This window comes from Chloroflexota bacterium, assembly GCA_020161265.1.
Lineage (GTDB): Bacteria > Chloroflexota > Chloroflexia > Chloroflexales > Herpetosiphonaceae > Herpetosiphon.
Genome location: JAIUOC010000003.1, coordinates 57,672 through 173,014, shown reverse-complemented (window position 1 = coordinate 173,014; position 115,343 = coordinate 57,672). Strand labels below are relative to the sequence as shown.

Below are 115,343 nucleotides of genomic sequence, written 5' to 3'. Positions count from 1 at the left end.
CCCATCAAGTGGTCGGGGTGATTGTGCGAGATGAAGATTGCGCGGAGTTGACGTGGATCAAGCCCATATTTGAGCATCCGGCGATACGGGCTACCGCCACAATCGAGCAACACTAAGCCAGCCGCGCTTTGCCAAACATAGCCACTATTTTCACGCTCAGCATCGGGAAGTGCCGTGCCAGAGCCAAGCACAATCAAATTACTCATGCGGACCTCCTTTGGTCGTGCAATATACGCAGATAGCGCAGCAATTAGTATAATAGGCCATAAAAGACCCGACAAGGGTGCAAAACTCACATTTTGCAGCCACTATAGGAGCCAGTATGGACGCACTCTCTGCAATGATGCAGCTTTGGTTGGGTGGGTTATTGGTCGCGTGGGCACTGGTGTTGCTTGCTGGATTTGTGCTCGGCAAGTCGAATGCTGAGGGCACGCGCCGCATGACGCTGTGGGGTCGTTTGGGGTCGTCGGCAATTTTGGTGGTAGCAGCCTGGAGTTGGTGGTGGCAACTGCATGCGCAGCATAATCTGACGGCCTTGTTACTCGCGCTGGGCATGAGCTTGGGCTTTGTGGGCGATTTATGTATGGCCCAAGTCTTTCCGCTTAAAAATTATGTCTTGGGTGGCATGAGTGCCTTTGGGTTGGGCCATGTAGCCTATATTTGGGCTGGCCTACGCATCGAAAGCTTCAATGTGCTGAGCTGGTTGGTTTGGCTGATCGTGGGGGCGCTTGGCTGGTTTGTGGTAGTTTGGCACGATAGCTCGCGCAGTCGTTTACATCAAGTGGCCTTGCCCTATGCGTTGTTGCTGGCGAGCACGACAGGCATTGCAACTGGTGTAGCCTTGGAGCAACTGCCAATGTTGACGTTTGCGATTGGCGCAGCCTTATTTTTGCTCAGCGATTTAATTTTGGCAACCCAGTTGTTTAATGATGCCCGTTGGCACGGGATTGGCGATGTGGTTTGGTTTACCTATGGCCCAGCTCAAGCCCTAATTGTCTATAGCATGGCTTGGTTGCTCTAGCAAACAAGGATTTTAATGATCTAGCTACTAGGTAGGAGGGCAAACAATGCTGGGATTTTAATTGATCACCACCCCTCCGCCCCGCCTCAAGGCGGGGAACGCAGGGTGTTTTCATCCCCCTGCACCCCCTAAAGTACAATTTTTGATAGACAGCCATCGGTGGCTGCATCAGAAACCAATGTTCTAATACAAACGACAAAGCCACAATTGCGGCTTGTGGCTTCTTCGCTAATTGACATTTGGCAGAACGTGCTACAATGATCATGCTCTCGACCAATTTGGCGGGAAGCAACGATGGTTTTTCTGGTTTCAAACACCACTTGGATCGCACCCGACCGAGATGGTAAGTACACAGTGATGTGCTTAGTTGTCCTCGGCTGACGCGATTCGGCGTTGCGGAGGTTTTTTTATGGCTTTTTCCGCTCGACCGACAGTCGGCATTTTTGGCGCAGGCAAGGTTGGCACTGCCTTGGCCTTGGCCTTACAACGCGCCGATTATTCGATTGTCGGCGTTAGCTCCCGTTCAACTGCTTCGGCTCAGGCGTTAGCCCAAAGCCTTGCATGCCCCGTGCTCGTACCCAACGAATTATTTGCTCAAGCTCAATTGATCTTTCTGACGATTCCTGATGATCATTTAGCCACTACCGCCCAAGCCTTGGCTGATGCACTCGGCCATAGCGCTGGAATTGTGGTGCATTGTTCAGGAGCCTTGACTAGCGCCGTTTTGCAACCATTGCAGCAGCGTGGTTGGCAGGTTGCTGGTTGCCATCCATTGGCTCCCTTTGCTAGCCGCACAACACCTTTGCCCCAAGCAATTACTTGGGCAATTGAAGCTGAAACTCAGTCATATACCGTGCTGGCGGAATTAGTTCAAGCAGTTGGTGGCATTGCTCGCCCAATTCAAGCTGAGCATAAGGTGCTTTATCATAGCGCGGCGGTGCTTTCGGCCAACTATGCCATTATGCTGGCAGCCCGAGCAGTCGATTTATTGCAACTTTGTGGTTGGTCAGGCCAAGAAGCATTACAAGCACTCGTGCCTTTATTGCGCGATAACGTTGAAAATTTGGCTCGCGTCGGCCTGCCCCAAGCATTAACTGGCCCATTGGCTCGTGGCGATTATGGCACGGTCGAGCGCCATCTCCAAGCCTTAGATGCCAATGCCCCGGATATTGCCAGTTTGTATCGCGCCTGCATCGAGGCGACTCAACCGTTATTGAGAACATAGAGCAAAGAACATAGAGCATAGGAAGTAGGGGTCAGTGGTCAGGGGCTAGGGATCAGGGAATAAGCATAAGAGCATAATCAAGCAAAGCTGTGGCTAAAAACTTAACTTCGCGCTCTTCGCGTTCTTCGCGGTTTCAGCCCTCTATTTAAATTATCAACCAAGCAAAGGAGCTACCATGCGTACACAATTGAGCGATATTCAACGGATGAAAGATCGGGGCGAACGCTTGGTGATGGTTACGGCCTACGATTACACCAGCGCCCAACTGGTCGATCGCACCGATATTCCCTTGATTTTGGTCGGCGATTCGCTGGGAATGGTGATTCAAGGCAATAGTTCAACTGTGCCGGTAACCATCGATGAAATGGTTTATCACACCAAAGCTGTGATGCGTGGCAGTAGCAAAGCGCTGGTTGTTGGCGATTTACCATTTTTGAGCTATACCAGCCCTGAGCAGGCCATCCAAAATGCTGGTAAATTGATGCAGATTGGTGGTTGTGGCGCGGTCAAGCTCGAAGGTGGCGTGAATATGGCTCCCACCGTGCGCCGCTTGGTCGATTTGGGCATTCCGGTGATGGGTCACTTGGGTTTTACCCCGCAATCAGTCAATCAAATTGGCATGCGGGTGCAGGGCAAAACCGTGGCCCATGCCCGTCAGTTGCTCGACGATGCCTTGGCGCTTGAAGCGGCTGGAGCCTTCGCAATAGTGTTGGAGTTAATTCCAGCAGCCTTGGCTAAAGCAATCACTGCTCGCTTGCATATTCCGACGATTGGAATTGGGGCGGGGGTCGGTTGTGATGGCGAAGTGCAAGTTTGGCACGATATTTTGGGCTTGTATAGCGATCATCTGCCGCGCCACACCAAGCGCTATGCCGATTTGGGCAGCACAATTGAGCAAGCGCTGAAACAATATGCCCATGAAGTCCGCGAACGCAGTTTCCCAACTGCCGCTAATAGTAGCGTGATCGATGCCAATACTTTGGCCGAAGCATTGGGCGAACAAACGGTCAGCGTTGGGGCAAGCGCCAAAGTCGCTGTCTAAATAAGCATTAAATCAAATGTCCGCTGATTAATCCCAGCGGACATTTGTTGTTTAATTGAATAATTCAGCGACTGATTCAATAATTGCGGTTGGACGATAAGGATAGCGCTCGGCATCAAGACGCGTCATCATGCCCGAAAGCACCAAGGCTGTACGCATGCCTGACTCGGTTCCGCCGATAATGTCGGTATCCATACGGTCGCCAATCATCATGGCTTCGGCAGCGTGCGAGTCGATGGTGCGCAAAGCGGTACGCATCATTACTGGGTTGGGCTTGCCCACAAAATAGGCTTCGGCGTTGGTCGCAGCGCGAATTAACGCCACAACTGCCCCACATGCGGGCAAAATTCCGCGCTCCGATGGCCCCGAAACATCAGGATTGGTGCCAATCAAACGTGAGCCAGCGGCGACAAAACGCACAGCTTGGGTGATGCGCTCAAAACTATACGAGGTGGTTTCGCCAATCACCACATAATCGGGATCGTGCTCAGTCATGGTGTAGCCAACATCGTAGAGCGCATTGGTCAGGCCTGCCTCGCCAATCACAAAAGCCGTGCCATTTGGGCGTTGCGAATCAAGAAATTTGGCAGTAGCAAGGGCTGAAGTATAAATATCTTCAATTTCGAGCGGCAGGCCGATGCGAGCCAAACGGGCCTGTAAATCGCGGGGAGTATAAATTGAATTATTGGTCAAAACTAAAAATTTACGGCCTGAAGCCCGTAGCCGACCCAAAAACTCCGGTGCGCCAGGGATAATTTGTGCGCCGTGAACTAAAACCCCATCCATATCGCATAACACGGCGCGTACATCATCAAATTGATTCATCTTAAGCCTCCCAAAACAAAGTGCGGGACGATAGGCCTATTATAATCTGAAAGGATGAAGGATGAAGGATGAAGGATGAATATCAAAATGCATAAGACAAAAGGCAAAATAGCAGGGCTAGGATTCAGGGGTCAGTATGGGCAGCAGAAATGGAGTGATGCACGGTGGGAACAGTACCACAACCATCAACATCTGTGTCAATCTGTGGCTAAAATAATGATCATTCGTGTCATTCGTGCAATTCGTGGCAAAAATAACTGCGTGCCTTTCGCGGTTTTGGCCCTTTGGCAGGATTAAGTTATTAACTTAACGCTAGGATGTGCCGTCACAACGACGGCACATCTGGTTTAACGTGGGCTGCGAGCAATAATTCGCTGGCAACCGTTGTGCCCAAACGGGTACACCCATTAGTCAATAAGGCGCGTGCCTGAGCCAGATCATGCACAAACTCAACTTTAATCCCCATGGCCGAATTGATCGTGCGGCGCACATCGGCGACAAGTTCAGCTGGCACGGTCACGAGATCCAAATCGTGGGTAGCTGCTTGAGCACAGGCGCGGAGCAAGATTTGGTGATGATTGCAGGCAGTTAAGTTGAGTTTAAGCAATGGCTTGGGATCATATGAACGCGGCAACATTTCGCTGAGCCATGTTTCTAAATACTCCGCATCTCCAATGATCGGTTGAGGCACAATTAATTCAATTTCGGTAACCCCAAGCCGTAGTGCATGCTCAGCCTGTTCGCGGGTATGGGCCGCCACACCGATCCGTAGCCCGCTGCCAGCAGTCGCATCAACCCAGAGTTCAGCTTGCTCCAATGGCACAACCAAGCAGCCAATTCCTGCTTCGATCGCTTGTTGAGCTTGGCGTTGAAGCTGATCTAAACTTATCTGTTCAGTGATCGTTTGATCAAGCAAGGCAGCCAAGGCGCGGGCGGCATCATTACGGGCTTGAGGTAAGCCCGCTAGCTGGGCGCGTTCGCGCAGCGTGCGTAGCACCATCCGACTAACCGTGGCTTCAACTGAATGGCGAATTGTTGTCATCTCAATCAACTCCTTTTAATTGCGCAATTACACTAAGCACAAAAGCTTATGGTATTATCAGCGAAATGATCCGCATTGTGGATGACGATTTGATAACAACCAGTATGGGTCGATGTACAATTTCGACCCCAAGGATGAACTATGCAAACCGAAGTGGAGCGTGTCACGGCAATGACGCACGAACAACGTAACCCCATCAGCCCGCTCGACCTTGGCTGGGTCAATAGTATTCGCGTCAATCGCTCAGCGGTGGAGCGCCGCGTGAGTAGCTTGCCAAATCGACGCACAGTTAAAAAGGATTGGCAGGCGGCTTGGCTGTTAAAAGCGATTAGCTGTATGGACTTAACCACCCTTTCAGGTGATGATACGGTTGGCACTGTCCAGCGTTTATGTTTAAAAGCTCGGCAACCAATTCGTGGCGATTTGGTCGATGCGCTCGGCATTCGCGGCCTCAATTTGACAGTTGGCGCTGTCTGTGTCTACCATACCTTTGTTGCCACGGCAGTACAATCACTCCAAGGTACGGCCATTCCGGTTGCCGCAGTATCAACTGGCTTCCCCGCAGGGTTATCCCCCATGGAGTTACGCTTGCGTGAGATCGAGGCTTCGGTTGCTGCTGGCGCTCGTGAAATTGATATTGTGATTTCACGCCATCTTGTGCTCAACGGCGATTGGCAAGGCTTATATGATGAAGTGCGAGCCTTTCGTGAAGCATGCGGCGAAGCCCATATGAAAACAATTTTGGCCACAGGCGAGCTCGGAACCTTGCGCAATATTGCGCAGGCCAGCCTGGTTTGTATGTTGGCGGGCGCTGATTTTATTAAAACTTCGACTGGCAAAGAGCCAGTCAACGCCACCTTGCCAGTTTCGTTGGTCATGGTTCGGGCGATTCGCGATTACCATGAGCAAACCGGCTATAAAGTTGGCTTTAAGCCTGCTGGTGGCATCCGAACTGCTAAACAATCGTTGGATTGGCTGGCGTTGATCAAGGAAGAACTCGGCGATCAATGGCTGCATCCACATTTGTTTCGCTATGGTGCGAGTGCATTGCTAGGCGATATTGAGCGTCAATTAGAGCATTATTTAACTGGCCAATATTCGTCGGCGATTCGCCATCCAATGGGGTAGTGCAATGAAACGTTTGGTTCGTGGGTTGTTGGCGAGTTTTATGGTGTTGGTGGGCGTTTTACACTTTACCAATCCTAAGCCCTTCATCAAGATTGTACCACCTTCGTTGCCACGCCCGCGCAGCCTAGTTTATCTCAGCGGTTTGTTTGAGATTTTAGGTGGGCTAGGCTTGTTGTTGCCAGGGGTGCGCCGTAAGGCTGGCTTAGGCTTGATGGCGTTGTATTTGGCGGTTTTTCCGGCTAATATTCAAATGCTCAAGCAAAACCCAGCCTTATTTGGCAAACAACGACCACTCCTGTTATGGCTGCGTTTGCCGTTTCAACCCTTACTCATTTGGTTGGCATGGTGGGTTTCGCACGACGAAGCTTAGTTGTACGGTTAATTCAGCACTAAACATCCAAACCCGTCATCAACCATTCAAGCCGCTAGTCAAAAGCCTAGCCCAGAATGGTTAATGACGGGTTTAGTGTGCTCGATCAGCAACGTTTGCCCAGCTGATAAACTAGCGTATTTTAGGTTTTACCCTTGGCTCCATCATTGGGCATGGTCTTTTTGAAAAAAATATTAGCAGCAGTATGATAGATAATCACACCCTCAGGCTGCATGAATCCCGCAACCATGCGGCTACCATTGAGCCGTAAATCTTCTAAGCATGCATCAATCTTGGCAGTATCAAATACGCCATCGTAGAGCACTGGCACAACCTCACAGCAAGCAGGCCGATTCTCGGCATTCCAGCGCGAAGTATTGAACAAGGCAAAACGCCGTTCATTCAAGCCATATTGGCGCTTGCCAATTCGGTGGCCAAACCACTCGCCATGGTGCGTGCCCACGCCTAATTCAAGCAAAACATTGTGGTTGACCGCAACCCAGGCCGCAAAGCCATAATTATCGTTCTCCACGGTTAACCATTGGCTACGGCTGCCAGCCCGAATCTGGCCTTGTTCATCGATTGCAATACAGGCATTCGTGCCATCAATTTTCTCGGTCACAATCACTTGGCGCGAAAGCCGCGCAATTTTGGGAAACGCCACAAACTCATCACTCATCGTTCACCTCGTTTACGATCAGGGTTAATCATAGCCAGCATATTACAAATATTTGGGGCGTAATCAGTCGCAAGTTGGGGATTCATCTAGGCTTAAAGCTTAAATAAAAAAGCCCCTCTCCCGCATTGTGTAGGAGAGGGGCTTGAGCGAACTCAGACTTATTGCTTTTTGGTGGCGGCAGCGATCAAGGCATGCACGCCGCTGATCAACTCGCTGGGGTTGGGGTGTAAGCCTTCACCTAACAAGGCTGTACCATACAATTGTTGCACTGCAACCTCGAACAATTCGGCTTGATCTGGCTCGTCGAGCAAGGCGGCCAAGTTGTGGACAATCGCGTGGCGTGGGTTGAGTTCAAGAATTCGGCTTGGCACGCTATATTCTTGACCCATCATGCGCCGAATGCGATCCATATCGCGACCAAAATCATCGCTAGGTGCGGCCAAACGCACAGGGTTGCTGCGCAGCAACTTCGAGCCACGCACTTCACTGATTTGCTCGCCCAATAATTCTTTGATCCGGTCGCCAAGTTGGCCGAGGGTGGCTGCTGAGAGCGAGCCTTCTAGCTCAACATCGTCACCAGCAATATCGGCATCATCAACTGAGCGCAATTTTTTGCCTTGGAAATCGCGCAAACTGGAAATGACAAAGCTGTCGATCGTTTCATGCATCAACAGCACTTCGTAGCCACGTTCGTTGAAATAATCGAGGTGTGGCGAACGGCGGGCAGTTTCCAGATTGTCGGCAATCACATAATAAATATCTTCTTGGCCTTCTTTCATGCGCTCAACATACTCGCTGAGCTTGGTCAAGCCCTCGCCGTTGGTCGAGTGGAAGCGCAACAATGGCTCAATTTGGCTGCGCGTACCTGGATCGGTAACCAAGCCTTCTTTGAAATATGGCCCAAATTCGCGCCAGAATTCAGCAAACTTCTCAGTATCATTTTCGGCCAAAGTTTCAATTTCTTTAGTAATTTTGTTGGTGATAATTTTGGCAATTTGGCGTAATGTGCCGCTGCTTTGCACGGTTTCACGCGAGACATTCAACGGCAAATCTTCCGAATCGACCACACCTTGAACAAAGCGCAGATGTTTGGGCAATAATTCTTCGTTGCGCTCTTGGATCAGTACCTTGCGCGAATAAAGTTTCAAGCCTGGATCAGGAATTTGGCGCATCATACCTTGCTCACGTTTGGCGGGCAAGAACAAAATTGCGTGCAAATCGACCGGAGCATCGGTACTAATATGAATTGTGCTCAATGGCTCGGTGAAATCCATCGTGGTTTGGCGATAGAAATCGTTATATTCTTCTTGGGTGACTTCGCGTGGTTGCTTGCGCCAAAGTGCCGTGCGTTGGTTGAGCACCTTCTTTTCGTCGCCCTCAGCCGAATAAATTGGGAAGGCCACAAAATTGGAGTGTTGGCGCACAATTTGGTCAAGTTTCCAGCGTTCGGCGTATTCTTCGGCATCTTCTTTGAGCACAATTTCGATCGTCGTGCCGCGTTCGCTGCGTTCGGCTGCTTCCAAGGTGTAGGTTGCTTCGCCGCGCGATGTCCAGCGCCAAGCAGTTGCATCGGGCTGATACGACAACGAGGTAACCCGCACTTCATCGGCAGCCATAAACACCGAGTAGAAGCCTACGCCAAATTGACCAATAATTTCGCTGCTATTGGTTGGGTTGGCTTCGCCCAACTTTTGCAAAAAGGCTTTCGCGCCAGATTGCGCCACCGTGCCCAAGTTCTTGATCATATCATCGCGGGTCATGCCGATACCAGTATCGCTAATCCGAATGATCCGCGCATCTTTATCGGCTTCTAGCGTGATCGCTAATTCAAGCTCGGGGTCGCGCACATCTTGGTTGGTCAACATCTCAAATTGCACCCGATTCAAAGCATCGGAAGCATTCGAGATCAATTCGCGCACAAAAATTTCGCGGTGGGTATACAGCGAGTGAATCAGAATATGCAAAACTTGTTGGATTTCAGCTTGGAATTGAAACTGTTCGCGCTCGTTGGCAACATCGTGTTGCTCAGCCATAGGTCGCTACTCCTTATAAAACGCTTAATTGGGCTTAAACCGCTAGGCCGATTGTAGCATAGCCAAGCCTACCACGAGAAGCTTGCTACGTTAGCGTTGTGTTGGAGATGCGCCCTAAGACCGAGGGCAAGCCCGCCAAAACTTGATATAAACCAGCTATTGTTTTGATTTGGAGGCAATTCATGCAAACACTATCAACGACTGCTGGCATTGTTTGGGTTGAGCAACAGCAACGATAGCCCCGAAAGGTCAATCAATGGTCAATGGGAATCATCGCGCTGCGGCTCAGCCAGCTGGGCTGAATTTTTCTAGCAGGAGTTGCCTGTGCAACCGCAAGCGCGTTTTAGCTATTTGGTTTTATCGTTTGGTACTCGACTACTCTTAAGTTGTATTTTTACTGCCTCAATGCTCTATCGGATTCAAGTGCTCCAGCTTGATCCATTGCAATTGGTGTTAGTTGGCACAATGCTTGAGGCTGCTGCCTTTGCCTTGGAAATTCCCACGGGCGTAGTTGCCGATGTCTATAGTCGGCGTTTGTCGGTCGTGTTGGGAGTAGCCTTTTTGGGCTTGGGAGCGCTCAGCGAGGTTTGGCTGAGCAGTTTTGTTGGTAGTTTGTTGGCTCAAGTTGTTTGGGCTTTGGGCTATACCCTGATGAGCGGCGCAACCGAAGCTTGGATCACCGATGAACTCGGGGTTGAGGCAGTTGAGGCGTTGTTTCTCAAGGCCGCCCAACTCAACAGCATCGCCAGCTTGCTTGGCATCGGGCTGGGGGTGGTGTTGGCAAATATTGGCTTGGTTTGGCCAATCGTTGGTGGTGGCCTCGCCTTGGTTGGTTTAGCGATCAGCATCCGCTGGTTTATGCCAGAAACCCAGTTTAGCCCTGCGCCAGCTGCTCAACGCCAAAGTTGGGGCCGCTTTGGCGCAACCCTCGCCCATGGTTGGCAAACGGTACGAGGACACCCAGTATTATTGAGTCTCATGGTGATGAGTGCCATCGCCGGAGCCGCTTCTGAAGGCTACGATCGGCTGTGGGAAGCGCATTTGCTCAACAATATTGGCCTACCAACATTGCTTGATCTCCAACCAGTTACATGGTTTGGGGCAATCGCCGCACTGGGAACCTTGGCTAGTTTGGTGGCAGTTAGCGTGATTAAACGCTTAGCTAGCAACACCACCGAGCGTAGTATTTGGCTGTTACGCTGGCAATATGGCTTGTTGGCAGCAGGCTTGCTTGGTTTAGCGTTCACCCAACAATTTGCTGTAGCATTATTTTGGATTATGCTCATTCGAATGCTACGTCAAAGCATTCAACCGCTGTATAGTGCGTGGCTCAATCGGCTGATTGAAAGTCGCAGCCGTGCGACAATTATTTCGATCAATAGCCAAGCTGATGCCTTTGGTCAGATTCTGGGCGGCCCGATCATTGGCTTAATCGCTAGTCGCATGGGCCTCCCAGCGGCGTTTGTGGCAGCAAGTTGCTGTTTATGGCCAATGCTGGTGTTATTACGGCGGAGGCAACTAAACCGCCAATAAATTAAAATTATTCGGCTTAAATCGATCAGTCATGGGTGTAGTTTGCTGCACCATGGCTGATTTTTTTAATTTTTAGCGTTCAGTGAAAACCTAACAATTAAATAACAACTTAATAATTGTCGCATGCCTGTCGCATGCCATTCACAGAGTTGTCGCACTGCGAAAGCGAAGCTGTATCCAGACCCAAATTGATACAGCTTAGGAGGCTCCCAGTGTACAATTCATCAACGATTAGCCGCCGCATCGCTCTCGCCTTCGTCACCTTCGGCCTGATTTTTGCCAGTTTTGTTTACACTGCCCTCACAAGCAGCCAAACACCTCAATTTGGTACACCAGCCGCCGCCAACACCGCTTGGCAATGGGGCGACATCGAAGGTATTACCGTCACCCAGCAACTGCAAACCGCCCCGCTTAACACCGCCTGGCAATGGGGCGACATCGAAGGTATTACCGTCACCCAGCAACTACAAACCGCGCCACTCAACACCGCTTGGCAATGGGGCGACATCGAAGGTATTACCGTCACCCAGCAATTGCAAACCGCGCCACTCAACACCGCTTGGCAATGGGGCAACATCGAATCAAGCAAAGGGATGCTTTAGTTGAAGAGGAGAACGCGGCATGGACACAACAAGCTTTCCTGAATTTTGGCACTCCATCCCGCGTGACATTGCAGCCTTGATGCCAAACTCGCCTGAACTACCCTATGATGCCCATTTGATCTTAAATTCGATCGCTCGCCATTCGCATGAACTCTATCAACATTCGCTGCGGGTTGGCCACATGGCTTGGCATATGAGCCATAGCCTAGGCTTGCCAACCTATGAACGGCAGCAGATTTGGTTGGCAGCCCTGTTGCACGATTGTGGCAAAACCCGCATGCCGCGCAGTCTGTTGTTTCGGCCAGCATCAAACAGCCCAGTTTGGGAAGTTGCGCTCTATCAACAGCATGTCAACGAAGGCATTGAGGTCTTACGCGCTTATCCCACGCTGCATCTGCTCATTCCCTTAGTGGCTGAGCATCACGAACGGATCGACGGCACAGGCTTTCCACGTGGCAGCAAATATCCTGCCCGTAGCGCCCAAATTGTGGCATTGGCCAATACGCTCGACCATTTGCGCACCCAGCCAAACAGCCTTAGCCCTAATCTACAAGGCTTAATCGATCAAGCGATTGATCAACATTGGGATTCAGCGGTGGCTGCGACGGCGCTTAGTGCTTGGCAGCAAACAAAATTGGCTGAGGTTGGATGATTGCTTCTTGCCACTCGGCGGCTTGTTGGCGCAAGCGACTTCGCACCAAAGCCAAGGCATCAGCCGATTGATCGGCCACAATCCAGCGTCGCCCTAGGCGTTGAGCTACTGCCGCCGTCGTGCCTGAACCACAACAAAGATCGGCTACCAGATCGCCCGAATTGCTTGCTGCGAGAATAATTCGCTCCAGCAAGCGTTCGGGCTTTTGGGTTGGGTAGCCCAAACGCTCGGCAGCCATGGGGTTGAGCATCGGAATATCCCAAACATCATCGACGGGAGTGCCATCGGGATGCGGCAAATAACGCTTGCCAGCCGCCGAACGGATGCCGGCCTTGGCAAAACCACTACTGGCCTTATAGGGTTGGCGCATTGCTTGGAGATTAAATGTCCAGTGCTGCGGATGCTTGCTATACCACAAAATCGTATCGTGTTTATGCGAAAAACTTCGCCGCGCCCGCCCGCCGCCAGTGTAATGCCAAATAATTTCGTTGCGGAAACATTCGAAGCCCCAAGTTTGGTCAAGCAGCACTTTGGCATAATGCACCGCCCGCCGATCAAGGTGCAAAAACAACGAGCCATGCTCAGCCACAATTTGGCGAGCAGCTACCAACCGTTGCTCTAGCCAAGCCAAATATTCGGTTAAGCCACCTTGCCAGCGGTCATCAAAAGCTCCAGCGCTATCGGCAAACACCCGACCAGCAGCAAACGGCGGGTCAAGATACAACAGATCAATCGATTGGGGCGCGATTGAGCCGATAACATCGAACATTTCGCCTTGAATAAGCTGATTTGATTGCTGCGAATTCACGCCGAGCCCTTCTAAACTATGCTAACGATTGAATCAACAAATTGGCCAAGCGTTCGCGACTGGTCGTTTCAAGTTGATAGAGATCTTGCTCAATGTTGGTTTGGGTCATCAGCAAGGCGTGTTGGCCTGCTTGCAATAAACTATATTCACGGCTCAACACTTGCTGGCCTTGATAGACCACTGCATTGAAAATCGTGGTGGTATGCGGTTGGCTCAGCAACTCGATCAAGCGGATGGCTGCTTCAGCGGAAACGCCCGAATTGCCCAAGGCTTGCAGGGCCGCCTGTTCCTCGCTTTGTTCAACCAAACTGCGGGCTTCAGCCAACACCGTGCTTTGAATATGCCAGCGCAAACTTAACTCCGCATTTCCCGCATAGCCACACCAATCGAGGCTATGCTCTGCCAATTGCACCAACGAACCAACGGCCTGCAAGCGCTGCATATCAGGATTGAGCACTTCGTGGAAAACCACTGAATCGGCATGTTTATGCCCAAATACTTGCAGCACCGACCCATTATGTTGCACATGATGGATGATCAAACTGCGCTGGGGGTAGGCACAGGTTGCGACCAACGCCAGCGGATCACGGGCGATCATCAACATCCCATCATGGTCGGATTGAGCAAGCTGGCGTTGGCGCAGTGCGGTTTCGCCAAGCTGTAATAATTGAGCGTGCTCAGCAGGATTTTGGGCCGGAGCAACCCCCATAATACTTGCTGCGCTAACCACAGCACAAATTGTCACAATTTCGGCGCGGCTTAACTCAACTACTGCGCTCATACCAACCTCCAAAGATCAACAAAGCTCACTCCATTGTAACGGCAAAATGGGCCTGGCCATGCTAAAATGCGCTGAGCATGTGACCCAACTAGCACAAGGAGATGGTTTGATGCAACTAACAATTCTGGGATGTGGTGGATCGATGGGTGTGCCAATGTTGGCTTGCGATTGCGCCGTCTGTACATCAACTGAGCCACGCAACCAGCGCACTCGCACCGCTGCCTTGATTCAAAGCCCAACCACAACCATTTTGATCGATCCTGGCCCAGATTTGCGGCTTCAAGGCTTGCGCCATAATTTACGGCAGCTTGATGCAGTTTTAGTCACCCACCCGCATCAAGACCATATTGGCGGCATCGACGATTTGCGGCCATTTACCTTGCATACCCAACGGATTCTGCCGCTGTATGCCAATCAATTTACCCTCGATCGCATTCGCTACCAATATGATTATGCCTTTGCTAGCGGCGAATCGGCCTCAACTCGCCCTAGCTTGGGCTTGAATCTGCTCGATGGCTCAGCATTGCAGATTGGTGATGTGCCAATTATTCCCTTGCCAATTGATCATGGTAATTGGCAGATTTTGGGCTTTCGAATTGGCGATTTGGCCTACATGACTGATGTGAGCCATATTCCAGAGCCAACATTTGCGCTATTGCATGGCGTAAAGAGCTTAATTATCGGGGCGCTGCGCCATGAACCGCATCCATTGCATTTTACGGTTGAGCAAGCACTCGCTGCGGTAGCCCGAATTCAGCCAGAACAGGCCTTTTTTGTGCATATGAGCCATAGCCTCGATTACAACACTGAGCATGCCAACTTGCCCGAGCATGTACAACTTGCCTACGATGGTTTGGTGTTGCCAATTGGAGAATGAGACTTTTTGATCGCGAAATGAGACTTTTGCTCAGCGTCGGGCTGCTATGCTACAGCCATCGGAATCAAGAAGGAGTGTAGCAATGCAACGACAAACTCGCCAACTTTGGCGCTCGACGCTGAGCCTGTTAGGAACGGTCGGATTACTCGCCAGTAGTTTTTCAATCACCACCAGTTCAACTTCGGCCCAGACGAGCGGCAGTGCCCAACCATGTTTGAGTGGCGATCCATTCCAACTGGCCGCGCTCAAAACCAAGCTTAGCCAGGTCAATCCACCCAGCGGGGTTCAACGAGTCAATCGCACGTTGACGGTCGAATTTATCACCACTGGCGTGTTGACTGATGAAGCGCCAACGCTGCCAGTGCTGCCAACAGAAGTTGGCGACGATGAGCCATACGAACGGGATCCGGTTCCTGCTTCAACAGCCACCTTCCGCGTGTTCAACACCTTAACCTTGAACGAATTTCGGGTGGTGATGCAAGCCAGCACAGTCGGCGCAATTCGCGATTGCTATGAGCGCAACGATTTGCTCAATGGCAAAATACCCACCGATTACACTGGCGATATTGATGCACCGCCGCCGCCGCAACGCAGCAAACAAACCGAAGTATTCACACCGTTTGGCTGGAGCAATGGCGACGATAATCGTGAATTAAAAACCAATTCAAGCCAATATCCCTTACGCACAATCAGCCAATTTTCAGGGGTAAGCGGCAACCAAGATTCGAGATGTACGGGGACATTTGTGGGGCCACGTCACTTGATCACCGCCGCCCATTGTATTAATCGTGAAGCAACCAATGTTTGGTTTACGATCAAAGTCACGCCTGGACGGAACGGCACGGGCACTGGCTCAGCACCCTATAGCTCAAGTGTGATTATGCTCGATCCAGAACCACCAGTCGAATCATGGTATTGGACCTTTGAAGAATGGCGCGATCCAAACCAAAGCAATCGCACCCGCTGGGATATTGGGATGATCGTTGTGCCAGATCGTTTGGGTGATACCACTTCATGGATGGGTGTTGCTCCACGCACAGCAACCTATTTGAAGAACACCACCAGCTATAATCGTGGTTACCCCAACTGTAACGGAACTGGCGCTGATCGCGGCAATGCTCCAGCTGGCTGCCAAGTAGCCCGTATGTATGGTGATCCTGGCAATTGTGGTGCACGTTGGTTCAAAAATTTGGATGGTGCTGGTTGGGCACGGCGCTACGATGTGAAATGTGATGCCAGTGCTGGTCATAGTGGTAGCCCAGTTTATCATTATGAATACAGCGCCCACCACGGCAAAGATATTCCGGTTGTGTCAGCAGTGATTATCACCGAAGAATGTTTCACCTGTTCAAACCTGAATTCATATGTCAATACGGTGCGCCGCGTAACGCCTTCAGTCATCGACAACTACGTCGCCTTACGTGAAATCTTCAACTAACAAACCCAAGCAAGCATCCACAACAAAGCCCGCTGCACGAGTTGCAGCGGGCTGTTGGCATTATTGGTGACCTTCTTTTTTGCGCTGACGATGATATTTCGCCATTGCCCGACCCCATTCTTTAGCCTTTTGTTGGCGCGGATTGGGCGGTGGGCGATCATCATTTTTGCGTTCGCGGCGCTCAGCTATTTCTTCAGTTTCTTGGTCTTCCAACCACTCTTCATTCAAATAATCGCGTGTTTGGCCTTTCATGGCGACAGCGTACTCCTCAATAGAAATTGATTCCGCAACGACGAGCGCTACGGGGAGCCTGCCCCAGGGCCGATTTAAATTAGGCTATCGTGCCCTAGCTACTTACAGCTCCCCGTTTGAGAACACAATTACAGCAGCCATATGCACCCTCCTTGGTTTCAAAATGTCATCTGGTCGATAGTGTAAATAGCATACCAATTTTTTGGCTCCATCGCAAGACTGAATTTTAGCCCAAAAGGTGTTAACTTGCCTACCCTGATTAACCAAAAAACCACCCCTATGACCTAGCATAGAGGTGGTTTGAGCGAAGCGCGGTTTACTCGACGGTGAATTCACCATCGACCACACCATCATCAGCGGCTTTGGCATTGGCAGGTGCGCCAGCCGCAGCAGCTTGGTCGCTGTACTGGGCTTCGCCAATGCTCATCAAGGTTTGTTGCAAGGTAGCCATTGCAGCTTGAATCCCAGCATCATCTTCTTCGGCAATCTTCGAGCGCAAGTCGGCAATTTGGGCTTCGGCTTGGCTCTTGACGCTTGGCTCAACCTTATCGCCTAGGTCGTTGAGCGTTTTTTCAGCTTGATAAGCAATATTATCAGCTTGGTTTTTCAGCTCAATCTTGGCACGGCGAGCTTGGTCGGCTGAAGCATTCGATTCAGCATCACGCACCATCTTTTGCACATCGTCTTTGCTCAGGTTGGTGCTAGCGGTAATCGTGATCTTTTGCTCTTTGTTGGTAGCCTTATCTTTGGCCGAAACGTTGATAATGCCGTTGGCATCGATATCAAAGGTCACTTCGATTTGTGGCACACCGCGTGGCGCAGGCGTAATCCCTTGCAATTGGAAACGAGCCAAGGTCATGTTGTCGCCAGCCATATCGCGCTCGCCCTGCAAAACGTGAATATCAACCGCAGTTTGGCCATCAGCCGCCGTGCTAAATACTTCGGATTTGCGGGTGGGGATGGTGGTGTTGCGATCAATCAACTTGGTCATGATCCCACCAAGGGTTTCAACGCCCAACGACAATGGCGTAACGTCGAGCAAAAGCACATCTTTGACTTCGCCGCCAAGCACACCAGCTTGGATGGCTGCGCCGATTGCCACAACTTCATCAGGGTTCACACCCTTATGCGGATCTTTGCCAGTCAGTTTGCGTACTAATTCTTGCACCACTGGCATCCGAGTTGAACCACCGACCAAAACCACTTCATCAATTTGGGTGGCCTTCAAGCCAGCATCTTTGAGCGCTTGAGTGAATGGCCCTTTGAGCCGTTCGGTCAAATCAGCGGTCAATTGCTCGAACTTCGAGCGGGTCAAGTTGGTGACCAAGTGCTTGGGTCCGCTGGCATCTGCCGTGATAAAGGGCAGGTTGATTTCAGTTTCCATGGTCGTCGAGAGTTCCATCTTGGCTTTTTCAGCAGCTTCTTTCAAGCGTTGTAAGGCTTGCTTGTCGCTGGTCAGGTCAATGCCTTGATCTTTTTTATACTCGTCGATCAACCACTTAACAATCCGATGGTCGTAGTCATCGCCGCCAAGGTGGGTATCACCATTGGTTGCTTTAACCTGAATCACGCCATCGCCAACTTCGAGCACTGAAACGTCGAATGTACCACCACCAAGGTCGAATACCAAGATCGTTTCGTCGTTCTTTTTATCGAGACCATAGGCCAAAGCCGCAGCGGTTGGCTCGTTGATAATCCGCAATACTTCCAAGCCAGCGATTTGGCCAGCATCTTTGGTTGCTTGGCGTTGAGCATCGTTGAAATAAGCTGGCACGGTAATGACCGCTTGGCGAACTGGCTCGCCCAAATATTGTTCAGCATCGTTTTTGAGCTTTTGCAAGGTCATAGCTGAAATTTCTTGGGGAGTGTAATCCTTGCCAGTGCGTGGAACCCGTACCCGAGCATCGCCACGTGGGCCATTGACAATTTCATATGGAACGGTGCTGCGTTCTTGATTTGCTTTATCAAACTCCAAGCCCATAAAGCGCTTGATTGAGAAAATAGTATTTTCGGGGTTGACGGTTGCTTGCCGCTTGGCAGTTTGCCCAACCAATCGTTCGCCGTTTTTCGAGAAGGCCACAACTGATGGTGTGGTGCGACCACCTTCAACGTTTGCAATAACCGCTGGATCGCCACCTTCCATAACAGCGACTACCGAGTTGGTTGTCCCCAAGTCGATCCCTACAATCTTTGCCATAGCGGTTAATCCTCCAAAAAATGTGTTTATTGATATGTCTAATGAGTTTACAGAGCTATTGGAACAGGCGGCGTTTACTGCCCGACCTGTGTATGGAGTATAGCCGATCATCCACTAGAACAATATAGATGGAGTGTTAGTTTTGTGTAAGAGATGGTTAACATGAAGGATGAGGGATGAAGTTGAGAACATATAACATAGAGCAAAGAACATAGGGGTTGGGGATCGGAGCTGAATCGTTGGCATTGGGCCATGGGTCTGGCGAGGATAATTGGTGGAATTCGTGCAATTCGTGGCTAAAAACTTAACTTCGTGCGCTTCGTGGATTAAAAAGGGGATCAGTTGCCCAATCCCCGATCCTCAAGCTCAATTCCGTGCTTTCAAGGCCGAAACACTATTGACTGTGCGTTGCAAATCGCTGAGCGTAAAGGGTTTTTGCAAAAAACCCGCCAAACCATCATTCAACAGTGGGTCGAGCATCGAATCAACGCTATAGCCGCTCATCAAGACAATTGGCACATCGCCGCGAATGGCCCGCAAGCCATGGGCCGTATCGATGCCATTAAATTGAGGCATGGTCAAATCAAGCAGCACCAATTGATATTCATGGGCATGCTCACGAAAGACCTTGATCGCACTCTCACCATCACTAAATCCTTGAACAGTTAGGCCTAAACGTTGCAGCATGCGTTCAGTAACCGTGCGAACTGCTGGTTCATCGTCGATCAGCATCACGACATTATGAACTGAATGAACATCCTCGTTCGGCGCTGCGGGGGTTGGCTGTAAGATCGAATGTGGTGGTAATAACACAGTGACCTCCGTTCCCATTTGCGGTTGGCTCCACACGGCAATTGACCCATGATGCGCTCGTACCATACCCAGAACAGCGGCTAAACCAAGGCCGCGTCCAGTAAACTTGGTACTAAAATAGGGATCAAACATCAGCCGTTGGGTGCGAGCATCCATGCCAACACCATTATCCCGAATACTCAGGGTGAGATAGCTGCCAGGCGCAAGTTTGGGTAAGCCAGTAGCGGTATGTGGAGCTTGGGTGTAGGTTTGGAGCTTGCTGGTAATCTGAATTGCTCCATAGCGATGCTCGATCGCTTCAACACTATTTTTGAAGATACTCAAGATCATTTGGCGGATTTGATTGACATCGCCTTTGAGTAGCCCTAATTGGTCATCAAGCTCATAGGTTATGCTGGTCGTTGGATGGGCCTGCTCACTAAACGTCGTGGTTAGCTCACGCAATTGCGCATTCAGATCGACCGTACTACTGACAAAAAGGCTGCCTCCGGTATAGGCGACAATCTGCTGGGTTAGCTCAGTTGCTCGAATTGCGAGCTTTTCGATCTCTTGCAGTTGCTGATAAATTGGGTGGGTCGGAATGAGATCGAGCAAACCAAGGCTAACATTGCCACGAATGCCCATCAAAATATTGTTGAAATCGTGGGCGATGCCTCCGGCGAGCAGGCCAAGACTTTTGCGTTTTTCGCGTTCGTTGGCAAGTTGTTGGGCAGCTTCACGTTGTTGGATGGCCGTATGATCGCGAATTACTATCTGTACCGCTGTATTACCAGCAAAAGTTATGGGAATAATGGTCAACCTTAGGGGGATTTCTGGCGTTTTGGTTGTATCATATTGCAGTTCGTGGCTCAGCGCTTGGTTAGTGGTAATCGCTTGATCAAATAATTTTTGGATGGTATTCGATGTTTGTTCGAGCAAGCCTGCGAGATCGCTCCCAAGCAGTTGATGACGATTCTCAAAGCCTAACAATTCAATCCCAATTGCATTAATATAGACAATTCGGCCAGCCTGTTGCACCACAATCCCATCAGGCATGGCATCGAGCATGGCCCGATAATGTTGATCGATCAGGCTATTTGGCCGCCAAAGCGCTGCTTGAGCAATCGCATTACTGAGTTGCTGGCAAACCTTTGCCAAAATTTCCGCATCAGCTTGATTCAGCGTATCGACAATGCTTTCGACCATCAATACCCCGAGCAATTGTTGCTCAGCCAAGAGTGGAATACAGATCGACGATTGAATATGCGGATGGCTACGAATAAAATCGGGGTCTTGATCAACATAGGCAATCAGATAAGCTTGTTTGGTGCGGGCGCAACGCCCAACAATGCCCTGTTGAAAGCTCAGTTGCTCAGGGTTATGTCCAAAACCATGTTGGCATTGCAGTTGCAAAATATCGGTGTGGGCGGCGTAAATGCTGATTAAGCTATTGGCAAAACTACGCGCAATCGCCGTCACAATTTGGCGATACAGCATATCCAAGGGCAAGTTTTGGCGCAGAATCGTTTGCGTCTGTTCAAGCAAGCCACCACGATCAGACTGGGGCTGAACAGCTTCGGCGGCATATTCATGGCGAGCAAGGCTAGCATGCTGGGCAACGGTGGGCTGTTCGCTGGCGTGGTGTGGGTCCATACGTCCTCCCTAGATCAGGATGGGACACAACGACAGAGTATAGTGGCTCGTTTCCTAGCAGTCTATAGTTCTTTTAGTGAGTCTTACCCATGACTTATTTCGCCCCACGCTTGTTGCAAGCGCTCGGTAATCGCCTGCCAATCGTAGTTGGCGGCCACGAAACGGCGAGCGGCCATCGCCAAGCCTTGGGCAAATTGGCGTTCGCGCAGTAGTTTGAGCGTGGCTTGGGCAAATTCGGCAGGAGTATCGGCCAGCAAACAATGCTGGTTGGGCACTAAACCTGTTACGCCATCAGCACCCATCGTGGTTGAGACCAGCGGAGTTTCGGTGGCTAACGCTTCGAGTAGTTTGAGCCGCACGCCGCCGCCCATGCGCATGGGCAAGACGAACACTGCTGCTTGGTTGAAATAGGGCTGCACACTCGGCACATTTGGGATAATGTCGATCACGCCAGGCTGGGCTAATTGCAGAACTGCTGGAGTTGGCGCACGCCCCACAATCATCAATTTGACCGCAGGATATTCAGCCCGAATCAAAGGCAACACTTGCTGAATAAACCAGCGCAGGGCATCGATATTCGGGCGAAAATCTAAGCTGCCAGTAAAAAGCAGCGTATTTGGATCGTACTCACGCGGCATGCTTGGGCTGAATTGTTGGCTATCAACTCCATTCGGCACGACATGCAGCGTTTTCTTGACCCCAATTTTTTGCAACATGGTGCGATCTTCGGGCGAAACCACATAGGTTTGATCGAGCTGGTTGCAAACTAAGCGCTCGTAGCGCGCCAATTTGCGCCATTGAATCGCCGAATAAAGCGCGGCATGCCAACGCTTGGGCTGTTGACGATCGGTTTGAGCGGCTCGTTGTTGCAACACATATTCAGCATTCCATTGATCAAGCGTCGCTGGAATGCCCCAACGTTGCGCTTGCAAGGCATATTGCGCCATCTCGATACTTTCAGCTTGCACTAAATCAAAACGATTGGTGTTGAGCAAACTAGCCAAAGCCGAACGAAATGTTTCTGATGGCGCACGCAAGGCCATATCGGGCAGCGGCGAGGTCAGGGTCGTCCAAGCGCGTTGGGCTAAATTGCGGCGCGGTGCAGGAATTAACGTTAAATGGCAATAGCGATTGAGTGGTTGAGCAGCGGCGCTAGCGCTGTGGCTCGGCGAGAGGCTTAAGCACCATAATTCATGCTGGCGGCTTAGCTCACGTAGCAACTGAAACATGCGTTGCGTACCGCCGCTGTTGGCTGGGTAGGCTGGGTATGGGGTCAGAAACAGAATTCGCATCGATCACTCAGGGGTATTGCACAAGAAGAATTGAGCATCACGTCCAGCATGGTAGGCATAGCGCACGCCAGCAACTTCAAGCACCACGCGGAAACCTGGGGTCAGCACTGCCCGCCCGATGCCACCATTATCGGCGCAACCAAGATTACTGGCGGGCCACGTTAGGGCTTCATCGATTAGCACATTAATTTGCTCGGCTGGAGTAGCAAATTGAGCTTGATGCAAACTGATCACGGTTTGAGCATTGCCGGATACTGGCTGGCTGGTCATAGTTGGCTCCTGCGTCAGGGTTGGGATAACAGGACTGCTGGTTGGCAACGGTTGCGAAACAGCGCCACAGCCGATCAACAGCCATGGGCTTACAAGCAGAGCAATGGTACAATTGAGCCGCTGTCGCCAACGACGAGAGCACGTAGTTTTCATAGCCCAAAGGATACCACAAATGCGAAGTCATGCGATTGCCATAGCCAAAGCCGCAGGCCAAATTCTGCGCGATGGATTACGCAATGAGCGTCAGATTCAACATAAAAGTGCCGCCATCGATCTGGTTACCAATATCGATTTAGCTAGCGAAAAATTGATCGTCAGCCAACTGCGCGAACAATTTCCTGATCATCGGATTGTGGCCGAAGAATCGGGCGACGATGGCCGGACTGCCGAATATTGTTGGGTGATCGATCCGCTTGATGGCACGACCAACTATGCCCACGGCTTCCCATTCTTCGCGGTTTCAATTGCCTTATTGCACAACAACCAGCCAACAATTGGCGTGGTCTACGATCCATGGCGCGATGAATGTTTTGTCGGCGAGCGTGGGGTTGGCGCTTGGCTCAACGATCAACCATTGCATGTCACTAGCACAAATACCGTTGATGCCGCCTTGCTGAGCACTGGCTTCCCCTACACAATCCGCAGCAATCCCGATAACAACATCGCCGAATTTACCCGCATCGTGCTCAAAGCTCAAGCGATTCGCCGTGGCGGAGCCGCCGCCTTGGATATTTGTTACGTGGCAGCTGGGCGCAGCGAAGGCCACTGGGAGTTAGGCCTCAAGCCTTGGGATACTGCCGCCGCCGCCGTGATTTTGACCGAAGCTGGGGGCAAACTCAGCACCTGGACTGGCGCAGACTGGAATCCATGGATTGATCGCTTGGTGGCAACCAACGGCGCGGTACATGCTGAACTGGTTGAATTATTACAAGCCTAATTCACTATTGAGCCGAGAAAGCTCTTGCATATGGCAAGAGCTTTTGTGTTTACCAACCAAATCTAATCGCCAGAGAAGCCGATAAAATACAATTCATACGGCAAATCGTTTTCATAAACCGTGATAATCAAGCCTTGAAAGCGCTCGCAGTAACTAGAAACAGCATGCTCTTGCGCCATAATTTGGGCTTTGGTCGGTCGGGTTGTACCAAAAATCTTGGTTTGTAGGGCTTCTGGCATTGGAACAACAACCCCAAACTGTTCGCTCATGGCTTGCTGCCATGCCTCAGGATCGGCCTCGTAACTTGTCCATGGTGGTGATATGACAACCCGCTCAATATCAAGGATCGAATGCGTGCCATCAGGCTCATTCCACTTGCACCATTGCTCAATTGTAGTGGGATACGTTTGGCTTTGCAAAGCTTCAAGCTCTTGGCGATAGCTTTCAATATCGTCAGTACTCAGCCGATCAGGTGGAAGATAATCCTCTAGAGCCAAGCCTTCCCACCATGCGCCGCCCTTACTAAAATCGCCACTCTCCAATACATCTGCTTGTAATTGATCAAAGGCTGCTTGTAAGTCAGCTTGATAGGGGACAAAATATGTCCAGCCTGATGCTCCCATAATTGCTGCTCCTCAATACTTTTCATGTGAACTAACCTTCGAATTAATGATCGTTACTATAGCATTATCAGAACATTTGTTCAACTATATCTACGATTACTAATTCCAACAGCAATGGCAACATATGGCTGACATACTGGTATAAGCATTTTTTATGGCTCGATTTCATTAATCACAGGTAAAAAATTAGGGCTAATGGGCTATGGTCTATTTGGGCTAGGGCTGCGATAGTACCCCTGCATCATTGTTGCGTATTTTTGGAGTGTGTATGCAGGTTATTCAGTATTGGCTACGGCCTAAACGGCGCTGGTTAATTGTCAGCGCCCTGATTTTTTGTTTGGTTGGCTCAGTAGCAGGCCAAGAACCTCAGGCCTTGGCTGGCGGCAGCACCAATTATCTACCAGCCATTATGTTTAACGCCGATTTGGATATTCACAATCGCCAATCGGTGGTGAACTTTTACCAAAATTATTATCTCACCTCGATGGCAGTCGATATTGGCTGGACGGGCAATGCCAGCACATGCACGCCTGGCACAACCACCCAAGCTTTCCGCGATACAGTTTTAGCCCGCATTAACTATTTTCGGCGCATGGCTGGCATGGGCACGGTTACGTTTGATCCGGCTTTGAATGCGAAGGCTCAGCAAGCAGCCTTGATGATGAGTCGCAACCGCACGCTCAATCATAATCCGCCCAGCAATTGGCTTTGCTATACCGCTGAAGGTAAAGAAGCCGCTGGTAAATCGAATTTGGCGGCTGGGGTAACCGCCAATGGCACTGGCGCGATTGGCTTATATATGTCCGATGACAACACGCCCAGCGTTGGGCATCGACGTTGGTTGTTGTATCCACCGACGCTCAAAATGGGTACAGGCGATGTCAAAGCCCAAACTGGCACGCTCGATGCCAATAGTTTGTGGGTGGTTGGCAACACTGGCCCACGCCCTGCCACCCGCACCGAATATGTTGCTTGGCCGCCAGCGGGCTTTGTACCTTTTATGAATGCCTACAAACGTTGGTCGTTTAGCTTACCCAACGCCAATTTTGCCAATGCCGTGGTGACGATGCAAAAGAGTGGACAACCGCAAGCCCTGACAATCGTCTCGCGCAGCAGTGGCAGCGGCGATAATACAATTGTTTGGGATGTTACAGGCTACGTTACATGGCCAGCACCTGCCACCGATATCACCTATACTGTGAATGTGAGTAATGTGGTGCAGAATGGCCAAACTCGTTCGTTCAGCTATCAGGTCACCGTGATTGACCCAAGTCGCTAGGGCGGATGGGCTATAGCCAAATTGCCAAATGTTTGTCAAAATTCATTAATTAATTCACTACACTGGAGGCATGGTATGCAGGTGGCATCTCCTTGGCGGCGCAGCCGCTGGATCAGTTTGGTTGTAACAAGTTTGTTGGTATTTGGCTTGGTGGCCCCACTTGCAGCCCAAGAACCCCAAGCTATCGCTGGCGGCAGCATGAATTATCTGCCTGCTGTGATGTCGAACCCTGAACTTGATATCAATAACCGCCAATCGGTGGTCAATTTCTATACCAATTTCTACTTGCCAAGCGAAGGCGTGACCGATGGCTGGACTGGCAGCCAAGCCAGTTGTAACGCTGGCACAACCAGTCAAGCCTATCGCGATGCAATTCTGTTGCGAGTTAATTATTTTCGTAAAATGGCGGGCATGGCCGCAGTCACCCTCAACGAGAGCTACAATAGCCAAGCCCAACAAGCGGCCTTGATGATGAGCCGCAACAATAGCCTGAGCCATAGCCCGCCAACGTCATGGGCGTGCTACACCGCCGCTGGCAAAACCGCCGCTGGCAAATCGAATCTCTATTTGGGTCAAATTGGGCCAGGTGCAATTACGGGCTATATGCTTGATCCTGGGGCTGGCAATAGTGCCGCTGGCCACCGCCGCTGGATTCTATACCCGCAAAATAAATCTATTGGGACTGGCGATGTACCCAGCCGTAGCGGCTATGCTGGCTCAAATGCACTCTACGTGATCACCAGTGATTTTGGCACGGCCAGACCTGCCACCCGCACCGAATATGTGCCATGGCCACCCGAAGGTTTCGTACCCTACCAAGTGGTCTTTGGGCGTTGGTCATTCTCGTTGCATAATGGCAACTTTACGAATGCAACTGTTACGATGCGCCAAGGCAACACCACGATTCCGGTTACCAAAGAGACAGTTGCTTTTAATATGGGCGAAAATACGATCGTTTGGATTCCCCAAGGCTACAACCATAGCTCAAGTTGGGCGCAGCCAAGCGCCGATACAACTTATACCATCACAATCAGCAATGTTGTGGTCAATTCGCAAACCCGCTCCTTCACCTATAATGTAACCGTGATTAATCCAAATCAATAGCTGCTTTTTCCAATAAAATCCTCAATTCAGACCGACAGTAGCCATGAGTTACTGTCGGTCGTGATCTGTGCTGGAGGTGCGTGTGGCTCCCAAAATTGCTTTTATTCGTAAGGGGCGCTGGCCGTTGGCGAATGTGCGAACCGCCGAAGCGCTGCGTGCTCAATTCCCTGAAAATGAACTCCGTGAGATCGATTTAATTCCCATCATTCGGCGCAAGCCTGCACTGGTTGCATTAAACGGCTGGTGGACATTACGCCAATATGCTGGCGATTTGGCGATGCGGCGGCGTGGCCCCAAAGATGCCTTTTTGATCACCAGCTATATTTTTCGTGCTGTCAAGCATTTAGTTGCCGATTTACTGCGCGATGACGACTATCTATTCAGTTTTCAGATGCAATCATTATTTGATGCTAGCGTGCCAAATATCCCCCATTTTGTCTATACCGACCATACCTTGCTGGCAAATCGTCAATATCCAGGCTTTAATCCGGCCTCGCTCTATCACCCCGAATGGATGAAGTTAGAGCCAACTATTTATCAAAATGCCAATTTAGTCTTTACACGTTCCAATCATGTTTCACGTTCATTGGTCGAAGATTACCATTGTGACCCAGCCAAAGTACGTTGTGTTTACGCTGGTAGCAATGCTCCGGTCATCAGCGAAACGCCTGATCCAGCCCGCTATGCCAGCCAAAATATTGTCTATGTTGGGATAGATTGGGAGCGTAAAGGCGGCCCTGAATTGCTGCAAGCCTTCGCCCAAGTACGGGCGGTTTATCCCAACGCTACCCTGACGATCATCGGCGCAAACCCACAAACCAACCAGCCAGGAGTTGAGGTCATCGGGCGGATTCCGGTTGAGCAATTGCCGCAGTATTATCAACGCGCCGCAGTCTTTTGTATGCCCACCAAACTTGAGCCATTTGGCATCGTCACGATTGAGGCCATGAATTATTGGCTGCCTGTGGTTTCAACCAACCTTGGAGCCATGCCCGATTTTATCGAGCACGATCGCAATGGCTATTTGGTTGAGCCAGGCACGGTTGATCAGCTGGCGACCGTCTTGATCAAATTGGTCGGCGATCCTGAGCGCTGTCGGCGTTTTGGCGCACGCAGTGTCGAAATTGCGGCACGTTATCGCTGGGAAGCGGTTGGTTCGGCTATGCGCGAGGCAATTATCCAGAACATAGAGCATAGAACATAAGGGGCTAGGGGTCGGGGGCTAGGGATCGGTTGTTGGGGGGCGGGGATCGGAAGATTTGGCTATAGGCTATAGGCTTTTGATAATTTCAACCAATTTCCGATAGCCAAAAGCCTATAGCCTTATTCTCCTTCATGTCCTTGGCGTTTAAAAATCCCTGACCCCCGACCCCCAACAACCGATCCCCGATGCCCAAAAATCGTCACTTGACAAACTCAAACCTGCCTGCTATGCTTCGCGACAGAACTTTTGATGGTTTGTGGAGTTTGTTACTATGTTCAGTCAACAATTGTACCTGAACTCGAAAAAACGTAGCGCAAAGAAGCCAGGCAGCGAGTCTGGGTTATTGCGTCGCGTCTAAACAACACTTCACGCGCTCAATAAACACCAAGGCTCGCCGCACCAAACGGCGAGTTTTTTTGTATCCAACGTCGGTTTGAAAGGATTTTTCCATGGCCATACTCAAGCAACTTAAACGCATCAGCCATATCCACCGCCCTGCGGCTGTTCGCCCTGAATTGTTCACCGGATGTTCTTGCGGAAGGATTGTGCTTTCATGACACGGCATTTTGCAATTGTTGATACGACATTACGCGAAGGCGAACAATGGGCCAATGCTCATTTCAGCAGTGAAGATCGCCTCGCCATCGCCAATTTGCTAGTTCAATTTGGCGTTGAATACATCGAAATGACCTCTCCCTGCGCCTCGCCGCAAAGTGCGGCAGATTTGCGCAGCATCGCAGCCTTGCCGCTCGGCAACACCAAGCTGCTGACCCACACCCGTTGTAACCTTGATGACGTGCGGCTCGCTGCTGAATGTGGCGTGGCTGGCGTAAATATCCTCTTTGGCACATCACCCTATCTGCGCCAATGGAGCCATGGTCGCTCAATTGAAGCGATTTTGGCAGAAGTTGGCCCAGTTGTGCGTTTCCTCCAAGAACGTCAGATCGAAGTTCGGTTCTCCTGCGAAGATTCATTCCGCACCCCACTGCCCGATTTGTTGCGCGTCTACCAAGCTGTCGATTTGCTTGGCGTGCAGCGGGTTGGCATCGCCGACACCGTGGGCATTGCCACGCCACGCGATGTTGAACGTGTGGTTGGTGCAGTCCGCAATGCAGTTCGCTGCGACATTGAATTTCATGGCCACAACGATGGCGGCTGTGCAATTGCCAATGCCTATGCAGCGCTCGAAGCAGGCGCAACCCACATCGATACAACCATTCTTGGAATTGGCGAACGCAACGGCATCGCCGCGCTCAGCGGCTTAATTGCTCGCCTCTACCTCTCCGAACCTGAAAGTGTTGCAGGCTATGCCTTGCCAATGTTGGCCCAACTTGATCACACAGTTGCGGCAATGTTGGGCATTCAAGTGCCGTTCAATGCCTGTATCACCAGCGAAACCGCCTTTGCTCACAAGGCTGGCCTGCATACCAAGGCTGTTTTGGCCAATCCCAGCACCTACGAAGCGATCGATCCCAATGCTTTTGGGCGCGAACGCAATGTGCTGATTGGGCATCGCCTAACTGGTCGCCATGCCTTGCAAAGCCGCGCCAACGCCCTAGGTTTGGATCTGAGCGACACCACGATTATCGCCATTGCAGCTCAACTCAAAGCTGCTGCCGATGATCAGCCGTTGACGCTCGACGAGGTGGATGCGCTCCTGCGCTCAAGCACCCTCCAAGCAGCCTAACGATTTTTCAAGCTGGCAATTGAAATTGCTATTTCAATGCCCTAGCTTGCTATACCTTGATGTGCCATTTTTCAGCTATTTTTGGGAGTTTCCGCAATGGGTCAGACATTTGCCGAGCAAATTTTGGGGCATGCTTCCGGTCGCAGCGACGTGCAAGCAGGCGATATGGTAGTGGTCAACGTCGATTTGGTGATGATGCACGATAGCCTCTCGCCCAGCATTATCGAAACCTTGCACAACGAATTGGGCGCTGAACGCGTGTGGGATCGCGACAAAGTTGCAGTGGTGATCGACCACGTTGCCCCAGCCGCGACCGTGCGCCAAGCCGAACAGCAACAACAAGTGCGGCGTTGGGTCGCCCAACAAGGCATCAGCCATTTGTTTGATGTTGGTCGCGGCATCTCGCACCCGGTCTTGATTGAAGAAGGGCTGGTGCAACCTGGCATGTTGGTGGTGGGCAGCGATTCGCATAGCACTGGTTATGGTGCAGCCGCAGCCTTTGGCTCAGGCATGGGCACGACCGACATTGCCCTTGCCCTCGCGACAGGCCAAACTTGGTTTCGCGTGCCTGAGACCGTGCGGGTCAATGCGGTTGGCAATTTTCAACCAGGCGTGAGCGTCAAGGATTTTGGTTTATGGGCGGCTCGCACGCTCCGCGCCGATGGTGCAACCTACCAAAGTGTCGAGTGGCACGGGGTTGATTTTCTTTCGTGGCGCGAACGTATGACCTTAGCAACCTTATCGATTGAAGTTGGAGCCAAGGCCGGAATCGTTGCCCCAACTGGCTTGGGCGCTGAGCATCCCGTGCCAGAATGGTTGCGGGTTGAGGCTGATGCCAGCTACAGCCGCGTTGTCGAATGCGATTTGAGCACGCTCGAACCCCAGGTTAGCCTGCCACATTATGTCGATAATGTAGTCGATTTGGCTGATGTCGGACGGGTCGCGGTTGATGTGGTGTATCTTGGCACCTGCACCAACGGCCACTACGAAGATATGGCCGCTGCCGCTAGCATCCTCAAAGGGCGACGTTTGGCTCCCAATGTGCGCATGATTGTCGTGCCTGCTTCGAGCGATAGTTTACATCGCGCCGCCAGTGATGGCACATTGGCGACGTTGTTGGCTGCTGGGGCAACCATCGGCACGCCTGGCTGTGGCGCATGCATTGGTCGCCATATGGGCGTGTTGGCTCCCGATGAAGTCTGCGTTTTCACTGGCAATCGCAACTTCCGCGGACGAATGGGCAGCCCAGGAGCCAATATCTACTTGGCCTCGCCTGAAGTTGCCGCCGCCACCGCCATAACTGGCTACATCACCCACCCGCGCAATGTGCTCGACAGCACTGAGCAAGCAGTTTTCGCCTAATTTTTGCAATTGCACAGGAGTCAGCACTATGCCACGGATTTGGGTTTTTGGAAATGATGTCAACACCGACCAGATGGTTCCAGGCCGTTATGCTCCCTACATGCTCGGCGCAAATGATGATGTGCGACGCTATGCCTTTATCGAAGCGCGGCCTGATTTTGCTCCCAATGTTCAGCCAGGCGATTTAATTATTGCTGGGCCAAACTTTGGCTGTGGCTCAAGCCGCGAGTATGCGCCCTTGGCCTTGAAGCGCTGCGGAGTTGGCGCGATTATCGCTCCGCTATTTGCCCGCATTTTCTTCCGCAACGCCTTGAATTTGGGCATTCCCTGTTTCACCGCCGACATTCGTGAGCAAGTTGCCGATGGTGATGTTGTTGAATTTGATTTGGCTGCTGGCCTGATCACCAACAATGCTAACCAAATTCAACTGCCACCACCCGAAGGCTGGATGCGCGAAGTCTGGGCTGAAGGCGGAATCGTGCCATTTTACCGTCGCCATGGTCGCTTCCCCGCGACAGGAGCCTAAACATGACGAGGTTGTGTTTGATTGCTGGCGATGGGATTGGCCGCGAAGTCGTGCAAGCAGCGCGGCAAGTGCTCGAAGCCTTGGCGGTTCCTGCCGAGTTTGTCGAAGCCGAAGCTGGTTGGGAAACCTTTCAACAAACTGGCAACGCCTTGCCCGAACAAACTTTAGCAGCGGTTCAAGCGGCCAACGCCACCTTGTTTGGTGCAGTTAGCTCGCCATCACAGCGGGTCGCTGGCTATCGCAGCCCAATTGTTGGCATGCGCAAAGCCCTTGATTTGTATGCCTGTGTGCGGCCAGTTCAAACGCCACCACTGGCGAATGCCCGTGCTGGAGTCAATTTGGTAGTGGTGCGCGAAAATACCGAGGGTTTGTATAGCGGCCAAGAAACCCGCGAGGGCGATGAACGCGCCACGGCGCAACGAATTATCACCCGCCAAGCCAGCGAGCGGATTGTGCAATGGGCGGTGCAATATGCCCAACGCACTGGCCGCCGCAAAATCACCGTAGTACACAAAGCCAATGTGCTGCGCGAAACTTGTGGTTTGTTCCGCGAAACCGCGCTGCGCGTGCTAGCTGACGCGCCTGATTTGCAGGTTGAAGAAATGTTGGTCGATAACGCTGCTTATCAATTGGCCCGTGCTCCGGAACGTTTTGAAGTGTTAGTCACCACCAATTTGTTTGGCGATATTCTCTCGGATGTCGCCAGCGTGTGGGGTGGCGGGCTTGGTTTGGCAGCATCGGCCAACTATGGCACTCGCACGGCGGTATTCGAGCCTGTGCATGGCAGTGCTCCCGACATTGCTGGCCAAGGCATCGCCAATCCGTTGGCAACCTTGAGCGCTAGCGTGTTGATGCTCGAATTTGTGGGCTTGAACAGCTACGCCGAACGCTTGCAAACCGCAATTCAGGCGGTATTAGCCAATGGGCCATACACGCCCGATCTTGGTGGAACGGCAACAACGGCTGAGGTGGTGCAAGCAGTAATTGACCAATTTTGATCCACGAAGAGCACGAAGGACACGAAGGGGCGAGGGTTCAGGGGTCAGAGATCAGGGGTCAGGAAGTTTTAACGCAGAGGCGCAGAGAGTAAGGCTATAAGGCTTTTGGCTATCGGAATGTAACGGGTTGAACATAGGCAGGTGGCACTGCACGGGATACCGATCCCCAGCCCCTAGCCCCCGACCCCTACCCTTGAAACCGCGAAGGACGCGAAGATCACGAAGGTAAGGTTTGTTAAGAATTAGTGGGTTTGGCAACAGGTGGTTGGCACAGGACGGGATACCGATCCCCAGCCCCTAGCCCCCGACCCCTAACTAATAAAGGATTACAAACAATGAGCGCACAATGCCCAGAATGTGAAGGAACGATCGCGTTGGCAGCCGATATTTTGGATGGCGAGATTGTGCCATGCCCTGATTGCGGCGCAGAACTCGAAGTTGTCAGCCTGAACCCAGTTGTGTTGGAATTAGCACCCGAAGTCGAAGAAGACTGGGGCGAGTAAGGGAGTTATGTCAATGCGTGTAGGTATGTTATGTTCCCGAATTCGGGTTGAAGAAAAGCTGCTGATCACTGAGTTTGAGCGGCGCAATGTCCAATTTGAGCGAATCGACGATGATCAGACATGGTTTGATTTGAACGCGTTGCAAGCCAATCGCCAAGTACGCGAACAATTTCCTGATGTAATTATTGAGCGTTCGTTGCACCATGGCCGAGCGTTGTACACGCTCAAAACCTTGAACGATGCTGGCATTCCAACGGTCAATAATTATGATGTGGCATTAACCTGTGGCGATAAATTTTTGACTACCCAAGCCCTATTGCGCAACGGCGTGCCATCACCACGGTGTTTACTGGCCTATACCCAAGATTCAGCGCTCGAAGCGATCGAAAGTTTGGGCTATCCGGTAGTGTTGAAGCCAGTAATCGGCTCGTGGGGGCGCTTGGTCTCGAAGATCAACGATCGCGAAGCTGCCGAGGCGGTACTTGAACATCGCGACACCTTGGGCAATTATCAGCATGCCATTTTCTATATCCAAGAATATGTCAACAAGCCAGGTGGTCGCGATATTCGGGCGTTTGTGGTTGGCGATGAGTGTATTGCGGCGATTTATCGCACCAGCGGCCACTGGATCACCAATACTGCACGCGGCGGCCAAGCCTCAAACTGCCCAATCACGCCAGCCTTAGCCGATATTTGTATTGGCGCGGCCAATGCAGTTGGTGGCGGCGTGGTTGCAATCGATGTCTTTGAAACTGCCGAAGGTCGTTATTTGGTCAACGAAGTCAATTACACCATGGAATTTCGCAACAGCATCAGCACAACTGGCGTGAATATTCCCGAACGAATTGTTGATTATGTGCTAGCTCAAGCGCAATAGGCGGCGGGCTGTAGCCATTTGAGGTTGTTATGCTTTCAGTTTCGATAGTTGGTGGCTCGGGCTATGTCGGTGGTGAATTGCTGCGTTTATTGTTGGGGCATCCCCACGTCGAGGTGCGTCAGGTCACCAGCGAACGCTTAGCAGGCCAATATGTCTACAGCACCCACCCCAATTTGCGTGGTCGCACCGATTTGCGGTATAGCCCGCAAAGCACGTTGGAGCCTTGTGATGTGTTGATTTTGGCCTTGCCGCATGGCTCAGCCGCCAAAAAGATCGAGCATTACGCTGGCCTTGGTCAAGCATTAATCGATTGTTCAGCTGATTTTCGTTTGCGCGACCCCGAAGCCTATAGCCGTTGGTATGGCGAACCCCACCCTGCCCCGCAATGGCTGGAGCGTTTTGTTTATGGTTTACCTGAATTGTATCGTGAGCAAATTCGTTCAACTCGCTATGTTAGCGGCGTAGGCTGCAATGCAACAGCGATTAACTTGGCCTTGTTGCCGTTGGTCAAGGCAGGCTTGATCGATCAAACCAAGCCGGTAGTGGCTGAAGTCAAGGTTGGTTCGTCTGAGGCGGGCGCGGTTGCCAACGATGGCAGCCATCATGCCGAACGCTCAGGCGTGGTGCGCTCGTTTGCCCCAGTTGGTCATCGCCACACCGCCGAAATTATGCAAGCCCATGGCCTTGAAAATGTGCATATTTCGATCACATCGGTGGAAATGGTGCGTGGCGCTTTGGCAACCTGCCATGTGTTTACTCAAGGCTCGGTCAACGAACGTGATCTGTGGCGAGCCTATCGCGCTGCCGCTGCTGAACAACCGTTTCTGCGCATTGTCCATGATCGTAGTGGCTTGCACCGCCATCCAGAGCCAAAAATCTTGGCAGGCAGCAATTACGCCGATATTGGTTGGGCACTCGATGAAGCGACTGGCCGCGTAGTGGCGCTGTGTGCCCTCGATAACTTGATGAAGGGCGCAGCCGGAGCCGCCATCCAATGCTTAAATTTGATGTATGGCTTCGATGAACGCTTGGGGCTGGAGTTTACAGGCTTGCACCCAGTTTAAGAACATAGAACATAGAGCATAGGGGTCAGGGGCTAGGGGTTGGGGGTCAGGCCACAAACTACACAACCTTTGTGCTTTTTGTGGATCAATTGTTTAACGCAGAGGCGCAGAGATTCAAAAATATGAATGATGAGGGATGAAAGGATATGCTATACACATTGAGCTTGAAGTTCTTAGCGCCCTTCGCGTTCTTTGTGGTTTCAGCCTTGGCGCTCTTCATATTCTTCGCGGTTCCTATTCTTCGTGTGCTTCGTGGATCAAATAAGGATCATACACATGCTTGTAATAAAAATTGGCGGGGCAGCGGGGATTGATTATAGCAATCTCTGCGCTGATATTGCCCGACTTGCCGCCCAAGGCCAACCAATTGTGCTGTTTCATGGTGGCTCGGATGGAGCGAACACGCTTGGCGAGCAACTTGGACATCCGCCGCGCTTCATTACCTCGCCATCAGGCCACACCAGCCGCCAAACCGATCGGCGCACGCTCGAAATTTTTATGATGGCGACAGCCTTGCTTAATCGCCAATTTGTTGAGCGTTTGCGCGGTTTGGGAGTCAACGCCTTAGGCTTATCGGGCATCGACGGCGGCTTATTGCAAGGTACGCGCAAAACCAATGTTCGGGCGGTTGAAAACGGTCGGGTGCGAGTGATTCGCGATGATTGGACTGGCAGCATCGATCAGGTTAATCAGGGTTTGTTGCAAACCTTGCTGAGCGCAGGCTATCTACCAGTCATTGCTCCATTGGCGGTAAGCAACGTGGGCGAACCATTAAATATTGATGGGGATCGCGGTGCGGCCAGTGTAGCTGTAGCTCTAGAAGCCGAAACACTCTTGCTATTGACCAATGTCAGCGGCTTGTATCGCAACTTTCCCGACGAAAGCAGTTTGATTGGTCGCTTACCACGCACCGAATTAGCCCAAGCGACCGAAAAACTAGCGCAAGGCCGCATGAAGAAAAAATTGCTAGGGGCGCAAACTGCGCTCGAAGGTGGTGTGCGCCGCGTCATCATTGGCGATGGCCGCCGTGACCAACCAATTAGCGATGCCCTTGCGGGCCATGGAACGATCATCGAATAAGCGGCTGATTTGCTAGGAACCAAACCATGACTGAACAACAAGCATTTGCAGATTTAGAAGCTGCTCATAGCGCTGGAGTCTACGCCAAGCGTCCGATTACTTTGGTGAGAGGCAGTGGCGCAACCCTCTACGACGATCAAGGCCAAGCCTATCTTGATTGTGGTTCAGGCATTGGGGTTGCAAACATCGGCCATTGTCACCCAACGGTTGTGCAGGCAATCACTGAGCAGGCCGCAACCCTGACGGTTTGCCCCGAAGCCTTTCATAATGATCAACGGGCCTTATTGCAAGCCGAGTTGGTGCAATTATTTCCAGCTGAATTTCAACGGGTCTTTTTGTGCAACAGTGGCACGGAAGCGGTTGAAGCCGCCTTGAAATTTGCGCGGATGGCTACAGGCCGTACCGCGATCGTGGCAACCATGCGTGGCTTTCATGGCCGCACTTTTGGATCCTTGAGCGCCACCTGGGAGAGCCACTACCGCGAGCCATTTATGCCGCTTGTGCCCGATTTCAGCCATATTCCCTACAATAATATCGAGCGTTTGCAAAGCGCGATCAACGAGCAAACTGCTGCGTTGATTGTTGAAATTATCCAAGGCGAGGGCGGCATTCGCCCAGCAACCGCCGAATTTTTGCAGGCAGCCCAAACAATTTGCCGCGAACGCGGAGCCTTGTTGATTCTTGATGAAGTGCAAACTGGCTTTGGCCGCACGGGACGCATGTTTGCCTTTGAGCACGATGGCTTAGAACCAGATTTGGTTTGTTTGGCCAAGGCCTTGGGCGGCGGCATGCCAATGGGCGCAGTGGTGATCAACCAGCGAGTTGGAGCATTGGCAACTGGCACGCATGGCTCGACCTTTGGCGGCAACCCTTTGGCTTGCGCAGCGGCACGGGCTTCGCTACGAGTGATTCGTGAAGAACAATTGGTCGATCAAACTGCCGAAAAAGGCGATTGGCTGCTCGCTCAATTGCGTTCAATCAACTCGCCCAAAATTCGTGAAGTGCGCGGGTTAGGCTTGATGGTGGGCATTGAACTCAAGGAAAAAGTTGCGCCCTATCTGCAAAAATTGATGAACCAGCATCAGATTATTGCGCTCAATTCGGGCAGCAATGTGTTGCGCTTGCTCCCGCCGTTAGTGATTAATTGGGCTGAATTAGAACGCTTAGTGGCAACCTTACGCAGCATCTTCGAGGAGCCAAGCGCATGAACGATCAACAGGCCGTACAATTAATTGAGGCAATGGTGGCAACACCCAGTGTTTCGGGCGATGAGGCCGCAATCGCCCAATTATTGGTTGAGCAGATGAATCAATTTGGCTTCGATGCCCATATTGATGCGGTTGGCAATGCGGTTGGCGTGATTGGCGCTGCTGCTGAAACCGTCGTGTTGCTTGGCCACATGGATACCGTGCCAGGCAATATTCCAGTCGAAGTGCGTGATGGTGAGTTATGGGGGCGCGGTGCTGTCGATGCCAAAGGCTCGTTAGCCACGTTTATCGCTGCCGCCGCCCGCGCTCATACCGAAAAACGCCTAGCCTATCGGGTGATTGTGGTGGGTTGTGTCGAAGAAGAAGTTGCTTCATCCAAAGGTGCGCATTTTATCGCCCAAACCATGGCTGCGCCACTTTGGTGCATCGTGGGCGAGCCAAGCGGCGCTGATCGGCTAACGTTGGGCTATAAAGGCAACTTACGGGCACAAATTCGCATCGAGCAAGATGCGGCGCATTCGGCCCACGCCAGCCATACCGCCGCCGAACATGGCTGTGAATTGTGGCAAGCGATCGCCCAGCATGCCTATACCATCAATCAAGGCCGCGAACGCGCCTTCGATCAACTGTTGCCAAGCTTGGTAAACATTGAATCGGGCGGCGATGGCTTACGCGATTGGTGCGAATTACTGGTCAATGCCCGTCTGCCTTTAGATCTTGATCCGGCGGCCTATACCGCGATGCTGCAACAACTGCTGCCCAACTATGCGCATTTAAAGGTAAGCGGCGCAACTCCCGCTTTTAGCAGCGAACGGACATCGAGCATTGCGCGGCGCTTTGGGCGAGTTTTTCGCGCCAATGGACAGCAACCGCGCTATGTTCAAAAAACTGGCACCGCCGACATGAATGTGGTTGGGCCAGCCTGGGGTTGCCCAGTCGTCGCTTATGGCCCAGGCGATGCAGCACTTGATCATACGCCCCAAGAGCGTTTGTCCTTGGCCGAATATTTACAAGCGATCGCGGTATTGACAGCAGTTTTGAGCAACGATTAATTATTCTTGAATTAACTCAAGGCTATTGCCATCGGGATCGGCCACGATTGCCGCTTTGATGCCGCCTGCGCTTGGTGGCGTGACGATCATACCGCCATGCTGCACCACTTTTTCGAGCGCTCGCGCTAAATCGGGCACACAAACATGGAATTGCAAGCGGCTTTGCTCAGCGACGACTCCAGCAATCGCATTCGGGCAGAGCAATAAGGGTATATTGACCAAAAAACCTTCATACAGCGTGTGCTCGCCATGCTTAATCTTGCGAAAATTAGTAAACAGCACTGAATTATAAAAGGCTGCCATTTGCTCAATATTGGTAGCAGCTAGGGTTAATTGGGTAAACGAAATTGGTGATTGCATAGCATTCCTCGGCTAATTGTCTTTTGCTAGTGCCCATGCTACCATAGGCCAAGCCCAAACCACTGTTGGCAGCACCTCACTTCGGCTTCTGCACCCAGCAAGCCGCATCGTAACCACCTGCATTTGGCTTAAATAATCGTTAATTTCACCGTAAAGCGCAGCTTTTAGACTACGCTTGTTTGTTCGATGGCCTATAGTGGCATAGTACCGGAGGATACGCGATGTTTAAGGAGTTCAAGGAATTTGCCTTCAAAGGCAATGTTCTCGATTTGGCAATTGGGGTGATTATTGGGGCCGCCTTTGGCAAAATTGTCACAGCCTTGGTTGATGTTGTGATTATGCCGATTATCAGCATCATCCTTAGCCTCATTCTCAAAGATGTTAATATTGCAACATGGCAATTTTCGATTGGGGCTACACCAATTATGATTGGGGTGCTGATCAAAACCATTATTGAGTTCCTGATTATTGCGTTTGTGCTTTTCTTATTTGTCAAAGGAATCAACTCGACCCGCCGCAAGCAAGAAGTCGAAGCACCAGCCGCCCCACCACCAAGCGAAGAAGTGTTGTTGCTACGCGAAATTCGCGATAGCTTGCAAAAGTAAGTTCAAGCCCAACTCAGAGCCATTAATTAACGAACAGCCGCTCCATTCATAGAGCGGCTGTTTGCTTTTGCTGATTGATTGTTCAGATGCCGAGCAGATACCAAATAACTCAGGAGCTTGGCCTTATTGCATAAACCCCACCGCTCAGCGCTATTGCAACCCCATCACTAAACCTGCATATTTTTCAGTGAGCACGCGGGCTTGATCGTCATTGACTCCCTCGGCAATCACATGGATGAAGGGGCCGTCAGGGTCGGGCAGAATCAGCACCCACTCTGGCCCAAGATCAATCTTGATCCCGTCGATGTTGTCTTGAGCACGTTCAGCATATTGTTCATTGAGAATCCGCATAACTTTGCCCTTGGATTCCCAGCGACATGGCACTTTGTGGTTAGCCATGGCTGAGCGTGGCAATGAACGCCGAATCTCCGAGAGGGGAATTTTGGCGCGGGCCAGTAATTCCATCAATTTAACAATTGCAAATAGGCCATCGGCAACTGGAAAGAACGATGGAAAAATCAGGCTGCCAGCTCCATCGCCCAAGACACATAAATCGTTGCATTTGGCGGCTTGTTGCATCAGTGCCCCCAAGGCGGTTTTGGTACGCTGGATGCGCCCGCCATAGCGCTCAGCCAATTTATCGAACAAGCGCGGCGCAGTGACTGGCACGGCCACGGTGCCACCTTTGTTGGCTTCCATGGTCAAGGCAGTGACCGCCGCCAATAATTCAATATCAGTTAATCGATGGCCAGTATCATCGACAACGTAAATTCGTTCGCCGCCCGAATCGAGCCGCACCCCAATATCAGCATTCATCACGGGTACAATTGCTGTGAGCCGTTGCATACCAGCATTAAATTGATCGGCAGTTTGAAACAAACGATCTTCATCGATTTGGGCATTGAGTTCAACTAAATCAACATTCAAGCGCCGTAGCAAAATACCCAAAATTTGCGCCGCATTCGACGACGCATAATCGATCACGATGCTCCAAGGGTCTTCTAGCTCGGGCAAAATATGGGGGTCAAGCGATTCCATAAATTTATCGATATAGACCGAATTGTAATCGCTGTTTTCAGTGATTCGGCCAATTTCATCGAGATAGACGCGGCGATAATCTTCGCGAAAGTAGGTATTCTCGATCTTGCGCTCCATGTCGCTACCTAGATCAAGCCCGCGATGATCGAAGAATTTAATATCCACCACCCGATTATCGAACGGCGAAAGCCGCACATGCATGCCACCAGCAGCATTCAGCGCATAGGTCAAATAGCGGGCAGTGGGAATTGGCACTGAATGCAAATCCAACACATTAATCCCCGCCGATGGAATGCCCGCAATCAAGCCACGTTTGAGCATGCGTGGGGTGTAGTGGGCATCGCGATTCATGGTAACGGTGGTATTTTTAGGCAAAATCGCACCATAGGCTGCCCCAAGTTTGGCACAAAATTCTGGCGTAAGGTCGATATTGACCAAGCCTGTAATGCCGTAGCGCCCAAACAGCACCCGCCGCCCTTGCGCCCCCCAAATAATCGAGGCACTAACAGTCGCACCCTCTTCAACTTCTTTCGAAGGCCAAATTTTAACGTTGGGCTGAATCACCGCCCCAGCGTTGATGATCGTACTATCGGCGACCACTACGCCCTCGAACAGCAACGAGCGACTTTTAATATTGCACTGCTTGCAAACAATCGCCCCACGTAATTCAGCACGTTCGCCAACATACGAGTTGCGCCACATAATTGAACGATCGATGGTGGCACGCGAATCGATAATTGTATAATCGCGGATGACCGATGGGCCAAATACCATCGCCCCACCTTTGATCTTGACCCCATGACCAAAAAAGACTGGCCCATGAATTTGGGCATCGGGGGCAATTTCAACCTCGCCTTCAATCCAAACATTATCGCCGCGATCATGGCCTAAGCGCGGCAAATTAACCATACCCATCAAATAATCCGAGCAGGCTCGCATATAGGCTTCGATGTTGCCAACATCTGTCCAATAGCCCTCGGCAATATAGCCATGGAGCAGTTCGCCGCGCCGCAACAATGCTGGAAATAAATCTTTGGAGAAATCAAACGGCTCGCCCAGTGGAATATCATCAAGCACACAGGGATCGATCACATAAATTCCAGTATTGACGGTATCGGAAAAAACCTCGCCCCAACTGGGTTTTTCGAGGAACTGGCGAATTCGGCCCGTATCGTCGGTAATCACCACGCCATATTCAAGCGGGTTGGGAACGCGGGTAAGGGTAATTGTGGCTTTGGCATTCGAGCGTTTATGGGCTTCGATCAAGGCGGTTAAATCAAAATCGGTCAGCGCATCGCCAGAAATTACGATCACGGGTTCAGTATCATCATCGATTAAGCGTGAGGCATATTTAACCGCGCCAGCGGTGCCGAGTGGCACTTCTTCAACCGAATACGAAATATCGACATCAAACGCCGAGCCATCGCCATAAAAATCTTGAATAATATTGGCGAGATATTGCACCGTAATAATAATATCGGTGATGCCGTGGCGTTTCAGAAGTTCAATAATATGGCCCATGACTGGTCGATCGACCAAGGGAACCATTGGTTTGGGCCGACTGATGGTGAGTGGTCGGAGCCGAGAGCCTTCACCCCCAGCCATTAAAACTGCTTTCATGGTCTGCAACCCTCGCAGTGTCAACAATGCAGCACTCAGCGCGGTGGCCAGCACGGGCATTCGAGGGCCGCGCCGTTGTTCAGTATACCAGAAGATACCGGCCTATTTGGGTGCTTTCAGGGCATGGTTGAGCGGATGTTTGGTGTAGTAGCTTGCCAATCAACATAATTTGATCGGCGATCTCCTCGTGTGCATAAGTTGTGCCAGTAGTTGCCGCCCAAAATACAAAATAAATAGGAATCCCTAGCATCTAAGTTAAGCAATTGGCGGTATTAATTAAGTATTGCAGCGATTGGCCTACGAAATTTAATAGACATCGCCAACTTGGACAAACTCAATCCGATTGCCAAAGGGATCGGCAGCGTAAAAACGGCGCACATGGGGCAGGCTGTCATCTTCAACAATCGCAATGCCTGCACTGCTTAATTCAGCTCGCGCTTGTGCAAGATCGGCGACGCGAAAGGCCGGATGCGCTTTGCGAGCAGGCCGAAAATCGGCCTCAACCCCAAGGTGGAGTTCGATTGTGGCGCTGCGAAACCAACAGCCGCCACGAGCTTGCAATTGAACAGGCTTGGCAACTTCGTCGAGGCCAAGAATCGTGCTGTAAAACCAGCGTGCTTGGGCCTCTTGGCCTGCGGGCATTGCCAATTGGATGTGGTCGAGTGTGACAAGTTGCATAACAGCTCCACTACATTCATGATTCTTTTGCTATGATACAGTGGATATACAAGAAATCGATCTAGAAATAGCCTAGGACGTGCATAGATGTGCTCTATAGCTCGGTATATCCTATTGAACATAGGTAACGAATTGGAACAACCTAGCCTCTCAACAGTTGAGCACGATTGCGCTGTACTGCTTAATAGTTGGTGGGGTAGCATCGTACCAAGCATCTTGAGGAAACTGCTATGAGTTTTTATCCGACCTATGTTGAACGCCCACGTTTACTCACTTTGACCCAACATGAGCCACGGGTAGTCTTAATCATTGGGTTGCCGAGCAGCGGCAAATCCACAGTGTTAGAGGCACTTAAGCATTCCATCAACGCCCCGTCTGCCTTAATTCGGCTTGAGCCAGCCAATGATCCATCGTTGCTGCTCCAGGCAATTTGCCAACAACTTGGGTTGGCCAACGAACATCCACACGAGCAGCTTTTGAGTTTGCGCCAACCAACCTGGATTTTGATCGACGATTTGGATCGGATTTTGGATGCTTGGGGCACATTTTTGCCTGAGCACGCTTGGCTCGTAGAATTATTAAAAAATCCAGCGCTGCATATCGTTGCCACCTCGCTACACATCCCCAACCTGCCAATGATTCAACAATGGATTATTCGACGACATTTGGTAGTGGTTGGTATGCAGGAGCTAGCTTTCAACAGTGCTGAATTAATCGCCTTGGCTCAACAACGCCAACTGAATCTCAGCCAAGCCCAAGCTGATCAGCTGATCGATTTGACTGACGGTTGGGTCGCGCCCTGTATTTTTGCGCTCAATCGATCGGGCGTGCTCAATCAATCAGCGCTCGAATGGGTCATGCAAGATGTGATGACAAGTTTGCCTGAGCCTTTGCAGCATAGCTTGGAAGCTTGGCTATGGATCGCCCCTGATTCGCTTGAATTGCTCCAAACACTCTTGCCAAAGCACGATTTGCATCGTTTGTTAATGAGTTGGGAATATGCAGGCTTGATTGTTGAAGCAAACCTGCGCTTACAACGCTTGCCTGAAGTTGGTTTGCGCAAGCGTTCGCATCCTCAGGCGGCCTATTTGACCGAATTTTTTGCCCAAGCTGGCGATTGGTATCTGACTGAGCAACGCCTGCTCCAATTTGTGCAAAAGATGCAACGCTTGCAACGCTGGGATGTGATCAATCATTGTTTGACTCAACAGCTTGATTTAATTAACAATGAGCGGTTTTTTGGTGAGCTGGTCAAAGCCCTCAATGATGTTCCGATACAGCAGCTTGCGCCCAAAGTTGGCTGGTTGTTGGTGCGTAGTTATCACCTTGGTTTGCGCAACGCTGAAAAGGCTTTACTTTTAGTCAATCAACTGCTAGGGATTCATCAACAGTCTGATCAACAACGAATGTTTCTGTTGCTTAAAGCTGATCTGCTGCGGGCACAAGGGGCAATTGGCGAGGCTGATAGCTTGATTCAGCCCTACTTGAACGACCCTGATCTATCGCCAGCCGATCAAGCGCGAATTCTACGGACGCATGCGATTTATTTGGCTTCCTTGGGTCAAGATGATGCAGCGATTGCCCACTTTGAGCGTGCCCACAAACATATGGAGCATTCAGGGGTTAATCGCTTGCTTGGCCTGATTTTGGGCGATTATGCCAATGCGGCAGCGCGAGCCGGACGTTATTCCTTGGCTGATCGGCTTTTGCGCCAAGCAACCTCGCTCTGGGAAGAAATGGCATCGCCATCGGGGTTATCGCAAACCTTGAATTTGCGGGCGCTGGTGGCACTGCACCAAGGCCAAATGAGCGATGCCGCCCGCTACGCCCAACAAGCATACGATAACGCCAGAATTTCGGATATTCGGGCAGCGAATGGTGCCTTGGTGACGCTTGGTGATGTGGCCTTGGCTGATCGCGATTGGACGAGTGCAATTGGGCGCTATCGCTTGGCGCGTGAGCAGTTACGGGCCAGCAATGTCGTCGATTATCACATTATTATCTATGCCTTGGCCTTGGAATCGCAGGCCACCCGCCATAGTTCACTTGAGCAACTGCAACGCCTATTAATTGAAATCGACACCACCACCGCTCAAAACCCACTCGATCAGGCTTGGTTAGCGGTGGCGCGGAGTGCTGCTAACTTAACGCTCAAAATTGATGGCACGATTCCGCTGCTGCAACGGGCATTGGCTGGGTTGGACAACCAAGGATCATTAGCCAAAGGCTTGCTATATCTGTTGTTAAGCGAAGCTTTTTGGCAACGCCATGAGGTTGGCGAGGCTCAGCAAGCTTGGCAGGCACTTGATCAATTAATTGTTGATGGCCGCAGTGGCTTGCCAGTGCTGTTATCGGCGCTCACCGTGCACTTACCTGAATTGGTCAACCAAGCTTATACCCAATGGAATTCGCCATTTGCGGCGCGGGTGCTGCGCCATAACCTGCCGCCAATGCCTCAAGCACCAAAATTGATTGTGCGTTTGATGGGCCAAATGCGGCTTGAAATGGATGGCAAACAGGTACGCATTCCGCGCCAAGGTATGTTGTTAATCGCGTTGTTGTTGTTGAACCCAACTGGCATGACTGCCGATGAATTACGCGAAAAAATTTGGGGCTTTGATAGTAGCAATGATGGTTGGCGCAAAATGCTGCAACGGACGCGCAAAGAATTGCCCGATTGTGTTGTGTATGATGGTTCGCTGTATCGTTTGCGCTTCCCGCACTCGGAGATCGATGCCGATATTGTGGTGATTAAACAGACCTCGTTGCTTGGTTCTGAAGCGACCTTGGAGCGCTTGCAAGTTGCCGCTGAGTATGCCAGCCAAGGATTTTTAGTCGGCAGCAATGCCCCATGGATTGAGCATGAACGCAAAGTTTTGGCGCGACGTGGAGCCGAAATTTGGATCTCAATTGGCAATCAATGGTATGACGTACAACGTTTCGACCAAGCCCAAAAAGCCTTTGAGCAGGCGATGAAACTTGATGTTTTGAATGAACGGGCAGTGGTTTTGGCAATGAACTTGGAAATTAATCAAGGTCGCCGAACCGAAGCCTTGGCAATTTATGATCGCTATCGTGAGGCTTTACTCGAAGAGCAAGGCCTTGATCCGTCGAGTGAGCTTCAGGCCTTGCAAAAACATGTGTTAGATTAAATCGCTTTTCAATCAATCGGAGCGAGGCCTCGGCCCTGCATGCTATACTTGGCCAATTCTCAACACAGTTAATGTAGGATCAAGGTTATGCGTGCACTGTTGTTAGGCTTGTTGGCCTCGCTCTTTTTTGCTTCGACCTTTGTGCTCAATCGTTTGATGGAGTTGGCGGGTGGTCATTGGCTGTGGAGTGCCAGCCTACGCTATTTGTTTATGCTGGTTCCGTTGGTGGCGATTGTGGCATGGCGCGGCAAGCTTGGTTTGGTGCTGCAAGAGTTGCGGCAACAGCCTTGGCAATGGCTGTGGTGGAGCACGATTGGCTTTGGGTTGTTTTACGCGCCGCTCTGTTTTGCCGCCAAATATGCCCCAGCGTGGTTGGTTGCCAGCACTTGGCAGATCACAATTATTGCTGGAGCCTTGGTTGCGCCGTTGTTGCAAGCCAAAGCTGCACCCAACCAACCTGCTTGGCATTGGCGCAGTTTAGCGATTTCGGGCCTGATTTTATTGGGTGTGGCGGTAATTCAATTGCAACATGCGGCGGCGATTGGCTGGCGCGAAGTGCTTTTGGGCTTTGTGCCAGTTGTAATCGCCGCGTTTGCCTATCCGTTGGGCAATCGCGCCATGATGCAACTATGTGGGCAGCGCTTGGCAACCTTTGAACGTGTGCTAGGCATGACAATTGCCAGCCTGCCGTTTTGGCTGATTTTAGCGGGCGTGGCGGCAACCACAGTTGGTTGGCCGAGCACAAGCCAAATCTTCCAATCGTTATTGGTTGCACTATTGGCAGGCGTAATCGCCACCGTGCTCTTTTTCAAAGCTACTGATTTAGCTCAGCACCATCAAGGCCAATTGGCGGCAGTTGAGGCAACCCAAGCAGGCGAAGTCGTCTTTGCCTTGGTTGGCGAGATTGTGATTTTGCATAGCCCTGCGCCAACAGCATTGACCTTGGCAGGCCTTGGCGTGATTATTTTAGGCATGATTTTGCACAGTTGGATCAGCCACTAACGCCATTTAATATCCATTTAGGCTTGCTATGCTCCTTCTAACGACAATTTTAGAAGGAGCGAGGCTATGCTACGGCGTTTATTATTGATTGGAATGTTGCTGCTGTTGGTTGGTTGCGACGCACCAGAGCCAATCCCATGTTTTTTCCCAATTATAAGTACCCCAACGACCCAATTGACTACTGGCCAACACTTGGTAATGATCGATCAGATTTTAGCGATTGAACCAGCCTCAATTCAACCAGTTCAATTACGTTTTATCTTAACAAGTGATCCTTCCAAGATATTTGTCGTTGATCTTAGCCAACAACATAATTATTTTCATTTGGATCAACTAGAAAGTTTTTTTAATATTCGCTTACTGAATTCTCTTCAATGTCAACTGCCTGATGAGCCATTGCGTTATACCTTTACCCTTGAGGTTGTTTCAGGCGATCAAACCGATAGTCAGCCATTAGAATTAGTTTATCAAGCAGACATTAATGCATTTGGGTATTACAGTCTCGATACAAGCGGAGCAGGCACCGATATTAAATTTGGCCCGCTAGTGATTGTATTAGCAACAATCGCCCTTTTAATACTGTACAAAAAGATTTATATTGGTTTTTTTGCTCTAGAATTATATCAACATCGAGCGATGAAGATAGCTGTAGTTATAAATATTATTATGGTAGCAGTAATCTTTAATACCAATTATTATAAATACTTCAATAATAATCCAATGTATTGCTATTCTTTCAATGGAAGAAATAATCAACAATCAATGATGAATGGCACGATTATGCTACCAAATTCAATCATCGCTCAAGATATCGATAATACATTATATCCGATGTATAGTGAGAGAGATAGTTATACATTTGAAGCTGGGATTCATCAATATTACCACAAACATCTACCACACATCGATTCGATGCCTAGATACCCTGATTGTGATGATGATTATCAATTTTCCTATACTGATAATTATGTGATTAAGCACGGTGATGACATTGAAAATCATTCGATCTCAATTATCGCAAGCCGTAAACCAACGCTTAATCAAGATATTGGGGTTGTTCGATTTGAGAACTTTATCGTTGCACTGCTAGTTTTAATCATCTTTTCAATTCCAATTGGATTTGTGATTCAATCCAAGCGTTAAGCGTTTGCTCATTTGTACTACTGAATTTGGCTTGAGCATCTGCTACACTAGAGCCACCGGATTATTTCAGGCTGCGAAAGGATCGCTGCAATGAGCAAGCCGATTAATCTCCACGAGTATGAGCAACAGGCAATGACGCTGTTGGATGGCCCAACCTGCGATTATTATGCAGGTGGCTGCGAGGATGAAGTGACTTTGCGGGCGAATCTGCTTTCATTTGAGCAGGTACGTTTGCGACCACGATTTTTGGTTGATGTGCGTGAAGTCTCAACCGCCACAACTTTGCTGGGCAAGCCGCTTAATTCGCCAATTTTGGTTGCACCATCGGCCTACCATGGCTTGGCCCATGCTGAGGGCGAATGTGAAACTGCGCGAGGCGTGGCTCAAGCTGGCTCAATTTTCACCGTAAGCACCCTCGCCACCCGCTCGTTGGAAGAAGTTGCGGCTGCCGCCGAATGCCCGCTCTGGTTTCAATTGTATGTCTATCGTGATCGCAGTGTGTCGGAGCGTTTGATTGCTCGCGCCGAAGTTGCTGGCTATCAAGCCTTGATGTTAACGATTGATCGTCCGTGGCTTGGGCGGCGTGAACGTGAGTTGCGCAGTGGTTTTGGTGTACCCGCCCATCTGAGTATGGCCAATTTTCGCGATGTGCCTGCCGCCCAAAATTATCGCCGTGCTGGCCCGAATGCCTTGCCCGACCCCAAAGCCGATATGTTTGATGCTGGCTTGACTTGGGAATCGATCGCTTGGTTGCGCTCGGTGACTAGCTTGCCCATCATCGTCAAGGGTATTTTGACCGCTGAGGATGCGCTGTTGGCTGCTGAGGCAGGCGCGGCAGCGATCGTGGTGTCAAATCATGGTGGCCGCCAAATTGATGGTACGGTTACCACGCTTGAAGCCTTGCCCGAGGTTGTCGCGGCATTGGCGCAAAGCCCGTGCGAAATTTATATCGATGGCGGGATTCGCCGTGGCAGCGATGCGCTTAAAGCCTTGGCTTTAGGAGCACAGGCAATTATGCTTGGGCGACCAGTCTTATGGGGCTTGGCAGTGGCGGGTAGTGCTGGGGTTGCCGATGTGCTAACGACCATGCAGCGCGAATTACAACGCTCGATGGCGCTATGTGGCCGCCCCAATCTAGCCAGCATCGATCGCAGCTTAGTACGACCAAGCGGCATGGTTTTTTAAAATAGAGGGGTCAGGGGCTAGGATTCAGGGGCCAGTTTGAAACTGAGGAGTCCACGAAGAGGCCAAGAATTAAGGAAATCGAAGAACAAAGCACACAAAATATAATCAACATCCAAAATCTGGGTTAATCCGTGGCTAAAAACAGCCCTTTGTGCTCTTCGTGCCCTTCGTGGATCAAAACCTGACCCCTGATCCCTAGCCCCTGACCCCTAGCCCCTGACCCCTCGATCAAAATGGTATAATTCATGATTACTAGGAGGTCGTACTCATGAATGGTTTTGTGATTGGCTTGACCCTAACGATGATCGTTGGTGGCTTGGTCTTGATAATTGGGCCAATCTACTTGCGCCGCCGTTGGGATAACGAGACCCAGCGCAATTGGGAGCACGATGAATTTGATCGTAAGGTCAAGCGCTATAACGATGATATCGCCAACCGGCAGCGCGATTATGATATTGTCAATGTGCTGAGTGGCCGCGAAACGCCGACCGTGGTTGATCGCTATCGTGATAAAGATTGAGCCTGAATTGAGCGTGGCGTGATTGATTTTCAACAGGTTTGCTATTACTATCCCCAAGCCAGTGCGCCAGCACTCGATCGCTGTACCTTGCAGATTGCCGAAGGCGAGTTTGTATTGGTTTGTGGCGCTTCAGGCAGCGGCAAATCAAGCCTGCTTCGCGCGATCAATGGGTTAATTCCGCATTTTCATGGTGGCACATGGCAAGGCCAATTAAAAGTTTGTGGCCGTGATACCCGCCGCAACTCGCCGCGAGACTTGGCTGAATTGGTCGGTTTTGTGTTTCAAGACCCCGATGCCCAGTTTGTGGTCGAGATTGTCGAGGATGAACTAGCTTTTGCCATGGAAAACGCTGGTTTGCCGCAAGCGATTATGCGCCGCCGAATTGAAGAAGCGCTCGATCAGCTTGAGATTGCCCATTTACGCCATCGTTCCTTATCCAGCCTCTCTGGCGGCGAACGTCAGCGGGTGGCGATTGCCGCTGCATTAACTGTTCAGCCGCAAATTCTGGTGCTCGATGAACCAACCTCGCAACTCGACCCCCACACCGCTGAAGAAGTACTGACTGCCCTGCAAAAGCTCAACGCCGATTTGGGCTTGACGATTGTGCTCTCGGAGCATCGTTTAGAGCGCGTGGTGCAATATGTCGATCGAATTGTTTGGATGCATGCGGGCAAAATTGGCTTAGCCGATGCGCCACAAGTCGTTTTGGCCCAGATGCCATTTGCCCCGCCATTGGTCGAAGTTGCCCGCCATTTCAATTGGCAACCCTTGCCGCTGACGATCAAACAAGGTCGTGCTGCCGCCCGTCAGCAGCCAATTACGCCTCAAGCCCAAACAACGACTGTTGCCACAGTTGGCCCAGAACTCTTGCGCTCCGAAGCGTTAGATGCCAGTTATGCCGATCAACCAGCGTTGCAAGGCGTAAATGTGCGTTTGCATGCTGGCGAAATTGTGGCAATTATGGGGCGTAACGGCTCCGGCAAAACCACCTTATTGCGCCATTTGGTGGGCTTACAACAACCAATTCGTGGGCGAGTGCTACTACAACAACAACCGATCGCCAATCGCCCAGTTGAGCAATTGGCCCAGCAGATTGGCTTTGTGCCGCAAAACCCCAGTGATATTCTGTTTCACCCCAGTTTGGAGCAAGAATTAGCATGGACGCTTACCAACCATGGTCAAGCGGCTGATCCAGTGCAGATTGAACAGACCTTGCAACGCTTGAATTTGCTGCATCTGCGTGAGCGTCATCCGCGTGATCTTTCGGGTGGCGAGGCTCAACGAGCTGCCTTCGCCGCGATTGTGGTGGCTCGCCCGCAAATTCTCTTGCTCGATGAACCAACCCGTGGCTTGGATTACGCTGCCAAACAGCAACTAGCCAATTTTCTACAAAGCTTAGCCAGCGAGCACCATGGCATCATCGTGGTAACCCACGATGTGGAATTTGTGGCGTTGTGCGCTCAACGAGTAGTACTGTTGGGCGAAGGCGAGGTGGTGGTCGAAGGCACGCCCCAAGTAGTTTTGGGCGATTCACTGCTGTTTTCAACCCAAGTTGGCAAGCTATTCCCCAAATTTGGCTGGCTGAGCGTGGCTGATGTGCTGGCTGGCACATCACAATAATTAAAAAACCCTCTGCAATCAATAAACAGAGGGTTTTATGTCAAATAAGATTAGCGGATTTAGCTTTGATTGACTTTGGCTTTGAGCGCTGCTAATTCCGATTCGAGCGAGGTTTCTTGCTCCAAATTGCGGAATTTATTTTCCAACGAATCGCCTTCTAATTTGGCCATGGCTTCAGCTTTGTACAACCGATCGTCGATTCTTTCTTCCATTGCCCCCAAGCGATCGCCCAATTCGCCACTACCTTGCATATTTTGCAGCGCACGAGTGGCTGCTTCTTGGGAATCAGCACGGCTAGTTTTGGCTTTGATCAAATCGCGTTTGGCGCGAGCTTCATTAATTTGCTGTTCTAAACGGCTGATCGAATTGCGGAAATCTTTAACTTGGGCATTTTGCGTTTCCGATTGGGTCGCATATTCGCTGGCGGCAGCGCTGAAGTGGCGCTTGCGTTCCAAAGCTGAACGAGCCAATTCTTCGTCGCCACGTTCAAGTGCATTAACGGCTTTGCGTTCCCAATCATCGGCTTGCTTACGGTTCTCGTCGCGCTTTTGCTCCATGCGCGTAGCCTGACCCATGGCCATAGCCGTTGCGCGTTTGGCCTCGCCATATTGCGCTTCAAGCTGGCGAATATACTCATCGGCCATGGTTACGGGGTTTTCGGCGCGATCAAACAAGGCGTGCAACCAAGCGCGGATAAGGTCTTTGATTCGTTTCCACATAGCGTTTTGCTCCTACTGACTACTGTTGGGTAGTACGGGCCAGCCTTTGGAATGTTGCTTAAGCATACCTGATCTGCAAGAGCAAACGCAAGGATCAACCATTGCATTGTGCCCGTTGGCATCTATAATGCTTATATATGCCTGCGTGACAACCGCTTGCTAAAGGAGTTGAACCATGGCCGACAAGGAAAAGAAGGGTTTGTTTGGTAATTTGGCTGATCAAATGAAGGATGCAATTGAGCAAAGCCGCGAAAGTGCCGAAGCCAAGCCCACTAGTCCAGCCCCTGGTAACGTGATTGGCCAAATGATGGAGCGCTTGCACGATATTCAAGAGAAGCAGGAAGAAGCGGCCTCATCATCAGTCTCCAATGCAGTAAATGTGATCAAAGATGCTCAAGAAGCAGCCAAAGAAGCTCGTGAAAAGGCCGAAGCTCAGTCTGCTGCAACCAACAATGCGGTGGCTGATGCGCTGCGTCAAGCGCAAGAAGCTGCCAAAGCCCAAGAAGCCGCTAAAGCCGAGGCTGCCAAAGCTGAAGAAGCCAAGGCTACTGAACAGCGCTACACGGTTCAAGGTGGCGATACCTTGGGCAAAATTTCAGCCCGCTTCTATGGCGATGCTGCCCAATGGCGACGAATTTACGAAGCCAATCGGGCGATCATCGGCAACAACCCCGATGTGATTAGCGTTGGCCAAGAATTTGTGATTCCCGATGCAAGCACACCATTGCCAGCCCAACGAACCTACACCGTGCGATCTGGCGACACCATGCGAGCAATTGCCCAACGCTTTTATGGCGATGAAATGCAGTGGAAGCGAATTTATCAAGCCAATCGCGACCGCATCCCCAACCCCGATGTAATTCACGTCGGCCAAGAATTTATCATCCCTGAATAGCACCTAAGGTAATCAGGCTATAGGCTATGGGCTATCGGACATTGATTGGAATATCAAGAACGAATAACCCTCAGCCTATAGCCATTCATCCTCTGCGCCTCTGCGTTAAAGCTTGATCCACGAAGATCACGAAGCGCACGAAGGTTTCGTAGCATATGGGCGGCCCCCTAGCCCCTGAACTCTAACCTCTGTTTTTTGCTCTACAACGTTCCCGATCCCCAACAACCGAGCCCCAATCCCCAACAACAATGTTCTATAATACTCACAGCAATTCTTTGAGCGCGAGTATCACACGAGCAATGCACATCCTTCATGTCTATAAAGATTATTTTCCAGTGCTTGGTGGCATGGAAAATCATATTCGGGTTGTCGCCGAGGGCTTGGCCGAGCGCGGTCATCAAGTAACGGTGGCAGTCAGCAATACCTATCCCAAAACCGAAATTGAGCGCCGCAATGGTGTGGCGATCATCAAAGCAGCGCAGTGGTTGCGCAAGGCCTCAACTCCGATCAGCCCGATGAGTTTGCCATTAAGTTGGCGTGTGCCCGCCGATATTATTCATTTGCACCATCCCTTCCCGCCTGGCGATTTGCTATATTGGCTGCGACGGGGCAAGGCTAAATTGGTGATTACCTATCAAAGCGATATTGTGCGCCAACGCCGTTTGTTGCAACTCTATCGACCCTTGCTCACGCGCACCCTGAACGCAGCCGATCGCATTATCGCAGCCAGCCCGCAGTATATTCAAACTTCGCCATGGTTGGCTCCCCATGCCGCCAAATGTCGCGTAATTCCGTTGAGCGTCGATACAGAGCGCTTCAATCAACTAGATCATGCGGCGATTCAGGCGTTGCGTGAGCAGGTTGCAGCGCCCATACTGTTGTTTGTTGGGCGTTTCCGCCATTACAAAGGCCTCCACTTTTTGCTCGAAGCCTTGCCAAAAATCCCCAATGCCAAATTGGTATTGGTCGGCATTGGCCCTGAGGAAGCTCGTTTGCGCGATTTAGCGCAACGCTTGGGTGTTGGCGAACGTATTGTATGGGCTGGCGAAGTCCCGGATCAAGCCTTACCAAATTACTATGCCGCTGCCGATGTATTTGTGCTACCATCCCATTTACGAGCAGAAGCATTTGGCATTGTGCAACTCGAAGCATTAGCCGCTGGAATTCCAATCGTCAGCACTGAGTTGGGCACTGGCACAAGTTTTGTCAACGCCCACGGCCAAACTGGTTTTGTTGTGCCACCAGCCGATCCGGCGGCGCTGGCGCGGGCAATCACTGTGCTATTGGAAAATCCAGGCTTGCGGGCGCAATTTGGGGCCAACGGTCGTCAACGCGCGAGTAGCACATTCAGCCCGCAGCGTATGCTCGATCAGATTGAAGAACTTTATCGTGAGATTGTGAGTTAGGTATGTTGCTTCAAGCAGGAATCGAATTGTTAGGGCGGTATCACATCGTGCGGGCAATCGGCCAAGGCGGTATGAGCGCAGTCTATGCCGCGTTTGATCGCCAATTGAACACGCCTGTCGCGATTAAACACTTTCGCAATCACGATCCTGCTTTGCATGCCAGCCTCGACCGCGAAGCCCAAATTTTAGCGCGGTTGCAACACCCCGCCTTGCCGCGCGTCTATGATATTCGCCGCGAGAACGATGATGCCTATTTGATCATGGATTTGATCGAGGGTGAAACCCTGGGCACATTGCTAACCCAACGCGGCAGCGGCTTCGAGCCTGCAACCGTGGTGGCGTGGGCAGCAACCTTGGCTGAGCCATTGAGCTACCTGCATCAACAAACGCCACCCGTGATTCACCGCGATATCAAGCCGCATAATGTGATGCGCACACCGGCTGGCAAATTGATTTTGCTCGATTTTGGTTTAGCCAAACAATGGTCAACCGGCCAGCAAAGCGTGATTGCCTATACCCTGCCCTATGCTTCGTTGGAGCAGATTCAGGGCACAAACACACTGGATCAACGCAGCGATGTCTACGGCTTTGGCGCAACGCTCTATCATTTGCTAACCAATCGCGAGCCAGTTGATGCCTTGACCCGTGCTAGTGCGCAAATTTATGCGAACCCCGACCCATTGCCCTTGCCAAGCAGCCTGAATAACGCGGTTTCGCCAGCGCTTGATCGGGTGCTGATGGATAGTTTGGCGTTACGGGCTGATGCCCGCCCAGCTAGTATTCGTGCGGTCGTCAGTTTATTGCAAGCAGCGCAATCAGCAACGGTGAGCGTGCCCTTGGTTGCGGCTACCAGCGCTGGGCAGCCGACAATTCGGGTTGATTCACAGTTGCCTGATGGGGTGAGTTATGCTACGCCACGGCGCTTCGAGCCACGTCCGGCTCCAGCTTCAACTCCAGCTGCTCCACCGCGCCCACGCCGCTCGATTTCGCGCTGGAGCGCGGCTGACCAAATGCATCGCGCTCAATGGAGCATGCCTAATTATGAGCAACTCTACCAAGAGCGCGAAGAGCCAAAGCCATTTAGCCCACTCAATAATTCGCAATGGATGACGACCCAACAAGCTGCCAATAGTCGTATGAATGCAATGCTGGATGACGAGGAGCTTGAGAACCCCACCCAAGTGATGAATATTGTGTTTATCTTGATTGTATTGATTTTATTAGGGACAATTAATTTTATCCTCTAGAGGGAGAGCGTATGAGTTTAGGGGTTGGTTCAGTTTTACTTGGGCGCTATCAAATTTTGCGTTTGATTGGTCAAGGTGGTATGGGCACGGTCTATGCCGCCTTCGATCAACAGCTTAATCATCAGGTCGCAATTAAGTATTTTCGTGGTCAAGATGCCACGTTTCAAACTAATTTGCAGCGTGAAGCTCAAATTTTGGCTCGTTTGCGCCATCCATCATTGCCACGGGTTTACGATTTGCAGCGGGTTGGCGATGCCGCCTTTTTGATCATGGATTTGATCGAGGGCGAGAATCTTGATCAGCTACTAGCCCAACGTGGCGCTGCCTTTGAGCCAGATGTGGTGCTAGCGTGGGCCAAGGCACTGGCTCCAGCGCTCAGCTATTTGCATCATCAAACGCCACCTGTCATTCATCGCGATATTAAGCCACAAAATATTATTCGCACCCCCGAAGGCCAATTGATCTTGGTCGATTTTGGCTTGGCCAAACAATGGGCTTCCTCAAACCAGAGTGTCGTGGCTTATACCTTGGCTTACGCTGCCTTAGAGCAAATTCAGGCCACCAGCCCAGTCAATCAGCGCAGCGATATCTATAGTTTTGCCGCAACCCTCTATCATTTGTTGACCAATTGCGAGCCAGCCGATGCGCTTACTCGCGCTAGCAGTTTGATTAATGGTCAGCCTGATCCGTTGGTCAATCCAGTTAATTTAAATCCAGCGGTTTCGCCTGCAATGGCAGCAGTTTTAGCCCAAGCAATGGCCTTGGCTGCGAATGAACGGCCAGCCAGTATCGATCAATGTATCCAGCAATTGCAACAAAGTTTTTACAATCAGCCAAGCCTGATGAGCAGCGCCGGCCAACCAACAATCGTCCAACGGCCAGCAGTTGCAACAATTGTCTTGCCGACAGCGACCAAGCCTGCACTATCAGCCCAGCAAATCTTACAACCGCAAGTGCCGCCCCAACAGATCACCTATCAAGAAAAAACTGGACTAGATAGCTCAGTTGAATATTTCTTTCTGTTCGCGATGATTTTTTTCATTTGTGCTTTGGTTGGGATTTGTTTAATTGCCCGTTCGTTCTAATCCATCGCTGATTTGGATTAATCTGCGCCACGCAAGGTTTTGTGGTATGCTTGGCGTATTTGAGCTTTAAAATCAAAGGAGTCGCTTCCGTGGCTGATTACAGCGCCTATATTGAAAAAAGTTTTCGTGAACATATTGCGATGGCCGAGCGCGTCTTGGCCGAACAATCAGCAACGATTAATACCATGGCCAATGTGTTGATCGAATGTTATCAACAGGGCCACAAGGCTATTTTTTGTGGCAATGGTGGCAGTGCCGCCGATGCTCAACACTTGGCCGCCGAATTTGTCGGGCGCTATTTGATCGATCGCCGCCCAATTCCGGCCTTGGCCTTGCATACCGATACTTCAACCTTAACCGCTGTGGGCAACGATTATGGCTATGATCAGGTGTTTTCGCGCCAAGTCAAAGCCCATATGAACCCAGGCGATGTCTTGGTGTGTCTGACCACCAGCGGCAATTCGGTCAATGTGATCAAGGCTGCCGAAGTTGCGCGAGAGTTGGGCAACCCCGTTCTGGCCTTGCTTGGTGGCGATGGTGGCAAGATTTTGCCGTTATGCGATCATGCCCTGGTTGTGCCATTCAAGTTGCCCTATTTGGTACAAGAAATTTCGATGGTCGTCGGCCATTTGCTATGCGACCTGACTGAACAAGCTTTGTTTGCCAAATAACGAGCTTGATCGACGCAATGGCGCAGAGATTATGATGATCTCTGCGTTTTTTAATTAAATTTTTATAGTTGAGATAGAACAATGAGCCAACCAGCCGTGTTTATTGATCGTGATGGTACGATCAATGTTGAAGTTAATTATCTGCATCAGCCCGAATTAGTTCAGCTTGAGCAAACTGTCGGTCAAGCAATCGCTCGTTTGAATCACGCTGGATTTTTGGTGTTGGTCGTGACGAATCAATCAGGAATTGCTCGGGGTTATTATCGCGCTGATGATATGCATTTGGTACATCAGCGAATTAGCGAGTTGTTACAGCCCTTTAATGCCCATGTTGATGCTTGGTATTATTGCCCACATCATCCTGAGGTAACTGGCGATTGTGCTTGTCGCAAGCCTAATTTGGCCATGTTCGAGCAAGCCCAAGCCGAATTCGCGATCGATCTCAGCCGTTCGTGGATGATTGGCGATAAGCTGCTCGATGTGCAAGCAGGCATCAATTTGGGCGTACCCGCAATTATGGTAGCTACTGGCTACGGCGCACAGCATCAACACGATTTGCCTGAGCATGCTATGCTGGTCGCAAATCTTAATGCTGCTGTCGATTTGATTGTGCAGGAGTAAGTATGCAACCCCAAGCACCGCAACCACTTCAACCACCACCAGTTCAAATCGTGCCACCATGGATGATCTCAGCAACCTTCGATTTGCCAGGCTTCCGAGTTGTGCAAAATCGGGGGATTGTACGGGGCATTGTGGTACGTTCGCGCTCGGTTTTTGGCACAATTGGCGCATCATTTCAAACCCTCGTTGGCGGCAATATCACCATTTGGTCGAAGCTGTGTGAGCAAGCTCGCATGGAAGCGTTCGAAATTATGTCGTTGCATGCCGCCGAAATTGGCGCAAACGCGATTATTGCGATGCGCTACGATGCCACCGAAATTAGCACTGGCGTAACTGAAGTGCTGGCCTATGGTAGTGCCGTAATCGTTGAACCAATTCGTTAATTCAAAATTAGCCAAGCTATTGCCAATGCTAGCTTGGCTTTTTTGTAAACATTTGCTTAAGCGTATTCCAAATCAGCTCGGCTCCCACAAAGATGAAAAATGGCACAGCCCATATCCCATTAACGAACAACCATGTAGACCGCCAAATAAAGCGGTGGTCGGCCATCAAGCTCTCAACGCTGCTGCCAACGTACAGACGCGGGGCATTTTCGATTGCGCTATAGCCATGGGTATCAAGGTTTTTGCTGATCGCGGTTTGTTGTGGATTTTGATTGGTTGGTTTTGAGATCAGCGCTGCCTTGATTGGTTGCTTCCACTCTTCACATTCATATTCGAAATAGCCGCCACAGACGGCCCATGCTGGAACTGGCTGGTCGGGCTGCCAATCGGGGCTAGTCAGCGGCGCAACGCTAATCGCATGTGAGGTTGTGCTTGAGCGGCGAGCATCGCTGGTAGTGTAAGCAAAGGTTACACCATATTCACGTTGCACAACTGCTTGCTCCAACGTGAAGATCATGGTTTCGGGATGTTGGCTAATTTGCTCAGCCCGAATGTTGTCAATTTGAACTTGACCATAATACAGGCGTTCGCTACTTGTACCAATCGCTGTGCCAATCAGCGTGCCAATATTCAACAAACAGATCACGCCCAATAGCGCATGGTTGATCCAGCGATGGCTGAGGCGAACAAACAGGAAAATACTGGCGATTCCAGCAATAACACCGAGTAGATAGGACGCTGACTCGCCCAGCCAAAAACCAATTGCCCCACCCAGAACCGCACACCACAAACCAAACAGTATCCCTACTATCAACGTGCGCCCAAAGTTTAACCATTGATTGATCATCAAAGACTCCTTATTGAATTGCGCAACCAACGCCAGGTAAACCGCACACAGCCGATCAGCACAATTGGCACGGCCCAGACCAAAACCATGATGACCCATACAAACAGCCATTGCCAGCGTTTAGCGGTATTAAAGCTATTTGAGCCTGCGCCAACTTCTAGCATTGGAGCATTGTTTAGCTCTGCATAATCATATGTGGCAAGATTGGTAAGTTTGGCAACGGTGTATTTATCGAGGTACAGTTCTTCGGGCAACGCACCATTGGTAATCGGCTCATCCCAATCGTAGCAAGCGATGTTGTAATCGGCATTGCAAGCGGCCCAAGCAGGCACCGGATCACCATATTGCCAATCGCTATTGGTCAGTGGCGCAAGGCTGTAGTAGCTATACGTAATGCGTGAGCTTTTGCGATCTTTGCTGGCAACTTTGTGGACTGTGGCATAGTTGGTTTGTACCACAGCATCATTCAAGTAAAAAATTGCTGCATTTGGATAATAGGGAATTTCGGCAGCAGTAACGTTGTTGATAGTTTCTTTGCCAGCAGTGTAGCGCATATAGCGCCAGCCCATACCTGCAAACATCAAAATAACCACATGCCAGATGATGATCATGCCTGCAAAACCATTGCTAATACGACCATCGCCATAGCCAGCCCAATAAGCGCTAATGCCCAGCCAAGCAATGCCAAGCAGCGCAAATGACCATGGCGGCGGCGTAAGAAACCCCAGAATTCCGCCGATAATCACGCATAAAACGCTATTGTAGAACCCTGCCGCTAGATGAAAGCCTAAACTGCGCCATGAATCAAACATGCTCTGGCTCCTTTCGCTGCATTGCTGTGCGCTAGGTACGCAGCTAGCTAGCAAGGGTTTTAGTGTACTAGGCGATCGCTGGTTGGGGGAATAGCACAAAAACACCGTTGGAATGACTCCAACGGTGTTTTGTTGATTGAACTTTTGGGCTATTGCTTAGACGTTTTCTTCGTCTTCGTCAGTGCCTAAGAGTTCGCTCAGGGTAGGTTTGCGACCTTCTTCAGCTTGCAAGCGAGCCATAGCTTGAGCAAACAAGTCATCCTTTGGCCCATTACCACTGTCGATGTTGGTGACAGCATTCAAGGCTTCGTCGAATGAGCGTGGTGGCGCGGGCTTGGGTTCGCTCATCACCGCTGGCGCTGGTGTTGCCGCAGGTGTTTCGCGATCAACTGGAGCGCTGGTGATTTGGGCAACCCGCAAGGCGGCTTCTTCAGCCAATTTGCGCCGTTGCTCCATCCCCGTACCAGCTGGAATCAGCTTGCCGATAACCACATTTTCTTTCAAGCCACGCAGGTAGTCGATCTTGCCATTGACGGCAGCTTCGGTCAACACGCGCGTGGTTTCTTGGAACGAGGCCGCCGACAAGAACGAGTCGGTTGACAACGAGGCCTTGGTAATCCCCAACAAGACTGGCACTGCCAACGCTGGGTCACCACCTTGGCTCACAATCGAAGCATTGATCCGATTGAGTTCGTTGAGTTCGACTAATTCGCCTGGCAAGAGTTCAGTATCGCCTGGCTCTTCGATGCGTACCCGCCGCAACATTTGGCGCACAATCACTTCGATGTGCTTATCGTTGATCCCCACACCTTGCGAACGATAGACCTTTTGGGCTTCGTTGGTCAGGTATTCTTGAACTGCTTCGCGACCACGCAATTGCAGCATTTCTTGAGGGTCAGACGAGCCTTCGGTCATTTGTTGGCCCACTTGCACCAAATCGCCATCTTTGACCCGCAAACGAGCAGCGTGGGCAATCACTTCTTCATGTTCTTCGATATCTTTGGCTTGAATTACCAAACGATCATCGTCAACATAGACGTTGCCAGCTAGGCCTGCGACCAATGGCGCACGACCATCGCCATCGACATTGCTTTCGGCCAAGAGGTTGCCAATTTCGACTGCATCACCATTTTTGACCACCACACGGTAATCTTTGGGCAACATTTGCTCGTCGGTATAAACTTCCTCAGAGACGATTCGCAAGCGTCGAATGCCTTCTTCTTCGCGCACAATCTGGACACGGCCAGCAATCTGGGCCAGCACCGCTTTCCCTTTCGGAATCCGTGCTTCGAAGATTTCTTGCACCCGTGGCAAACCTTGGGTGATGTCGGTATCAGTTGCCACACCACCAGTGTGGAACGTCCGCAGAGTCAGCTGCGTCCCTGGCTCACCAATCGATTGCGCCGCGATAATCCCGACAGCTTCGCCAATTTCGACCATCTTGCCAGTGGCAAGGTTGCGGCCATAGCACTTGCGACAAATGCCATAATCGGCGTTACAGGTCAGTACCGAACGGACATAAATGCCAAATTCAGCTTGAGCCTCTTTGTCCAACGATTTCAGCACATTCGCAATGTGCTTGCCATCGTCTTCTAAGATTTCGCTATCGGTATCGAAAATGACTTCACCAGTCACGGGATTAGTGACCGGAGCCACCGTCACGCGGCCAACGATCCGATCTTCGACCGAGGCCAAAATATCGCGGCTGGTGCGAATCCACATGCCTTCGGTTGTGCCACAATCTTCGATCGTCACGATCACATCTTGGGCTACGTCCACCAAACGGCGGGTCAAGTAACCAGCGTCGGCTGTCCGCAAGGCGGTATCAGCCAAACCTTTACGACCACCGTGGGTCGAGATGAAGTATTCGATAACGCTCAAGCCTTCGCGGAAGTTGGCGGTAATCGGCAATTCGATAATCCGTCCAGTTGGGTCGGTGGTCAAACCCCGCATCCCAGCCATCTGGCGAATTTGCTCGACGTTACCACGCGCACCCGAGGTTGACATCATCGAGACTGGCCCGAATGGATTCAACGTCCGTTGGACTTCGGTTTTGATTTTGTTGGTAGCATCAAGCCAGGCCGTAACCACTTCACGATAGCGCTCGTCGTCGGTAATCAAACCACGGCGTTGCATCTTTTCGATGTCTTGCACTTTCTTGTAGGTTTCTTGCACAATTGCATCTTTGGTATCGGGCACTTCTACGTCCGAAGCCGAGAAGGTCATCCCGCCCAAGGTGGCGTGCTTGAAGCCCAACGCCTTGATTCGGTCGGCCAAACGCGCCGTCCGTTCTGAGGCATAGAAACGCAACAGCGATTCTTCCGAGGTCTCAGGGCCGAAGCGCTCAATTAATTCTTGATACACTTCAGCAATGATATTCTCGCGCTGTGAGTGGAAGCGATAGCAGTCGGCGATCAAGGCTTTCAAGCCCGATTTACCAACCAAGAAGTTGCGATAGTGCAATGGTGAGCGATAGCCGTTTTCACCAGCTTTTGGCTCGCCTTGGTAGCGCAACGCATTGTTGAAGATGATCCGCCCAACGCTGGTTTCAATCAAAACCCGTGGCGTAACGCCATCCAACGATGGTAGTGGTTTATCGCGCAAATCGCTACCGGGCAGAATGTAATCTTCGATCACAATCCAAACAGGTGCTTGAATATGCACAATGCCGTTGGTGTAGGCCAACAAGGCTTCGTCGATTGAACCAAAGCGTTTGCCGCCACCCTTAGCCCCAGGCCGAACTTGGGTCAGGTAGAAACAACCCAACACGATGTCTTGCGATGGCGTAATAATTGGGTCGCCAGTGGCTGGTGACAACAAGTTGTAGGTTGAAATCATGCGGCGACGAGCTTCTTCTTGGGCTTTGCGCGACAATGGTACGTGCACAGCCATTTGGTCGCCGTCAAAGTCGGCGTTGAATGCGGCACACACCAAGGGGTGCAATTGAATCGCCGAGCCTTCGATCAGCTTGGCTTCAAAGGCTTGAATCGACAAACGGTGCAGCGAAGGCGCACGGTTCAGCAATACCAAGTAGTCTTTGATGACTTCTTCGAGCACATCCCACACTTCGGGGCGAACCCGCTCAACGAAGCGCTTGGCTGATTTGATGTTGTGGGCAAAGCCTTTATCGACCAAGCGGCGCATGACGAATGGCTTGAACAATTCCAAGGCCATTTTCTTGGGCAAACCACATTGGTGCAATTGCAGGGTTGGTCCGACCACAATCACCGAACGGCCTGAGTAGTCAACCCGCTTACCCAAGAGGTTTTGGCGGAAGCGGCCTTGCTTGCCTTTGAGCATATCGCTCAGGCTCTTAAGGCGATGCTTGCCCTTGCCACTGACTGGGCGGCCACGGCGACCGTTGTCGATCAAGGCATCAACCGCTTCTTGCAACATACGTTTTTCGTTGCGCACGATGATTTCAGGAGCGTTCAACTCCATCAAGCGCTTGAGCCGGTTGTTGCGATTGATCACCCGTCGATACAGGTCGTTCAAGTCGGAGGTCGCAAACCGACCGCCATCAAGCTGGACCATCGGGCGCAAATCTGGTGGAATCACTGGCAAGACGGTCATAATCATCCATTCAGGACGATTGCCGCTCTTGCGGAATGCTTCAACCACGCGCAGCCGTTTGGTGGCTTTTTTGCGGCGTTGGCCCGATGAGCTTTGCACTTCGGCTTGCATTTGATTCGACAATTCGTCGAGATCAACCATCGATACGATGTCGCGCACCGCGCCAGCACCCATATCGGCCTTGAAGGTGTAGGGCGCTAGATCACGCAGAATCCGATATTCGTTTTCCGAAATAATCCGGTGCAACTGAATATCATCCAAGCGATCAAGCTTGTCTTTTTCTTCTTTGTTGAGATCTTCAAGCTGTTTGATCAAGGCCGTGGTCAGCCGTTCTTGCTCAGCATCGGCCACCGATTGGCGTTGATCACGCTCGCCGTCAGCCAACAAACGCACGTTTTCAATCTCGTATTCGCGGCGTTGTTCGAGCTTTTCGCGCTCTTGATCGATCAGTTGTTCGAGTTGTTCCAATGTGCGTTCACGCACTGGCTCGTTTTCTTCGAGCAACACCGTACCACGATAAACAATATCTTCATCGGCTAGTGCGTCGATGCCGATCAGTTCTTCGAGATGTTCACGCAAGGCATTGGCTTCATCTTCGATTTCTTGGCGTTGGCGGGCAAATTGTTCATGCGTTCGCTCCAACGTGCCTTCCATGGCATTATCCATCGCCGCAAGGTCTTTGCTTAAACGGGTTGCCTTTTCGCCACGTTGTTCGATAATTTTTTCTTCGAGATCCTTGCGCCGCACGCCAAAGTCGGTCTTCATTTGCTCACGTACATTGCCCAATGCCAGATCATCGACATCGGTGATAATATACGAGGCAAAATAAAGCACCCGCTCAAGATTACGTGGTGAGATATCTAAAAGTAAACCCAAACGCGATGGTGTGCCTTTAACAAACCAAATATGCGATACAGGCGAGGCAAGTTTGATATGACCCATGCGATCACGTCGCACTTTGGATCGGGTGACTTCTACGCCACATTTATCGCACACAATGCCTTTATAACGCACACGTTTGTATTTGCCACAATAGCACTCCCAATCGCGCGTAGGTCCGAAGATTTTTTCACAGAACAAGCCATCTCGTTCAGGACGCAGAGTTCTATAATTAATCGTCTCGGGTTTAGTTACTTCACCGTGCGACCAGCTCAGGATATCTTCTGGTGAAGCGAGACTGATACGAATTGCATTGAATTCATTGATTTCGAGCATGGTTGAACGCTCCTCGGTTAAGGAAGATAGTTTGCAAAATGCAAGCGCATCTTCTCGGTAATTGTTCCCCGCTCAGGCGACTTCTTTGGTTGCCATTGCTCAAATTGCTGCGCGATCGCAGCCTTACGTGCTAGCATCAGGCCATTATTGTTACGATACAGCCACATTGCTAAACACTTTGCACGAATTGTGCTCCACTTGATGTAATAATTATTGCGATTAGCAATTAAATTCGGTGCTGGAATTCCAGTCAATGATTCGATACGTTGGGTAAATCCACCTAAAAACAAGGTTGATCCCGAATAGAGATGCACGATTGGCCGATCTCCATTCCAGCCAACAGTACCATCACCATCAATTACTCCACGAACAAAATCACGAAGATATTCATCTGGCACATCAGGCATCCCGATCGTGCGTGATTTACGCGGAGTACCGCCTAATGCTAACAAATCGGTATACATTTCCTTGCTGCAAAATTCGACGGTGAAGGTTTGTCCATCTTGGCGAACTTTGCGCAAGTAGTATTTTGTGCCGATTGAATCAGCTAGTTGTTGCAAATGATCAAGATCATTGCTGGCAATCTGTATTTCATGAGCGCCAGTGTTTGATTTGATCCGCATATATCCATCAGCCCACCAATAGCCTAGAACATAGGCCATGGTTGGTGACCATGTGCGAAAGAAAGGATTGCTAGCAGCAGGTCGAGCCATGGTTAGCACCGTGCGATAGAGAGGCGGTAGTTCACGTCATTGGGAACTACCGCGAGAGCAATGGATCGCAACCGAAGTTTAGAGTTCGCCTTTTTCCATCCCCGACAGGTTGATGCCGTCGAGTGAGATTAAGTCATCGGCTTCGCTATCGGTTAGCTCAACCGGGCGTTCATCAGCGGTCAACACATCGACCGACAGACCAAGCGATTGCAACTCTTTGATCAAGACCTTGAACGATTCAGGTACGCCGGCTTCGTTGATTGGATCGCCCTTGACGATCGCCTCATACGTTTTGACCCGACCAACCACGTCGTCGGACTTGACCGTGAGCATTTCTTGGAGAATGTAAGCAGCGCCATAGGCTTCGAGCGCCCAAACTTCCATTTCACCAAAGCGCTGACCACCAAACTGAGCCTTACCGCCGAGTGGCTGTTGGGTCACCAAGCTGTAGGGGCCAGTTGAGCGAGCGTGGATCTTATCTTCCACCAAGTGCGCCAACTTGAGCATATATTTGTAACCGACGGTCACTGGATTATCGAATTTCTCGCCAGTGCGGCCATCGTAGAGATCGATCTTGGCATCGGATGGCAGGCCAGATTCAGCGAGAGCTTTGATAATATCCTCATCGCGTGCGCCGTCGAAGACTGGCGTAGCAATGCGGAAGCCCAAGCGTGAAGCGGCCCAACCCAAGTGAGTTTCCAAAATCTGGCCGATGTTCATGCGGCTTGGCACAGCCAACGGATTCAAGACGATATCGACAGGCGTGCCATCGGGTAAGAATGGCATATCTTCGATTGGCAGCACGCGGCTGACCACGCCTTTGTTGCCGTGACGGCCTGCCATCTTATCGCCTGGGCTGATTTTGCGCTTTTGACAGAGCATCACCCGCACCGTTTGATTGACACCGACAGGCATTTCAGTTGTTTCATCGCGGGTAAAGACCTTGACATCAATGACTTTACCTTTGACCCCGTTGGGAACGCGCAAGCTACTATCTTTAACTTCGCGAGCCTTTTCACCGAAGATAGCCCGCAAGAGCCGTTCTTCAGCGGTCAGGTCAGTTTCGCCCTTGGGTGTGATTTTGCCAACCAAAATATCGTTTGGCTGAACATCAGCACCGACATAGATAATCCCGCGTTCGTCCAAGTTTTTAAGGCTATCTTGGCCGACGTTCGGAATATCGCGGGTAATTTCTTCGGGGCCAAGTTTGGTATCGCGAGCCTCGACTTCATATTTTTCAATGTGAATCGAGGTGAAAATATCTTCGCGTACCAAGCGTTCGCTGACCAAAATCGCGTCTTCGAAGTTCCCACCTTCCCACGGCATATAGGCCACGAGAATATTTTGGCCAAGCGCTAGCTCGCCGTTTTGGGTCGAAGAACTATCCGCAATTACCTCGCCAGCCCGAATTTTATCGCCGATAAAGACGCTTGGGCGTTGGTTGATACAGGTATCTTGGTTCGAGCGCAAGAACTTGAGCAATGGATAAGTGCGTTCAGTGCCATCGTTTTCGCGAACCAAAATGCGTTCGCTATTCGATGAAAGCACCACGCCATCGGCACGAGCCACAACCACCTGACCTGAGTCGCGGGCGGCTTTGTGCTCCATGCCAGTACCGATAATTGGCGCATCAGGGCGCAACAACGGCACAGCTTGGCGCTGCATATTCGAACCCATCAAGGCACGGTTTGCGTCGTCGTGTTCCAAGAACGGAATCAACGCGGTTGAAACACTGACCACCTGCTTGGGCGAAACGTCCATATAATCGACCGAGGCGATTGGCGCTTGGACGAAATCTTCGGCATGGCGGCATGAAACCGTTGGGTCGATAAAGCGATAGCGTTCGTCGAGCAAAGCGTTAGCTTGCGCAATGATGAACTTATCTTCTTCATCGGCGGGCAAATAGTCGGTTTCATTGGTGACAACTGGGTGAATTTTGATTGCGCGTAAGGGCAAATCGGCAATTTTGGTTGCCAAGGCACGGTCAATTTCTGAGCCAGCTTCGGCAATCAAATCGCCAGTCGCTGGGTTGACAATATCTTCGCGCAGCAATTGGCCATTGAGCACACCGATCGCAATGATCTTGGCTAATTCAGCATCAACCCGTGCTCCAGCGCGGGCGATCAACTCGCCAGTACTGAGGTGACGCACATCGCGGGTGGTCATGCCACGTTCAAGCCAGAGCGGGGCATTATCAACTTCGCGATAGACGCGACGATAGGGCGTTTCAAGGAAGCCCATTTCGTTAACCCGCGCAAAGGTTGACATCGTACCGATCAGACCGATGTTTGGACCTTCAGGCGTTTCAACTGGGCAGATCCGACCATAGTGCGAGTGGTGAACGTCGCGAACCTCAAAGCCAGCGCGATCGCGGCTCAGACCACCAGGGCCAAGCGCTGAAAGGCGGCGTTTGTGGGTCAATTCAGCCAATGGATTGGTTTGATCCATGAACTGGGAAAGTTGCGAACCGCCGAAGAACTCGCGCATAGCGGCAACCACAGGCCGGATATTGATCAAGCCATTGGGAGTTGCAGCTTCTGGTTCTTGCAACGACATGCGTTCTTTGATTACCCGTTCCATCCGCAGCAAACCGACGCGGAATTGAGTTTGAATCAATTCGCCGACAGTCCGCACGCGGCGATTCCCGAGGTGGTCAATATCATCGGGGTTGCCAATCCCATTATTGAGATCGATCAAGCGCTCGACGATTTTGAACAAATCGGCTTTGCTGAGTACGCGCATGGTTAGGCTGGGAATTTCTTGGCCTTCGAAGAGGCGGCTTTTTTCCCAGAGATTGCGATTTAATTTATAGCGACCGACTTTGCCCAAGTCGTAGCGGCGGGCGTTGAACAGCAAAGTTTCCAATAACGAACGGGCGTTATCGACGGTTGCTGGATCGCCTGGGCGCAAGCGCTTGTACAATTCCATAATCGCTTCTTTGGCATTGGTTGATGGGTCTTTATCCAAGGTTGAAGCGATATATTGGTGGTCGCGGTTAACATCGACATTGCCGAATAAGGCGATCACGTCTTCATTCAGGCCACATTGATCGAGCGGTTTATCGCCGAACAAGCCCAACACAGCACGGATCAAGATCGTGACTGGCAACTTACGTTTGCGATCAACCTTGACCGAAAGCACATCGCGCTTATTCGTTTCAAACTCCAGCCAAGCACCACGGTTGGGGATCAACTTAGCGCTGTGGAGCGAACGACCGCTGGTTGGCTCTTTTTCTTCCTTGAAATACACGCCAGGTGAGCGAATCAACTGCGACACAACAACCCGTTCTGCGCCGTTGATCACAAACGTCCCATTATTGGTCATCAATGGGAAGTCACCAAGGAAGATATCGCTTTCCTTGATTTCACCGGTAGTTTTGACCTTCAAGCGCACGCGAACCCGCAGGGGTGCGGCGTAGGTCATATCACGTTCACGGCACTCAAATTCGTTATAGCGGGGTTCGCCGAACTCATAATCGCTAAACGAAAGCTCTAGGTTTTTGCCCGTGAAATCGTCGATGGGATTAATTTCATCGAACAATTCACGTAGCCCTTCACGTTGAAACCAGCGAAACGAATCGATCTGGGTTTCGATCAACTTCGGTAATTCAATCGCATCGGTAATGCGAGCAAAACTCCGACGTGATGCGATCATCGCACGACCTTGGTCATCGCGGAAGATACTGGACGTGATCAGCGGTGGCAGGATAACAGTTGACTGAACTTGCGGCATCAGCTTCGCTCCCTAGCCCCGCAAAAGCACAAAATGCTCACCTCCAAACACCCGTAGTCAAAAATGCGACTTGTGGTTGTCCGGCTGCGAGTTTGACTGCTTTTGGCGGCAGCGCAACGAAAAATACGCCCAATGGCGTGGTATTGGTTTAAGTTCTTGGCGTGGATCGAAAGCCTCGTCCAAACACTACGAAAAGCTATTTTTGCAAAAGGAGATTATAGCACCAACGATTGGAGGTGTCAAGAGACAATACGAGGTTTAAACTTGCGGGCATTATACTCTTGCGCTGGGTAGAAGTCAACCCCTTTTTTTAGAAATTCGCACAAATGTTTTGAATTCTAAAAAAGGGGTTGGTTTTTAGGCGTTGGCAAGCCATTCACGAGCAAATTGGGCATCGCGGCCAATCTGGGCCACCAGTTGTTCGATGCCAGCAAATTTTTGTTCGCCGCGAATATGCTGTAAAAAGCTAACGCGCAACGGGCGACCATAAATATCTTCGTTGAAATCAAATAAATGAGCTTCAACTGCGCGGCCAAGCACGCCAAAGGTTGGCCGCACACCGATGTTGGTCACAGCACCAAAACTACGGCGATCATCAAGCAACTGAACCTTGCAAACATAAACACCATCAGCAGGCAACATATGGTTGCTGGCAATTTGCACATTGGCAGTTGGAAAGCCAATCTTGCGCCCACGCTGATCGCCTGGCACCACCGTGCCTTGCAAGCTAAATGCCCGCCCAAGATAGTGATTAGCGGTTTGGACATCGCCAGCAGCTAAGCAGGCGCGAATCGCGGTTGAGCTAACAATCTCGCCATCAAGCGTCCAGTAGGGAATTGGTTCGACCGTAAATCCCAACTCTTGACCTAACTCCTCTAATACCGGAATTGTGCCAGTGCCGCGATGGCCCAGCTTAAAATCTGGCCCAACCCACAATTCACGGACTGGCACATGATTCAAGAGTAATTGTAAAAAAGCCTTGGGGCTAAGCTGTGAGGTAGCATGGTTGAACGGCAACACCGCCAGCAAATCGATGCCCAGCTCTTGCATTAATGCTGCTCGCTCGTTGATTGTGGTCAAGTAGCGAATCTCACGCTCAGGCCGCAAAATCTCATCAGGATGCGGATCGAAGGTCAAGACTGCGCTATGGCAATTGTGCTGGCGAGCGCGTTCGACCAAGCGGCGCAGGAGTTGTTGATGGGCTTGATGCACGCCATCAAATTTGCCAATAGTTAAGAGCGTTGGAGTTTGATAGTGCACGCTGGCAAGTTCAGCAAAATGCATGGCCTGGTTCCAATTCATAAAGTTGCCAATATCGCCTCACAAGATACCATTGTCATTGGTAAATAGCAAAGGTTACGAAGGGCTAGGGATCAGGGATCAGGGGTTAGGACATTTTAACCCAGAGGCGCAGAGTAATTGAGGCTATTGGCTATTGGCTATTGGCTATTGGCTATTGGAAATATAGGTGAGTTTGGGTGAGGTTCTGAGAAAGAAAAAGTAACTGGCCCCTAGCCCCTGACACCTTATAACCAAACTGAAACCACGAAGAACGCGAAGTGCACGAGTAAAGGGATTTGGGATGAACAGTGACAATCGATAAAACGAATATTCGGAGAACGCTAAGACTTTCAGCTCAGTGTTCCCCGAATCGTGGTTGGTATCTTAATACTGAGTAAATTTAGGCTTTGGATTTATGGCGCAATAGCATGCCACCAAGCGTAATCAGCCAAAATTGCCAAAGACTGCCGCTGACCGTCAACATTGGCCCAGCACTAATACCGTAGACTTCGATTAGCGAAACTAACACACTGGCGGCGGCGATCAGCCCGCTATAACCCAGCCAGCGCGGCAATGTTGTTTGGCGCAGAATCGTCAAGGCTACGCCTGCCGTCCATAAACCACCAAACAAGGCCACGCCGATTTGTTCGCCCACACCGCCAGCATAATTATTGAAACTGGTGTAAATCACTTCGATCGTAGCGCGTAGGTTAGGATCGCTGGTGGCGCTATATTGTTCGGCAAGGGTTGGCATCATCAACAACCAACGCCCAATCCCCAGCAATTTGGCAAAGCCCGCCAACATGCCCAAGCCAGCAGTTACCCGCATCAAGGCGCTTTCGCTCGCTAGAATTTGCCATAGCAGCAAAGCAATGGGAATAAGCATAGTCGCCGAAAGGAAATAGGCCGTATAGCCGAGTGCAACTGCCGAGCGTTCTTGTAGAATCAAGGGCAACGATTGCGAAGCTGGATTATCGAGGCTCGCAGGCCAATCGATGGCGCTGCTGAGTACCAAAAAGGCAACTAGAAACACGCTAAATTGCGCGAAAAGTAATCCGGCTGCCCAGCGATAGCTGCTGGTCGTGCTTCGTTCAGTTTGGTTGGTTGTAGGATAGGCTTTGGTGGCGATCATCTTAATTCCTTTCATTAATCACGTAGTTTGATTGGTAGTTGTAATTCAATTACCGCTGGCTCTTGAATGCCGCCTTGAGCATTGTGGGCTGGCCCTGAACGATGAAATTCGCGCAGCGGCCCAATCATTTCGTAGTTGTGCAAGCCAACCCAGCCCAACAAGGCCAAAGCAGCGGCGTGAATTTCGCTAAAACTGCCTTCAAAAGCGAGGGTTGCGGCCAATTCGAGGCTGGGCAGGGTTTGAAACTTGATGTTGCTATCGGGCAATTGAGCCAGATTGTGCTCGGCCAAACTGACTGCTACCTCGACTCCAATATCGGTTTCGATAAACTCCTCGTTGTGATAGATCGTAATTTCTTGGGCAAGGATTGGGATGCGCTGCTGTTGCACTTGTTGATACAGCGATCCATAAAGCCGATGGCAGTAATAGCCCATTTGATCAAGGCTTGGTACAATCGCTCGCATGCTGACAATCGGCTCAGCAGCGGTCGATTTGAGCATCATGGCGTAGGGCCATGGCTCCTGTTCATGTTCAATTTGGGCCAAGCGAGCACTGACTTCGGCTAGTTGGGCTTGCTTTTTGGCCAGTTCAGCGGTTAAGCGGGCTTCTTGCAGGCGCAACATCCCACGCAGTTGATCAGCCGAAAGATCATCATGGTTCAATAATTCGCCGATTTGTTGGAGACTTAGCCCTAAGCCATTGAGTGCCACAATGCGATGCAGCCGTGGCAATTGCTCAACTGAGTAGTAGCGATAGCCAGTCCATTGATCGATTTGGTTGGGAATGAGCAAGCCTAATTTGTCGTAATGGCGTAGCATCCGCACCGAAACTTGAGCCAAACGCGAAAATTCACCAATCTTGAACATAGCAACCATCCTTGTAAATCCGATGTCGTTGATGCTACACCCTATCACAGTGGCAGAGTCAAGCAGCAATTAATCACCAACTTTAACCAGCAGAGAGGAAGCAGATCATGCCTTATTGGCTTAAAGTTATTTTGTGGACGTTGTTGGGCGTTGTAGTCAGTTGTAGTTTGGCAATCGGCGTTGTGGCTTTTGCAATTAATCGTATATTTGACCGAGATACACCTGAAAATGCGCGGATTGCGCCGATTATTGTTGACGAACCAATCGGTGATTGCATTATTTCGCCAGCTCGTAACTTTGTTTTAGCAACGGCATTTACCGACGGGTGGGGATCACAGAAAATCTATAATTTAAAGACTGGCGACGAGGTTGAGTATCCTGCTAATAGCTATGGAATCGATGCCTATAGTAACGAATTGGGCTGGATCAATGATTCAACGCAAGATATTGTTTTAGTAGATCCATACTGGCTCGTTAACTTAACCACAGGAGAGGTGACAAAAGCCGAACTGCCTGATGATCAGCAAACTACGACTGGGTGGGATTCGCTCCTAATGTCAGATTATCGCGAACCATATGTAAAGTCACCAGATCAACAATATATTGCTGACTCAGGCCAAATTTTCCGTTCAGCAATTGGCAAATCGCCAGTGGGGGATTTAGTTGTTTCATACTCCAATAATTACCCTGAGATTTGTAGCAACGCTTGGGAGCCAGATAGTAGCGGCTATTACTTTGCTGATGTCTATGGGCGGAATAGAATGAGTGGGCCATTACGCTTTCTCAAGAATCCTGAACGCTAAACTTGCTGGAGGGCTTGTCTCAACATCACGAAAGGAGTTTAAATCATGGCAATCACCATCGATCGGCTGGGGGTTGGCGACGAGGCGATTATTCAACAATTGGCGTTGGATGATGCGCTATTTGGGCTTGAGCCTGAGACTGATGAGCCACTGACCGCACTTGATGATCAGGCAGCACGCCAGTTTTTGGCCAATCCAGCGGTCTTGTATTGGGTTGCGCGTGAGGCTGAGTTGATTACGGGCTTTTTGTATTGTGTGGTTGTGCCGTTGCGCTCAGGCGAGGGTAGCGAGGTCTTGCTGTATGAAATTGGCGTGCATCACCAATGGCGGCGTAAAGGCATCGGCCAAGCTCTCATGCAAACAATGGAAGCATGGATGCGCGAACAGGCTATAAGCGCGGTTTGGGTGCTAGCCGATAATCCCGAAGCCGCAAGTTTTTATCAGGCCTGCGGCTTTGAGGTTGAGCATGAGCAACCTACATACTTGGTTAAGAACATAGAACATAGAGCATATAACGCAGAAGTACAGAGTAAATGATCAGTTATTTTTGATCCACGAAGGACACGAAGGGCACGAAAACCTATTTTTAGTGTTTCTTCGTGTCCTTCGTGGATCAAAGCTTACTGCCGACGAGCACGGTTTTTGGCGGCGCGGAGCCGTTCGAGTGGATCTTCGGCCTCATCAACGGCTTTGGTTGGATTGTTTGGTGTACTTGGTAATGGCGTAGTTGCTGGGTTTTCTTTGGGCTTAACTTCGCGCTCGCTCTTATCGCTAAACATTTGCTGGCGGGCACGACCCTTGGCTCCCTGCAAACTGTTCATGGTGGCCGTTGGGGCGGCAGCAATCGTTTGGCGCTCTTTGCGAGCTGCTTGCAAGGCGGCAAAATCTTTGCGGCGCAAGTTGAGGCGGCGAATTGCAATATCAAGCAACAGCAACACCAATGCTGCAAATAACAAGCCCAAATCAATTGGCGTAGCACGGCGCACCGCATCCAGCGTATGATCAAACGCTTGCATTGGCTGGCTCAAGCTGCGACCAGCGGTGGCTTTGGCCAAAGTGCTCAGCAATTCAGGGTTGGATTGGCCTTGGCGATATTCTGGCGAGTAGGGCACAATCAAGCCCAAGGTGCGTGCAAAGGCTGGCTTACCATTCGCATCATTGCCGATCACCTGAATCAAATAGGTGCCAGCAATTGGGCTAGCCACCCGTGCGCGATATTGCCCAGGCCCAACTTCAGCCAAGGTGGCATCAATCGCCTCGCCAGTTGGCCCAACCAAACGAGCATTAACATTCATCGCGGTTTGCGGATTACCCTGCTCGTCGTTGGCAACAATATCAATTTGCACGTCGCTGCCAATTAACGAGGCCTCACCGCTAACATTATCGTTGCTGATACGTGGCAAAAGCCAGCCCACCAACTGCGCCGTAAAACGTGGAAATTCATCCCATGTGACCCAATTGCTGGCCCATTTGCCCTTGAGATCGCTGGTCCAAGCGATGCTCCGACCAAGCCCATATTGCCATTGGGCCAAAATTGGCGAGCCATCGCTGGCGGTCAAAATAACTTGAGCGTTATCTTTTTCGACCGTGCCGTTATAGCCCAACAAGCTTGGCAAGCCTTCTTGCAAATCGGCCAGCACCGGGCTATCGCCAGCATAAGCCGGAGTAAATTGTTCTTCAACGATATAAGTGCCAACCGCCTGAATCGTTTCTTGCAAGAAGATTTGCGGCACTTCTTCCATCACGCGGGCTGGATAATAGCGTCCGCCACCTAGCTCAGCATAGCGTTGCAAAGCGTTATCCGAGCCATTGCCTGCTGCAACTACCGAGAGCGTAATGCCATCTTTATTCATGTTTTCGGCGATTGATCCGATATCGGTGGCATGGCCCCAACCATCGGTCAGCAAAATCGCATGTTTGATTTTAGCATCGCTTTGACGCAATTGCTCATAGGCAGCGTTCATGCCACTCACCACGTTGGTTTGGCCGCTTGGTGGCACAGGAGCCAAAGCCGCGACAACATCATCTTGGCTAGGCACTTTGTCGAGTTGAATCGTCCAATGCGCCGAATCATCGAAGGTTACCACACCCAATTTATCGTCTTTGCCCAGCACTGCAGCGGCTTGAGCCACCGCCTCTTTGGCAATATCGATTTTGCGAGTGCCGCCACCTTCACGCGCCGCCATATCGCCACCATTACAGTGACAAGCATCCATACTGCCCGACTTATCGATGATAAACACCAAGGCAATATCAGGGCGTTGTTGACGATTGCGCACATCCATGTTGACAGGCAAGGCTTCTTCGATTGGCGTTGCCGTGTAGCCACCCACGCCAAAACTTTGGCGACCGCCGATCATTGCCAAGCCACGCCCAAGGTCGCCAACATATGAGCGTAATAATTTTTGGGTATCTTGATCGATATCGCGCGAAGGTACATTCAGCAACAAGACTGCTTCATAATCGCTCAATGCTGCTAAATCGGTGGGCAAGCCAGTGGCCGGAACGACCACTGGCACAAGGTTGGCAGCTTCGAGTGCTGGCTTGAGCGCACTTGCATCGCCGACTTCACCTTCAACCAGCAGCACCTTGGGCGGGCCGCCAATTTGCACCAATGAAGCCGCCACATTATTTTGGGCACGCGTATCGCTGGTTGGCACAACTTGGGCGCTATAGCGATGGAAGCCTTGGTCGTTGACAACGAGCGTGGTGGTGAAACTACTCGTGCCCACTGGCAGATTGATCGCTTCTTCCAGCACAATTTGCTCATCGGCTCGCCAGCGCAATTGAGCTGATTGAGCGGTATTGCTTTCAATCGTAGCGATCAACTGAATTTCTTGGCCTGAACGGGCGGCTGATGGTGCACGAAAGGCACTAATTGCCACTTCGGGGTTGCCTTGGCCAATGCCTGTTGGCACAATATCAATTGGCACATTGCGGCGTTGCGCCAGTGGGATCATATCCAAGGCGCGGCCACTGTTCTCGCCGCCATCGGAGAGCAACACCAAACGTTTTTGGGTATCGGCGGGAAACAGCGCCAAACCAAGCTGTATTGCTTCGCTGATGTCAGTACGGGCAGCAATTGGCACCGATTGAATCGTACCTAAGCGCTGAATTTCAGAGGGAACCCGCTCAACCAACGCGTTTTCGCCAAACACCACGACGGCGGCTTTATCGCCTTCTTGCATGGTTTCGAGTGCTTGGGCAATAAATTGCTCGTTGCTAGAGCGTTGGCCTGGGGCGATTGAGTCGGAGCTATCGAGCAAAAACACCGTGGTTAGGTTTTGAACTGGCTGGCGTAATTGGGTTCCGGCAAGGCTGCCGATCAAACACAGCAGCAATAGTGTGCGTAACCCCAAGGCCCACCAACGGCGTTGGCCTGTGCGACCACGGTTATTGAGCCAGCCTAACAGCCAGACCAGCGGCAACGCCAGCAAAAACCAGAGATATTCTGGTCGGACAAACGATAGCATAACTTCACCCTAGCAAGGCCAAATGCCAATGGCATCGGGAACCTCTCCATGAACAGCTTGCGCCAGCAAACGCCGAACTGTTGAACGTTTCGGTTTCGTTTCGATTTAGACTTCAACTGAATAGCATGAACGCTAAATCATCGGATTGGGTTCCCTCAACTTTAGGATCAGGGAACTATCTACGCCGCGCTGCGCCGCGCATTCCACCACAGTTTGAGCCGTGTGAAGGCGCTACGTTGGGCAAAGACCCATTCGATCAACACAAAAATTAATGCTGCCAAAGCCAACCAACGCCACCACTCTTCACGGCCTGCTTTGGCTTGGGTGGTTTCGCTTGAGCCAACTTGACCGCCGCCAATTTGGGCGACATCGAGCACTTGAACTGGGGTAATTTTGGCTTCGCTTTCGCGATATGCATTGACTACATAGCGCTGGGTTTTACTGACCACGCCATCGCGTAGCAATTCGACGCTGTAAATGCCAGCTTGGTTCATCAAACTCCCATCGAAACTGATCAAGCCATTGCTTGGCGTGGCTTCGTGGGTTTCACCATTGGGCTGAATTAAGCGCACGCCGCTAATATCATTGGTTACCGCAAAGGCTAATTCTTGATCAGGCGGCAAAATCGCCGAATCGCCACCAGTCCCAGGTGCTAAGTAGCCCACCAAATTGGCAATCAACAATGGAAATGAAATATTCAATGGTAAATCGGAATCATGGGTGTCGAAGCCGAGCACCGCAATCCGTCGCCCATCAACTTCGCCTGCAATTAGCAACGGGCCAGCCGCACTATCGATCACCGTATGTGCCCAAGGTGCATTTTCAATCCGTGCCGATTTCAAAATATTGACTTCGCCCAGCTCAACATTGCGCAACAACGGATCATCGGTTGGGGCGGGGCGGGGCACTGGTCGATCCAAACTTCCAGTCACCGAGAAATATTCGGTCGAGCGATAGGGTGCGATAAACAGCAAATTGCCAGCGGGTAACGGCTCTGGCAAACTGGCATCGAGCACCGTCAGCAAGGCCGTATCAGTAAAGGTGGCAGTTTCAGTCAGATAGGCCGAAACTTGTACCCGTGGCATCAAGCCCAAGGCCGTAGCCAGAAAACGATTACCTGGCGTGACAAAACGCACCGGAATTGCATCGCTTGATGGGCGAATTGCCCAAGCCACATCGTCACTGGGCAGGCTATCACTGCCATCAAGCCGCGCCTCAACCGTGGTGGCGGTTGCTGGCACATCGATATTGACGGTTTGATCTTGGCCGGGCAAAATTTCGAGATCATAGGCATTGAACAAGGTGCCATCGAGGGTTACCAACAAACGCCGCGTAACCCGCTCTTGGCCTTCGTTGGTAACGCGGGCAAAGAAGGTCAACGTGCCTGGCGCTAGTTCGTTCAAGGCAATTGCCGCGATCGCCTGATTGTTGTTGCTCGTGCCAACTGGGAAATAGCGAATTTTGGCGGGTAAAGTGGCACTCATTGGCACGGTTACTTGGCCATCGGTCAAAATTGCCACTTCCGATTCTTCTTCACGCGCCGCCAATGCCCCAGCCAAACTCAGGGCTTGCGACATATCCGAGCCACCACCTAAGCGCAATTCTATGCCTTCGATTGCATCGCGAATTTCGCGGCGGTCAGTGGTGGCAGCAGCAGGCACATCAAGCTCGCCGCCGATCGCCATAATCGTAGCGCGTGCGCCATCAGGCAACTGATCAACCAAGCGAATTGCTTCAGCCTTGGCAGCTGCCAGCCGATTGGTATCAACATCGGTAGCGCCCATCGAAGCCGAGCGATCGATAATCACAATGAGATTTTGCCCACTAACCCCAACGGTTGGGCTGAACGGTCGGGCCAGGGCAAACGCCAAGAGCAAGGCAATGAGCAATTGCAGCCAAAGCAACCAATTATGGCGGAGGCGTTGCCACGGCGCGTTGGCCTCAACATCGCGAACCAATTGATTCCATAAAAAGGTTGACGAAACCGTGCGTTCCTCGCGGCGGAGGCGCAAGATGTACATGGCCACAATTCCTGCCAGAACCGTGCCGCCTGCGATAAACATTAATGGTGCAATAAATCCCATACAATCTACTCACTCTGCTAGCTGTGCGTCAGCATGATATTGGGCAAATTGTTGCAACGCTATCTGCTGATCGGCTGGCGATTTAAATGCTCGCTTGGGTATAACAACCACCCGATTATTATGACTAACCAAGAGAATATGTTCGGCTTCATCCAAAATAGTTTGAATAAAATTCCATTTATAGCTGCTACTGAAACAAGCATTTGTTTCTTCAATATGGCTTGAATCACCGATAAAGGCTGTTGGTAATTCAAAACTCGCTTGTTCATGCCGATAATTTCTTTGTAAATAATCCAAGGTAAATTCACGCATATCCCGATGGTTATAAACAATCCAAGCACTTAATAGCACTAGTCCAAGCACAATTAACCAAATAATTAAATGCCCAACTTGAATCAGGGCAGCAATAAAGAAGGCGATTAATCCAACACCTAAAACATACAGTAATAGTTCGTAATAGCGATTTAAATTCAGCGATTCTTGATAGCGTGGGCTGTGCTTAAACATCGCTAAATTGGCTGCCTGATAATCCGTAAAATCAAGTTTATATTCTAATTCAATTGGTTGCATATCAAACCTTATGTTTTACCGAAATAATCGTATCGCGTGGGCCAGCTTGGGCTTCGGCTTGGCGAATTTTGGCTTTGGCTTCAGCATCGGGTAGCAGATTGCCTGCATCATCAACAATTGATACATAAATAACTTTGGATGCTTCTTGACGATGGCGAGTTATTCGTGGATCATCAATGACTTCATCACGTTCTAAATAGTCAATATAACGAATACCACGATAACAAGAAAGTAAACTAGCGATAATTAAAATAACGCCGATCCACGAGCGGCTCTGTTGGATTGCTAAATAGAGACCTGTAATACATAAAACAGCGGTTAATGAATAGACAAACGTCCTTAAATGTTTAAATTTACGTTTCTCCATATTCCCCTCTAGCTCTAGCGTACAATTTGACGTTCGCGTAGCACTGAAACCAACAATGATTCCAAAGGCAAGCTGGTATCAACAAAAATATAGTTGATGCCACGAGTTGTACAAAAATGCTCAACTTCTTCGCGCCATGCCTGCAAACGTTCAACATAACGCTGCAATAAATCGAGATCAGCACTGACATCGAGCGATTCGCCACCCTCAACATCGAGCAATTTCAAATCGCCCTCGAATGGCGGATTCAGCTCATCAGGCGAGAGCACATGCAGCACAGTAATTTCAAATGGGCGGCGGCCAAGCGTGCGCAAGGCTTCTTCCCAATCGGGCGTGAGCAAATCGCTGCATAACAACAATGGCCCAGCTACCCGCGCCGTTTGAATATAGCGGCGGCTAGCTTGCAACAAGCTGGTATCGCCGTTGCCCTTGAGTCGATTCAGCAGATTGAATAATGGCGGCACACCTGCCCGCCCCCGCCCTGCCGGAATTCGCTGCTCGTTGCCACCGCCAAAACTGGTGACTTGCGCTCGATCAAGGCTGGCTAAGGCGATGTAGCCTAACGCGCCCGCTGCCTGAGCGGCATAGCGCAACTTGTTTGGCTCGCCCCAATCCATCGAAGCGCTGGTATCGATCAGCAGGTGGAGGGTAATTTCTTCTTCGGCTACAAACAGCTTGAGAAAGAATTTCTCCAAACGCGCATATAAATTCCAGTCGATCTGGCGAAAATCATCGCCTGGCGTGTAGGGCTTGAAGTCGGCATATTCCACCGACGAGCCACGGCGCGGCGAACGGCGTTCACCTTGCATCTGGCCAGCAATATTGCGGCGCGTCAGCAGCGCCAAACGATCCAATTGTTTTAAGAATTGTGGTTCAAATAGCGCTGCTTGTTCGCTCATTGCAACATCTCCACACTCAACCAACGATTATTGATTTTGGTTTGCCAAGGCAATTGCGGCATCGAAACCTTGGAGTGGGTAAGCCCCAGGAATGATGTAGTTGCCGATAAAGAAGGCTGGCGTACCAGTTGCTTGGGCGGCCACAGCCTCAGCAGTTTCAGCATTGACCTTGGCCAAAACTTCTGGGTCGGCTTGGCATTTGGCAAAGGCGGCGGTATCCAAGTCCAATTCTTCGGCATACTTGAGCATCACAGTTGGCGCGAGATTGGGATCAACGCCCCATTCGCTGGCTCGCACAAACAACATGTCATACATTTCCCAAAACTTGTTTTGATCCATGGCGCAGAAGCTGGCAACTCCAGCGGCTGGCGCAGACGTATGGCTTTCCACAGCGATATAGTTGCGGAATACATAGCGCACCATACCAGTATCAATATATTTGGCCTTCAGTTCGGGGAAAACCGACACATGATGGCGTTGGCAGAAGGGGCATTGGAAATCGCTATATTCAACAATTGTGACTGGCGCGTTAGGATCGCCCATTGAGCGTTGATCGTCAGCCGGAATTTGAGCTGGTTTTGCTAACGGAATAAATTCGCTGGCAATGCCCAACGGATCTTGGGTTGCTGGCGGAGCAGGGGTTGATGGCACAATCGTTGGACGAATGCTGACTTGGCGGCTACTATCGGATGCGTAGCTACCGCAACTGGCCAGAGCAAGGGCTAAAATGATTAGGGCAATACGGCGGGTCATGCTTCTTCCTTAATTGATTCCAAAATGCTATTGACAATACTTTCGCTGTTAACTCCCTCAGCTTGACCCTCAAACGACAAGATAATTCGGTGACGCAGGGTTGGCGTGGCCATTTCGCGCAAATCGCGGAAGGCGACGTTGGTGCGGCCATCGAGTAAGGCCGCAATTTTGCCTGCCAAAATCAACGCTTGCATGCCACGAGGGCTGGAGCCATAGCTCACATAGCGCTTAACTTGCTCGGGGGCAAGTGGGCTATCGGGGTGCGTTGCGCTGATAATTCGCGCAGCATAGCTCAAGACGTGGGTCGCCACTGGCACCGAACGCGCCATCTGTTGCAACTGAATCAAGGTAGCGCCGTTGATCACCTTTTGTGGCTTCGCTTGATCAGTCCCCGTGGTACGTTGCGCAATTTCTACCAACTCTTGGGGTGATGGAAACGGCACATTGATTTTGAAGAAGAAACGGTCGAGTTGCGCTTCGGGCAATGGATAGGTGCCTTCCATTTCAAGCGGGTTTTGGGTTGCTAGCACAAAGAATGGCTCTTCGAGCTTGTAACTGGTGCGGGCAACACTGACCGTATGTTCTTGCATAGCTTCGAGTAGCGCCGATTGAGTTTTAGGCGTAGCGCGGTTAATTTCATCGGCGAGCACCAAGTTGGAGAAAATCGGCCCACGTTGGAAGCGGAATTCTTTTTGACCTTGCTCATCTTCGGCGATAATCGTTGTGCCGATGATATCAGCAGGCATCAAGTCGGGGGTAAATTGAATTCGGCTAAATTGGCAATCGACCGCTTCGGAAAGCGTGCGAATCAAGGTTGTTTTGGCCAAACCTGGCACACCTTCAAGCAACGCATTGCCACCAGCGATCAAGGTAATTAATGTTTGGCGGATCAAGGCGCGTTGCCCGACAATCACCTTGCCAATTTCAGCCTCAATTGCAGCAGCAGTGCGCCGGAACATTTCAGCATCGCGTTCAGTGTATTGCATCCAAACTCCTTATCAACAAAAGGCTATAGGTCTCTGAATCATACCTGATTCAAGCAAGAACCTATAGCCTTGAACCTAAAACTCTTGCTCTTCGCTACGTGAGTTGTGTCGTGGCATAAACGAGCAGAGCAATTGTGGTGAGCAAAAAGCCCATCCAGCCGAGCGCAGTAACAGCAAACGAAATCGTCATTGCACGTTGGCTGATGTTGAAGCGTCGCGTTGCGACCAACAGTGTCCACATACCGCCTGCGAGGAGGCTAAGAAACACTAACTCAAGGGCTAGAAACATAGAATCCTCTTACTGTTCCAATTGGTTAAAGTAGTCGCGGATAAAGTTTTTCAATTGTGGTGGGATGTATCCGCTATCCACCGCCCGCCCTGCCGATTCTTGGTAGTCCGAGCCAGCTTGATTATAGGGCACTTGCGAACCATTGGCGATGCCTGGGCCAGTACTACCGCTCGGTTGGCTGGGCGCGTTACCGCTGCCATTGGGCTGGCCGCTTACACTACTTGGATCATTGGCAGCGCCTGGTTTCCATGGTTGGTAGACAAGGCCTTTATCGTTGCCAGTGCCAGGGAAGTCGCGATCATTGCGGCCTGTGCCATTGCCACTGCCATTGCTGTTGCCTGAGCCAAGATTGTTGGATTGGCTGCCGCCACCCTGACCCTGACCATTGCCCTGACCTTGGCCTTGACCTTGGCCTTGGCCCTGACCCTGGCCTTGACCTTGGCCTTGACCTTGGCCTTGACCTTGCTGGCCCTGTTGACCCTGCTGGCCTTGCTGACCCTGCTGGCCTTGCTGACCCTGCTGGCCTTGCTGGCCTTGCTGACCCGCTTGTTGATTTTGTTGGCCTTGCTGGCCAGCTTGGGCCGCTTGGTCACGGCTATTTTGCACTTCGCTCAAAGCCTGTTCAACGCCTTGTTGATCTTGCAATTGCTCAGCGCTTTGGCTGGCTTGGTTGCTGGCACGTTGCAACGCTGAGCGAGCATCGGCAAGGTTGCCGTTGCGTAAAGCGCTGGCAGCATCGCGCAACGATTGAGCCAATTCAGGATTCGTTGCCGCAGTTTGGTTGGCTTGTTGTTCAAGCGCATTCGCCAATTGCTCACGCTGCTCAGGAGTCATCTTTTCAGCATCTTTCGCTGCTTGTTCCAACTCTTGGGCAGCATCGCTGGCTTCAGGGCGTTGCTCTTGGCTGGCTCCACGCTGGTTTTTCAAGGCTTGGGCCAATTCTTGCAACGAAGCCTGACGAGCGCTAGCACGTGAATCCAAGCGCTTTTGCAATTGTTGTTCGGTGCGCGAGATTTTCGCCAAAGCATCTTCGCGTGAGCCAGTATTTTCGCGCAAATCTTTGGATAATTCAGCCAATTGGCGATCCAATTCGGCGCGTTCTTCAGGCGAAAGCGTTTCGTCTTTGGCAATTTCTTCACGGGTTTGGTCGATGCGGTCGGCGATCCGTTCGAGATCGGTTTTGACCGCCTCGCGTTCAGCCAAGACATTGCTTTGGATGTTTGGCAAGACAGCCGAGGTAAGGCCCAGCATTAAGAACAAGGCTGCCAACCCCCACCATAAACGATGTTTGCGTGGTGGGGCAACCCGAATATCCTTAGCATTAGCAGTACGGGCTTTATCAAGGGCATCATTATATTGAACATCGTCGAGTGGCCCGCGATCATCGCGTTTGTGCAATTCGAGGGCAGTCGAGAGTCGTTCGCGCAAATCGAGTTCGAGATCGCTACGTTGGGCGATGCGATTGCTCGATTGTGGGCGCAGCGCTACAACCAGTAAGGCAACCAGCCAAACCGCGAAGGGCACTAACGACCATAATGTCCAGTTAGGAATTGGGAAGAGCCGACCAGCACCTTGGATTAAGGCAAAGCCAAGTGCCGGAAGCCAAAATGTACGACTCAGCCATTGCAATGTATCGGCAAGGCGTAAGCGCCGCCCGAAGGGGCGTAGCAGGTGAACAATCTCAGTTGGTTGTGCCATACCTAATCTCCTTCGCCGCATTATACACGACTCATGTGCTGAGCGAGATTAATATTTGGCGACAGTGAATTTAACTGCCGCTGACAATTGCATATAAAAAGGGTATCGACAGAAGCATAACGACGAATAATGCGGCTGAAATTTTGTCTGACAATCGTTCCATTGGGAACCCCCTTTGTGTTTGCGTATCAATATAACGTCAACCATGCACAGATTGTTCCACGCCCTATCCTAGAAGATTGCCCACACTTTGAGAATGATGTAAAGCTGATGAATCTGTGAAGCAAGGTATAATAGCGGCGTTTGGTTTCAATTTGTGATGAAAGGGCTTTCTGTGAAGCGTATTCTTTTTTCGATGTTGGTTGCAGCAAGTTTGATTGGCTGTGGTGAGATTGCTCGCCCTGAAAACCCGACTGCTGTTCCAACCTCAGCAACCACTGGCCTAGACATTTCAGATGTTTCGGCAGTTATTCCAGCACTGCCCAATGGTTTAGAAGTTAAGCAAACTGCCAGCGGCTTGCGCTATGTGGATATTGTGGTCGGTAGTGGCCCTGAAGTAACTGCTGGCTCAACCGCTGAGGTTTTTTACACTGGCTACCTTAAATCCGATGGCTCACAATTCGATTCGAATGTTGGTGGTCAGCCATATCCGGTCGAAAATGTCGGTGCAGCCATGGTGATTGATGGCTGGAACGAAGGCTTAGTTGGCATCAAGCAAGGTGGCAAGCGCCGCTTGATCATCCCTTCCGCCTTGGGTTATGGAGCGCAAGGTCAGGGGACGATTCCAGCTAACGCCGATTTGGTGTTCGATGTTGAAGTTATGACGGTTCGGTAAAAAACATAGAACATAGAGCATAGAACATAGGGGTCAGGGTTCAGGGGCTAGGGTTAACCCAGCGACGCAGAGCAGTGTATGACTATAGGCTATGGGCTATCGGAGATTGATTGGAATAGCAAAAGCCAATAGCCTTCAGCCAATACCTATCTTCGTAATCCAAACTGATCCCTGACCTCTAGCCCCTGAACCCTCGACTCTCAAAGGCATGGCTGGCACTGGCAAGGGCTAAACCCTCAACCCAGCGTTCACGAATTGGGTCACATCCAGCTAAGGCGGCCCCAACTACTTGCAGATTTTCGGCGATTGGCTGCTGTTGGGCATCAATTGGCTGAAGATGTTGATTGACTGCAATCCCCGCTTTGAAGAGTTGATGTTGGGCATGTACATTGGCCGCGAACCATTGATCACGCTCGGTTGGCTGCTGAACTGGCAAATTCAGCGCTGTTTCGCGTAAACCATTGGGATAATCGGCACGTAAACCACCGCCGCCAATCCCGCCAGTTGCCAAAATATAGTGCCCAGCAGTGTGGCGCTGTTCGCGAGCCGCCGCCGCACTATACACCGCCACCAAGCGTTGATCAACAAATTCGCCGCGAATAACCTCGGCATTCAGTTGTATTCGCCCGTTCAATTGCTCAAATTGGTCTAGCAACATGCGTTGCAAACGTAATCCGGCTACATTGGTCGGCAGGGTTGGCACTTCAGCTACTAAACATCCTAAGGCGGTTTGCAACTCGTTGATGATGCTAGTGCTGTGGCTGATGCCAAGCATGGCGGGAAACAGCAGCAATTGGGCATCACCACGAATCTGATCGATATGCTTGATCAGAGCTTGGCGAAAACTGACTTGTTCGCATAAACGGGCCAAATTAACGCTATTGAAATCACGGGAGCGCTGGCTGGTTGGCATGGTTAAGTAACTGCCACGGGCAGCAATGCCGTGTTGTTGCAGGCGTGCAGCCAACAAGGGCGGAAAGAAATCGCGTAATTCGCGGAAGCCCAGCACCAACACCCGATAATTGCTAATAATCGAGCGTTCAGCGTTGAGCATGGTTAATGGTACAGCGTTGGTTGGCCGCCATGTACCAATTGCGGTTGGCAGCCAATAATGCTGCTTTAAATTGGCAACAAAGCGATAATCCTGCGCTTGAGTGAATTTAAGCCAAGCTTGGGTAGCTGGTTCAAGCACGGCTTGGAGCATGGGGTAGGGATGATCTGAGTTGGTTGGGTGTTGCGGCACGAGATCAAGGCAACCACTACTCCAGGGCAATGTTCCTTGGCCTTTGGCCAATAGAGTAACCTTGCGACCTGCTTGCGCATGGATGATTGCGCTCCACAAGCCAGCAAGGCCTGCGCCAATGACCAACACATCAGCTTGCACCTTAGGCTCCTAGAATAATATCGCGCCGTTCAAAAGCAAAAAAACCAAACGCACTGACCGCGATTAATAGCGCAGCCTGACCACCCAAAATTGCCAAGGCTTGATTCAAATTGCTCTCATAGGCTTGGCGCGTGACTGCTAGCTCAAAGCCTGCAAACAATGGCGTTAGTGGAATGCCAACAATCGTGCGAATTGCTGCCAAAATTTTGCCCAAGCTCCCATTCGGATCAAAGGTGTTGGTGAAAATATCGCTGGTGCTCAACGAAGCCAAGGCAATGACCGCCAAAATGCTCAAGCGCCAGCCTTGTGAAAGCACCAAACTTGAAAGTAGAAGTACCAAGGCGGTTATCAAAGCAATATCTAAAATCAGCGGCAAGGCTCCCGCACCCCAAATCACTGCATCCCACAATACAGGCTTGTTGATGATGGTGACGATGATGGTACAAAGGATTAAATTGACCAAGCTAATTAAAAAGGCGACTAAAAAGAGGCCAACTAAATAGCCTTTGCGGCCCAATGAGCGCGCCAAAACCACATAGCCTTGCGGCCGATTACCAAGGCCTGCCATCATCGTGGTGGTGAAAATTGTCTGACAGAGCACAAAAATTGCGGTCATGCCAAAGAACTGGGTAGCTGTAAGATGAGCATCAACATTGGGTTTGCGCAGAAAGACATAGGCAAAAATAATTAATGCCCCTAGCTCAACCAAAAAACGCCCAGTGCGTTGGTATTCGCTCCAGATGAAGCGTGTCCAAGCCCAAATTTGTCGAAGTTTTGCCATTATTGCTGCTCCTCGCCAGCTAACAAACTATCTAGAATGGCCAGCGGTGCTTGGGGCTGCATTTCAGCTGGTGGTTCTTTGCCCGATACAACGTGCAAATAGAGATCGCGCAGATTGCCAAGGCTTGGTTGGAGCGAAGCCACGGTATAACCTTCGTCAAGCAATAATTGCAATAAGCGCCCTTGCAAGCTTGGGCTATTTTCGGGCACAGTGATAAAGCGATCATCACGTACAATGCTTGGGTCGATCGAACGCAGGGCAAAATCCAGCGCATCGGTTGGAGTTTCTTTAAGCGTGATCACCACGCCATTTGTGCCAGTAAGTTGAGCTAAATCGGTTTCGGCGGCAATTGCACCATGCACCAAAATGCCCACCCGATTACAAACCGCCTCAATCTCATCAAGCTGATGTGAGCAGATCAAAATGGTATGGCCTTGGCTGCGTAAATCCAGCAGGAGATCGCGCATTTCAAGTTGGCCCTGAGGATCGAGGCCTGATGATGGCTCATCGATCAGCAACAGTTGCGGGTCGCTCAGCAAGGCTTGGGCGATTCCAACGCGCTGAGTCATGCCCTTGGAGTAATTGCGCATGCGTTTATCGGCAGCTTCGGTTAGGCCAACCAATTCGAGCAAATCGTTGATGCGGCTGGTGAGGCCGGCTCCGCGCATGCCACCAAAATTGCCCATATAGGTCAGGTATTCGCGGGCGCTACAGTGGGTGTGGTAGCGTAGGCGTTCGGGCAAGTAGCCAATTTGGCCGTGCATGGCGGTGGGCGTTTTACCAAAAACCTCAATTCGACCACTATCGGGATATAAAAACCCCATAATCAAGTGAATTAAGGTTGATTTGCCCGCGCCATTGGCTCCCAGCAACCCATAAACCTGACCTTCTTGCACCAGCAAATTGAGTTGGCGCAAAATGGTTGTCGTATCAAAACGTTTGACGATTTTCTCAAGCAATAAGGCAGTCATCGCTTCTCTCCTACAACCAGCGCTGCATCGCAACCAAGACAATTCCGCTCAGCAAGGCTAAAGGCAAGGCGCGGGTGTAACACCAACGCAAGCTCTCATTCAAGGGTTGGCGCACCGTTGAACCATTAATATAACGGCCAACTCCCGCCAAGGCCAAGGTCGTCGCGATGGTCAAGGCCACATGCAGCGACCAATGCAAGCCTGCCGTGATTGGAAAACCCAAGAGTGGAATCAAGGTTAACAAAACTGTTGCCCGAATTGCGCGACCCCATTGGGCTAGCTCAGCACTAGCACGGTTAAGTTCGGCTTCGGGGCCGCCTGGAGTAAGGCTCCAATCGTGGGCAAATGGACCCCAACCAAGCGCCACAGGCAAGGCCATTGCCGCTGCGATTAATGCCAAAACCCGGGCTGGCACAATGTTCCACTGCCAATTATCGCCTGTCCAAAGTGCTACTCCCAGTGCTAGCCAGAGCACAATTCGACCTGCGCTACTGAGTTGGGCCTCGCGCATGGCGGCTCGCACGCTCGCAGCGGCCAAACTTTGTAAACCAGGCATGAGCGCTAGCATAAACGAGGTTTCGAGCAAGGCCCAAGCCAACCATAATTGGCCCAAGCGGGGTGTTACCAGCGGCGAGCCAGCCCATGGCAAAAATGCTGGGGCAATGAGCGCCAAAAGTGCTGCTAGCGCTAGATTGAGCGAAGTTTTGCCCTGCAAGGCTGCTAAAAAACCACGGCTTAAGCCACCCCCAGGCGCATGCAACTTGGTAATGCCAATCACGGCGAGGGTTAACAACATTGTGGTGAGCATACCCGGATAGAGCAACGCAGCAATCAATTGTTGAAGCAATGTATTCATAAACGACCTTTAGTGTTTGGCGGTACGGGCATTGAGGGCTTGGACAATGCCGGCCTGAATTGCCGCAACCGTTGGCGGATCGCCATCGATTTTGGCGGCTACTTGAATTTCTGGTAGCTCGGCCAAGCCACCGCGCCCAAATGGATGCCCATCGATGCTGGCGCGACCCAAGGCAATTAATGGCGCACGGTCAGCAATAAAATCGCGCCAAACATTGCTCAAAGCTGGGCGTAACAGCAGCGGAATTGGCCCAGTCAGCACAAAAATATCAGCATGAGCCGGAGTTGCGGCCCATGTCAGGTTGCGGGCGCTACGAATAGCCTCAGCCAAAATCCGAACTTCGATGCCAGTTGAGCCAGCATTTAGGTGATAAACCGCAATCACGCTGACCTCCATTGTGTATGAAACCGCGTGCTAGTATACCAGAGTCTTGACGGCTGTGGCATGAGGAGTGCAGTTCGGCATAAAGCTGCTGCTCTATGCCGAATCATTGATTTAGCGACCTTCTTCGGTCTTAACGGCGTTAATAAAGCCTTGAATTTTTTCAAAGACTGGCCGGGGACTCCAATCGGGGTTGAGAATGCCAAATGAGGCAGTTTGATCAAGCGGATCAGGCGAGGTTACCGCAAAATTGAGGTTCCACACAAACATGGTGGCCACCCAAGGGTAATCGCGGCGGGTTATTTGCAACGCATCGAGCACATATTGGCCTTGTTGTTCAAAGCTAATTTCGTTGCCATACTCATAGCCTGGGCTGGTGTTTTGGGTCGCCCAGCCAAACTCGGTCACCCACACTTGATAATCTTGCATGCCATATTTATCCATCAAGATTTTGAGGTTTTCGATATGGCGGAAGTAGTGGGTTGGGCTTTCGAGCCAACCTGGGCCTGGGCCGGGCTGGTCGGGCCATAAGGTCGCTGGCGGATTGTACGATGGCGAAGGATGGAAACCCACACCATCGATGTGATCTTTGAAAATGCCATCTTTGTAGCTAAACATTTGTTCAAAGTAGGTCAGATCATCGATCGCCGCTGGTGAATCGCCAGTTGAAGTCAATGCGCCTGAAATCACAAAGGCCTCAGGATCGATTGGTTTGATCCGATTGTAGGCTTCAACTAACAGATCAACATATTTGGTAGCGTCGATCGACTCACGCGAGCCGCCATTTTCATGATCAAGATTTTGCTCGTTCCAAATTTCGTAGGCTTGGACCTTGCCTTTGTAGCGCACCACCAAGGCTTCGACGAAATCGCCAAAATCTTTGATGTTATCGGGCATGCCGTTGGTGCCATCGGCGCGTGCCCACGATGGCGAACGCACAATGCTCAACAATACCTTGATATTTTTGGCGTTGGCATCAGCCACAATTGCATCAAGCTCGCCCCAGCCAAAATTGCCTTTTGGGCCTTCAATATCTTTCCATTGAATCTGTTGGCGCACCCAATCGAACCCAGCGTTGTTCATCAAGGTCAAGGCGCGATTACGATCAGTATAGTACAGTTGCGCCGCTGCCCCATATTGCAAATAGGGCAATTGTAAAGGGTTGCCCGTCGTTACTGGTGGATTGCTATCAGTGGTTGGGGCAGCAGTTTCGGGGGTAGCCGTCGCTGCGTCAGGATTGGTTGGTTGGGTAGTGGGCGCACTATCGCCACCACACGCCGCCAAAAGATTAACTGCTAGCAAGCAGACCATGGCGGCACTTAACCAGCGTGATTTAGGCATATCAAACTCCTCGTCAGACAACAACACGAAGATCACAACACTGGCTTCAGAGCGTGATCTTCGTGTTGTTGCAACCGACCTCGGTTAATTATTTATGGGTTGCTGCAAACTGTTGCAAGCGGGTATAGGCTGGGCGTGGACTCCAATCAGGGTTCAATACCCCAAATGAAGCAGTTTCGTGCAGCGCATCGGGTGAGGTCACCGCGAAGTTTAAGTTCCACACGAACATTGCGCCAACCCATGGAGCGTAATCGTAGCGAGCCATATACATTGCTCGTTCGAGATAGGCTCCCTGTTCTTCGAGCGTATTCGAGTTACCGTACTCAAAGCCTGGGCTGGTGTTGGCAGTGGCCCAGCCAATTTCGGTTACCCAAATTTGGCGGTCGCCGTTGCCACTATTGACCAACACTTGGCGTACATCTTCAATCCGCCGCCAGTAGAATTCCGAGTTGTCGCGCCAACCTGGGCCTGGGCCTGGGTTATCGGGCCACTTGGTATCTGGTGGATTGTAAGTGCCGCCGAAGTGCGCACCAATTACGTCAACGTTATTCCAGAATTTTGGAATTGCAAACATTTGGGCAAAGTAAATCAACTCATCAACTGCAATATCAGTGCGATTGGTGGCAGTTGGGGTTGGTGAGCCAGAAACCACAATTGCTTCAGGGTCAGCAGCTTTTACGCCTTTGTAGGCATATTCCAGCATATCCACATAATAGGCTGCTGGAGCTACCACGCCACCGTTTTCAATTGCATAATTTTGCTCGTTCCAAATTTCGTAAGCTTGGACTTTGCCTTTATAGCGTTGCGCCATGCGCTGCATAAAATCGCCAAATTTGGGGAAGTTGCGGCGTGATGGCAAGCCGTGCGTGCCATTTTCGCTAGCCCATTCCGGCGAACGAACCACACTCAACAAGACTTTAATGCCCTTGGCATGCGCGTCGTTGATAACTTTATCTAACTCACCCCAGTAGATTGTGCCGTCAGCAGCTTGGAGATCTTCCCAAGGTGCTTGTTGGCGAATCCAACCAAAGGCGGCATTGTTGACCAATTGATACAAACGATCACGTTCTTGGTAGAAGGCTTGAACATTGTAGCCATAGACAAAATCGGCTGGGATGGCTTCGGCGCGGGTGTGATAGCGGAAAAACCATTCCTTGACGGCCAATTTTGGCTCATGCTTATGTTCGTTATAGTATTGTTTACCCAACAAACCAAGCAACACTTGGAATTCAGGTTTTTCTTCGGGATGATATTCGAAACGATTACGCTCGAAATATTGCACCCAATAGACTTTACCAGTATCAGGGTTCAGCTCTTGGAATGGCTCTGACAAAGGATAGCCAAACACCGAGAGACCACCATAATTGCGCCAGAAGGTCAAAAATGGGCCAGGCGTGTTGGTCAGGGTATGTTGAGTTTCAGGAAACCAAACCGTACCATTATTGGGGTTAGCCACTGGCTTGAAGGCTGGCTCATTTTCGCGACCCTTGGCCAATTCTTTGCCCAGCAACCGCCCAAGCACAAAGTATTTGTTGCCATTGGTTGGGTGATTGAAGTTTTCAGGGTGTTCTTCTAAGATGGCGCGTTCGAAATATTGCACCAAATAGAATTTACCAGGCTCGGTAAAGCTTTCTTGGATAAATGGCAAGGAAATGGGATAGCCCAACACGCGCATGGCATTCGGCGTATTCTTCCAAAATTGCCAGAAATAGTTGACCGCTGATTGCCCGGTTTCGGGGAAATACTGGGCTAAGGGCGGCGGCGGTGTAGCCTCGGCCTTGGTTCCAGGTAGCACTACGCCCATGGCAATAAGCATGAGCAGGCCAAGACGAACCCATCGTCGTCGCATGGCATTCTCCTTTTGTCGATGCACTAAATCGTTCGTAAGCAATTGCTCAGTACTGACTGCGTAATAGTAGCATGGCCAACCTGATAAATTGCTTATAACCTACTGATGAGCACGTTACGAATTGATTGCAATGTCCAAGCTGATGTCGAGCGCCGTTGCCGAGTGGGTAATCGCACCACAGGAAATTACATTGACTCCCGTTTCCGCGACCGCCCGAATTCGCTCAAGCGTGATGCCGCCCGAAGCCTCGACCAAAGCCCGCCCAGCGATTAACTGTACGGCCTCGCGCATGGCTTCAATCGACATATTATCGAGCATAATGATATCGGCTCCCGCCTCAAGTGCTGCTTGTACCCCCGCCAAATCTTCAACTTCAACCTCGATTTTGGTGGTATGCGGCGCGACAGCCCGTGCCCGCTGAATTGCGCCCACAATATCATGCCCACCAAGCGCCAGATGATTGTCTTTGATCAGCACGCCATCGCCCAAATTAAACCGATGATTTGCGCCACCACCTGCCCGTACTGCGGCTTTTTCCAAAGCCCGCCAGCCTGGCGTGGTTTTGCGCGTATCAACGAGTTTGGCTTGGGTATCGGCGATTTTGGCGACATAGAGCGCCGTTTTGCTGGCAATGCCCGAAAGCCGCTGTAAAAAGTTAAGTACGGTGCGTTCGGCCATCAGCACTGAGCGAGCTGGCCCACTGAGGTAGGCCACAATCGTGCCATATTCCACAGCTGAACCATCGCCTAACACTGGTTGCCATTCTAAGGCCGAGTCTACCAAACGGCAAACCGCCGCTGCAACGTCCATGCCCGCGAGTACACCCTGATCTTTAACTAAAACATGGGCTTTGGCGGCTAAATCAGCCGGAATTGTGGCAAGTGATGTTAAGTCGCCACCATCGAGGTCTTCTGCTAACGCCAATTCGATGAGGCGTTGAGTTGCTTGAGGAAGGTACATTGCACAAACACCATTGTCCTTGTACATTGGGTTACGATTGTCAATCATAGCATAAAAATCCTTGTTGCGGTGATCAATTTGCCCCAACTGACCACGAATCCTGCAAGCAATCCATGGTTAATGGTGTCGCCTGCAGGATTCTTTGGCAGCATCGCTTGGGCTGATCGAATAATAAATTTATTAAAAATTTTCATAAATAAGCCTTAAATTTGCCAGTTGATTATTAACGTGGCCAATCTCAAGGCGTTTGATCGCGCTTAGCCCTTGCGCATCTCTTTAATCAGGTTCTGTTTCAATTCCCATAAGCGTTGGCTAAGCGAAACGTGGTAAATGTGGGGATTAACCAAACGCAAGACCCCAGGATCAAGCCGCGCTAAATCGCGCACCCGCCGTTCGCGCAACTCGGCCAAATCGGGCACATCAACAACTCGTCGGCCTGAATCGAGCACCGTCGCATACAAGGCCTCAATTGTGTGGTCAGCAGGAGTCAGGGTGCGTTGTTTGCTCGCATCAGTTGGGTGATACAAGTTCAAGGCTTCGCTTTGCTGTGGATGTTCGTCATCTAAGGTCAAAACATCGGCGCTAGCTCGCCCACGGCTATCATACACCCGCCATGCTGCTTTGCGCCCTGGCGTTGGGGTTTTCTGCGGGTTCTCCGAGAGCTTAATCGCGGGTTTCCATGTATCGCGATCAAACAATGAAACTAATTTATACACACCGCCCAAAGCTGGCTCGCCCCACGACGTGACCAAATGTGTGCCAACCCCAAACACCAAGCGCTTGATTACGGCATCGGCTTCAAGGCCATAGCGCGGCGCTTCGGCGCGAATTTGGGTCAAAATCTGCCAAATTACCAATTCATCAAGATTATTGGAAAGCACAATCGAAACATCGGGGAATCCGGCAGTGTTGAGCATTTTGGCGGCCTGAATGCTCAAATAGGCCAAGTCGCCCGAATCAAGCCGAATGCCAACGGGTTTGTGGCCTTGGCGACGTAGCTTTTCAAATACCTTGATTGCATTAGGCACACCGCTTTCCAAGGTATTGATCGTATCGACCAACAGCAGCGTGTCGTCGGGGTAAGCTTCGGCATAGGCTTCGAACGCGCCTAGTTCGCCCATGCCCAACGCCATGGCAGTTTGCACCAAACTATGGGCATGGGTGCCACTTGGTTGTACACCCATATCAAGCGCTGCGCCGACGTTTGATGAGCTATCAGCACCACCGATGAGGGCTGCCCGAGTGGCCAAATTGGCTCCCCAGCCTTGGGCGCGGCGCATGCCAAATTCTAAAAATAGGCCATCGCCAGCGCTCTCGCGTACCCGTGCCGCTTTGGTAGCGATGAGCGTGCTGAAGTTGAGCATATTCAACAACGGCGTTTCGAGAATTTGCGCCAACACCAATGGGCCTTCGACAATCGTCATTGGTACGGTGTGATGCACCACGCGCCCCTCGGGAATCGCCCGAATCGTCACATTGCGCAGATCGCCATATTTGCGCAGCCAGCCCAAGAAATCACTGCTAAACAACGCTTGGCCAGTGCGGCCTTTCATGGCTGAGAGCGCGGCAATTTCGCCCTCGCCAAAACGGGCGGTATCCATCCATTCGAGCAAGGGTTGCATCCCAGCGGCCACCGCATAACCCGCCGCATGCGCTCCATAATTGGGATACGAACGGAAGTAGTGGTCGAACAAGGCTGGGCGTTCATGCAGACCCAAGCGATAATATACCTGCGACATGGTTAATTGATATTGATCAGTGAAGAGAATGCCATGTTGAAAGCGGGTTGTCATATATTGCTATCCTTCATATAAATCGAAAAACTGACTTAGTGTCTATAATACACTAATTGTCAAGCGTTGCAAATTGATCCACAAAGAGCACGAAGCACACGAAGGATTGAAACCACGAAAAGCGCGAAGCACGCGAAGGTTTTTAGCCACAGATTGGCACAGATTTTTTGATTATCTTCCTCTACTCCCCACATGTCATCCCTCATCCTTCATCCTTTCGGTCACTCTGCGCTCTGCATTAAACGCTGATCGCTGACCTCTGCCCCCTGGCTCCTGAGCTCTATTTTGACTTTTGACTTTTGACTTCTGCCTTCTGATTTTCTTTGCTACAATGGAAGCATATCGCGTGAACGTTGAGAATTTTCATAACCCAAGGGGGAAACGACGATGTTTAGTCCCGAGCAGTTAGCTCAGATGCGGGCGGCGCAAGAGCGCTGGAATGACGAAACGCTGGCTCCGACACTGCAGAAAACTCCCGAACGTCCGGCGTTATTTAGCACGATTTCCAGCGAGCCAATTCAGCGCTTGTATACCCCGCTCGACCTTGCCGACACTGATTATCATAAGGATATTAGCTTTCCTGGTGAGTTTCCCTATACCCGTGGGATTCATCCAACCGGCTATCGTGGCAAGCTCTGGACGATGCGCATGTTTGCGGGGTTTGGCACTGCCGAAGAAACCAATGCTCGCTTTAAATATCTGCTGAGCCAAGGCCAAACTGGGCTTTCGACGGCCTTCGATATGCCGACGCTCTATGGCCGCGATACCGATCATCCATTGGTCGAGGGTGAATTTGGCAAGTGTGGCGTGGCCGTCACCTCATTGGCCGATATGGATATTTTGTTCGATGGCATTCCACTCGATCAAGTAACTACCTCGATGACAATTAACTCGCCAGCCGCAATTATTTGGGCGATGTATATTGCGGCGGCGGAAAAGCGCGGCATTTCACGCGCCAAATTAGGTGGCACGCTCCAAAACGACATCCTTAAAGAATATGCCGCCCAGAACGAATATATCTTCCCGATTGCACCATCGATGCGCTTGGTGGTTGATACAATTGAATTTGCCGCCCAACATATGCCCAAGTGGAATCCAGTCTCAGTTAGTGGCTATCATATTCGCGAGGCTGGATCTACGGCTGCCCAAGAGTTGGCCTTTACGCTGGGCGACGGCATAGCGTATGTCAAGGCTTGTCTCAAACGTGGCCTGAATATTGATGATTTTGCGCCGCGTATTTCCTATTTCTTCAATGCTCACAACGATTTCTTTGAAGAAATTGCCAAGTATCGCGCTGCGCGGCGGGTTTGGGCACGCCAGATGCGTGATATTTATGGGGCAAAAAATCCCCGTTCGTGGTGGATGCGATTTCACACCCAGACAGCAGGTGTTTCGCTGACTGCCCAACAACCTGAGAACAACATCGTGCGGGTGGCGATTCAAGCATTGGCTGCGGTAATCGGCGGGACACAATCGTTGCACACCGATGCGATGGATGAAGCCCTGGCCTTGCCATCGGAAAAAGCTGTGACCATTGCCTTGCGCACCCAGCAAATTATTGCTGAAGAAAGTGGCGTGACCAACACGATTGATCCGTTGGCTGGCTCGTACTTTGTCGAGGCCTTGACCAATCGCATGGAAGCCGAGTGTCTCGATTACTTCCGCCGAATCGAAGAACAAGGTGGCATGGAAGCGGCCTTGGAAAAAGGCTGGATTCAACAGCAAATCGCCGATTCATCGTATCGCTTCCAACAAGAAGTTGATAGCGGCCAGCGCGGCTTTGTGGGAGTGAACAAATACACCGTCGATGATCCAATTGAAATTCCAATTTTGCAAATGGACCCTGATGGTGAGAACAAACATATGGCTCGACTCAACAAAGTGCGCAACGAACGCGATCAAGCTCGTTGGGCCGAAGCCATGGACAACCTACGCCAAGCAGCGCAAGGTGAGCACAATCTGATGGAGCCAATTCTGGCGGCGGTGAATGCCTATGCCACCCTAGGCGAAATGTGCGATGTGTTGCGCGAAGTCTTTGGGGTTTACCAAGAAGTAATGATTGTTTAGCAATATTTTGGCTATGGGCTATGGGCTAGCGGAACGTTTTGTGGAATTGTCATGATTCCCCATCGCCAAACGCCAGTAGCCCATAGCCTCGTCCTTCATGCGCTTCGTGTCCTTCGGGGATCATCACTTCTAACTCCCTTGGTATAGGGTTTGCTATAGGTTTGGCAGATAGCTGCTCGAATCCTAGAGCAAAGGAGTTTGATGATGAATGATCAACAACAACAATCATTATTAACCGCTGCCTTAGTTGCTGGTGGCATTGTCGGTGGTGTATTAGGGGCACGCAGTCGCCGTAATCACCCCAAAACCTTGGGCGAAAAAGTTGCCCTGCTGACCGAAAATCTGCGGGATCAGGTTGAACATCGTGCTGCTGATGCCAATAGTTATTTGCATAGCCTGAATAAACAAGCCCGCAAAGAGTTGAAACGTGAACAAAAGAAGCTGCGCAAAGCTGGTAAGCAGGCCAATCAACGCTTAAACGCTAGCTTGGAAACTGGCCGCGAACAACTAGACCAAACCATTAATCAGCTGGGCAAAAAAGTTGCTGATGGCCGTGATAAAGGCAATGCGCTGTTTGGTGCGGCTACTGCTGGTTTGGCTGCGGTTGCTGCCGCCAGCCGCGAACGGGCTAGCGATTTGGGTGAGCAAACCAAAAGCCGTTTGACCGATGTGCGTGAACAAGCACTTGATCAAGGTGAAACATTGGCTGATAAAGCCAAAAATATTGTGGCCGAGGTACGCGAACGCTTGAGCAGCACCAGCGAGAGCGTGCTTGAGCAAGCCGATGATTTGCGTCATCGTGCAGTCAATGTGGCTAGCAGCAAAAGCGCCGATGCCCGCGATCAAGCTAATGATTTGGTTCAACGTTTGAGTGGAATTGTCCAAGAGTTTTTGGCAACCACAACTGAACGCGCCAAAGAAGCGCGTGAGCACGCTCCCGATACCTTGCGCTCAGTCGCTCAAACTGTCAGCGCCAAAGCCCAAGATGTCAGTGCCAGCGTTATTCCGGCGGTTACTGGCGCAGCTTCGGTGGTTGGCGAACGCGCCAAGGAAACGGCTTCTGTCGTTGGTGAACGCGCTAAAGACGCTGCGAATGTGGTTGGCGAACGCGCCAAGGAAACGGCTTCCGTCGTTGGTGAACGTGCCAAAGATGCCGCCAATGTAGTCGGCGAAACTACCCAGCATGCAGCTCAGGCTGTAGCTCATAAAACTGGTGAAGTTGCCACTGAGGTTGGGCGTAAAGGTCGGCGTGCCCGCACTGGCTTGCGTTCGTTTATTTTGGGGATTGTGGCTGGATTGTTGACCACACCCGCAACTGGCGAACAAGTACGCCGCGATTTGCGTCAAAAACTCGAAACGAATCTCAATCGCGTGCTGGGCTAAATTTGCCAAGCCTATTCCTAAGCGCAATAAAGCCCCTGCAACCGTCATTGCAGGGGCTTTTGGTTATATAAAACGTTTTTTAGAAGTGATGAATTTCTTGGTGACGACGAACGACCATGCGGCGACGACGAACCAATAAGAAGATCCCGCCACCAATTAAGAGCGGAAACAGCAAGAAGCCAAAGGGTGAACCATCACGATGGTGATACTCATATTGGAAGTGGGGTTGTGGCTCGGCCCATGGTGCGGCTGGCATGGAATCGCGCATTTCAGCTTGAACATCGCGCATTTCTTCGCGTAAGTTGGCCATTTCTTCGCGGAATTCAGCGCCGCTTTCACGCCAGTTTGAGCCAACAGCCTCGTTGATTTCGCTTTGCACACCGCGCATTTCAGCTTGTAGATCGCTCATTTCGGCCTCAAAATCAGCCATATTTTCGTGAAAATCTTCCCCGCCTTGGGAAACAGCATAGGCCACTTCTGAGTTCCATTCGTGATCGTACTCATATCGGTCGCGCCCAAAAAAGCCATTACCTATATTGCTGAACAGTGCAATGATCCCTGCTCCAATCAACAGCAAGCCTAAAGTTCGCTTTGTCATAATTATTGCCCCTTTGTGATGACCAAGATTGTCAATAGCTGTTCATCTGACGGCAGGGGATAATAATTTGTTGCAATCGATTTAGCGCATCTGCCAATTGCTGCCAGCAGGTTGCTCGGCGGCGATGGTGTAGGGCACGGCTCGAACAATAATCCGCTGGTCAAAGGCGTTGGGGCCGGCTGGCGGCCAACAGGTAATCAGGGTTATCGTTTCAGCGGGGGTTGGGTCCATATAGGCGGCATTGGTTAGGCGTTGTTCAGCTGAAATGCCAACTTCTTGCACCCGTTCGTTGGATTGCACCACATACAGATATTGTTGGCCGTTGCTATAGAGCACAATTTGGTCGCCTGGCTGGGTCTCGATCAAACGATCAAAGACCGGAGCCGAGCCACCAACATGGCCAGCTAGCACAATATTGCTTGGTTCGCCGGGGTTGGCGCTGCCTTGATGATGACCAACTGCATATTTAGCAACTTGCCATGTTGCCACGTCATCTTGCAATTCCCAACCAACCTCAATCACCTTTTGATCAACCTCGATACGCGGAATTTGAATCCGGCTGATCGTGGAGTGGTCGCTGGCAACCAGCGCTGGTGGTTGATCGTTGGCAGTTTGTTGATTGAGCGTGGGGGCTTGAAATGTCGTTATTGCTGGATCAGGGGTGGTGATAATTGGCGCAGCAATTGGTAGCATACTATCGCCACGTGCCGCTAAGCGATTATAAAAATCATCGGCGTACATCCCACCAACATACAGCAGCAAATACATGCCACAAAAGAGCAGCAGATTGCCGAGCGTCCAAGCGATAGGATGGGCTGGTTGAGTGGTTTTCATCATAAGCTACTAGATGGAGCATCAATCGATTAAAAAGGCACTACAGGCAATGTGCCCATAATGCCTTAAAACTTACAGGGTTACGCCCATATCGGCAATGCGTGGCGTAACGATGGTAGTTGCATTGCTGGTTTGCAGGCGTTGGCGCAAATACTCAAGGTCGAGTTGATGGCGCTTGATAATGCCTTCGCAATCGACAATATCAAACCGTTGTTGCTCAGGCCCACGATACAAAATTAATTTATGGACTAACACATCTTCGGGAGCCAAAAAGAGCACGCGTGAGCCAAGCAATGGTTTGCGTTGCAACCGTTCGATCATCGGTGGATCAAGCACAAATGGATAAACGTTGCCATTTAGCCGAATCGTCAGATCTTCTTGTAAAATAATCCCACGCCATAGAATCCGTCCGCCATCATATTGCACAGCCTTTTGGCCTTGTTGCAACAAGCGGGCAATTTCGCCTAGGGTATTGGCTGGAACAATAATATCAATATCATTAATTGGCCGACGGCTGCCATAGAAGTGGGCAGCGGCTCCACCATAAATGCCCCACGACATAGCTGCGCCGTCGAGGAGCTTTTGAACGACCGCCAAGTTTCCTGCAATCAGCGACATACACTGCTTCCTTCTTATTGATTAACGTGGATAACTGACCGATGTTGAGCCGCTTGCCAATCACTCCGTTCGAGCGTCATGTCGTAAAATTGCACCCACACCCCATGGCGACCTTCCTTGATAAAGGGGGCGATGCGTTCGCGAGTAGCTTGATCGAGCGTTTGCATAAAACGCCAGCCAGCATCGCGCCAATGATGACCATTGTATTGAAAGCCAAGCCGGCGATAGCAGCGCACCGCACGTTCATTGACTGAGGCCACATCGAGCACCATGGTTTGAAAGCCTAAGGTGGTGAAAAATGCTTGCAGAAACGCGGCCAAGCCCTCAGTGCCATAGCCTTGGCTCACATATTGGGGGCCAATAGTGATGCCAAGCCGCGCCGAGCCACTAGCCGAATCAATATTGCGTAACGTAATTCGCCCAACTAGGGTATGATCACGTAGAGCTATCGCATAGGTTCGCCGAATATCGTTCATCCAATCGCCGCCAACCGTCACTCGATCGGGCAAGTTCCAAATGCTGCTCAGTGGTTCGGTGAAGGGTGGCCAACGATCCATGGTTTGATAATCTGCCCGTTGCCAGCGACGAATTACCAGTCGTGGTGCGGTTGCAATGATTGTATCATTCGTCATAGGCTGCCTGTTGCTGATAACCGTTTCCAACATTTATTATAGCATGGTGATATGAAACGATTCTATATTGTTTTGGTACTAATTAGTTTGCTGTATGGGTGTGATCTGACCCAACCTCAACCAACCGTTGTGGTTATTCCGACCTTGGATTTACGCCCAACGCCGACGCTATTGGCGCTGGCTACCGCTCGCCCAACTCCCAGCATCAACCAACCAACCATTACACCGTTGGTAATACCAACTGTTGGTACTAACACGATTATAAGTGCGAGTGATCGGCTATTAGTTAGCGCAAATGATGTTGTGCGGACGCAATTTGGCCCATTGTCGCCGAGCCAGCAATGGCTCATTACCCAATCAATCACTGCCGAACAATTCGAGTTGCATGCACCAGGCTTGAGTTTTATAACGCTGAGCCGCAGTTATCAAGGCCAAGCTTTGGGTTGGTCAAGTGATGGAGCTTTGCTCTTGTGGCGTTCGCAATCCCAGCCTGATTTGCTCCAAGCGATCGAGCCATTTAGCGGCCAATCGGCTACAGTACTGACCTCAACCAATGGCTTGATTCAAGCGGCCTTGATGACCAACAATGCCTTGTATTACGCAGCAGGTGATGACGACCTGCGGATTATGCAAGTTGGTGGTAATACCCAGGAGCAGGTGATTATTCGGCTGCCTAAGCGGCAATTGCTAGCTGGTAGCTTGCAACTTAGCCCAAATCGCGATCAATTAGCGTTGTTGCTGCAAGTGCGTGATCAAAGCGCTTTGGAATTGCAGCTTTTCGATCTGCCAAGTAACCAAATTCGGTTGCTCGATCAAAGCCAACGTGGCACAAATACGCCGCGTTTGGTTTGGAATGCTCGCGGAGCCTTGGCCTATTATCTTGGCGATGATTTTCGGATTTACGAGCCAAGCCTTAATACCATTCAGGCGACTAATTTGGGAGTAGAGCCGTTGGCTTGGCTTGATGATGGGATTATTGTTCGCACCTTGGATCGCAATACACTGGTCTATTGGTCGCCAACTCAGGTGTATCCAATTAATGACCCTATAGGCGAACCACGCTATGCCAACGATCTGCAAGCATTGGATCAAGCACAATTTTTGCTGCTCAATCAAGGAGCAATTTGGCAGATTCAGCTTGAGTAAAAAAAAGGGTAAGGCTTTTATGTATACTCGTAGTACCTACAAATCTGACCCCTGAACCCTAGCCCCTGAATCCTAAAACCAGCATTTTCGTTTTCTTGACGGAAACGGTATAATGCGCGATATGGAAGAGCGCATCACGTTAAAAGGCAGCCGTGACGGGCTGCGCTTGATTTTACACCCCACCGCAGCGTGGGAAGAAGTCCTTGAAGCCTTGCGCAAGCAACTAGCCCAAGGGCCATCGTTTTATCATGGCGCAAAATTATTGATCGATGTTGGTGAGCGTTCGATCACCGATGTGGAGCTACAGGCGATCTTGGCGATCATGGCTGAACATGATATTGAGCCAGCCGCATTAATTACCATCGCACCAACCAATCGGACTACTGGTCGGCAGGCTGGCGTAGAAACCCGCCATCCCGACAGCCTACGGTCTACTCCTCCACCCGTCGTGCAAGGCGAAGGCTTATTTTTATGGCGCACCGTGCGTTCCGGCCAAGCAATTCGGCATCAAGGCCATATCGTTGTGGTCGGTGATGTCAATGCAGGAGCCGAAATTAGTGCTCACGGCAGTGTCATCATTTGGGGGCGCTTACGCGGCTCCGTCCATGCAGGTGTTGGCGGCAATCAACAGGCAATTGTCTGTGCGCTCGAATTGCGCCCAACCCTCTTGCGGATCGCCGATAACCTTGCCCGCACACCTGATAATCATCGCCCAACTGGCCCTGAACAAGCCAGCCTTGATGGCGACAACATTGTAGTAGTACCATGGGATGCCCCACGCCGCTAGTGGGTCTTTGAGGATCATGTATGGCACAAGTAATCACAATCACCTCTGGTAAAGGGGGGGTTGGCAAAACCACCACCACCGCCAATCTCGCCACATCGTTAGCAATGCAAGGCCAACGGGTTGTTGCAATTGATGCTGATATCGGTTTGCGCAATCTCGATGTGGTGATGGGCCTCGAAAATCGGATCGTCTATGATTTGGTCGATGTGGTCGAAGGCCGCTGCCGCACACGCCAAGCGCTGATTAAAGATAAGCGCTTTCCTGATAATTTGTTCTTGTTGCCAGCAGCCCAAACCCGCGATAAAGATGCGGTAACGCCTGACGATATGATCGCCCTTTGCAACGAGCTGCGCCGCGAATTCGATTTTATTCTGATCGACTCGCCCGCTGGGATCGAGGGTGGCTTTAAAAATGCAATTGCACCCGCCGACCACATTTTGATCGTCACAACACCTGAAATGTCTGCCGTGCGCGATGCCGACCGAATTGTAGGGTTGGTCGAAGCGTATGAAAAAAGCAATCCAAAGCTCATTATTAACCGAATTAAAGCGCGGATGGTTGCTCGCGGCGACATGATGGATACGCCCGATGTGGTAGAAATTTTGGCAATCGACCTCGTTGGAATTGTGCCAGACGATGAAAGCATTGTAGTTTCAACCAACCGCGGCGAAGTTGCGGTGCTTGATCGTGAATCGATGGCAGGTAAGGCCTATAATAATATCGCCAATCGTTTACTCGGCCACGATATTCCCTTCCTTGTGCTTGATGAAAAACAAGGCTTATGGGCACAATTGGTCAATATGTTTCGTACCCGCCGCTAAAATGGCGCGGTTGAGCCAACTTTATCTTCCACATGGAGCGGATCTATGGGTCTTTTAGATAATCTTTTTGGTCGCAAGCAACAGAACAGTTCGTCGGTTGCAAAAGAGCGTTTATTGACGGTTTTAGTTCATGATCGCGTGCATCTCACGCCCCACGATATGGAAGAGATGAAACGTGAAATTATTGCCGTGATCGAGCGTTACGTTGAAGTAACCAATCCAGAGGCCATTGAAGTAACCTTGACCCGTGGCGAAGCTGCCGACCACCTCAAGGCCGATATTCCCCTTGGTCGCTCGCGTCAACAATAACGCACTGGCCATGTGGAGGAGATGTTATGCACGTTCAGCCAACTAGTCCGATTCGTTTCTCACCTCGCGCAAAGTTTGTAACAGTCCTTTCGATTGTTATTATTAGCCTATACTTGGTCAACCAAGCTTGGCATATTATGATCCCCTTTGTTTGGGCGATCATCACGGCCTATATTTTTAATCCAGTTGTTACCTGGATGCAACGGCGTACCAAAACACCCCGTTTTTGGTGGGTAATTGTGCTCTACATCATCGGGTCTGCGCTGTTAACTTTGCTGGTGAGTAACGTCGTCCCAATTATTACCACCCAGATTAATGACCTTGCTCAGGCTATTCCAACTTGGCTTGAAGAGGCCAAAAAGTATGTTGAAAAACATGAATCATTGACGATTCGTGGAGTCGAATTGATTAATCTGCGTGAAGCTGAGCGTGAAATATCGGGAGCAATTGCGGCGTTTGCTAAAGATTTGCCTGGTGCCGCCCCTAAATTTCTGTTTGGGCTGGCCGAAGGCTTTATTTTGACCCTAGTCTACTTCGTCGTAACCTTCTACTTACTACTCCAAGCCGAAACTATTCCCAACAACTTCTATCGCTTGATTCCCGAACGCCATCGTGATGAAATTCGTCAATTGGTTAGCTCGATCGATCGGGTGCTCTCAGCCTACATTCGCGGTCAGTTTTTACTGATTATCATCATGTCGGTGCTGAGTTTTATTGCCCTCTCAATTTTACAAGTCAAATATGCCTTGATTATTGCCATCGCCACTGGCTTCTTGGAAATTATCCCAATCATCGGGCCGTACATGGCCACCGCCATCGCCGCTTTGGTAGGCTTTTTCCAAGGCACAACCCCGTTTGGCTGGGAGCCTTGGGTATTAGCGTTGGTAATTATTGCCGTCTATTTTGCCCTGCGCCAATTCGAAGATCACTTTATTATTCCAAATTTGGTCGGCCACATCGTCAATGTGCATCCGGTCTTTGTGATCTTTGCAATTTTGGCGGGGGGAGCGGTAGCCGGCGGCTTAGGCTTGCTCATATCGATCCCAATTGCCGCAGTTGCCCGCATCATTCTTTCATATCTGCATGGCAAGCTTGTCGATTCACCCAACCCGCAGGCCGATTTGGTCGAGCAAGAGGGCAAATTGCTTGAAAACCATACAGTTGCTGAGCGTCGCGAAAGTCGGCGCAACCGCCGCGAAGCCAAAAAACAGGTTGAAGGCAGCGATCTCAAGCCTTAAAACTAAAGATTTCGCCAACGATTTAAGCCACAGGCCCCAACCTGTGGCTTTTTTAGGCTTGACACTTTGAAACATTTGTTCTATATTTTTTATGTAGATTGACGGATACGGGCCAGCAATGGCTATGGGTAACCGAGTTCATGAAAGGAATCGCACAATGTTTCAGTCGCTAGACCAACTTGAAACAGGCAGTTTATTTATTTTGACAGGGCAAGCAGGCGCAGGCAAATCGCACTTAGCCGCCAGCACCCGCCGCAGTGGCACGGTCTGGATCTTGGATACCGAGGGTGCTGCCAAGAATCTTTTGGGCAAACCTGGAGTCCATAAATCGATTCAAGCGGTGCAAACGCTCTCGCTGCAACAACTTTTGGCAGCTATGCAAGAGATTCAACGGCTTGGCAAAAGTGGCGATACGGTGGTGCTCGATTCAGTTTCTAAGGTGCTGCAAGCGATGCGGGCCCATGCACAACAACGGGCTGGCGCTGAAACCGACCGCAAAACCCAAATAGAGTTTGATGAATATGCCTCCTTCAATCGCAACCTGCAAGCAATTTATACTGGCTTAACCGAGCTAAAACAACATGGCTTTCATGTGATTATCATCGGCCACTTGGCCAAACAATATAGCGAACAAAGCGAAGACCGTAATCATGCCGATGTGGGCTTGCGGGTGCTAGCCGACGAACATATTACCTACGAGGCCGACGCGATTATCCTCGTCGAGCGCGATGGTGATCAACGCCAGATGCGGCCAATTATCAAGCCACCACGGCCTTTGCATCTCAAATTAGGCGCAAATTATCCCGCCAAACTAGCTACACTCTACCCCGAACTAGCACTTGACGAGGCTTTTGGCAATAGTTCCGAGCGCACTGGCCGCCCTGTCGATGCTAGCGAAGCCGAACGGCGTTTCTTTGCCCGCTATGCCTCAGTCGTTGGCGGCAACAATTGGAACGCCGTTCAGCGCTATCTTGGCCGCAAAGATAAAAAACCCAGCACAATCGAAGGCTGGATCAGTGCTGCCGAACAGGTGCGTCAAGCCCCAAACGACCAAGCCATGGCCGCCTAAAATGGCTAAAATCAACATCCCTCGTCCAGCAAGCAACTAGACGAGGGATTGGCTCTATGCTCTATGTTCTATGCTCTTTATTGCGCACTGGGCATTTGCACCGGCACTTTGAGCGTAATCGTGCCAGCTTTTTCAAAGGTTAAGCTCAAATCAATCGTATCGCCAACCTTGAGATCTTGCTTGACTTCCAACAACATCACATGGAAACCGCCTGGTTTCAAGAGTGCTTCGCCATTGGCTGGCACTTCGATTTTTTCGACCTGTTCCATGCGCATCACATCACCATCGGCCACAACGGTATGCAACTCAACTTTGCCTGCAACATCGGTTGAGGCCGAAATTAAGTTATCAGCAGCGCCACTATTGCGAATCGTCATATAAGCGGCGCTATTGCTACCCATCATGGCACTGCCACCACTCATACCACCACCCATCGTTGGGCTAACTGGCGTGGTTGCCATGGTTGGGGTTTGCATAATCGTGGCAGCAGCAAAGGCTGGGCGGGCAAATGAACCTTCAATTGTTAATGAACCAAGCGTATTCGCAGCACCATTGCTCGTGCTAGGAGCGGTCGTTGAGGTGGTTTCCGAACCACAAGCAGCCAAGATCAAGACCAATAAACCAAGCATTAAACGTTTCATTGAAAGATGCTCCTAGAATTATTCAACATCGATGTATTGCAACATCGTCTCAAGATCAGTTGCTAAAAGTGTTGGATCAACATCGTGGTTGGCCATGGCAAACCAGCGTCCTTGTTGATCGATGATATATAAGCCAGCGGTATGGTCGATGGTGTATTGCAAGGCCGAATCAGGCAATTCGCGCCGCTCGGCATGCACGCCATAGGCCTTTTTGACCGCCTCAACCACTTCAGTTTCACCGTTCAAGCCCAAAATCGTTGAATCGAACAGCGAAACATAGCGATCGATTGTCGCGGGATTATCGCGCTCTGGATCGACCGTTACAAAGGCAATTTGAATCTTATCGGCATCATCTGCAAGTTTTTTGCGAGCCTGTGACGAAAGCCCTAAAGCCAATGGGCAAACATCGGGGCAGGCAGTAAAGCCAAAAAAGAGAATTACAATTTTGCCACGTTGCTCAGCGAGGTGAAAATCGGCACCATGCTGATCAATCAAGGTAAAATCTGGCGCTGCTGTTGGGTTGTCAATTGGCCGAATAATCTGATAGCTGGCTGTGCCACAACTGCTTAAACTCAAGACAAGCCCTAGCAGCACACAGCCAAAAAGCCAATGAGCGTATTTCATGGCACCCATCCTTATGCAATTTAATCGTAATTGGGATAAAAATTTAGCCGAATGCGCTCATTCGTGGCGGGGGCGTGATAATTTGGGGATGATAGGTTGACCAAAGCGCATGCTGTTGGGCAAAACCTCGCCATCCATGCGAAGCAAGCACCCAACCAGCCAAGAATATCAAGACCATTGGGTAAAAAGCGGCCAAGCCAGCAGGCAAGGGGGGAATTGGCTGCGGCGCAGAATCGCTATGTTCAGCATGCAATTCACACACCAACATCGTGGCACTATGCTGCGCTGCGCCAGCCGAATGGCTTGGCATACTCCACCACCAACAATGGGCAATACAGGCCATTGGGCAAAACAAAGCCAGTTGAATCAAAATAATCCAACTGACTGCTTGAATATGCCGAGGCCAATGCCGCGTTGGCTGATGCTTGAATGCGCTCATGATGGCGCTACTATACCATAGCCTGCATGGCTTCAAATCAGGCATTAAACCGATTATTGCTAGGCTGGACGTGGACGCTTGAAGGTTACTAGTAAGCGCGAGCTTTGACCATGACCGCTATTTATGTCAACAATCGCTACAATTTCCCAGCCATCACTGCCAGCTTTGTTGAACATACGACTAATAATGCTTGGGTCTACATTTGGACTCCAAAAACCACTAATATCGACAAGCTCAACATGATATTCCCACTGTTGCATAACGCTTTTCCTCAAAACAAATTAATTGTGCTGCTGATACGTAGCCTGCTAAATCGAGGTTCCAGCCTGATCAAGTAGACGTTTGGCGTGACCGATCACCTGTTGCACCGAAATTGCGGTCATGCACTCGCTGGGTTTAGTTTGGCGTGGACAATGGGTCAACACGCCGCATGGCGAGCAGGCTAAGTCTGCATCAATCACAACGTGGCGGGTTGGGTCGCCCCAAGGCCCAAAGCGTCGTCGATCGCCTGGCCCAAATAGATGAATGGTTGGGGTTAATTGACTTACGGCCAAATGCAAGGGGCCGTTATCCACGCCCAACACCAAAGCGCAACGCCCAAACAAAGCCGCCAATTGGCCCAAATTGGCCTGACCAACTGCATTCAGATGAGGAATTTGCAACTGTTGGCTAATTGCTGCTACATCAGCAGCATCGGCTGGACCACCAGTTAATACAATTTGAGCTTGATTTGCCAATTGCTTAGCGACCTGTGCCCAACGGTCAGCCGGCCATAATTTGGCTGCGCCGCCACTGCCAGCCTGAATTGCCACCAATGGTTTTTGAATCTGATGCTGTGCTAGCCAAGCCTCGGCCCAAGCATGCTCAGCGGCACTTGGCACAAAACGCAGCGTTTGGGTTTGCGGTTGCTCAGAACCGAGTGCTGCCACCAAATCCAAGGCTTGCTGAGTAACATGGGCATTTGGATTCCAAGCGAGAGCGTTGGTTAATGTTGACGCAACCAAGGGATGGGCAAAACCAATTCGGCGGCCACAGCCAGCTCCAAGCGCCAACAAGCCGCCCCACCAGTGGTCATCACGGGCAAGCAAGGCTGTATCAAAATTCATGCTGCGTAAACGGGCAGCTTCGCGCCAAAGCAAGCGATAAGGAGCCAAGGCCGAGGGCTGCGCACCACGCACAAAGCCAGGAAACTCACAGGTTTCAATCGCATCAAGATCAGGATTATCGGCCAAGAGGCGGGTAGCCCATGAACCAACCAAAACGCTGATCTGGGCTTGCGGTTGGTTTTGGCGCAAGGCTCGTAAGGCTGGGGTCAACAACAACACATCGCCCAAATGATCAGGCTTGATCACCAAAATTCGTTGAGGTTGGGCTGGCGCTGAACGGATAAAACCAGCCAATGCCAGCGCCAACCCTCGAACCATTGTCGAACGTAGTAAAGCTTTCATAGAAGGATGAAGGATGAGGGATGAGGGATGAAAACCAGCATCACAACATCAAAAATTCCCAAGATACGCCATTTTTATTTGGAAAATTGAAGGATGAGGGATCAATCTATTCATAATTTATCCCTCATCCTTCATCCTTTAAAATAGGAGACTCGCCGATTCGCGGGCAACCTGGCGGAGCCGCTCGACGACTTCCTTACGCCCAGCTTTTTCCATTTGCTCGGCCAATTCGTTGACTTCCTTAACAAAATCACCGTTGACCAAAGCCATATTTTTGCGCAGCAACTTGGTAGCATCGCCAGCAGTTTCAGCGCTCAACAATTGATTGATCAAGCGTTCTTGGGGAGTCATGGCCTCTTGCAACACTTCGGCAGCAGTTTGGCGCAACAGCATCAATTGCTCGGCAATAATTTGCTGATTGGTACGCATCGCTGCATTCAAGTTGGCATCGATTACCACGAAAAAGGCTTCGCTTAACTCTTTATGGCGCTCAACTAACAAAGCCCGTGGATCTTCAGCTTGCAAAGCATCGCGCAACAAGCCATTAGCTTTTTCAAAAATAGCTTGGGCTTCAGCATCCATACGCTCCAACGTTGAGTAAATATGGTCGCGTCGCGCTTGAGCCGCAGCTTGTTCTGCTTCGGGCAAGGCAGCAATTTGGGCATCCCAAGCTTCGAAGGTTTCATCATCGATCAACGGTCGATAATTGCTAATCACATCTTCGAGGCTGGCATCATCGGCATCGCGCAAAGCGGCAACCACATCTTCGACGGCTGGCTCTTGCAAACCGGCAGCCACTGGATCAAAGCCACTCAACTGCATCACTCGTTGGCTCAACTCGCCGATCATTTCGGCGCTATCTTCGCGGCCTTGTTGCAAGGCAGCTTCGATATAGGAATTGAGCGTGAGGAAAAACTCGCCATCAAGTGCAGCCTTGTTGTCAGCCACCACTTGAGCCAATTTACCTTGATCTGAATCGAGTAAATTCTCGGCTCGATCAGCTTCGAGTGCTTCGGCCAATTGGCTTAGCAACTCGACCCGTTGGCGTTGCGCTTGCATGACCTCTTTGGTAATGCCTTCACTTTCCAACAAGGTTTCGAGCATGGTTTGCATGGTGATGAAACGGCGGGGAGTCAGCAAATAGCCACGTGGCGCATCGGGTGGCAACAATTGCATGGCCACTTTCGAAGCCTCGCCAACAAAGCGTTCTTGCTCCTCGGTTGGCAAATTCAATTCTTGTGGAAAGAGCGTCCAGAAAAACTTCTTTTCAGGATCATGGTAGATCAAGGGTGAGGCCAGCATGCCGCCAGCGCCACAGCTAGGGCAAACTGCAACATTTAATTGACCTGAAAGCATCGCACCTTTTAATTCAGGCTGCACCCCAACATCGACGTATGTCCAAAGTGCCACCACAAACGGCGTTTGGCAATTTTGACAGCGAATTTGAACCCGCTGTGGCGGCACGACAGGCCGCTGCGGGCCACCTTGGGTGGTTTCTTCCAGCCCTTGTGGTGGATTGGTCATCGGACAGTTCCTTTCAACGAACACGATTAAAAGCCACTGTGCATTATACGCGAGGTTCTCGCAGAATACTATTAGTGAGCTATTGGATTCACATGATTGATTGCCCAAAAAATCATCAAACTTCTAGTAGTAGAAGCCAATTTTGCCATTTAGGCCATCCTTAGGTACCATAGCTTGTATCACACCGATGGGAAACAACAATCCCCTCTCGACTATGAAACATTACCCTTGCTCAGCGCGTACCGAGTATAGTGGTGCGAGGTAGAATCGCGTGACAGAGATCAATAGTGAAGAATTGACGCTGGTGCGGGCGACAATTCGTGGCGACCAAATTGCATTTCAACGGATTGTCGAGCTGTATCAAGGGCCAATTTTCAACTTGGCCTACCGGATGTTGCACGATGGCCACGAGGCCGAAGATGCCGCTCAAGAAATTTTCATCCGGGCCTATACCAAGCTTGAAACGTTCGATCAAAGCCGCAAGTTTTCTACATGGCTCTTTTCAGTCGCATCGAATTACTGCATTGACCGCTTACGCCGACGGCGACCGATAGTGCCACTTGATGATTTGGCATTTGCCCTACCAAGTACCGATGATGGTCCTGAACGTTCAGCATTGCGTAGTGAGTTGCGCGATGCCGTCCAACGTGCCTTGGCTACTCTGCCCGATCATTATCGGCTGGTGGCAGTGCTACGCTATTGGAATGATCTCTCATATCAGGAGATCGAAAATATTACGGGGCTATCAGAAAGTGCGGTTAAAACTCGGCTGCATCGTGCTCGCAACATGGTGGCTGCCGCGTTGGATAAACAAGGAGCAGAGCTATGACATGCCGTTCAATTCGCGAGCTACGCGCTCAGCAACCAGATGACCCTGACGATCAACAAACCATTTCTCGCCATGTACAGGAGTGCCCAATGTGCCTCGATGAACTTGGGCAATTGCCCGCCGCCTTAGCCGCCCCTAAATCGGCTATTCCACCGCCAAATTTTGCCGCCAGCCTGATGGCAAAATTACCTGCGACTCCTGCGCTTGCCGCAACTCAAGCCCGTAGCCGTGCCTTACGTCAACGTGTGCTGTGGGGTGTGGTTCTGGGCTTCGTCACATTAATCGTCCTGTGGGGCGGTTATGGGGTCTTGTTTGATAGCTCGTTGCCTGCCACAACTTTTGGTGGAGTTGATTCAACCGCTGGACGAGGGGTTTTGGCCTTGACGCTGGCTGGTAAGCCTATGGCCGCCACGCTTGGTTTGGTTGGCATTCCCTTGCTCCTTGGTGTTCTTGTGCTTGCAGGTGCAGCACTGATGATCTGGCGACGTTTGTTGACCCCTTCACCGGCGCTGCTTGTGGAGGTAGAACGATGAACCGCAATCCACGAGCCTTGTTATTTGGCTGGGTTATTCTAGCCTTAATTATTATCGCCTCACCTTCTTTAGTCTTTGCTCAAGCTCTGCGAACCGATGGCGATGCTTTGGTGGTTCGGGCTGGCTCAACCGAAAGTGGCGACGTTGCGACCATCAGCCAGCCTATCATAATCGATGGGGTGGTTGAAGGCGATGTCACTTCAGTCACTGGCTCGATTATTGTGCGTGGCTCAGTCGAAGGCGATGTAGTCAGTTTGTTTGGCAATGTAACCTTCGAAGCCGATTCAATTGCTCAAGGCAATGTGATGGCCGCCACAGGCGAGGTTCAGTTGCAACAAGGCGCTGATATCGCCCAAGTTGGGGCTATATTCAATGGTAATGTCAGCGATAGTGGCGCAACTGCGCTCTTGCCGATTGAGGGCAATCAAACCCTAACTACCACAACCCGCGTGATTCTAGCAGTAGTTTTGGCAATTTTGGCCACAATTATTGCAACCTTGCTCAGCTTGATTTGGCCACGCTCGGTTGCCAGCGGTGCTCAAATTATTCGCTTAGCCAGCCAACGTGCTTTGGGCTTGGGCTTGATGTGGTCAGTGCTCTCGGTGGCGGTTGTTGGGATTGTCGCCCTGCTCTTGGTCTTCTCGCTGATTGGCTTGGCTGTTTTGCCAGTGATCTTGTTGATTGCCCAAGTGCCATACTTGATTGGCTTAGCCGCAATCGCCATGGTAATTGGCCAACGACTCAATTTGCAAGGGCCAGCCGCCGTCTTGGTTGGTAGCTTGGTTGTGGTTTTGCCTTCAGTCGGTTTGGCCGCAATCAGCTTACCAGCGGCCTTTATCTGGTTTTACCTTAGCGCTGGGGTTGGCATCGGCGGGATGTTCCTGCTTCGCGCCACCGTGGTTCAACGCCATAGCCTCCAGTTCTAAAGCTACCGCAGATTCGCATTCGAGGGAGTTGGCAACCACCAACTCTCTCTTTTTGATTTAAATGGAGTTGTTATGGTGATTGTGGTTATGGGCGTGAGTGGAGTGGGCAAAACCACGGTTGGCCAATTATTGGCAACGACCCAAGGCTGGCAATTTATCGATGCTGACGATTTACATCCTGAGGCCAATCGCCAAAAAATGGCCAACGGTCAGCCATTAACCGATGCTGATCGCTGGCCTTGGCTAGCCTTAGTGCGCGAACAGATTAGCGCCGCCTTGGCCCAAAATCGCAGTTTAGTCTTGGCATGCTCGGCCTTACGCGCCGAATATCGCAATTATTTAGCAGTCGATCAACAGGTGCATTTTGTGCATTTGGTCGGTGATCCCACATTAATTCAAGAGCGTTTGCAACAGCGCAGTAATCATTTTATGCCAAGCAGCCTGCTAACAAGCCAATTGGCAACCTTGGAAATGCCCAGTAATGCCCTAACCTTGACGGTCGATACTGAACCTAAAACGCTGGTTGAGAGTATTCAACAATGGATGCTCGATTTAACAACTCCTACCAGCTAGAGGTGGTTATGGATTTTCCAGTGATTTCTGATGCGCAAATTCAGGCGATGGCTGGCGAACGTAGTTTTGAACGCGGCTTAGAATACTTCGAAAGTGGCATGGTTGAATCAGTGCTGCAACGCGGCAATGTGATTCAGGCCGTGGTGTGTGGCAGCGAAGATTATCTCTATGATGTTGCGGTGCACGCTCAAACTGCCGAGCAACTTTCAACCCAATGCACCTGCCCCTATGATTATGGCCCGATCTGCAAACATAGCGTTGCAGTGCTGCTGTTTCTGCTGTATTGCCCCGAACAAGTTGTTCAGCGCCCGCCAATTCGTGCGACCCTCGATGAACTTGATGATAGCCAAATTCGTAGTTTGTTGCTTGATGTAGCCGAGCAGCACCCCGAAATCACCACTTTGGTCGAACAACACATCGAGCGGTTGGGGTTTTAACGAGGGGTTAGGATTCAGGGGTTAGGGATTAGGCTTGGGTTTCAATCGCCCCGTTTTAGACGAGCTTATGAATAAGCCAACTTCCTGACCCCTAGCCCCTGAATCCTGGCCCCTAACTAGCCCTTACTCGAAATTACGGGTTCCACCAAAAACCCGATTAATTGGCATGGTAAAAATCAAGCCAGTATTGGGATTGTTGAGCGAGCCAGTGATTTGCTCGGTCACTGCGACCAATTGCTCAACTTGGCTACTTTGCACCACGGTCAACAGCGTAAAATGATGCATTTCATCATCTTCGAGTAATTCACGTAGCGAGGGAAATAAGGGCGCATCATCGCGATACAACGCATTGCCAATTCGCCCAAGGCCAGTGCTGCGCAACACCGTCACGCCGCGCACGCCATGTTCTTCCCAGACGCGCAATACTTCATTTAATAGATCAACATCATTCAAAATAAACATTAACGATTCGACTTGTGGTTGATTCATCATTTACTCCTTTGTAAAGCCAATTAATGGCCTGCTTCTTCGCCAGCATGGGCAGGTTTTAGCACGGGTTTTTCAGATTTGGGCTTTTCTTGATCTTTGGGTGTTTGTTCATTGCCAAACGACCAGCGTAATAATAAGGGAGTGACCAAGGTGGTTACAAGCACCATC

Annotated in this window: 109 protein-coding genes (2 of these 109 cut by a window edge); 54 read left to right on the top strand and 55 right to left on the bottom strand. The window is 50.8% G+C overall.

Features of this window, described 5'->3' with window-relative positions:
* Positions 1-206, bottom strand: partial view of an MBL fold metallo-hydrolase gene (locus tag LCH85_07990; GenBank protein ID MCA0351925.1) — the 5' portion only. Its footprint begins 562 nt before the window's first position; 206 of the gene's 768 nt are visible here — the first part of the coding sequence; the start codon lies at positions 204-206; its stop codon lies off the left edge, out of view.
* A 116-nt stretch (positions 207-322) separates the two neighbouring features.
* On the opposite strand from LCH85_07990, the gene LCH85_07985 reads away from it, so the two are divergent.
* The 3 genes from LCH85_07985 (at position 323) to panB (ending at position 3,288) form a co-directional block, all read left to right on the top strand.
* Positions 323-1,021, top strand: coding sequence for a lysoplasmalogenase (locus tag LCH85_07985; GenBank protein MCA0351924.1), 699 nt, complete (start codon positions 323-325; stop codon positions 1,019-1,021).
* 409 nt (positions 1,022-1,430) lie between these two features.
* Entirely contained in the window at positions 1,431-2,246 is an 816-nt protein-coding gene (locus LCH85_07980; GenBank protein ID MCA0351923.1) for a DUF2520 domain-containing protein, read from the top strand.
* A 175-nt stretch (positions 2,247-2,421) separates the two neighbouring features.
* Entirely contained in the window at positions 2,422-3,288 is an 867-nt protein-coding gene (gene panB, locus LCH85_07975) for a 3-methyl-2-oxobutanoate hydroxymethyltransferase (GenBank protein ID MCA0351922.1), read from the top strand.
* Between the two features lie 51 nt (positions 3,289-3,339).
* On the opposite strand, the gene LCH85_07970 is transcribed toward panB, so the two are convergent.
* On the bottom strand, positions 3,340-4,113 hold the full coding sequence (locus LCH85_07970) for an HAD-IIA family hydrolase (GenBank protein ID MCA0351921.1): 774 nt from the start codon (positions 4,111-4,113) through the stop codon (positions 3,340-3,342).
* 325 nt (positions 4,114-4,438) lie between these two features.
* Complete coding sequence (locus tag LCH85_07965; GenBank protein ID MCA0351920.1) at positions 4,439-5,155, bottom strand: hypothetical protein; 717 nt, start codon at positions 5,153-5,155, stop codon at positions 4,439-4,441.
* Positions 5,156-5,296: 141 nt separating this feature from the next.
* On the opposite strand from LCH85_07965, the gene deoC reads away from it, so the two are divergent.
* Both deoC and LCH85_07955 read left to right on the top strand, forming a co-directional pair.
* Complete coding sequence (gene deoC / locus LCH85_07960) at positions 5,297-6,283, top strand: deoxyribose-phosphate aldolase (protein MCA0351919.1); 987 nt, start codon at positions 5,297-5,299, stop codon at positions 6,281-6,283.
* 4 nt (positions 6,284-6,287) lie between these two features.
* A complete protein-coding gene (locus tag LCH85_07955; protein MCA0351918.1) occupies positions 6,288-6,653 on the top strand; it encodes a DoxX family protein in 366 nt (121 codons plus the stop codon).
* A gap of 142 nt (positions 6,654-6,795) precedes the next feature.
* Here the strand turns inward: LCH85_07955 and LCH85_07950 are convergent, their stop codons facing one another.
* Both LCH85_07950 and htpG read right to left on the bottom strand, forming a co-directional pair.
* Complete coding sequence (locus LCH85_07950) at positions 6,796-7,332, bottom strand: RNA ligase family protein (protein MCA0351917.1); 537 nt, start codon at positions 7,330-7,332, stop codon at positions 6,796-6,798.
* A gap of 158 nt (positions 7,333-7,490) precedes the next feature.
* Positions 7,491-9,365, bottom strand: coding sequence for a molecular chaperone HtpG (gene htpG, locus LCH85_07945; protein MCA0351916.1), 1,875 nt, complete (start codon positions 9,363-9,365; stop codon positions 7,491-7,493).
* A 324-nt stretch (positions 9,366-9,689) separates the two neighbouring features.
* Here htpG and LCH85_07940 point away from each other — a divergent pair, with 324 nt between their 5' ends.
* The 3 genes from LCH85_07940 (at position 9,690) to LCH85_07930 (ending at position 12,152) form a co-directional block, all read left to right on the top strand.
* Positions 9,690-10,898 (top strand): MFS transporter, encoded by a 1,209-nt coding sequence (locus tag LCH85_07940; GenBank protein MCA0351915.1) that lies wholly within the window; start codon positions 9,690-9,692, stop codon positions 10,896-10,898.
* Between the two features lie 212 nt (positions 10,899-11,110).
* The gene (locus LCH85_07935) at positions 11,111-11,500 is read left to right on the top strand and encodes a hypothetical protein (protein MCA0351914.1); all 390 of its coding nucleotides are present in this window, start codon (positions 11,111-11,113) and stop codon (positions 11,498-11,500) included.
* Positions 11,501-11,519: 19 nt separating this feature from the next.
* Complete coding sequence (locus LCH85_07930; GenBank protein ID MCA0351913.1) at positions 11,520-12,152, top strand: HD domain-containing protein; 633 nt, start codon at positions 11,520-11,522, stop codon at positions 12,150-12,152.
* Here LCH85_07930 and LCH85_07925 read toward each other — a convergent pair.
* Complete coding sequence (locus tag LCH85_07925) at positions 12,112-12,960, bottom strand: site-specific DNA-methyltransferase (GenBank protein MCA0351912.1); 849 nt, start codon at positions 12,958-12,960, stop codon at positions 12,112-12,114. The genes LCH85_07930 and LCH85_07925 overlap by 41 nt on opposite strands.
* 16 nt (positions 12,961-12,976) lie before the next feature.
* Entirely contained in the window at positions 12,977-13,741 is a 765-nt protein-coding gene (locus LCH85_07920; protein MCA0351911.1) for a hypothetical protein, read from the bottom strand.
* 109 nt (positions 13,742-13,850) lie between these two features.
* Here LCH85_07920 and LCH85_07915 point away from each other — a divergent pair, with 109 nt between their 5' ends.
* Together LCH85_07915 and LCH85_07910 are read left to right on the top strand one after the other, a co-directional pair.
* Positions 13,851-14,618 (top strand): MBL fold metallo-hydrolase, encoded by a 768-nt coding sequence (locus LCH85_07915; GenBank protein MCA0351910.1) that lies wholly within the window; start codon positions 13,851-13,853, stop codon positions 14,616-14,618.
* An 82-nt stretch (positions 14,619-14,700) separates the two neighbouring features.
* The gene (locus tag LCH85_07910) at positions 14,701-16,056 is read left to right on the top strand and encodes a hypothetical protein (GenBank protein ID MCA0351909.1); all 1,356 of its coding nucleotides are present in this window, start codon (positions 14,701-14,703) and stop codon (positions 16,054-16,056) included.
* A 60-nt stretch (positions 16,057-16,116) separates the two neighbouring features.
* Here the strand turns inward: LCH85_07910 and LCH85_07905 are convergent, their stop codons facing one another.
* The 5 genes from LCH85_07905 to LCH85_07885 form a co-directional block, all read right to left on the bottom strand.
* Positions 16,117-16,308: a hypothetical protein gene (locus LCH85_07905; protein ID MCA0351908.1), complete on the bottom strand. Its 192-nt coding sequence runs from the start codon at positions 16,306-16,308 to the stop codon at positions 16,117-16,119.
* Positions 16,309-16,624: 316 nt separating this feature from the next.
* Positions 16,625-18,505 carry a molecular chaperone DnaK gene (gene dnaK / locus LCH85_07900; GenBank protein ID MCA0351907.1) on the bottom strand — a complete coding sequence of 627 codons (1,881 nt, stop codon included), beginning with the start codon at positions 18,503-18,505 and terminating at the stop codon, positions 16,625-16,627.
* Positions 18,506-18,871: 366 nt separating this feature from the next.
* A complete protein-coding gene (locus tag LCH85_07895; GenBank protein ID MCA0351906.1) occupies positions 18,872-20,950 on the bottom strand; it encodes a response regulator in 2,079 nt (692 codons plus the stop codon).
* A gap of 83 nt (positions 20,951-21,033) precedes the next feature.
* The gene (locus LCH85_07890; GenBank protein MCA0351905.1) at positions 21,034-22,242 is read right to left on the bottom strand and encodes a glycosyltransferase family 4 protein; all 1,209 of its coding nucleotides are present in this window, start codon (positions 22,240-22,242) and stop codon (positions 21,034-21,036) included.
* Between the two features lie 3 nt (positions 22,243-22,245).
* A complete protein-coding gene (locus LCH85_07885) occupies positions 22,246-22,512 on the bottom strand; it encodes a hypothetical protein (GenBank protein ID MCA0351904.1) in 267 nt (88 codons plus the stop codon).
* A 103-nt stretch (positions 22,513-22,615) separates the two neighbouring features.
* On the opposite strand from LCH85_07885, the gene LCH85_07880 reads away from it, so the two are divergent.
* A complete protein-coding gene (locus LCH85_07880) occupies positions 22,616-23,449 on the top strand; it encodes an inositol monophosphatase (GenBank protein ID MCA0351903.1) in 834 nt (277 codons plus the stop codon).
* Positions 23,450-23,511: 62 nt separating this feature from the next.
* On the opposite strand, the gene LCH85_07875 is transcribed toward LCH85_07880, so the two are convergent.
* Positions 23,512-24,072: a hypothetical protein gene (locus LCH85_07875; protein MCA0351902.1), complete on the bottom strand. Its 561-nt coding sequence runs from the start codon at positions 24,070-24,072 to the stop codon at positions 23,512-23,514.
* A gap of 268 nt (positions 24,073-24,340) precedes the next feature.
* Between LCH85_07875 and LCH85_07870 the strand changes: the two genes are divergently transcribed.
* The 13 genes from LCH85_07870 to LCH85_07810 all read left to right on the top strand — a co-directional run bounded on the left by LCH85_07870 (position 24,341) and on the right by LCH85_07810 (position 38,016).
* A complete protein-coding gene (locus tag LCH85_07870; GenBank protein MCA0351901.1) occupies positions 24,341-25,351 on the top strand; it encodes a CAP domain-containing protein in 1,011 nt (336 codons plus the stop codon).
* Positions 25,352-25,426: 75 nt separating this feature from the next.
* Positions 25,427-26,455 (top strand): CAP domain-containing protein, encoded by a 1,029-nt coding sequence (locus LCH85_07865; protein ID MCA0351900.1) that lies wholly within the window; start codon positions 25,427-25,429, stop codon positions 26,453-26,455.
* 82 nt (positions 26,456-26,537) lie between these two features.
* Positions 26,538-27,659 (top strand): glycosyltransferase family 4 protein, encoded by a 1,122-nt coding sequence (locus tag LCH85_07860; GenBank protein MCA0351899.1) that lies wholly within the window; start codon positions 26,538-26,540, stop codon positions 27,657-27,659.
* Between the two features lie 553 nt (positions 27,660-28,212).
* Complete coding sequence (locus tag LCH85_07855) at positions 28,213-29,346, top strand: homocitrate synthase (protein MCA0351898.1); 1,134 nt, start codon at positions 28,213-28,215, stop codon at positions 29,344-29,346.
* 96 nt (positions 29,347-29,442) lie between these two features.
* Positions 29,443-30,708: a 3-isopropylmalate dehydratase large subunit gene (locus tag LCH85_07850; GenBank protein MCA0351897.1), complete on the top strand. Its 1,266-nt coding sequence runs from the start codon at positions 29,443-29,445 to the stop codon at positions 30,706-30,708.
* 28 nt (positions 30,709-30,736) lie between these two features.
* Positions 30,737-31,234, top strand: a complete 498-nt coding sequence (locus LCH85_07845) for a homoaconitate hydratase (protein MCA0351896.1) — start codon at positions 30,737-30,739, stop codon at positions 31,232-31,234.
* A 2-nt stretch (positions 31,235-31,236) separates the two neighbouring features.
* Positions 31,237-32,232 carry an isocitrate/isopropylmalate dehydrogenase family protein gene (locus tag LCH85_07840; GenBank protein ID MCA0351895.1) on the top strand — a complete coding sequence of 332 codons (996 nt, stop codon included), beginning with the start codon at positions 31,237-31,239 and terminating at the stop codon, positions 32,230-32,232.
* A 335-nt stretch (positions 32,233-32,567) separates the two neighbouring features.
* Positions 32,568-32,735 carry a lysine biosynthesis protein LysW gene (gene lysW, locus LCH85_07835; GenBank protein ID MCA0351894.1) on the top strand — a complete coding sequence of 56 codons (168 nt, stop codon included), beginning with the start codon at positions 32,568-32,570 and terminating at the stop codon, positions 32,733-32,735.
* 13 nt (positions 32,736-32,748) lie between these two features.
* Positions 32,749-33,612 carry a lysine biosynthesis protein LysX gene (lysX, locus tag LCH85_07830; GenBank protein ID MCA0351893.1) on the top strand — a complete coding sequence of 288 codons (864 nt, stop codon included), beginning with the start codon at positions 32,749-32,751 and terminating at the stop codon, positions 33,610-33,612.
* 29 nt (positions 33,613-33,641) lie between these two features.
* Positions 33,642-34,676: an N-acetyl-gamma-glutamyl-phosphate reductase gene (argC, locus tag LCH85_07825; GenBank protein ID MCA0351892.1), complete on the top strand. Its 1,035-nt coding sequence runs from the start codon at positions 33,642-33,644 to the stop codon at positions 34,674-34,676.
* Positions 34,677-34,952: 276 nt separating this feature from the next.
* Entirely contained in the window at positions 34,953-35,756 is an 804-nt protein-coding gene (locus LCH85_07820) for a [LysW]-aminoadipate kinase (GenBank protein ID MCA0351891.1), read from the top strand.
* A 26-nt stretch (positions 35,757-35,782) separates the two neighbouring features.
* Positions 35,783-36,964 (top strand): aspartate aminotransferase family protein, encoded by a 1,182-nt coding sequence (locus LCH85_07815; protein ID MCA0351890.1) that lies wholly within the window; start codon positions 35,783-35,785, stop codon positions 36,962-36,964.
* A complete protein-coding gene (locus tag LCH85_07810; GenBank protein MCA0351889.1) occupies positions 36,961-38,016 on the top strand; it encodes a [LysW]-lysine hydrolase in 1,056 nt (351 codons plus the stop codon). The genes LCH85_07815 and LCH85_07810 overlap by 4 nt, the downstream gene beginning before the upstream one ends.
* On the opposite strand, the gene LCH85_07805 is transcribed toward LCH85_07810, so the two are convergent.
* Complete coding sequence (locus LCH85_07805) at positions 38,017-38,376, bottom strand: hypothetical protein (protein ID MCA0351888.1); 360 nt, start codon at positions 38,374-38,376, stop codon at positions 38,017-38,019.
* Between the two features lie 221 nt (positions 38,377-38,597).
* On the opposite strand from LCH85_07805, the gene mscL reads away from it, so the two are divergent.
* Positions 38,598-38,981: a large conductance mechanosensitive channel protein MscL gene (mscL, locus tag LCH85_07800; GenBank protein MCA0351887.1), complete on the top strand. Its 384-nt coding sequence runs from the start codon at positions 38,598-38,600 to the stop codon at positions 38,979-38,981.
* Between the two features lie 150 nt (positions 38,982-39,131).
* On the opposite strand, the gene LCH85_07795 is transcribed toward mscL, so the two are convergent.
* Both LCH85_07795 and LCH85_07790 read right to left on the bottom strand, forming a co-directional pair.
* Positions 39,132-41,639 (bottom strand): mannose-1-phosphate guanyltransferase, encoded by a 2,508-nt coding sequence (locus tag LCH85_07795; protein MCA0351886.1) that lies wholly within the window; start codon positions 41,637-41,639, stop codon positions 39,132-39,134.
* A 306-nt stretch (positions 41,640-41,945) separates the two neighbouring features.
* On the bottom strand, positions 41,946-42,317 hold the full coding sequence (locus LCH85_07790; protein MCA0351885.1) for a VOC family protein: 372 nt from the start codon (positions 42,315-42,317) through the stop codon (positions 41,946-41,948).
* A 230-nt stretch (positions 42,318-42,547) separates the two neighbouring features.
* Between LCH85_07790 and LCH85_07785 the strand changes: the two genes are divergently transcribed.
* From LCH85_07785 to LCH85_07760, 6 genes are all read left to right on the top strand, one after another.
* Positions 42,548-45,469, top strand: a complete 2,922-nt coding sequence (locus tag LCH85_07785) for a hypothetical protein (protein ID MCA0351884.1) — start codon at positions 42,548-42,550, stop codon at positions 45,467-45,469.
* An 87-nt stretch (positions 45,470-45,556) separates the two neighbouring features.
* Positions 45,557-46,471, top strand: coding sequence for a multidrug resistance efflux transporter family protein (locus LCH85_07780; GenBank protein MCA0351883.1), 915 nt, complete (start codon positions 45,557-45,559; stop codon positions 46,469-46,471).
* 66 nt (positions 46,472-46,537) lie between these two features.
* The gene (locus tag LCH85_07775; GenBank protein MCA0351882.1) at positions 46,538-47,614 is read left to right on the top strand and encodes a hypothetical protein; all 1,077 of its coding nucleotides are present in this window, start codon (positions 46,538-46,540) and stop codon (positions 47,612-47,614) included.
* A gap of 90 nt (positions 47,615-47,704) precedes the next feature.
* A complete protein-coding gene (locus LCH85_07770; GenBank protein ID MCA0351881.1) occupies positions 47,705-48,799 on the top strand; it encodes an alpha-hydroxy-acid oxidizing protein in 1,095 nt (364 codons plus the stop codon).
* 268 nt (positions 48,800-49,067) lie between these two features.
* Positions 49,068-49,319: a hypothetical protein gene (locus LCH85_07765; protein ID MCA0351880.1), complete on the top strand. Its 252-nt coding sequence runs from the start codon at positions 49,068-49,070 to the stop codon at positions 49,317-49,319.
* Positions 49,320-49,337: 18 nt separating this feature from the next.
* Positions 49,338-50,939, top strand: coding sequence for an ATP-binding cassette domain-containing protein (locus LCH85_07760; GenBank protein ID MCA0351879.1), 1,602 nt, complete (start codon positions 49,338-49,340; stop codon positions 50,937-50,939).
* Between the two features lie 59 nt (positions 50,940-50,998).
* Here the strand turns inward: LCH85_07760 and LCH85_07755 are convergent, their stop codons facing one another.
* Entirely contained in the window at positions 50,999-51,658 is a 660-nt protein-coding gene (locus LCH85_07755) for a PspA/IM30 family protein (GenBank protein ID MCA0351878.1), read from the bottom strand.
* A gap of 175 nt (positions 51,659-51,833) precedes the next feature.
* On the opposite strand from LCH85_07755, the gene LCH85_07750 reads away from it, so the two are divergent.
* The 7 genes from LCH85_07750 to LCH85_07720 all read left to right on the top strand — a co-directional run bounded on the left by LCH85_07750 (position 51,834) and on the right by LCH85_07720 (position 57,966).
* Positions 51,834-52,553, top strand: coding sequence for a LysM peptidoglycan-binding domain-containing protein (locus tag LCH85_07750; GenBank protein ID MCA0351877.1), 720 nt, complete (start codon positions 51,834-51,836; stop codon positions 52,551-52,553).
* 299 nt (positions 52,554-52,852) lie between these two features.
* Positions 52,853-53,959 carry a glycosyltransferase gene (locus tag LCH85_07745; GenBank protein ID MCA0351876.1) on the top strand — a complete coding sequence of 369 codons (1,107 nt, stop codon included), beginning with the start codon at positions 52,853-52,855 and terminating at the stop codon, positions 53,957-53,959.
* Between the two features lie 2 nt (positions 53,960-53,961).
* Positions 53,962-55,206: a serine/threonine protein kinase gene (locus LCH85_07740; protein ID MCA0351875.1), complete on the top strand. Its 1,245-nt coding sequence runs from the start codon at positions 53,962-53,964 to the stop codon at positions 55,204-55,206.
* An 11-nt stretch (positions 55,207-55,217) separates the two neighbouring features.
* On the top strand, positions 55,218-56,291 hold the full coding sequence (locus LCH85_07735) for a serine/threonine protein kinase (protein ID MCA0351874.1): 1,074 nt from the start codon (positions 55,218-55,220) through the stop codon (positions 56,289-56,291).
* Positions 56,292-56,431: 140 nt separating this feature from the next.
* Positions 56,432-56,962 (top strand): D-sedoheptulose 7-phosphate isomerase, encoded by a 531-nt coding sequence (locus LCH85_07730; GenBank protein ID MCA0351873.1) that lies wholly within the window; start codon positions 56,432-56,434, stop codon positions 56,960-56,962.
* Positions 56,963-57,043: 81 nt separating this feature from the next.
* On the top strand, positions 57,044-57,583 hold the full coding sequence (locus LCH85_07725) for an HAD family hydrolase (GenBank protein MCA0351872.1): 540 nt from the start codon (positions 57,044-57,046) through the stop codon (positions 57,581-57,583).
* A gap of 2 nt (positions 57,584-57,585) precedes the next feature.
* Positions 57,586-57,966, top strand: a complete 381-nt coding sequence (locus tag LCH85_07720) for a YbjQ family protein (protein ID MCA0351871.1) — start codon at positions 57,586-57,588, stop codon at positions 57,964-57,966.
* Between the two features lie 28 nt (positions 57,967-57,994).
* Here the strand turns inward: LCH85_07720 and LCH85_07715 are convergent, their stop codons facing one another.
* The 8 genes from LCH85_07715 to LCH85_07680 form a co-directional block, all read right to left on the bottom strand.
* Positions 57,995-58,813, bottom strand: a complete 819-nt coding sequence (locus tag LCH85_07715) for a hypothetical protein (GenBank protein MCA0351870.1) — start codon at positions 58,811-58,813, stop codon at positions 57,995-57,997.
* A complete protein-coding gene (locus LCH85_07710) occupies positions 58,813-59,625 on the bottom strand; it encodes a hypothetical protein (protein ID MCA0351869.1) in 813 nt (270 codons plus the stop codon). Before LCH85_07710 ends, LCH85_07715 begins: the two co-directional genes overlap by 1 nt.
* Positions 59,626-59,781: 156 nt before the next feature.
* Positions 59,782-64,413 carry a DNA-directed RNA polymerase subunit beta' gene (gene rpoC, locus LCH85_07705; protein ID MCA0351868.1) on the bottom strand — a complete coding sequence of 1,544 codons (4,632 nt, stop codon included), beginning with the start codon at positions 64,411-64,413 and terminating at the stop codon, positions 59,782-59,784.
* Positions 64,414-64,430: 17 nt separating this feature from the next.
* Positions 64,431-65,126, bottom strand: coding sequence for an LAGLIDADG family homing endonuclease (locus tag LCH85_07700; protein MCA0351867.1), 696 nt, complete (start codon positions 65,124-65,126; stop codon positions 64,431-64,433).
* Positions 65,127-65,204: 78 nt separating this feature from the next.
* Positions 65,205-68,858, bottom strand: a complete 3,654-nt coding sequence (locus LCH85_07695) for a DNA-directed RNA polymerase subunit beta (GenBank protein ID MCA0351866.1) — start codon at positions 68,856-68,858, stop codon at positions 65,205-65,207.
* Between the two features lie 357 nt (positions 68,859-69,215).
* Positions 69,216-70,142 carry a bifunctional riboflavin kinase/FAD synthetase gene (locus LCH85_07690; GenBank protein MCA0351865.1) on the bottom strand — a complete coding sequence of 309 codons (927 nt, stop codon included), beginning with the start codon at positions 70,140-70,142 and terminating at the stop codon, positions 69,216-69,218.
* Between the two features lie 397 nt (positions 70,143-70,539).
* Positions 70,540-71,271 (bottom strand): DUF4386 domain-containing protein, encoded by a 732-nt coding sequence (locus LCH85_07685; protein MCA0351864.1) that lies wholly within the window; start codon positions 71,269-71,271, stop codon positions 70,540-70,542.
* 14 nt (positions 71,272-71,285) lie between these two features.
* Complete coding sequence (locus LCH85_07680) at positions 71,286-72,137, bottom strand: MerR family transcriptional regulator (protein ID MCA0351863.1); 852 nt, start codon at positions 72,135-72,137, stop codon at positions 71,286-71,288.
* Between the two features lie 107 nt (positions 72,138-72,244).
* On the opposite strand from LCH85_07680, the gene LCH85_07675 reads away from it, so the two are divergent.
* A complete protein-coding gene (locus tag LCH85_07675; protein ID MCA0351862.1) occupies positions 72,245-72,940 on the top strand; it encodes a hypothetical protein in 696 nt (231 codons plus the stop codon).
* 45 nt (positions 72,941-72,985) lie between these two features.
* On the top strand, positions 72,986-73,477 hold the full coding sequence (locus LCH85_07670; GenBank protein ID MCA0351861.1) for a GNAT family N-acetyltransferase: 492 nt from the start codon (positions 72,986-72,988) through the stop codon (positions 73,475-73,477).
* An 83-nt stretch (positions 73,478-73,560) separates the two neighbouring features.
* Here the strand turns inward: LCH85_07670 and LCH85_07665 are convergent, their stop codons facing one another.
* From LCH85_07665 to LCH85_07625, 9 genes are all read right to left on the bottom strand, one after another.
* Positions 73,561-76,413, bottom strand: coding sequence for a VWA domain-containing protein (locus tag LCH85_07665; GenBank protein ID MCA0351860.1), 2,853 nt, complete (start codon positions 76,411-76,413; stop codon positions 73,561-73,563).
* Between the two features lie 179 nt (positions 76,414-76,592).
* A complete protein-coding gene (locus LCH85_07660) occupies positions 76,593-78,497 on the bottom strand; it encodes a BatA domain-containing protein (GenBank protein ID MCA0351859.1) in 1,905 nt (634 codons plus the stop codon).
* A gap of 9 nt (positions 78,498-78,506) precedes the next feature.
* Positions 78,507-79,067: a YcxB family protein gene (locus LCH85_07655; protein ID MCA0351858.1), complete on the bottom strand. Its 561-nt coding sequence runs from the start codon at positions 79,065-79,067 to the stop codon at positions 78,507-78,509.
* 1 nt (position 79,068) lies between these two features.
* A complete protein-coding gene (locus tag LCH85_07650) occupies positions 79,069-79,434 on the bottom strand; it encodes a hypothetical protein (GenBank protein ID MCA0351857.1) in 366 nt (121 codons plus the stop codon).
* 14 nt (positions 79,435-79,448) lie between these two features.
* Positions 79,449-80,333: a DUF58 domain-containing protein gene (locus tag LCH85_07645; GenBank protein MCA0351856.1), complete on the bottom strand. Its 885-nt coding sequence runs from the start codon at positions 80,331-80,333 to the stop codon at positions 79,449-79,451.
* 27 nt (positions 80,334-80,360) lie between these two features.
* A complete protein-coding gene (locus LCH85_07640) occupies positions 80,361-81,086 on the bottom strand; it encodes a DsbA family protein (protein ID MCA0351855.1) in 726 nt (241 codons plus the stop codon).
* A complete protein-coding gene (locus LCH85_07635; GenBank protein MCA0351854.1) occupies positions 81,083-82,072 on the bottom strand; it encodes a MoxR family ATPase in 990 nt (329 codons plus the stop codon). Before LCH85_07635 ends, LCH85_07640 begins: the two co-directional genes overlap by 4 nt.
* A gap of 94 nt (positions 82,073-82,166) precedes the next feature.
* Positions 82,167-82,361, bottom strand: a complete 195-nt coding sequence (locus tag LCH85_07630; GenBank protein ID MCA0351853.1) for a hypothetical protein — start codon at positions 82,359-82,361, stop codon at positions 82,167-82,169.
* A gap of 9 nt (positions 82,362-82,370) precedes the next feature.
* Positions 82,371-84,059, bottom strand: a complete 1,689-nt coding sequence (locus LCH85_07625; protein ID MCA0351852.1) for a hypothetical protein — start codon at positions 84,057-84,059, stop codon at positions 82,371-82,373.
* 334 nt (positions 84,060-84,393) lie between these two features.
* On the opposite strand from LCH85_07625, the gene LCH85_07620 reads away from it, so the two are divergent.
* A complete protein-coding gene (locus LCH85_07620; protein MCA0351851.1) occupies positions 84,394-84,894 on the top strand; it encodes an FKBP-type peptidyl-prolyl cis-trans isomerase in 501 nt (166 codons plus the stop codon).
* 178 nt (positions 84,895-85,072) lie between these two features.
* Here LCH85_07620 and glpB read toward each other — a convergent pair whose 3' ends face one another.
* The 9 genes from glpB to LCH85_07575 all read right to left on the bottom strand — a co-directional run bounded on the left by glpB (position 85,073) and on the right by LCH85_07575 (position 95,210).
* The gene (gene glpB, locus LCH85_07615) at positions 85,073-86,278 is read right to left on the bottom strand and encodes a glycerol-3-phosphate dehydrogenase subunit GlpB (GenBank protein MCA0351850.1); all 1,206 of its coding nucleotides are present in this window, start codon (positions 86,276-86,278) and stop codon (positions 85,073-85,075) included.
* A gap of 1 nt (position 86,279) precedes the next feature.
* On the bottom strand, positions 86,280-87,059 hold the full coding sequence (locus LCH85_07610) for a hypothetical protein (GenBank protein ID MCA0351849.1): 780 nt from the start codon (positions 87,057-87,059) through the stop codon (positions 86,280-86,282).
* The gene (locus LCH85_07605; GenBank protein MCA0351848.1) at positions 87,059-88,030 is read right to left on the bottom strand and encodes an ABC transporter ATP-binding protein; all 972 of its coding nucleotides are present in this window, start codon (positions 88,028-88,030) and stop codon (positions 87,059-87,061) included. Before LCH85_07605 ends, LCH85_07610 begins: the two co-directional genes overlap by 1 nt.
* A 10-nt stretch (positions 88,031-88,040) precedes the next feature.
* Complete coding sequence (locus LCH85_07600; GenBank protein MCA0351847.1) at positions 88,041-88,886, bottom strand: hypothetical protein; 846 nt, start codon at positions 88,884-88,886, stop codon at positions 88,041-88,043.
* A gap of 9 nt (positions 88,887-88,895) precedes the next feature.
* Complete coding sequence (locus LCH85_07595; GenBank protein ID MCA0351846.1) at positions 88,896-89,270, bottom strand: NADH:ubiquinone oxidoreductase; 375 nt, start codon at positions 89,268-89,270, stop codon at positions 88,896-88,898.
* Positions 89,271-89,381: 111 nt separating this feature from the next.
* A complete protein-coding gene (locus LCH85_07590; GenBank protein MCA0351845.1) occupies positions 89,382-90,608 on the bottom strand; it encodes a cellulase family glycosylhydrolase in 1,227 nt (408 codons plus the stop codon).
* An 88-nt stretch (positions 90,609-90,696) separates the two neighbouring features.
* Positions 90,697-92,457, bottom strand: a complete 1,761-nt coding sequence (locus LCH85_07585) for a cellulase family glycosylhydrolase (protein ID MCA0351844.1) — start codon at positions 92,455-92,457, stop codon at positions 90,697-90,699.
* A 114-nt stretch (positions 92,458-92,571) separates the two neighbouring features.
* Positions 92,572-93,417: a carboxylating nicotinate-nucleotide diphosphorylase gene (gene nadC / locus LCH85_07580; GenBank protein ID MCA0351843.1), complete on the bottom strand. Its 846-nt coding sequence runs from the start codon at positions 93,415-93,417 to the stop codon at positions 92,572-92,574.
* A 257-nt stretch (positions 93,418-93,674) separates the two neighbouring features.
* Positions 93,675-95,210 (bottom strand): nicotinate phosphoribosyltransferase, encoded by a 1,536-nt coding sequence (locus tag LCH85_07575; protein MCA0351842.1) that lies wholly within the window; start codon positions 95,208-95,210, stop codon positions 93,675-93,677.
* Between the two features lie 387 nt (positions 95,211-95,597).
* Here LCH85_07575 and LCH85_07570 point away from each other — a divergent pair, with 387 nt between their 5' ends.
* On the top strand, positions 95,598-97,277 hold the full coding sequence (locus LCH85_07570; GenBank protein ID MCA0351841.1) for a methylmalonyl-CoA mutase family protein: 1,680 nt from the start codon (positions 95,598-95,600) through the stop codon (positions 97,275-97,277).
* A 204-nt stretch (positions 97,278-97,481) separates the two neighbouring features.
* Positions 97,482-98,660, top strand: a complete 1,179-nt coding sequence (locus tag LCH85_07565; GenBank protein MCA0351840.1) for a hypothetical protein — start codon at positions 97,482-97,484, stop codon at positions 98,658-98,660.
* 79 nt (positions 98,661-98,739) lie between these two features.
* On the opposite strand, the gene LCH85_07560 is transcribed toward LCH85_07565, so the two are convergent.
* The 4 genes from LCH85_07560 to LCH85_07545 all read right to left on the bottom strand — a co-directional run bounded on the left by LCH85_07560 (position 98,740) and on the right by LCH85_07545 (position 101,342).
* The gene (locus LCH85_07560) at positions 98,740-99,258 is read right to left on the bottom strand and encodes a hypothetical protein (GenBank protein ID MCA0351839.1); all 519 of its coding nucleotides are present in this window, start codon (positions 99,256-99,258) and stop codon (positions 98,740-98,742) included.
* Between the two features lie 81 nt (positions 99,259-99,339).
* A complete protein-coding gene (locus LCH85_07555; GenBank protein ID MCA0351838.1) occupies positions 99,340-100,092 on the bottom strand; it encodes a sortase in 753 nt (250 codons plus the stop codon).
* Positions 100,093-100,164: 72 nt separating this feature from the next.
* Complete coding sequence (locus LCH85_07550; GenBank protein MCA0351837.1) at positions 100,165-100,710, bottom strand: nucleotidyltransferase; 546 nt, start codon at positions 100,708-100,710, stop codon at positions 100,165-100,167.
* A gap of 14 nt (positions 100,711-100,724) precedes the next feature.
* Positions 100,725-101,342 (bottom strand): GNAT family N-acetyltransferase, encoded by a 618-nt coding sequence (locus LCH85_07545; GenBank protein ID MCA0351836.1) that lies wholly within the window; start codon positions 101,340-101,342, stop codon positions 100,725-100,727.
* Between the two features lie 51 nt (positions 101,343-101,393).
* On the opposite strand from LCH85_07545, the gene LCH85_07540 reads away from it, so the two are divergent.
* The 6 genes from LCH85_07540 (at position 101,394) to LCH85_07515 (ending at position 106,712) form a co-directional block, all read left to right on the top strand.
* On the top strand, positions 101,394-102,488 hold the full coding sequence (locus LCH85_07540; protein MCA0351835.1) for a hypothetical protein: 1,095 nt from the start codon (positions 101,394-101,396) through the stop codon (positions 102,486-102,488).
* Positions 102,489-102,600: 112 nt separating this feature from the next.
* On the top strand, positions 102,601-103,275 hold the full coding sequence (gene minC, locus LCH85_07535) for a septum site-determining protein MinC (GenBank protein MCA0351834.1): 675 nt from the start codon (positions 102,601-102,603) through the stop codon (positions 103,273-103,275).
* A 20-nt stretch (positions 103,276-103,295) separates the two neighbouring features.
* The gene (gene minD, locus LCH85_07530; protein ID MCA0351833.1) at positions 103,296-104,096 is read left to right on the top strand and encodes a septum site-determining protein MinD; all 801 of its coding nucleotides are present in this window, start codon (positions 103,296-103,298) and stop codon (positions 104,094-104,096) included.
* 45 nt (positions 104,097-104,141) lie between these two features.
* The gene (gene minE / locus LCH85_07525; GenBank protein ID MCA0351832.1) at positions 104,142-104,405 is read left to right on the top strand and encodes a cell division topological specificity factor MinE; all 264 of its coding nucleotides are present in this window, start codon (positions 104,142-104,144) and stop codon (positions 104,403-104,405) included.
* Positions 104,406-104,431: 26 nt separating this feature from the next.
* Positions 104,432-105,643 carry an AI-2E family transporter gene (locus LCH85_07520; GenBank protein ID MCA0351831.1) on the top strand — a complete coding sequence of 404 codons (1,212 nt, stop codon included), beginning with the start codon at positions 104,432-104,434 and terminating at the stop codon, positions 105,641-105,643.
* Between the two features lie 157 nt (positions 105,644-105,800).
* Complete coding sequence (locus LCH85_07515) at positions 105,801-106,712, top strand: ATP-binding protein (protein MCA0351830.1); 912 nt, start codon at positions 105,801-105,803, stop codon at positions 106,710-106,712.
* 77 nt (positions 106,713-106,789) lie between these two features.
* Here LCH85_07515 and LCH85_07510 read toward each other — a convergent pair whose 3' ends face one another.
* The 6 genes from LCH85_07510 to LCH85_07485 form a co-directional block, all read right to left on the bottom strand.
* Positions 106,790-107,353 carry a copper chaperone PCu(A)C gene (locus tag LCH85_07510; GenBank protein ID MCA0351829.1) on the bottom strand — a complete coding sequence of 188 codons (564 nt, stop codon included), beginning with the start codon at positions 107,351-107,353 and terminating at the stop codon, positions 106,790-106,792.
* 18 nt (positions 107,354-107,371) lie between these two features.
* Positions 107,372-107,977: an SCO family protein gene (locus tag LCH85_07505; GenBank protein ID MCA0351828.1), complete on the bottom strand. Its 606-nt coding sequence runs from the start codon at positions 107,975-107,977 to the stop codon at positions 107,372-107,374.
* A 43-nt stretch (positions 107,978-108,020) separates the two neighbouring features.
* Positions 108,021-108,416: a hypothetical protein gene (locus LCH85_07500; protein MCA0351827.1), complete on the bottom strand. Its 396-nt coding sequence runs from the start codon at positions 108,414-108,416 to the stop codon at positions 108,021-108,023.
* Positions 108,417-108,475: 59 nt separating this feature from the next.
* Positions 108,476-108,676 carry a DUF4177 domain-containing protein gene (locus LCH85_07495; protein ID MCA0351826.1) on the bottom strand — a complete coding sequence of 67 codons (201 nt, stop codon included), beginning with the start codon at positions 108,674-108,676 and terminating at the stop codon, positions 108,476-108,478.
* A gap of 48 nt (positions 108,677-108,724) precedes the next feature.
* Complete coding sequence (locus LCH85_07490) at positions 108,725-109,840, bottom strand: glycosyltransferase family 9 protein (GenBank protein ID MCA0351825.1); 1,116 nt, start codon at positions 109,838-109,840, stop codon at positions 108,725-108,727.
* A gap of 162 nt (positions 109,841-110,002) precedes the next feature.
* Positions 110,003-111,388 carry a CpXC domain-containing protein gene (locus LCH85_07485; protein MCA0351824.1) on the bottom strand — a complete coding sequence of 462 codons (1,386 nt, stop codon included), beginning with the start codon at positions 111,386-111,388 and terminating at the stop codon, positions 110,003-110,005.
* Between the two features lie 271 nt (positions 111,389-111,659).
* On the opposite strand from LCH85_07485, the gene LCH85_07480 reads away from it, so the two are divergent.
* The 5 genes from LCH85_07480 (at position 111,660) to LCH85_07460 (ending at position 114,686) form a co-directional block, all read left to right on the top strand.
* On the top strand, positions 111,660-112,217 hold the full coding sequence (locus tag LCH85_07480) for a sigma-70 family RNA polymerase sigma factor (protein ID MCA0351823.1): 558 nt from the start codon (positions 111,660-111,662) through the stop codon (positions 112,215-112,217).
* On the top strand, positions 112,214-112,750 hold the full coding sequence (locus LCH85_07475) for a hypothetical protein (protein ID MCA0351822.1): 537 nt from the start codon (positions 112,214-112,216) through the stop codon (positions 112,748-112,750). Before LCH85_07480 ends, LCH85_07475 begins: the two co-directional genes overlap by 4 nt.
* Positions 112,747-113,676 (top strand): hypothetical protein, encoded by a 930-nt coding sequence (locus LCH85_07470; protein ID MCA0351821.1) that lies wholly within the window; start codon positions 112,747-112,749, stop codon positions 113,674-113,676. The genes LCH85_07475 and LCH85_07470 overlap by 4 nt, the downstream gene beginning before the upstream one ends.
* A 72-nt stretch (positions 113,677-113,748) precedes the next feature.
* The gene (locus LCH85_07465; GenBank protein ID MCA0351820.1) at positions 113,749-114,249 is read left to right on the top strand and encodes a gluconokinase; all 501 of its coding nucleotides are present in this window, start codon (positions 113,749-113,751) and stop codon (positions 114,247-114,249) included.
* Between the two features lie 8 nt (positions 114,250-114,257).
* The gene (locus LCH85_07460; GenBank protein ID MCA0351819.1) at positions 114,258-114,686 is read left to right on the top strand and encodes an SWIM zinc finger family protein; all 429 of its coding nucleotides are present in this window, start codon (positions 114,258-114,260) and stop codon (positions 114,684-114,686) included.
* A gap of 123 nt (positions 114,687-114,809) precedes the next feature.
* Here the strand turns inward: LCH85_07460 and LCH85_07455 are convergent, their stop codons facing one another.
* Both LCH85_07455 and LCH85_07450 read right to left on the bottom strand, forming a co-directional pair.
* Positions 114,810-115,175: a hypothetical protein gene (locus tag LCH85_07455; GenBank protein ID MCA0351818.1), complete on the bottom strand. Its 366-nt coding sequence runs from the start codon at positions 115,173-115,175 to the stop codon at positions 114,810-114,812.
* 23 nt (positions 115,176-115,198) lie between these two features.
* Positions 115,199-115,343, bottom strand: partial view of a cation:proton antiporter gene (locus LCH85_07450; protein MCA0351817.1) — the 3' end only. 1,193 nt of this gene lie beyond the right edge of the window; 145 of the gene's 1,338 nt are visible here — the last part of the coding sequence; the start codon falls outside the window, past its right edge; it ends in the stop codon at positions 115,199-115,201.

Excerpts from the sequence above, each read along its gene's own strand:
- LCH85_07695 (MCA0351866.1), bottom strand. The coding sequence starts at position 68,858 with ATGCCGCAAGTTCAGTCAACTGTTATCCTGCCACCGCTGATCACGTCC.
- LCH85_07805 (MCA0351888.1), bottom strand. The coding sequence starts at position 38,376 with ATGCAATCACCAATTTCGTTTACCCAATTAACCCTAGCTGCTACCAAT.
- LCH85_07680 (MCA0351863.1), bottom strand. The coding sequence starts at position 72,137 with ATGTTCAAGATTGGTGAATTTTCGCGTTTGGCTCAAGTTTCGGTGCGG.
- LCH85_07770 (MCA0351881.1), top strand. The coding sequence starts at position 47,705 with ATGAGCAAGCCGATTAATCTCCACGAGTATGAGCAACAGGCAATGACG.
- LCH85_07555 (MCA0351838.1), bottom strand. The coding sequence starts at position 100,092 with ATGAAAACCACTCAACCAGCCCATCCTATCGCTTGGACGCTCGGCAAT.
- LCH85_07550 (MCA0351837.1), bottom strand. The coding sequence starts at position 100,710 with ATGTCGCTGATTGCAGGAAACTTGGCGGTCGTTCAAAAGCTCCTCGAC.
- minC (MCA0351834.1), top strand. The coding sequence starts at position 102,601 with ATGCGCGATATGGAAGAGCGCATCACGTTAAAAGGCAGCCGTGACGGG.
- LCH85_07920 (MCA0351911.1), bottom strand. The coding sequence starts at position 13,741 with ATGAGCGCAGTAGTTGAGTTAAGCCGCGCCGAAATTGTGACAATTTGT.
- LCH85_07675 (MCA0351862.1), top strand. The coding sequence starts at position 72,245 with ATGCCTTATTGGCTTAAAGTTATTTTGTGGACGTTGTTGGGCGTTGTA.
- LCH85_07815 (MCA0351890.1), top strand. The coding sequence starts at position 35,783 with ATGACTGAACAACAAGCATTTGCAGATTTAGAAGCTGCTCATAGCGCT.
- dnaK (MCA0351907.1), bottom strand. The coding sequence starts at position 18,505 with ATGGCAAAGATTGTAGGGATCGACTTGGGGACAACCAACTCGGTAGTC.
- LCH85_07700 (MCA0351867.1), bottom strand. The coding sequence starts at position 65,126 with ATGGCTCGACCTGCTGCTAGCAATCCTTTCTTTCGCACATGGTCACCA.
- LCH85_07850 (MCA0351897.1), top strand. The coding sequence starts at position 29,443 with ATGGGTCAGACATTTGCCGAGCAAATTTTGGGGCATGCTTCCGGTCGC.
- nadC (MCA0351843.1), bottom strand. The coding sequence starts at position 93,417 with ATGTACCTTCCTCAAGCAACTCAACGCCTCATCGAATTGGCGTTAGCA.
- LCH85_07635 (MCA0351854.1), bottom strand. The coding sequence starts at position 82,072 with ATGCAATACACTGAACGCGATGCTGAAATGTTCCGGCGCACTGCTGCT.
- LCH85_07660 (MCA0351859.1), bottom strand. The coding sequence starts at position 78,497 with ATGGGATTTATTGCACCATTAATGTTTATCGCAGGCGGCACGGTTCTG.
- LCH85_07965 (MCA0351920.1), bottom strand. The coding sequence starts at position 5,155 with ATGACAACAATTCGCCATTCAGTTGAAGCCACGGTTAGTCGGATGGTG.
- LCH85_07955 (MCA0351918.1), top strand. The coding sequence starts at position 6,288 with ATGAAACGTTTGGTTCGTGGGTTGTTGGCGAGTTTTATGGTGTTGGTG.
- LCH85_07740 (MCA0351875.1), top strand. The coding sequence starts at position 53,962 with ATGTTGCTTCAAGCAGGAATCGAATTGTTAGGGCGGTATCACATCGTG.
- LCH85_07715 (MCA0351870.1), bottom strand. The coding sequence starts at position 58,813 with ATGATCAATCAATGGTTAAACTTTGGGCGCACGTTGATAGTAGGGATA.
- LCH85_07745 (MCA0351876.1), top strand. The coding sequence starts at position 52,853 with ATGCACATCCTTCATGTCTATAAAGATTATTTTCCAGTGCTTGGTGGC.
- LCH85_07460 (MCA0351819.1), top strand. The coding sequence starts at position 114,258 with ATGGATTTTCCAGTGATTTCTGATGCGCAAATTCAGGCGATGGCTGGC.
- LCH85_07505 (MCA0351828.1), bottom strand. The coding sequence starts at position 107,977 with ATGAAATACGCTCATTGGCTTTTTGGCTGTGTGCTGCTAGGGCTTGTC.
- LCH85_07455 (MCA0351818.1), bottom strand. The coding sequence starts at position 115,175 with ATGAATCAACCACAAGTCGAATCGTTAATGTTTATTTTGAATGATGTT.
- LCH85_07475 (MCA0351822.1), top strand. The coding sequence starts at position 112,214 with ATGACATGCCGTTCAATTCGCGAGCTACGCGCTCAGCAACCAGATGAC.
- LCH85_07655 (MCA0351858.1), bottom strand. The coding sequence starts at position 79,067 with ATGCAACCAATTGAATTAGAATATAAACTTGATTTTACGGATTATCAG.
- LCH85_07610 (MCA0351849.1), bottom strand. The coding sequence starts at position 87,059 with ATGGCAAAACTTCGACAAATTTGGGCTTGGACACGCTTCATCTGGAGC.
- LCH85_07730 (MCA0351873.1), top strand. The coding sequence starts at position 56,432 with ATGGCCGAGCGCGTCTTGGCCGAACAATCAGCAACGATTAATACCATG.
- LCH85_07865 (MCA0351900.1), top strand. The coding sequence starts at position 25,427 with ATGCAGGTGGCATCTCCTTGGCGGCGCAGCCGCTGGATCAGTTTGGTT.
- LCH85_07590 (MCA0351845.1), bottom strand. The coding sequence starts at position 90,608 with ATGCCTAAATCACGCTGGTTAAGTGCCGCCATGGTCTGCTTGCTAGCA.
- LCH85_07470 (MCA0351821.1), top strand. The coding sequence starts at position 112,747 with ATGAACCGCAATCCACGAGCCTTGTTATTTGGCTGGGTTATTCTAGCC.
- LCH85_07690 (MCA0351865.1), bottom strand. The coding sequence starts at position 70,142 with ATGCATTTTGCTGAACTTGCCAGCGTGCACTATCAAACTCCAACGCTC.
- minD (MCA0351833.1), top strand. The coding sequence starts at position 103,296 with ATGGCACAAGTAATCACAATCACCTCTGGTAAAGGGGGGGTTGGCAAA.
- LCH85_07820 (MCA0351891.1), top strand. The coding sequence starts at position 34,953 with ATGCTTGTAATAAAAATTGGCGGGGCAGCGGGGATTGATTATAGCAAT.
- argC (MCA0351892.1), top strand. The coding sequence starts at position 33,642 with ATGCTTTCAGTTTCGATAGTTGGTGGCTCGGGCTATGTCGGTGGTGAA.
- LCH85_07890 (MCA0351905.1), bottom strand. The coding sequence starts at position 22,242 with ATGCGAATTCTGTTTCTGACCCCATACCCAGCCTACCCAGCCAACAGC.
- LCH85_07885 (MCA0351904.1), bottom strand. The coding sequence starts at position 22,512 with ATGACCAGCCAGCCAGTATCCGGCAATGCTCAAACCGTGATCAGTTTG.
- deoC (MCA0351919.1), top strand. The coding sequence starts at position 5,297 with ATGCAAACCGAAGTGGAGCGTGTCACGGCAATGACGCACGAACAACGT.
- LCH85_07855 (MCA0351898.1), top strand. The coding sequence starts at position 28,213 with ATGACACGGCATTTTGCAATTGTTGATACGACATTACGCGAAGGCGAA.
- LCH85_07755 (MCA0351878.1), bottom strand. The coding sequence starts at position 51,658 with ATGTGGAAACGAATCAAAGACCTTATCCGCGCTTGGTTGCACGCCTTG.
- LCH85_07585 (MCA0351844.1), bottom strand. The coding sequence starts at position 92,457 with ATGCGACGACGATGGGTTCGTCTTGGCCTGCTCATGCTTATTGCCATG.
- LCH85_07650 (MCA0351857.1), bottom strand. The coding sequence starts at position 79,434 with ATGGAGAAACGTAAATTTAAACATTTAAGGACGTTTGTCTATTCATTA.
- LCH85_07845 (MCA0351896.1), top strand. The coding sequence starts at position 30,737 with ATGCCACGGATTTGGGTTTTTGGAAATGATGTCAACACCGACCAGATG.
- LCH85_07915 (MCA0351910.1), top strand. The coding sequence starts at position 13,851 with ATGCAACTAACAATTCTGGGATGTGGTGGATCGATGGGTGTGCCAATG.
- lysW (MCA0351894.1), top strand. The coding sequence starts at position 32,568 with ATGAGCGCACAATGCCCAGAATGTGAAGGAACGATCGCGTTGGCAGCC.
- LCH85_07605 (MCA0351848.1), bottom strand. The coding sequence starts at position 88,030 with ATGACTGCCTTATTGCTTGAGAAAATCGTCAAACGTTTTGATACGACA.
- LCH85_07515 (MCA0351830.1), top strand. The coding sequence starts at position 105,801 with ATGTTTCAGTCGCTAGACCAACTTGAAACAGGCAGTTTATTTATTTTG.
- LCH85_07495 (MCA0351826.1), bottom strand. The coding sequence starts at position 108,676 with ATGCAACAGTGGGAATATCATGTTGAGCTTGTCGATATTAGTGGTTTT.
- LCH85_07785 (MCA0351884.1), top strand. The coding sequence starts at position 42,548 with ATGAGTTTTTATCCGACCTATGTTGAACGCCCACGTTTACTCACTTTG.
- htpG (MCA0351916.1), bottom strand. The coding sequence starts at position 9,365 with ATGGCTGAGCAACACGATGTTGCCAACGAGCGCGAACAGTTTCAATTC.
- LCH85_07670 (MCA0351861.1), top strand. The coding sequence starts at position 72,986 with ATGGCAATCACCATCGATCGGCTGGGGGTTGGCGACGAGGCGATTATT.
- rpoC (MCA0351868.1), bottom strand. The coding sequence starts at position 64,413 with ATGCTCGAAATCAATGAATTCAATGCAATTCGTATCAGTCTCGCTTCA.
- LCH85_07810 (MCA0351889.1), top strand. The coding sequence starts at position 36,961 with ATGAACGATCAACAGGCCGTACAATTAATTGAGGCAATGGTGGCAACA.
- LCH85_07720 (MCA0351871.1), top strand. The coding sequence starts at position 57,586 with ATGCAACCCCAAGCACCGCAACCACTTCAACCACCACCAGTTCAAATC.
- LCH85_07685 (MCA0351864.1), bottom strand. The coding sequence starts at position 71,271 with ATGATCGCCACCAAAGCCTATCCTACAACCAACCAAACTGAACGAAGC.
- panB (MCA0351922.1), top strand. The coding sequence starts at position 2,422 with ATGCGTACACAATTGAGCGATATTCAACGGATGAAAGATCGGGGCGAA.
- LCH85_07780 (MCA0351883.1), top strand. The coding sequence starts at position 45,557 with ATGCGTGCACTGTTGTTAGGCTTGTTGGCCTCGCTCTTTTTTGCTTCG.
- LCH85_07905 (MCA0351908.1), bottom strand. The coding sequence starts at position 16,308 with ATGAAAGGCCAAACACGCGATTATTTGAATGAAGAGTGGTTGGAAGAC.
- LCH85_07640 (MCA0351855.1), bottom strand. The coding sequence starts at position 81,086 with ATGACCCGCCGTATTGCCCTAATCATTTTAGCCCTTGCTCTGGCCAGT.
- LCH85_07625 (MCA0351852.1), bottom strand. The coding sequence starts at position 84,059 with ATGGCACAACCAACTGAGATTGTTCACCTGCTACGCCCCTTCGGGCGG.
- LCH85_07795 (MCA0351886.1), bottom strand. The coding sequence starts at position 41,639 with ATGAAAGCAGTTTTAATGGCTGGGGGTGAAGGCTCTCGGCTCCGACCA.
- LCH85_07570 (MCA0351841.1), top strand. The coding sequence starts at position 95,598 with ATGTTTAGTCCCGAGCAGTTAGCTCAGATGCGGGCGGCGCAAGAGCGC.
- LCH85_07980 (MCA0351923.1), top strand. The coding sequence starts at position 1,431 with ATGGCTTTTTCCGCTCGACCGACAGTCGGCATTTTTGGCGCAGGCAAG.
- LCH85_07565 (MCA0351840.1), top strand. The coding sequence starts at position 97,482 with ATGAATGATCAACAACAACAATCATTATTAACCGCTGCCTTAGTTGCT.
- minE (MCA0351832.1), top strand. The coding sequence starts at position 104,142 with ATGGGTCTTTTAGATAATCTTTTTGGTCGCAAGCAACAGAACAGTTCG.
- LCH85_07630 (MCA0351853.1), bottom strand. The coding sequence starts at position 82,361 with ATGTTTCTAGCCCTTGAGTTAGTGTTTCTTAGCCTCCTCGCAGGCGGT.
- LCH85_07510 (MCA0351829.1), bottom strand. The coding sequence starts at position 107,353 with ATGAAACGTTTAATGCTTGGTTTATTGGTCTTGATCTTGGCTGCTTGT.
- LCH85_07710 (MCA0351869.1), bottom strand. The coding sequence starts at position 59,625 with ATGTTTGATTCATGGCGCAGTTTAGGCTTTCATCTAGCGGCAGGGTTC.
- LCH85_07735 (MCA0351874.1), top strand. The coding sequence starts at position 55,218 with ATGAGTTTAGGGGTTGGTTCAGTTTTACTTGGGCGCTATCAAATTTTG.
- LCH85_07930 (MCA0351913.1), top strand. The coding sequence starts at position 11,520 with ATGGACACAACAAGCTTTCCTGAATTTTGGCACTCCATCCCGCGTGAC.
- LCH85_07560 (MCA0351839.1), bottom strand. The coding sequence starts at position 99,258 with ATGACAAAGCGAACTTTAGGCTTGCTGTTGATTGGAGCAGGGATCATT.
- lysX (MCA0351893.1), top strand. The coding sequence starts at position 32,749 with ATGCGTGTAGGTATGTTATGTTCCCGAATTCGGGTTGAAGAAAAGCTG.
- LCH85_07540 (MCA0351835.1), top strand. The coding sequence starts at position 101,394 with ATGAAACGATTCTATATTGTTTTGGTACTAATTAGTTTGCTGTATGGG.
- LCH85_07870 (MCA0351901.1), top strand. The coding sequence starts at position 24,341 with ATGCAGGTTATTCAGTATTGGCTACGGCCTAAACGGCGCTGGTTAATT.
- LCH85_07520 (MCA0351831.1), top strand. The coding sequence starts at position 104,432 with ATGCACGTTCAGCCAACTAGTCCGATTCGTTTCTCACCTCGCGCAAAG.
- LCH85_07765 (MCA0351880.1), top strand. The coding sequence starts at position 49,068 with ATGAATGGTTTTGTGATTGGCTTGACCCTAACGATGATCGTTGGTGGC.
- LCH85_07465 (MCA0351820.1), top strand. The coding sequence starts at position 113,749 with ATGGTGATTGTGGTTATGGGCGTGAGTGGAGTGGGCAAAACCACGGTT.
- LCH85_07950 (MCA0351917.1), bottom strand. The coding sequence starts at position 7,332 with ATGAGTGATGAGTTTGTGGCGTTTCCCAAAATTGCGCGGCTTTCGCGC.
- LCH85_07645 (MCA0351856.1), bottom strand. The coding sequence starts at position 80,333 with ATGAGCGAACAAGCAGCGCTATTTGAACCACAATTCTTAAAACAATTG.
- LCH85_07485 (MCA0351824.1), bottom strand. The coding sequence starts at position 111,388 with ATGACCAATCCACCACAAGGGCTGGAAGAAACCACCCAAGGTGGCCCG.
- LCH85_07910 (MCA0351909.1), top strand. The coding sequence starts at position 14,701 with ATGCAACGACAAACTCGCCAACTTTGGCGCTCGACGCTGAGCCTGTTA.
- LCH85_07985 (MCA0351924.1), top strand. The coding sequence starts at position 323 with ATGGACGCACTCTCTGCAATGATGCAGCTTTGGTTGGGTGGGTTATTG.
- LCH85_07545 (MCA0351836.1), bottom strand. The coding sequence starts at position 101,342 with ATGACGAATGATACAATCATTGCAACCGCACCACGACTGGTAATTCGT.
- LCH85_07490 (MCA0351825.1), bottom strand. The coding sequence starts at position 109,840 with ATGGTTCGAGGGTTGGCGCTGGCATTGGCTGGTTTTATCCGTTCAGCG.
- LCH85_07750 (MCA0351877.1), top strand. The coding sequence starts at position 51,834 with ATGGCCGACAAGGAAAAGAAGGGTTTGTTTGGTAATTTGGCTGATCAA.
- LCH85_07790 (MCA0351885.1), bottom strand. The coding sequence starts at position 42,317 with ATGCAACTTGTCACACTCGACCACATCCAATTGGCAATGCCCGCAGGC.
- LCH85_07880 (MCA0351903.1), top strand. The coding sequence starts at position 22,616 with ATGGTACAATTGAGCCGCTGTCGCCAACGACGAGAGCACGTAGTTTTC.
- LCH85_07725 (MCA0351872.1), top strand. The coding sequence starts at position 57,044 with ATGAGCCAACCAGCCGTGTTTATTGATCGTGATGGTACGATCAATGTT.
- LCH85_07840 (MCA0351895.1), top strand. The coding sequence starts at position 31,237 with ATGACGAGGTTGTGTTTGATTGCTGGCGATGGGATTGGCCGCGAAGTC.
- LCH85_07775 (MCA0351882.1), top strand. The coding sequence starts at position 46,538 with ATGCTACGGCGTTTATTATTGATTGGAATGTTGCTGCTGTTGGTTGGT.
- LCH85_07970 (MCA0351921.1), bottom strand. The coding sequence starts at position 4,113 with ATGAATCAATTTGATGATGTACGCGCCGTGTTATGCGATATGGATGGG.
- LCH85_07600 (MCA0351847.1), bottom strand. The coding sequence starts at position 88,886 with ATGAATACATTGCTTCAACAATTGATTGCTGCGTTGCTCTATCCGGGT.
- LCH85_07895 (MCA0351906.1), bottom strand. The coding sequence starts at position 20,950 with ATGGACCCACACCACGCCAGCGAACAGCCCACCGTTGCCCAGCATGCT.
- LCH85_07875 (MCA0351902.1), bottom strand. The coding sequence starts at position 24,072 with ATGGGAGCATCAGGCTGGACATATTTTGTCCCCTATCAAGCTGACTTA.
- LCH85_07500 (MCA0351827.1), bottom strand. The coding sequence starts at position 108,416 with ATGAGCGCATTCAAGCATCAGCCAACGCGGCATTGGCCTCGGCATATT.
- LCH85_07575 (MCA0351842.1), bottom strand. The coding sequence starts at position 95,210 with ATGACAACCCGCTTTCAACATGGCATTCTCTTCACTGATCAATATCAA.
- LCH85_07665 (MCA0351860.1), bottom strand. The coding sequence starts at position 76,413 with ATGCTATCGTTTGTCCGACCAGAATATCTCTGGTTTTTGCTGGCGTTG.
- mscL (MCA0351887.1), top strand. The coding sequence starts at position 38,598 with ATGTTTAAGGAGTTCAAGGAATTTGCCTTCAAAGGCAATGTTCTCGAT.